Origin of the sequence: Niabella beijingensis (genome assembly GCF_020034665.1) — a bacterium.
GTDB lineage: Bacteria > Bacteroidota > Bacteroidia > Chitinophagales > Chitinophagaceae > Niabella > Niabella beijingensis.
The window spans coordinates 2,133,846-2,249,188 of sequence record NZ_JAIQDI010000002.1 but is presented as its reverse complement, the minus strand read 5'-3'; the positions used below and the strand labels follow the sequence as shown (position 1 = coordinate 2,249,188).

At 47.4% G+C, this 115,343-nt stretch carries 82 protein-coding genes and 1 tRNA gene (2 of these 83 cut by a window edge); 55 read left to right on the top strand and 28 right to left on the bottom strand.

The features are described from left to right. Both K7B07_RS25415 and K7B07_RS25410 read right to left on the bottom strand, forming a co-directional pair. Positions 1-29 carry the 5' end (the start) of a hypothetical protein gene (locus K7B07_RS25415; RefSeq protein WP_223713358.1) on the bottom strand. Its footprint begins 697 nt before the window's first position, so the window shows 29 of its 726 coding nt (coding positions 1-29); it begins with the start codon at positions 27-29; the stop codon falls past the left edge of the window. Between the two features lie 99 nt (positions 30-128). Further along, a complete protein-coding gene (locus tag K7B07_RS25410) occupies positions 129-611 on the bottom strand; it encodes a hypothetical protein (RefSeq protein WP_223713357.1) in 483 nt (160 codons plus the stop codon). A 740-nt stretch (positions 612-1,351) separates the two neighbouring features. Between K7B07_RS25410 and K7B07_RS25405 the strand changes: the two genes are divergently transcribed. Then, positions 1,352-1,960 (top strand): dihydrofolate reductase family protein, encoded by a 609-nt coding sequence (locus K7B07_RS25405; protein WP_223713356.1) that lies wholly within the window; start codon positions 1,352-1,354, stop codon positions 1,958-1,960. 151 nt (positions 1,961-2,111) lie between these two features. Here the strand turns inward: K7B07_RS25405 and K7B07_RS25400 are convergent, their stop codons facing one another. The 3 genes from K7B07_RS25400 to K7B07_RS25390 form a co-directional block, all read right to left on the bottom strand. After that, on the bottom strand, positions 2,112-3,026 hold the full coding sequence (locus K7B07_RS25400; protein ID WP_223713355.1) for a pirin family protein: 915 nt from the start codon (positions 3,024-3,026) through the stop codon (positions 2,112-2,114). A 391-nt stretch (positions 3,027-3,417) separates the two neighbouring features. Next, positions 3,418-3,828: a RidA family protein gene (locus K7B07_RS25395; protein ID WP_223713354.1), complete on the bottom strand. Its 411-nt coding sequence runs from the start codon at positions 3,826-3,828 to the stop codon at positions 3,418-3,420. Positions 3,829-3,924: 96 nt separating this feature from the next. After that, positions 3,925-4,137: a hypothetical protein gene (locus tag K7B07_RS25390; RefSeq protein ID WP_223713353.1), complete on the bottom strand. Its 213-nt coding sequence runs from the start codon at positions 4,135-4,137 to the stop codon at positions 3,925-3,927. Between the two features lie 311 nt (positions 4,138-4,448). On the opposite strand from K7B07_RS25390, the gene K7B07_RS25385 reads away from it, so the two are divergent. The 8 genes from K7B07_RS25385 to K7B07_RS25350 all read left to right on the top strand — a co-directional run bounded on the left by K7B07_RS25385 (position 4,449) and on the right by K7B07_RS25350 (position 15,145). Next, complete coding sequence (locus K7B07_RS25385; RefSeq protein WP_223713352.1) at positions 4,449-5,207, top strand: hypothetical protein; 759 nt, start codon at positions 4,449-4,451, stop codon at positions 5,205-5,207. Positions 5,208-5,388: 181 nt separating this feature from the next. Beyond that, positions 5,389-5,922 carry an RNA polymerase sigma-70 factor gene (locus K7B07_RS25380; protein ID WP_223713351.1) on the top strand — a complete coding sequence of 178 codons (534 nt, stop codon included), beginning with the start codon at positions 5,389-5,391 and terminating at the stop codon, positions 5,920-5,922. Positions 5,923-6,085: 163 nt separating this feature from the next. Further along, positions 6,086-9,211, top strand: a complete 3,126-nt coding sequence (locus tag K7B07_RS25375) for a SusC/RagA family TonB-linked outer membrane protein (protein WP_223713350.1) — start codon at positions 6,086-6,088, stop codon at positions 9,209-9,211. A gap of 5 nt (positions 9,212-9,216) precedes the next feature. Next, positions 9,217-10,716 carry a RagB/SusD family nutrient uptake outer membrane protein gene (locus K7B07_RS25370; RefSeq protein WP_223713349.1) on the top strand — a complete coding sequence of 500 codons (1,500 nt, stop codon included), beginning with the start codon at positions 9,217-9,219 and terminating at the stop codon, positions 10,714-10,716. An 11-nt stretch (positions 10,717-10,727) separates the two neighbouring features. Then, positions 10,728-11,363 (top strand): BACON domain-containing protein, encoded by a 636-nt coding sequence (locus tag K7B07_RS25365; protein ID WP_223713348.1) that lies wholly within the window; start codon positions 10,728-10,730, stop codon positions 11,361-11,363. A 193-nt stretch (positions 11,364-11,556) separates the two neighbouring features. Next, the gene (locus K7B07_RS25360; RefSeq protein WP_223713347.1) at positions 11,557-12,399 is read left to right on the top strand and encodes an exonuclease/endonuclease/phosphatase family protein; all 843 of its coding nucleotides are present in this window, start codon (positions 11,557-11,559) and stop codon (positions 12,397-12,399) included. A gap of 114 nt (positions 12,400-12,513) precedes the next feature. Then, entirely contained in the window at positions 12,514-13,587 is a 1,074-nt protein-coding gene (locus K7B07_RS25355) for a FecR family protein (RefSeq protein ID WP_223713346.1), read from the top strand. Between the two features lie 229 nt (positions 13,588-13,816). Beyond that, positions 13,817-15,145 carry a mechanosensitive ion channel family protein gene (locus K7B07_RS25350; protein WP_223713345.1) on the top strand — a complete coding sequence of 443 codons (1,329 nt, stop codon included), beginning with the start codon at positions 13,817-13,819 and terminating at the stop codon, positions 15,143-15,145. Between the two features lie 229 nt (positions 15,146-15,374). On the opposite strand, the gene K7B07_RS25345 is transcribed toward K7B07_RS25350, so the two are convergent. The 3 genes from K7B07_RS25345 to K7B07_RS25335 form a co-directional block, all read right to left on the bottom strand. Further along, positions 15,375-15,962: a hypothetical protein gene (locus K7B07_RS25345; protein ID WP_223713344.1), complete on the bottom strand. Its 588-nt coding sequence runs from the start codon at positions 15,960-15,962 to the stop codon at positions 15,375-15,377. A gap of 109 nt (positions 15,963-16,071) precedes the next feature. Next, positions 16,072-17,286 (bottom strand): MFS transporter, encoded by a 1,215-nt coding sequence (locus K7B07_RS25340; protein ID WP_223713343.1) that lies wholly within the window; start codon positions 17,284-17,286, stop codon positions 16,072-16,074. A gap of 43 nt (positions 17,287-17,329) precedes the next feature. Next, complete coding sequence (locus tag K7B07_RS25335) at positions 17,330-17,986, bottom strand: FadR/GntR family transcriptional regulator (RefSeq protein WP_223713342.1); 657 nt, start codon at positions 17,984-17,986, stop codon at positions 17,330-17,332. A 238-nt stretch (positions 17,987-18,224) separates the two neighbouring features. On the opposite strand from K7B07_RS25335, the gene K7B07_RS25330 reads away from it, so the two are divergent. Beyond that, positions 18,225-19,079, top strand: a complete 855-nt coding sequence (locus tag K7B07_RS25330) for a helix-turn-helix domain-containing protein (RefSeq protein ID WP_223713341.1) — start codon at positions 18,225-18,227, stop codon at positions 19,077-19,079. Between the two features lie 323 nt (positions 19,080-19,402). Here the strand turns inward: K7B07_RS25330 and K7B07_RS25325 are convergent, their stop codons facing one another. Then, positions 19,403-19,594 (bottom strand): hypothetical protein, encoded by a 192-nt coding sequence (locus tag K7B07_RS25325; RefSeq protein WP_223713340.1) that lies wholly within the window; start codon positions 19,592-19,594, stop codon positions 19,403-19,405. Between the two features lie 279 nt (positions 19,595-19,873). Between K7B07_RS25325 and K7B07_RS25320 the strand changes: the two genes are divergently transcribed. The 5 genes from K7B07_RS25320 (at position 19,874) to K7B07_RS25300 (ending at position 23,777) form a co-directional block, all read left to right on the top strand. Continuing rightward, positions 19,874-20,242: a DUF1304 domain-containing protein gene (locus tag K7B07_RS25320; protein WP_223713339.1), complete on the top strand. Its 369-nt coding sequence runs from the start codon at positions 19,874-19,876 to the stop codon at positions 20,240-20,242. A gap of 334 nt (positions 20,243-20,576) precedes the next feature. Next, entirely contained in the window at positions 20,577-20,792 is a 216-nt protein-coding gene (locus K7B07_RS25315; protein ID WP_223713338.1) for a hypothetical protein, read from the top strand. A gap of 149 nt (positions 20,793-20,941) precedes the next feature. After that, complete coding sequence (locus K7B07_RS25310) at positions 20,942-21,781, top strand: glycoside hydrolase family 16 protein (protein ID WP_223713337.1); 840 nt, start codon at positions 20,942-20,944, stop codon at positions 21,779-21,781. A 141-nt stretch (positions 21,782-21,922) separates the two neighbouring features. Further along, entirely contained in the window at positions 21,923-23,155 is a 1,233-nt protein-coding gene (locus K7B07_RS25305) for a DUF2264 domain-containing protein (protein WP_223713336.1), read from the top strand. 109 nt (positions 23,156-23,264) lie between these two features. Beyond that, positions 23,265-23,777 (top strand): GNAT family N-acetyltransferase, encoded by a 513-nt coding sequence (locus K7B07_RS25300; RefSeq protein ID WP_223713335.1) that lies wholly within the window; start codon positions 23,265-23,267, stop codon positions 23,775-23,777. 61 nt (positions 23,778-23,838) lie between these two features. Here the strand turns inward: K7B07_RS25300 and K7B07_RS25295 are convergent, their stop codons facing one another. Continuing rightward, a complete protein-coding gene (locus K7B07_RS25295; protein WP_223713334.1) occupies positions 23,839-24,570 on the bottom strand; it encodes a GntR family transcriptional regulator in 732 nt (243 codons plus the stop codon). A gap of 345 nt (positions 24,571-24,915) precedes the next feature. On the opposite strand from K7B07_RS25295, the gene K7B07_RS25290 reads away from it, so the two are divergent. The 8 genes from K7B07_RS25290 to K7B07_RS25255 all read left to right on the top strand — a co-directional run bounded on the left by K7B07_RS25290 (position 24,916) and on the right by K7B07_RS25255 (position 41,043). Continuing rightward, positions 24,916-28,038, top strand: coding sequence for a SusC/RagA family TonB-linked outer membrane protein (locus tag K7B07_RS25290; RefSeq protein ID WP_223713333.1), 3,123 nt, complete (start codon positions 24,916-24,918; stop codon positions 28,036-28,038). Between the two features lie 20 nt (positions 28,039-28,058). Then, positions 28,059-30,002: a RagB/SusD family nutrient uptake outer membrane protein gene (locus K7B07_RS25285; protein ID WP_223713332.1), complete on the top strand. Its 1,944-nt coding sequence runs from the start codon at positions 28,059-28,061 to the stop codon at positions 30,000-30,002. A gap of 44 nt (positions 30,003-30,046) precedes the next feature. Then, the gene (locus K7B07_RS25280; RefSeq protein WP_223713331.1) at positions 30,047-31,216 is read left to right on the top strand and encodes a DUF4959 domain-containing protein; all 1,170 of its coding nucleotides are present in this window, start codon (positions 30,047-30,049) and stop codon (positions 31,214-31,216) included. A 29-nt stretch (positions 31,217-31,245) separates the two neighbouring features. After that, positions 31,246-32,451: a DUF4998 domain-containing protein gene (locus tag K7B07_RS25275; RefSeq protein WP_223713330.1), complete on the top strand. Its 1,206-nt coding sequence runs from the start codon at positions 31,246-31,248 to the stop codon at positions 32,449-32,451. A gap of 67 nt (positions 32,452-32,518) precedes the next feature. Next, positions 32,519-34,807 carry a GH92 family glycosyl hydrolase gene (locus K7B07_RS25270; RefSeq protein ID WP_223713329.1) on the top strand — a complete coding sequence of 763 codons (2,289 nt, stop codon included), beginning with the start codon at positions 32,519-32,521 and terminating at the stop codon, positions 34,805-34,807. A gap of 45 nt (positions 34,808-34,852) precedes the next feature. Further along, on the top strand, positions 34,853-36,190 hold the full coding sequence (locus tag K7B07_RS25265; RefSeq protein WP_223713328.1) for a glucosidase family protein: 1,338 nt from the start codon (positions 34,853-34,855) through the stop codon (positions 36,188-36,190). Between the two features lie 214 nt (positions 36,191-36,404). Further along, positions 36,405-37,604 (top strand): basic secretory protein-like protein, encoded by a 1,200-nt coding sequence (locus K7B07_RS25260; protein WP_223713327.1) that lies wholly within the window; start codon positions 36,405-36,407, stop codon positions 37,602-37,604. Positions 37,605-37,905: 301 nt separating this feature from the next. Continuing rightward, positions 37,906-41,043, top strand: coding sequence for a GH92 family glycosyl hydrolase (locus tag K7B07_RS25255; protein ID WP_223713326.1), 3,138 nt, complete (start codon positions 37,906-37,908; stop codon positions 41,041-41,043). 10 nt (positions 41,044-41,053) lie between these two features. Here the strand turns inward: K7B07_RS25255 and K7B07_RS25250 are convergent, their stop codons facing one another. From K7B07_RS25250 to K7B07_RS25240, 3 genes are all read right to left on the bottom strand, one after another. Beyond that, positions 41,054-41,971, bottom strand: a complete 918-nt coding sequence (locus K7B07_RS25250) for a helix-turn-helix domain-containing protein (RefSeq protein WP_223713325.1) — start codon at positions 41,969-41,971, stop codon at positions 41,054-41,056. 13 nt (positions 41,972-41,984) lie between these two features. After that, positions 41,985-42,887 (bottom strand): NmrA family NAD(P)-binding protein, encoded by a 903-nt coding sequence (locus K7B07_RS25245; protein WP_223713324.1) that lies wholly within the window; start codon positions 42,885-42,887, stop codon positions 41,985-41,987. Positions 42,888-43,009: 122 nt separating this feature from the next. Then, complete coding sequence (locus tag K7B07_RS25240) at positions 43,010-43,525, bottom strand: GNAT family N-acetyltransferase (RefSeq protein ID WP_223713323.1); 516 nt, start codon at positions 43,523-43,525, stop codon at positions 43,010-43,012. 344 nt (positions 43,526-43,869) lie between these two features. Between K7B07_RS25240 and K7B07_RS25235 the strand changes: the two genes are divergently transcribed. Further along, positions 43,870-44,931, top strand: coding sequence for a hypothetical protein (locus K7B07_RS25235; protein ID WP_223713322.1), 1,062 nt, complete (start codon positions 43,870-43,872; stop codon positions 44,929-44,931). 46 nt (positions 44,932-44,977) lie between these two features. Here the strand turns inward: K7B07_RS25235 and K7B07_RS25230 are convergent, their stop codons facing one another. The 3 genes from K7B07_RS25230 to dcd all read right to left on the bottom strand — a co-directional run bounded on the left by K7B07_RS25230 (position 44,978) and on the right by dcd (position 47,858). Then, entirely contained in the window at positions 44,978-45,796 is an 819-nt protein-coding gene (locus K7B07_RS25230; protein ID WP_223713321.1) for a glycoside hydrolase family 16 protein, read from the bottom strand. An 89-nt stretch (positions 45,797-45,885) separates the two neighbouring features. Next, entirely contained in the window at positions 45,886-47,205 is a 1,320-nt protein-coding gene (locus K7B07_RS25225) for a dihydrolipoamide acetyltransferase family protein (protein WP_223713320.1), read from the bottom strand. Positions 47,206-47,321: 116 nt separating this feature from the next. Beyond that, positions 47,322-47,858 (bottom strand): dCTP deaminase, encoded by a 537-nt coding sequence (dcd, locus tag K7B07_RS25220; protein WP_223713319.1) that lies wholly within the window; start codon positions 47,856-47,858, stop codon positions 47,322-47,324. Between the two features lie 187 nt (positions 47,859-48,045). On the opposite strand from dcd, the gene K7B07_RS25215 reads away from it, so the two are divergent. Beyond that, complete coding sequence (locus K7B07_RS25215) at positions 48,046-48,654, top strand: 4'-phosphopantetheinyl transferase family protein (RefSeq protein WP_223713318.1); 609 nt, start codon at positions 48,046-48,048, stop codon at positions 48,652-48,654. A gap of 197 nt (positions 48,655-48,851) precedes the next feature. Here the strand turns inward: K7B07_RS25215 and recN are convergent, their stop codons facing one another. The 7 genes from recN to K7B07_RS25180 form a co-directional block, all read right to left on the bottom strand. Next, on the bottom strand, positions 48,852-50,507 hold the full coding sequence (recN, locus tag K7B07_RS25210) for a DNA repair protein RecN (RefSeq protein ID WP_223713317.1): 1,656 nt from the start codon (positions 50,505-50,507) through the stop codon (positions 48,852-48,854). Positions 50,508-50,698: 191 nt separating this feature from the next. After that, entirely contained in the window at positions 50,699-51,454 is a 756-nt protein-coding gene (locus K7B07_RS25205; protein WP_223713316.1) for a zinc ribbon domain-containing protein, read from the bottom strand. A gap of 50 nt (positions 51,455-51,504) precedes the next feature. After that, positions 51,505-52,599 carry a Nif3-like dinuclear metal center hexameric protein gene (locus K7B07_RS25200; RefSeq protein ID WP_223713315.1) on the bottom strand — a complete coding sequence of 365 codons (1,095 nt, stop codon included), beginning with the start codon at positions 52,597-52,599 and terminating at the stop codon, positions 51,505-51,507. Positions 52,600-53,323: 724 nt separating this feature from the next. Beyond that, a complete protein-coding gene (tnpA, locus tag K7B07_RS25195; RefSeq protein WP_223713314.1) occupies positions 53,324-53,791 on the bottom strand; it encodes an IS200/IS605 family transposase in 468 nt (155 codons plus the stop codon). Positions 53,792-54,900: 1,109 nt separating this feature from the next. Further along, positions 54,901-55,134 carry a hypothetical protein gene (locus K7B07_RS25190; RefSeq protein ID WP_223713313.1) on the bottom strand — a complete coding sequence of 78 codons (234 nt, stop codon included), beginning with the start codon at positions 55,132-55,134 and terminating at the stop codon, positions 54,901-54,903. Positions 55,135-55,354: 220 nt separating this feature from the next. After that, on the bottom strand, positions 55,355-57,736 hold the full coding sequence (locus K7B07_RS25185; protein ID WP_223713312.1) for a hypothetical protein: 2,382 nt from the start codon (positions 57,734-57,736) through the stop codon (positions 55,355-55,357). A gap of 108 nt (positions 57,737-57,844) precedes the next feature. Next, positions 57,845-60,241 (bottom strand): hypothetical protein, encoded by a 2,397-nt coding sequence (locus K7B07_RS25180; RefSeq protein ID WP_223713311.1) that lies wholly within the window; start codon positions 60,239-60,241, stop codon positions 57,845-57,847. A 199-nt stretch (positions 60,242-60,440) separates the two neighbouring features. Between K7B07_RS25180 and K7B07_RS25175 the strand changes: the two genes are divergently transcribed. The 6 genes from K7B07_RS25175 (at position 60,441) to K7B07_RS25150 (ending at position 66,686) form a co-directional block, all read left to right on the top strand. Continuing rightward, the gene (locus K7B07_RS25175) at positions 60,441-60,995 is read left to right on the top strand and encodes a nucleotide exchange factor GrpE (RefSeq protein WP_223713310.1); all 555 of its coding nucleotides are present in this window, start codon (positions 60,441-60,443) and stop codon (positions 60,993-60,995) included. A gap of 1 nt (position 60,996) precedes the next feature. Continuing rightward, positions 60,997-62,151: a molecular chaperone DnaJ gene (gene dnaJ, locus K7B07_RS25170; RefSeq protein WP_223713309.1), complete on the top strand. Its 1,155-nt coding sequence runs from the start codon at positions 60,997-60,999 to the stop codon at positions 62,149-62,151. 110 nt (positions 62,152-62,261) lie between these two features. Beyond that, positions 62,262-63,107: a DUF1835 domain-containing protein gene (locus tag K7B07_RS25165; RefSeq protein ID WP_223713308.1), complete on the top strand. Its 846-nt coding sequence runs from the start codon at positions 62,262-62,264 to the stop codon at positions 63,105-63,107. A 9-nt stretch (positions 63,108-63,116) separates the two neighbouring features. Next, on the top strand, positions 63,117-63,485 hold the full coding sequence (locus K7B07_RS25160; RefSeq protein ID WP_223713307.1) for a DUF4260 domain-containing protein: 369 nt from the start codon (positions 63,117-63,119) through the stop codon (positions 63,483-63,485). Then, complete coding sequence (locus tag K7B07_RS25155) at positions 63,472-65,994, top strand: DNA gyrase/topoisomerase IV subunit A (RefSeq protein WP_223713306.1); 2,523 nt, start codon at positions 63,472-63,474, stop codon at positions 65,992-65,994. The genes K7B07_RS25160 and K7B07_RS25155 overlap by 14 nt, the downstream gene beginning before the upstream one ends. A gap of 41 nt (positions 65,995-66,035) precedes the next feature. After that, entirely contained in the window at positions 66,036-66,686 is a 651-nt protein-coding gene (locus K7B07_RS25150) for an MgtC/SapB family protein (protein WP_223713305.1), read from the top strand. 71 nt (positions 66,687-66,757) lie between these two features. Here K7B07_RS25150 and K7B07_RS25145 read toward each other — a convergent pair whose 3' ends face one another. The 4 genes from K7B07_RS25145 to pheT form a co-directional block, all read right to left on the bottom strand. Then, positions 66,758-68,116 carry a Gfo/Idh/MocA family protein gene (locus tag K7B07_RS25145; RefSeq protein WP_223713304.1) on the bottom strand — a complete coding sequence of 453 codons (1,359 nt, stop codon included), beginning with the start codon at positions 68,114-68,116 and terminating at the stop codon, positions 66,758-66,760. A gap of 333 nt (positions 68,117-68,449) precedes the next feature. Then, complete coding sequence (locus K7B07_RS25140) at positions 68,450-68,749, bottom strand: cell division protein ZapA (RefSeq protein WP_223713303.1); 300 nt, start codon at positions 68,747-68,749, stop codon at positions 68,450-68,452. Between the two features lie 15 nt (positions 68,750-68,764). After that, positions 68,765-69,055 carry a hypothetical protein gene (locus tag K7B07_RS25135; protein ID WP_223713302.1) on the bottom strand — a complete coding sequence of 97 codons (291 nt, stop codon included), beginning with the start codon at positions 69,053-69,055 and terminating at the stop codon, positions 68,765-68,767. Positions 69,056-69,085: 30 nt separating this feature from the next. Further along, a complete protein-coding gene (pheT, locus tag K7B07_RS25130; RefSeq protein WP_223713301.1) occupies positions 69,086-71,512 on the bottom strand; it encodes a phenylalanine--tRNA ligase subunit beta in 2,427 nt (808 codons plus the stop codon). A gap of 489 nt (positions 71,513-72,001) precedes the next feature. On the opposite strand from pheT, the gene K7B07_RS25125 reads away from it, so the two are divergent. Then, positions 72,002-72,883 (top strand): retropepsin-like aspartic protease, encoded by an 882-nt coding sequence (locus tag K7B07_RS25125; protein ID WP_223713300.1) that lies wholly within the window; start codon positions 72,002-72,004, stop codon positions 72,881-72,883. 95 nt (positions 72,884-72,978) lie between these two features. Then, on the top strand, positions 72,979-73,500 hold the full coding sequence (locus K7B07_RS25120) for a TlpA family protein disulfide reductase (protein WP_223713299.1): 522 nt from the start codon (positions 72,979-72,981) through the stop codon (positions 73,498-73,500). Positions 73,501-73,850: 350 nt separating this feature from the next. Here the strand turns inward: K7B07_RS25120 and K7B07_RS25115 are convergent, their stop codons facing one another. Then, positions 73,851-74,972, bottom strand: coding sequence for a glycosyltransferase (locus tag K7B07_RS25115; protein WP_223713298.1), 1,122 nt, complete (start codon positions 74,970-74,972; stop codon positions 73,851-73,853). 135 nt (positions 74,973-75,107) lie between these two features. Between K7B07_RS25115 and tgt the strand changes: the two genes are divergently transcribed. The 22 genes from tgt to K7B07_RS25005 all read left to right on the top strand — a co-directional run. Continuing rightward, positions 75,108-76,247 (top strand): tRNA guanosine(34) transglycosylase Tgt, encoded by a 1,140-nt coding sequence (tgt, locus tag K7B07_RS25110; protein WP_223713297.1) that lies wholly within the window; start codon positions 75,108-75,110, stop codon positions 76,245-76,247. Positions 76,248-76,291: 44 nt separating this feature from the next. Next, a complete protein-coding gene (locus K7B07_RS25105) occupies positions 76,292-77,395 on the top strand; it encodes an LptF/LptG family permease (protein WP_223713296.1) in 1,104 nt (367 codons plus the stop codon). A gap of 242 nt (positions 77,396-77,637) precedes the next feature. After that, on the top strand, positions 77,638-78,963 hold the full coding sequence (locus K7B07_RS25100) for a citrate (Si)-synthase, eukaryotic (RefSeq protein WP_223713295.1): 1,326 nt from the start codon (positions 77,638-77,640) through the stop codon (positions 78,961-78,963). A 132-nt stretch (positions 78,964-79,095) separates the two neighbouring features. Further along, complete coding sequence (locus K7B07_RS25095) at positions 79,096-79,410, top strand: YtxH domain-containing protein (protein ID WP_223713294.1); 315 nt, start codon at positions 79,096-79,098, stop codon at positions 79,408-79,410. A gap of 119 nt (positions 79,411-79,529) precedes the next feature. After that, on the top strand, positions 79,530-79,871 hold the full coding sequence (locus K7B07_RS25090) for a phage holin family protein (protein ID WP_223713293.1): 342 nt from the start codon (positions 79,530-79,532) through the stop codon (positions 79,869-79,871). Continuing rightward, complete coding sequence (locus K7B07_RS25085) at positions 79,864-80,298, top strand: hypothetical protein (RefSeq protein ID WP_223713292.1); 435 nt, start codon at positions 79,864-79,866, stop codon at positions 80,296-80,298. Before K7B07_RS25090 ends, K7B07_RS25085 begins: the two co-directional genes overlap by 8 nt. 55 nt (positions 80,299-80,353) lie before the next feature. Further along, a tRNA-Ala gene (locus K7B07_RS25080) sits at positions 80,354-80,427 on the top strand. A gap of 330 nt (positions 80,428-80,757) precedes the next feature. Next, complete coding sequence (locus tag K7B07_RS25075; protein ID WP_223713291.1) at positions 80,758-82,893, top strand: glycoside hydrolase family 43 protein; 2,136 nt, start codon at positions 80,758-80,760, stop codon at positions 82,891-82,893. Between the two features lie 116 nt (positions 82,894-83,009). After that, complete coding sequence (locus K7B07_RS25070) at positions 83,010-85,481, top strand: alpha-L-arabinofuranosidase C-terminal domain-containing protein (protein ID WP_223713290.1); 2,472 nt, start codon at positions 83,010-83,012, stop codon at positions 85,479-85,481. Positions 85,482-85,549: 68 nt separating this feature from the next. Further along, complete coding sequence (locus K7B07_RS25065; RefSeq protein WP_223713289.1) at positions 85,550-87,907, top strand: glycoside hydrolase family 127 protein; 2,358 nt, start codon at positions 85,550-85,552, stop codon at positions 87,905-87,907. A gap of 129 nt (positions 87,908-88,036) precedes the next feature. Then, positions 88,037-92,104, top strand: coding sequence for a hybrid sensor histidine kinase/response regulator transcription factor (locus tag K7B07_RS25060; RefSeq protein ID WP_223713288.1), 4,068 nt, complete (start codon positions 88,037-88,039; stop codon positions 92,102-92,104). 155 nt (positions 92,105-92,259) lie between these two features. After that, entirely contained in the window at positions 92,260-95,346 is a 3,087-nt protein-coding gene (locus K7B07_RS25055) for a SusC/RagA family TonB-linked outer membrane protein (protein ID WP_223713287.1), read from the top strand. A gap of 82 nt (positions 95,347-95,428) precedes the next feature. Next, entirely contained in the window at positions 95,429-97,099 is a 1,671-nt protein-coding gene (locus K7B07_RS25050) for a RagB/SusD family nutrient uptake outer membrane protein (protein WP_223713286.1), read from the top strand. 77 nt (positions 97,100-97,176) lie between these two features. After that, entirely contained in the window at positions 97,177-99,636 is a 2,460-nt protein-coding gene (locus K7B07_RS25045) for a glycoside hydrolase family 2 TIM barrel-domain containing protein (RefSeq protein ID WP_223713285.1), read from the top strand. A 30-nt stretch (positions 99,637-99,666) separates the two neighbouring features. Next, the gene (locus K7B07_RS25040; RefSeq protein WP_223713284.1) at positions 99,667-101,607 is read left to right on the top strand and encodes a glycoside hydrolase family 97 protein; all 1,941 of its coding nucleotides are present in this window, start codon (positions 99,667-99,669) and stop codon (positions 101,605-101,607) included. A 159-nt stretch (positions 101,608-101,766) separates the two neighbouring features. Further along, complete coding sequence (locus tag K7B07_RS25035; RefSeq protein WP_223713283.1) at positions 101,767-103,737, top strand: alpha-L-arabinofuranosidase C-terminal domain-containing protein; 1,971 nt, start codon at positions 101,767-101,769, stop codon at positions 103,735-103,737. A 451-nt stretch (positions 103,738-104,188) separates the two neighbouring features. Then, positions 104,189-107,011, top strand: coding sequence for a glycosyl hydrolase (locus K7B07_RS25030; RefSeq protein WP_223713282.1), 2,823 nt, complete (start codon positions 104,189-104,191; stop codon positions 107,009-107,011). A gap of 106 nt (positions 107,012-107,117) precedes the next feature. Further along, complete coding sequence (locus K7B07_RS25025) at positions 107,118-108,533, top strand: glycoside hydrolase family 28 protein (protein WP_223713281.1); 1,416 nt, start codon at positions 107,118-107,120, stop codon at positions 108,531-108,533. Between the two features lie 124 nt (positions 108,534-108,657). Then, the gene (locus tag K7B07_RS25020; RefSeq protein ID WP_223713280.1) at positions 108,658-109,446 is read left to right on the top strand and encodes a rhamnogalacturonan acetylesterase; all 789 of its coding nucleotides are present in this window, start codon (positions 108,658-108,660) and stop codon (positions 109,444-109,446) included. Between the two features lie 302 nt (positions 109,447-109,748). Next, the gene (locus tag K7B07_RS25015) at positions 109,749-111,128 is read left to right on the top strand and encodes a glycoside hydrolase family 88/105 protein (RefSeq protein ID WP_223713279.1); all 1,380 of its coding nucleotides are present in this window, start codon (positions 109,749-109,751) and stop codon (positions 111,126-111,128) included. A 198-nt stretch (positions 111,129-111,326) separates the two neighbouring features. Beyond that, on the top strand, positions 111,327-114,587 hold the full coding sequence (locus tag K7B07_RS25010; protein ID WP_223713278.1) for a SusC/RagA family TonB-linked outer membrane protein: 3,261 nt from the start codon (positions 111,327-111,329) through the stop codon (positions 114,585-114,587). 28 nt (positions 114,588-114,615) lie between these two features. Beyond that, positions 114,616-115,343, top strand: the 5' end (the start) of a protein-coding gene (locus tag K7B07_RS25005) for a RagB/SusD family nutrient uptake outer membrane protein (RefSeq protein WP_223713277.1). 1,255 nt of this gene lie beyond the right edge of the window; only the first 728 of its 1,983 coding nucleotides appear in the window; it begins with the start codon at positions 114,616-114,618; the stop codon falls past the right edge of the window.

The following is a 115,343-nucleotide window of genomic DNA, read 5'->3' as shown; positions in this document are numbered from 1 at the left end:
AATGCAGCTGTAATAGAAAATCTTATCATTCGTATGTTTAATCGGTTGTTGAAAATGATTGGTGGCTGAACTGTTTCGCAATACCAACTTTTGCATTAAAGATTATAATAGTAACCTGATTATTGAAATTACCTAATAATTCCTATAATCAGCACAATAAAAATGACGAGCGACATTTTCCAATAATAGTTTGTCACAAAAAGGCCCGCCAGAAGCAGGGGCAGATCCATTGAATTGGATTCAATTCGTCCGGTAGTGAGAGAAGTAGCGTATTTTATACTTAATCCTGTTTCGTCGCTGACACGCCATTTTGTATTCGATAAGTTTTCATACTTCCAGTGGACCTCCTTTCCATGAAGCTTTATATTGGCTTTTGTCCACAAATTGTCAAGTGTGATGATGCCAATAACTGTTTGTGTTGGTTCTTCGATGATCTCAGTATGCTGCCTTAAAAACCCTTTTGTCTTAAACGTATAGGACTTTCCGTATAATTCACTGTAAGCCGACTGGGAAAAACTATTACCCCTTAGAGTCCCGATCTGCAAATTATTTTCGTAAATAGTATAAAGGTCTGAAAACAAGTTTTTCTTCCAGCTAAGAAGTACTTTCATAATAGTGTCTTTTCTTGATTTTTAAGGGGTAGAGAGCACGACGGGTAAAAATGGAGCGTAATCCGGTTTCTCTTTTAGGATGGTACGCACTCTCGTCATATGTGCCTGTATAGCAGTAATAACGTTGCATCTATTATGCGCAAATTAAATAAATAGTAATTCTGAAAAAAATAAAAAAACGTTGGTCCTTACATAGGGATCGTTTTTTTTTATCAATTATATCTAGGGAGGTCATTATTTTATGGACAAGGAACGACTGGCATATTTACTTGACAGGTATGAAAAGGGCTTTGCAGTGTTGCGGAGCAGGCAGCACTGGAGGACTTTTATGGTGCCTTAGGTATTCGCGAAGACGGGGAACTTCCGGGACACATACCGGTTCATATAAAGGACTATGTGTCCCGGAAGTACAGGAAGCTAAAAGCGATTACAGATAGGCAGGAGTAAAAGAAGGCAAAGACAGGTATTGTTATTTTTTATGAGGAGCGGTATTTATTGCGGTCGCTGTAGGCTCTGTGTTTTTTCAACAGGGTCTTTACAAATATAAGTTCCTGTAACCGATAGATCAGGAGATACAAGGCGTATCCGGCGGGAGTTTGATCAATGAGTACGATGTCTGAATTATCCTGTCTGAAAGTCCAAAATCCCCCTTTTAATGCTACCAACACGGTATTATATTTGTTGAACAAGAACTATATCCTGGTAATAAACCTGTGTTTTAACAATAAAAGCAGCACAACATGACAACCAATAATTCCCGGAAAATGATCTCTGCAATGCAGATATCGCTGGATGGCTTTATCGAGGATCCGGATGGCAAAACGGATTGGGTGGATTCATGGGCGGATGCGATCCAACTGATCGACGATGTTGACACATTTCTTTTAGGTGGACATATGTACCCGGGATACGGGGAGTATTGGGGATCGATCTATGCGGATCCTCAGGCTATTCCGCCGAATCCCGAAGTGCCGTCACAGCAGGGACGGCCTCCATCCAGCAGTGAGATTGCGTATGCACAGCTGGCGGCACGCACACCTCACATTGTATTGTCGACCACACTCGAAAGCGTCTCGTGGCCCGAAACCCAGATTGTTCGGGACCTGGCGGCACTGCAGACCCTGAAGGATACGCCGGGAAAGAATATATATGTCGTTGGTGGAGCAGGTCTTGTTGCGAGCCTTATGGATGCGAACCTGATCGACGAGTTACGACTGATCGTTCACCCGATTGTCCTGGGCAGTGGCAAGCCGCTTTTTGAGGGAATACGACCGCACCCGCTGGAGTTCGTTCAGGCACAACCAGGCAAATCGGGCCGCGTAATGCTGACCTACCGGACAGCGGTGTAAGCAGACAACAATGCTTTTATTATGACAGAGGATCATTTTATTATCGATAATGTCCCGTACTTTCTTCACCCGGTATCGGGCCTGAGCAGGCTATATCCGGATCGGGAGAATGTCTTAAAGCCCCAGCTGATTTAAGAAAGCCAGCTGCCTGTTATGAAAGTGGTTCGGGCTTAGGCGGGCCCCCTGCAGGCTTCGATTTGTCGTCGGGCAAGGGTATGAACTCTTTATTGTCATTTGGCGGCAATATGATCCGTCCCTGTTTCCAGTCTTCTTTGGCCTGTTCGATACGCTCTTTGCGGCTGGAAACAAAATTCCACCAGATAAAACGTTCCCCCAGAGGCTCACCCCCCAACAGCATCAGTGTGGTATTTTCCTTTGCAATCATAAGGGGCTCTGCGCCCGGTGTAAATACAACCATTTGTCCTGCCTGATATAGATTTCCGGATATTTCAATACTGCCTTTGACAATATACATGCCACGTTCCGGATGGCCCTTGGGAGGCCCGAAGGTGGAACCTTCCTCTAACACAACATGCAGGTAAAAAAGCGGCGATTTTATTCTTACATCATTTCGTAACCCGTATGCATCGCCTGCGATCAGCCGCATCCAAATACCTTTGTCGGTGTATACAGGAAGTTCTTCCGGTTTGTAATTATCAAAAGACGGAGTTGCCTCTTCATCTTTTTCCGGGAGCGCCACCCATGTCTGTATCATTTCAAGCCCCCCGGTTAATGCAGATGGATCTTCAAATCTTTCGGAATGGGCAATACCGCTGCCAGCGGTCATCCAGTTTACTTCTCCCGGACGAATGACCTGCTCAACTCCCAAACTATCGCGATGGGTAACCTGACCACCAAAAAGATAACTGACGGTAGAGAGCCCGATATGCGGATGCGGTAACACGTCCAGTGTAGATGGATTGGCTGGTATATCTGCCACAGGACCGGCGTGGTCCATAAAAATGAATGGTCCGACCATTCTGCGTAAACGGAAGGGGAGGATCCGTTTAACTTTCATTGATTCACTAATAGCCGCATTCCTGGCTTCAATTACTATGTCGATCATAATAACGGTTTAAGCATAAATCTTCCGGTATAGGGTGCAATGAGCTCATTCCACATGCTGGTATTTCAAAAAAACAATTAAGAAAGATCATTATATGCCGGTACTTAATTTCTTAGCTAAAGTTAGTTAAATGCCGGGATATATCACTCAGGCCATTATTTAAAAGGATTGCAGGTTCCGCACATTCTATAGTCCTCTCAAATACTTTTGCATTGGCGGATCATTTTTCGGGTATCTGGAATAGTTTGGAAACGACTTTCCGTAAATATTAGCTACATCCGGTGCACTGGTATTGCCGGCCGGTCTGCTGAAGCAGCCTGCTGCAATCTTCCAGAAAAACTAACTGTTGCGGAAAGACCCGTGTAATAAAGGTGCCCGTCTTTTTGTATTGCTATTCCCCGGGAATAAATGCGATTGCTTCTACTTCCACCAGGTATTCCGGTCTTGCCAACGCTGCCACGAACATCCCCGATATTGCCGGTGGGTTCTTCAGCCCGCCTAAATATTTTTGCGATGCCTGGAATCCAAGACGCAGGTCCTGGCCATGCACGATAAAAATTGTGAGCTTTACAATATGCTCAAAGGTGGCACCGCAGGCGGTTAATGCAGTTTGCAGGTTCTGCATTACCTGATCTGTTTGTACTCCGATATCGCCAATGCCAATGATCCGGCCTTGTGCATTAATGGCGTCCTGGCCGCCGATGTACACCGTTTTTCCTTTGCCCAGGGTGATCACTGCCTGGGAAAAGGCGGGGTTTTTGGAGAGCCCTTCCGGGTTGATATGTTGGATTTGAGGGGTCATGGATGATATAATTTGCTACAAGTTACAAAAAAGTAATGCTACCCGTAATTGTTTGCTGCGCACGAATGGTGCTGCCCGGGGATTGAGCCGGGTCTGTTATAACATAAAACTGCAGGCTATGATATTTACAGCCAGGGTGATAACTGCGGCCGATACAAAGAAAACGAGCATGTAATGCCCCGTGCTTTTCACATCCCGTTTTATAATATCCCGCAGAATGATCGCCAGGGTATAAAGTATTCCTGAAAAGATAAAAACGATCACGATACACAAGATTATTGCTGTAGTTATTGTTTTGCTGTTGATCATAATATTGGAGCGGTTTTATTGTGTAACTTATATATTGCAGTTCAGGGGCGTAAAACAGCGAAAAATATCCCGGGCCGCGTCAAAGGTCGTGGTTGGTAGCGGTGATATATTTACTGAAATGCTGACAAAACTTATGTAATTCGTTAATTCAATTAGTACGGCCTGCCGAATTTGGAACAAGGGTTTATCTTCGTCAGGAAATTATTATTATGAGAATATTCAAAAGGCGTTCTCTCAGTTAATGCTTACCCTGAGTTGCCGTATTGTTAATTATATCTAAATCATCAGTATACTTGTCAGATAACAATATTGTGAAACGGTTTTTTGTATTTGTTTTATTGTCTTTCGTCATTAATGCCTGCAGCAATAAGAAAGAAGTGCTGCAGGTAGAAGATATCTCAGGATATTTACCGGTTAATGTGGGTAAATACATGGTTTATAGAATTGATTCTACCGTATTCCCCAGAAGTGGCACTGTAACTGAAGTGCACAAGTACCGGGTGAAACATACAATTACGCAGGAAATAGCGGATAATGCCGGCCGCAAAACCTATGTGGTAGAACGGTTAATTAACAATGAAGCAGGTACCGGTACATGGGTGGGTAACGGCACTTATTTTATTACTCCGGGGGAAAGAAGCGTCGATGTTATTGATAACAATATGCGGGTAACAGTGCTGCAGGGTCCTTTGAGAACGGGCTTTTCCTGGAAAGGGAATAGCAAGCTTCCTCTCAATCCTTATGATGATCTTTATCAGTTTAACATAGCAGGTCAGGCCATGAATGCATGGAACTTCAGTTATACTGCATTTGGGGATATGAGCTATCAGGGACAAACATACAAGGATGTATGGACCGTGCTTCAGCAAGACGAAACATTAGGACTTCCGCCAACCAGTACGACTATTTTGGGATATAAAGAATTTTCTACCGAAAAATATGCAAAGGGAATAGGATTGGTATTTAAAGACTTTCAGTTATACCAGTATGAAGATGGGAGCAATGTTGATTTTCCGGAAGCTCATTACACCGGGTTTGGGATTACCATGTGGATGATTGATCATAACTGAGAATACTTTTGGCAACCTTTCCTGCAGGAGCCGGAGAAGGTGCATAGTTCTGAAGCAGACCGGTTGCGGCAGCCATATATGCCGCGTTTATCAGCTCATTCCGGCCCTGCACTTTTGACGTATCGCTTAACTATAATTTAATCTTCGTTTTTTCATGGTTTAGTAACTTGCGGCCCTTATTATGGATTATGTTTCAGAGATAAAAAGTGGAAACAAACTTGTTTTTGAAGAAATATATCATAAATATCATAATAGATTTTACTTTTTTGTGCTAAAGAATACAGCTTCAGAGGATCTGGCGGAAGAAGTGGTACAGATGAGCTTTATTAAGGTTTGGGAGAAAAGATCAGAACTCTCCAGTTCCTTTCCCATCGAAGTACAGATTGCAAGGATCGCCCGGTCTATTATGATTGATATATTGCGCAAAAAAGCGATGGAACGAAGCGCATTGGATGCAATAAAACAAAATGCAGATGCTGCTATAGCCGGCGACCCGGCTGCCGATAAACAACTGGTTGAAAAAGTACAGGAGGCCATTGAAAGCCTGCCGCCCCAATGCAAAAAGATTTTCATACTCAGCCGTGAAGAAGGACTTACCCATTTGCAGATAGCTAACCATTTGTCCGTTTCGCCCAAAACGGTGGAGAATCACATTTCAAAAGCGTTAAAAGTGGTGCGAAAAGCCGCAGCCTTATGTTTTATTATGGGCATGTAAGCCGGCGTATGTTATCAAATTGTTAACGGGTAGGGGTAAACACCATTTTGTTCGAATCTTCTGTGTCATTCCCGGATAAAATGCCGCCACTTAAGATGGGACGGCATGTTGGACATAATAACGATTATGAACCGGCGCCGGGTGTATTAAATTTTTGCAGAAGATGAAAAAACAAAAGATGTTGTTCAGAGCACTGTTTACTTTTTTTTCCCTGGTCGTTGCGTTAAGTGCGGCAGCTCAGTCCGCTCAAATAAAGGGCACTGTCCTGGATGAACAGGGAAAGCCGCTTGAAATGGTTTCCGTTGTTGCCCGGCAGGCGGGAACGGTTATCGCTTCAACGCTTACCAATAAGGAAGGCTCTTTCAGCCTGGGCAATCTGAATGAGCAGGGAACTTATGACCTTTATTTCAGCTATGTAGGTTACGAAACCTATATAGAGAAAGATGTAGCGCTTAAAAAAGATCAAAGCGCTTTACTGGTGCGACTGGTAAACAAAACGGGTGATCTTGAGCAGGTAGAAGTAGTGGCTGTAGGCTATGGCAGCGTAAAAAAACGCGACCTTACCGGAGCGGTTTCCACTGTTAAAATGCAGGACCTGGAGAACATTCCCGTTCCGCGGGTAGACCAGATGCTTGCGGGAAGAATTGCGGGAGCTGAATTCATGTCCACGGATGGTGCGCCAGGTTCCGGCACAACCGTTCGTATACGTGGCACAAGATCCATTTCGGCCGACAATGAACCTTTATATATTGTAGACGGAGTAATGGATGGTATCAATAATCTGAATGATCTGAATCCTTCAGATATTGCCAGTATCAGTGTCTTGAAGGATGCATCTTCTACTGCCATCTACGGTTCCCGTGGCGCCAACGGAGTCATCATCATCACCACTAAAAGCGGGATCAACAAAAATGGTAAAACGGATTTTACCGTAAGGACATCCCAGGGCTTTGCCAGGATGGCCGGGTACCTGGATTTAATGGATGCCACTGAGTTTGCACAGCTGATCAACGATCGTTTTTATTATGCCAGTGCGGCCAATAAAACCAAGCCGCTCGAAGATTATCCCTATCCGGATCCGCTTTCACTTGGCAAAGGCTCCGACTGGCAACATGCCCTTACCCGCACCGCGCCATTTGCCAATTATTCACTGGCCGTCTCAGGAGGGAATAACAACACCAAATTCTTTATTTCCGGGGGGTACGACAATATTGACGGCGTTATTCTCGGAAGCGAGTTCAAGCGATACCAGTTCCGGCTGAACCTCGACCAGACCCTGGGCAGGTATGCGAAGGCTGGTGCACGCATTGCGTATTCCAATAGTACACAGGAGCAGCCCATGCGGTACCTGGGCGCCTATAATAACTGGAGCGTATCGTTTGTGTCAGTAGCTCCTGTGGTCCCGATTTATAATCCTGATGGCAGTTTGAACAGCTGGAACTCGCAAAACTATTCAGGAGGAGTATCCGACCTGCCTTTATTTGACGCTACCCTGAGAAAGAATACCACTCAAACAGGTACACTTACTTCAATGGCATATGTAGACATTACACCGGTTAAAAATATCGTGGCGCGTTCCTCCGTTGCTTACTCCAAATATGATATCAACAACAATGCCTTGGTTCCCTCTACCATGCCCAGCCGGGCCACGGCGGGCAACGCCACTTCTAAAAGCATCAACCAGAATGATAATCTTCTGAACGAAAATACCATTACCTACAAAAACACTTTCGGCAGCGGACATCATTTTGATGCGATGTACGGCTTTACTGTTCAGATGCTGAATTTCTACCGGGTTTCCATAAGTGGCAGCGGGTATTACAGCGACGAGACGGCGCTTTGGGATATCGGGGCCATCCCTGATAAGCAAAACCTGAATGTAAGCGGCGCAAAAGAATTGCAAACGCGCCTGTCGCACCTTGCCCGTCTGAATTATAACTATGCGCAAAAATATTACCTGACCGCCACATTGCGCAGGGACGGTGCTTCCAACTTTGCTGCCAACAATAAATGGGCGTATTTCCCCTCGGCAGCTTTTCGCTGGAATATCCTGAACGAAAACTTTATGAAAAACTCCGGCCTGAGTGATTTTGCTGTCCGTCTCAGTGCCGGTACATCGGGCAACGATGCCATTTCCCGTTATCAGTCGCTCAGTCGCCTGAGCTCAACCACATCCGGGTATTTATTCGGAGATGCGCAGCCTGTTGCATTCTATCCATCGGGTATCGCGAACTCCGGTTTGAAATGGGAAAAAACAACTACCTATAATGCGGGCATTGATCTTTCTTTCTTTGGAAAACGGCTCGAAGTGACACTCGATGCCTATAAGAGCAAGACCTCGGATTTGCTGCTGAGTGTACAGATGCCTACGCAAACGGGATTTTCTTCAAGATTGATGAATTTTGGCAAGACGTCCAACAAAGGGGTTGAGCTGACCATCAATTATGATGTGATACGGAAGCCCGAATTCGGATGGGCTACCAGCCTTACCGCAGCACATAACCAGCAGATGGTGGATGATATCGGCCTGGTAGGAAGGGTGGTTACCAACACCTATAGCTACGGGGCGCAATATATGATCAATGGTTATCAGACCGGCTATCCGCTGAATGCTATCTATGGTTTTGAATATGGTGGTGTATGGAAAAGTCAGGACGAGATCATCAAAAATCAAACAGACAAGCAGTACGTATCGGCTTCGGCAGCTTATCTGGTTCCGGGACGTCAGCGTTATATTGACCAAAATAAGGATGGCTTAATGAATAGCGATGATATGGTAATGCTGGGAGATGCCGATCCGGATCTGTATGGTGGTTTGCAAAACACATTCCGCTATAAAAAAGCGTTTCTGTCCGTTTTCTTCAACTATTCTATTGGCGGCGATATGTATTATCCCGGTGGCATGTTCAACATGACAGGAGTGTACCTCAATAATCAACAGGAACTCATGGTAAACAGGTATCACGAGATTCGTAATCCTGATTCAGATATTCCCAGGACCGATTCGAAAGATGACATTCCCAATGACCGTTTTGTATACGATGCAAGCTTCCTGCGTTTAAAGGCAGTATCCATCGGATATACGTTTGATCTTGCAAAAATGACCGCTTCAAAACTCAAATCACTGGCACTTTCGTTAAACGGAAGCAACCTGTTGCTGTTGAAAAATTATATCGGCTACGACCCGGAAGTAAATACAAGTGGCACTTCCTCTACCTTGCGTCGTATCGACAACGGCTCATTCCCTCCGAACAGGACAATCACCTTCACTGCTGAATTAAAATTCTAATGGGTATGAAACAAATAAAAATATATTCACTCGTTGTACTTATCATCTTTGGTCTGGGCATGAGCAGCTGCAGGAAATTTTTGGAGGAAAAACCGAAAAGTTTTCTCAGCGCTGATAACTTTTACCAAACGGAAGCACAGGCCTTGTCTGCCGTAAACGCCTGTTACCTGAAACTGTACAATATATACAGGGGTGACCTGATGATGGCAACCGAGTATACCAGCGATTTGTCCTATTTGACAAATGGCGGTGTAGATCAATCGTTTGGCATGTCGCCCTCCAACCCCGGAGTTGCCGATGGTATCTGGACCTCGGCGTATAATGGTATTATGGTATGTAATGCTACTATTGCCGGCATTCAGAATTCGGTGTCCATTGCTGAAGAAAAAAAACCTGCGTTGATTGGCGAAGCAGCTGTTATCCGTGCGCTGTACTATTATATTCTTACCAGTATGTTTGGCGACGTGCCTTACTATACGAGTGACGCCAGCTCCAGTTTTGATGCATTAATGGAAGTGGCACAAATGGGCCGCATGTCGGCTACAGTTATCAGGGATAGCGTAATGGCAGACCTTCAGAAATGGGCACCGGCGCTGCCGCAGACAAAAAGTTCATCTATTGCCGATAACAGGATTGGCGCGCCATTGGCCTATATGCTGATCGGTAAAATGGCCCTTTGGAATAAAAAATGGGAGCTGTGTATTGCAGCGATGCAAAAACTGGAAACAATTTATGGAGCACTCTCCCAATATGCATTGACCGATACCTGGTTCCGCAATAAAAATAAGGCGGAATCTATTTTTGAAGTCCAATATTCAGGAACGATAAAGATCAGCAATGTGGCTACCCAGATGACGCCGGCGCGGGCCTCAGGCGCTGTTTATGACGGGGTTACCATCCCGCAGCTCGGCACCACCACCACTACATTTACCGCGGCGACACCTACGGCCTATTTTATGTCGTTGTATGAGGACACTGATCCGAGAAAGAACACCACACTCGCATACAGCTATGATGGTGTGTGGTTCAACCGTCCGAAGTCAAACAATTTTACAGGAAAACCCTGGCCCGGCCCTAAATTCTGGTGCCCCAACATGAGTCTTCAGCAGGATAATAATAACCAGAAGGTTTTCCGGTTTGCTGATGCCTTGCTGATGCTGGCGGAGGCTGCCAACGAACTGGGTGACCCTGCTACAGCCATGGATGCTATTAACCAGGTGAAAGCAAGGGCCAATGCCGGTTTTGTGCTCGCCGGTTATCCTGGCAAAGCGGCGTTTCTCGAGGAAGTGAAAAAAGAACGTGCCCGGGAATTGTATGGAGAATATGGCCGTAAATGGGACCTGGTTCGCTGGGGCGATTTTTACAGCCGTGTAAGCGCCACTTCCGCCACTGAAGTAGATGACATCCAAACCAACCTGAGGCCTTACCATGAATATTACCCGATACCCCAGACGGAGGTCGACCGCTCGGGAGGGATATTGACCAATAATTCCTATAATAAATAAAAATTACGACTATGAACCGATCTATATCATTGTTTGCTTTTGTGACCTTGCTGATTGCCGGTTGCAAAAAGGAGGACACGGTATTTAATACAGACCTTGCGCTTGATTCCAGATTCATTATCCTGAATGCTCCGGCTGATACAACGAAGATTGTTGTATATGCTGATGGCAATTGGACCATGGAGAACCGTGACAACGCCTCCTGGATCACAGTACAGAACGGAGCCGGTAAGGGAACGGGCTACGCAATTATTTCGGTTCCGGACAACGCTTCTGATTATCCGCGGGCAGCGACATTGCTTTTTATGTCGGGTAGTAAAACAGATACCCTTAAACTGGGACAAAGAGGTGTTATTGTGCCGGCACTGGCCATTACGGCGACTTCGGTGGCAGCGCCGGGTATGGGCGGAGCTGTGGAGACGGCCATTAACACAAAGTTCCCTTTAAGCGCGATCGGCGTAACTTATGGATATAGTGCGGGTGACAGCTGGATATCCGGTCTTCAGATAGCAGACGGCAAGATGTCCTTTAACGTAGCAGCAAATGAAACCGCCGAGGCGAGATCGGGGAAGATTTATCTCAGCTATACGGACATACTGGGAACCAATCTCAGTGATTCGCTGACGGTGAACCAGGCCCGCCCGTAAGTTTTTTGTATATTGTTGGTATAATGCATTGAGATGCTATAGAATTGAATGGCTCGTGTATGTATGAATTAAATATACAGATTTCAATGATTTTAGACCTCGTAAGGAGCGCTTATGCAGACTTTTGCACAGGCATTCAGCGCAGGCTGTAAATAATAACGGCAATTTTATTACAAAAATTATTTGAAAAGATATGAGAAAAAAACTGGTTTTTATGTTGGTGGCACTGTTCTGTGTAGTGAACACCATGGCGCAGTCCGAAAGCAATGCTCCTGTTAAACTAAGGGTGGGGTCCTATAATGTGGGACATTTTAACCAGGGTATGAAAGGCGGATTGGAAGTGAGAGGCAAAGCTCAGTATCCGGCGGATAGACAAGTAACAGGGAAGTATATAACACAGGAACTGCTGAGCTGGAAGAGCTGGATCGGTGCACAAAGCCTTGATGTGCTGGCTGTTCAGGAATGGAACAGGTATTTTGATCAGGACAGTACATTCATAGCGGCTGATGAGCTTTTAAAGCCTTATTATAACAATATTTATTTCGGAGATGAGCATACCTGGATCTACAATGGCATTGCGACAAACTATCACCTCTCCAATCTGCGTCAAAAGTATTGGTTCGAAGATTATTATGCACTTATTGGCGATCTCAAGATCGGGAACAAAATCATTCAGGTTATTTCAACACATATTCCGTGGCAGGTAAAAGGACACGCCGCGGCACTGGATGCTGTTATTGCAGAATTGAAAAAGTATAAATACTTTATTTGCTTTGGGGATACCAACTCCTCTGATGCAGAGATCCTGCGTTTTCCCGCGGCGGGATTCAATATTGCGAACGGGGGAGGACAGGGCTGGTTTGTAACGGCTTCCGGAGGTGCTAAACTGGATCGTATGAAAGATGGCCCTAACCGGCATATTGATAATATTATTACCAGCAAGAACATTAAGATTATGAATGTTTCCGCTCCGTATACAAAATTGAATGATATGGATCATCTGCCGATTATGGCGGATGTAATTATAACCGAATAGTCTATGATAATGCGCTGAAGCCGCATTGAATGGCTGAATAGCGGCGCGTCAAACCGCTAATCATCTGTTTTAAATCAGTCGAAACCAAGTATATGGATCTCTACAAATCTCCCCATGAAGCCCGATAAAGACGTAATAGAACGGTTCCTGAAAAATCAATGCACCGATGCGGAGGCCGAAATTGTTGACCGGTTTTTTAAAGAAAACCCCGGCGAGCTGGAATGGTATCTTCCCGTAAGCGCATGGCTGACCGGCCCTGAAATGCGATTGAATGAAGCGGTAAGTACCAGGATATTGCAGCAGATCCGGAAGAAATATGAGAAGAGAAAACGGACAGCGGCAACCGCAAAATTATTACGATATATTGCTGCTGCCTGCATAGCCGGACTGGTAGTATGGATGGGGCTGAAGTTCTTTACGGACACACAAACGCCGGAACACGATACCATGGCAGCGGCAGATAGGGATGCTCCCGGTGTACTGAAAACGATAGAAAATAAAACGGGTAACCTGATGCAGCTGATACTGCCGGACGGCTCGGTGGTTACCCTGTATCCCGGGGGGCAGCTTCAATACCTGCCGGCATTTGAAACGAACCGCAGAACCTTGTATTTAGAAGGTAAAGCAGGATTTGAAGTAAGTAAAGATAAGACGCGGCCTTTTACTGTATATGCTTCCGGTATTGGTACAACAGCCTTAGGCACAAAGTTTCTTGTATCGGTTTTGGAGAATCAGCGGGTATCGGTAATACTAAAGGAGGGCGTCGTAAAGGTATCGCCACAACACGGCAGAAATGCGCATATGAATGCGGTGCTGCATCCCGGCGATCAGCTGATTGTAGACAGCGGGCAGTTTAGCAATTATTCGTTGACACACCAGGAGACCTCCACCCCGGCAGTAAGGAAGCGTGAAACACACACCGTGTCGCCCGCGCCTCAGGATACCCTTGCGAAAAAGGAAGCAAGGCTGGTTTTTAAGAACCAGCCATTAGGGGAAGTGTTCAGGAAAATAGAAAAAAAATTTGATGTAATAATCGACTATAAAAATGCACCCGGTATTGAAGAGAAATTATTTACCGGTATTTTTCTGGAAAATGACAGCCTGGAATTTATATGTAATCTCATTTGCAAATTGCATGAATTGCATTACAGCATTGAAGGACGTACCGTAATCATCAGGACAAAGTAACTGTCACCGGTAACACTTTACATTACCGGATTTAATGATTGCCGGCAGCATGTGATGATGCCTCCAACATGCTGCATGTACTGGAACACTCTCAATAGATTCCTGGGTTCGTTAAAATGGAGAAAGGAGGACGCAGTTTAAGTTTAAGAATGTTAATAGGCAGCTTTTTTAAGGAGATCCTGTAATTTGATAACGTGAAGTTTGTTTTTCGCGGCTAAAATGGGTACGTTTGCTTGTTAATATGACTTTTGATAGCATTATTAACATCGAGAAAAGTATTTCTGTTTCACAGGCCAGTGAAGTTTATCATTGGGCTTACAGTATCTGGCAAGGGTTAAATGTTTCGGATAAGGTTTTGCATATTCTTACCAGTGCAAGCTTACTGCTGGCTGCCCTGCTGGTACTGCTGATTGCTGATTATATTGTTCGTAAGATAGCGAAAGCGCTTTTGCAGCGATTTATCTCCAGAACCCGTTGGACCTGGGACGATAAGCTGATAAAAAACAAAGTGCTTGATGCTGCCAGCAGGTTGATCCTCGTGATCTTTGTACGGCAATTGCTTCCCTTTGTTTTTATCGGATTTCCCAGGTTTGCAGCCGGATTGGAAAAATTTCTGCTTATTCTGATCGTTATTTGTGCGTATGTACTGGTGAATAACATTCTAAAAACAGTTCGGGATATGATGGCCGGTGCAAGGGCTTTTGCAGACAAGCCGCTTGACAGTTATCTTCAGGTCATTCAGATCTTCCTTCTCTTTATGACGGGAACACTGATCGTATCGGCACTCACCGGCAGCTCTCCCTGGTCTTTTTTGGTTTCTCTGGGTGCTGCTTCAGCAATCCTGATGCTTGTTTTCAAAGATACAATTCTCGGTTTTGTAGCCAGCATTCAGGTCTCTGCAAACGACTCGATCCGGGTAGGTGACTGGATTGAGATGCCAAAGTATGGAGTGGATGGAGACGTATTGCAAATAAACCTGAACAATGTAAGGGTACGGAATTTTGATAAAACCATTGTTACCATACCCACATATACATTGCTGAGTGATGCCTTCAAGAATTATAGAGGCATGCAGGAAAGTGGCGGGAGAAGGATCAAAAGGAGCATCAGTATAAAAATTTCTTCAATCCGCTACCTGGATACAACGGAGATCGAAGAACTTAAAAAGATCCAGTTATTAAAAGCGTATATCAATAAAAGGGAAGCCGAAATTGAAGCCTACAATCAAAAATATCAGGTAGATCAAAGCATTCCTGTTAACGGAAGGCGAATGACCAATGTAGGTCTTTTTCGATCTTATATCCTTTCCTACGCAAAGCACAATGCTGATATACACAAACATATGACCTTAATGGTCCGCCAACTGGCACCAACAGAATCGGGGCTCCCCCTAGAACTGTACATGTTCACCAGGGGTACTGATTGGGGGTTCTTTGAGGATACAATGGCCGATCTCTTCGATCACCTGCTTGCGGCGATCAAATTCTTCAATCTTGAGGTGTTTGAGTCTCCGGCTTCCGATGATCTTCGCCAGCTGCGCCTCAGTAAGTATGTATAAACCCAGCGATGAAAAACAGAAATAACCGGACAGGCCCTGTTAAAGCCGGTTTGCAATACCTGATGCAGGAATTACGTACGGATGATCACGCAGGAACTCCTGAACTTTTATATGCGGGTGAATGAAATGAGTACTGCATACATACCTCCTGAATATGCAGTGAAACAATACTAGTAAGTGTTTGACACAATTTTAAACCGGGTAAGAAGACCTTTGAAGAAGGGCTGGCTTAGTAGCCGCAGTTGACAGGTATGTCCAGCAATTCCGCGTGTCCCAGCTTAAAATCAATGGCCCGGTTCAGCAAGGACTCATTTTTTCCTGTTTCGGGATTAAGCGTGCTGTCATAGACCGCAATGGTAAGCTTTGCTGCTTTTTTTAAGGCATCTACAAAGGCCCCGAACCCAGGCTTCGCCGCCTGCGCAAAAGGATTTTTATAATCTTTCCCATCCAGCAGGAAATGAACTTCTCTGTCATTGTCTCCAGCGGAGCTGATGAAGTCGAGCCCGCCCCAATCTCCGTCGCGGTAGGCATCGCTGTATTCCACGAGGAATCCGGGTTGTTCACGATTGTTTTCGCATGTCAGCCTCAAATTTAAAATATAATCTTTATTGGACAGGTTCAGCAGTTGTTTGCCTTCCTTATACCGCAGGAGTATCCAGCCATCGACCGGCAGTTTTTTCTTAAACGCTGCCGATTGCTGTTCCTGCATTTGCTCCGGAACATCGATAATGTTTTTACCGGTGACCTGCTGAGCCGCCACACTGTTGATGTTGCACAGTATCAGCAACAGCACCGCGATTTCTTTTATGCCAATCATTTGTTATTGTTTGCTGCAAATATAGTATCCGCCGGGCCTTTCCCGTAACGGAATGTTGCCCCAGTGATTTATCAAACGGATATTTCCCGGTTTGTTCCGCGGGGATCCGTTATATTTTTTTCCCTTCGATATTGGGAAGGAATGCGGTTATGATGCCGATCAGGGGCAGGAAGGCACAGATCTTAAAAACATATTCAATACTGGTGTGATCTGCGAGGTAGCCCAATACTGCTGAGCCGATACCACCCATGCCAAATGCAAATCCAAAAAACAGGCCCGCGATCATTCCGACCTTCCCGGGGATCAGCTCCGTAGCATAAACCAGTATGGCGGAAAAAGCGGATGAGATGATCAGGCCGATGATTACCGCCAGCGTGATCGTTGCCCATAAACCTGTGTGTGGCAACAGAAGGGTAAACGGTGCCGCACCAAGAATAGAGATCCAGATGATCAGCTTTCTGCCGTATCGGTCTCCCAGCGGTCCGCCCAATATAGTGCCCGCTGCCACCGAAGCCAGGAAGATAAAGAGGTAGATCTGGGATTGCTGTACACTTACACCGAACTTATCGATCAGGTAAAAGGTGAAATAGCTTGTCATCGATGCCATATAAAAGTATTTGGAAAAGATGAGCACCAGCAGGATGATAATGGAGGATACAACGGTGGCCCGGGGCAGGGGTTTGTGTTCCGGTAGTGCTGCCGGGCTGGTAATTGTTACCGGCTTTTTGATGATCATATGCTGCCCGTACCATTTACCGACAATGGTTAGGATAAAAATAGCAGCCACAGCTAATATGGCAAACCAGCTGATGTAACGCTGGCCGTGCGGCACAACGATAAGGGCGGCCAGTAACGGCCCAATGGCTCCACCTGCGTTACCACCTACCTGGAAAATGGATTGCGCCAGACCCTTCCGGCCACCTGAGGCCAGGTGGGCCACGCGGGATGCTTCAGGATGAAAAACAGAAGACCCCATTCCGATCAGGCTCACGGAAGCAAGGATGTAGTAAAAGTCGGCGGCAAAGGCAATACACAACAGACCCAGCAGGGAGAATACCATGCCCAGGGCCAATGACCTGGGATTGGGTTTCCTGTCGGTATAATGGCCCACGAACGGCTGCAGGATAGAGGCGGTTAACTGAAATACAAGAGTAATGATCCCGATCTGGGTGAACGACAAAGCGTAGTTGTCCTTCAGCATCGGGTATACAGCAGGAATGACCGACTGCAGGAGATCATTGAGCAGGTGCGAAAAACTGATCGCGAATAATATCGGATAAACCGTTTGACCGGGAGCTGTAGGAGCCAGAGATTGATTTTTCATATTTTATCATCAGATCATCTGATGTTTTATTGGTTTAAAAAAATTAAGGATTTCCAATGATTTTCTTTAACAGCTGCAGTGCCTTTGATGCATTCTTTTCCTTCACGGCAGCGAGCAGTGCTTCGTGCAATGCCTGGCTGCCCGTAAAAGGTGTTGTATCGGTATAAACCTGTTCAAAGAATTTGCTGACATGCAGGGAGAGTGTTTTATAAAGTTCAAAAAGGATACTGTTGCCACTGCTTTCTGCCAGCAGGGTATGAAATGCGATGTCTGCAGCTATACATTCTTTCAGCAGACCTGCCGCTCCGGATTTTTTCCGCTCTTTAAGTTTTCCGGTCATTTTTTCGATATGGATGTTTTTTCGGTTGTGGGCTGCCTTTTCAACGATCTTAATCTCCAGAAGCTGACGGACCTCGAATACATCAGCAAAATCGGCCCGTTCAATTTTAGCATCCAGGTCGTTGCTGCCCACATAACTGATAACAAAAGTTCCCAGTCCCTGCTGTACGCTCACAAATCCCTGTTGTGTCAGAAATTTAATGGCTTCCCGGATGGTAGAACGTCCCACCTCAAATTGCTGCATCAGCTCCGGCTCGGCAGGGAGCTTGCTCTGGAGGGGATAAACACCTCTCTCAATGCTGTGCTGCAACCGGTCTGCGACCGCTTCTGCCAATGATTTTCTTTTGATCGGTTGTGTCATTTAATTCATCATATCATCTGATGTTCGCAAATATACATTTTTTTTTCTTCCGCCGGCTTTTTGTTTGAGGATACCTGGTGGTCTCCGGCCAGAGGAGGGAGTGTCCTGTTCATCCCAACCGGGACCGTTCCCGCTTCCGGAGGCATAAAACTGAAAAATTAACATACGCATCGTACGATTTGTGCTATATTTCAGCGATTTTTAATCTTGAAAGGATCCGATTTTGTAAAGTATTTCTATGAAGCCTGTAAAACATTTCCCTGTCCCGATCGTAAAAGACCTCGATGAGGAGGCCCACCTGGCAGACAGTGTGGTTTACCGCCAGATAGCAGGGCCCAGCCGTGTCAATAACTTCCGCTCCCCCGATTTTTATGTGTTCCTGCTCTTTGAAAAATGCAGCGGCACCCATTCCATTGACTTTGTTGAATATAAGGAAAAAGACCTCCAGGTTCATATTTCCTTCCCGGGCCAGATCCACTCCTGGAATACAGGACCGGATGCCTGTGGTCATAAATTGTTTATCAGTAAACACCAGGTGGAAGCCTTTTTGTTTGAGACCCAATTTTCCTATGCAAAAGCCAACCGCTATCCGGTAATCGATATCTCACAGGAGATGTTTGAAAAACTGGATCTGGAATTTAAAGCAGTACAGGAAGAGGTTGCAGAAGCCTCTGTAAGCTGGGATGTGGTAACACTACGTGCGCAGCTGATCGCCATAATGATCAATCAGCTGGTGGAGGAGCAATTCCGTAAGGATGCGGTGATGCGGAAAACAAGTCTGCTGCTGCTTAAATTTAATGCGCTGATGGGAAAATATTTCCTCGGCCAGAAATCGGTGAACTATTATGCAAAACAACTGTCTGTTACTTCCAGTTATCTGAGCGCGCTCTGTAAAAAACAGCTGGGCGTATCGGCAAAGGAACTCATCGACCAGCGTGTGTTGCTGGAGGCAAAACGGTTATTACAGGGATCTGATATGACCATTAAAGAGATCGCCTATCATCTTGGTTTTTCTGAGATGGCTTATTTTTCCAATTACATAAAATCCAAAACCGGCTTTTATCCAAGACAGTTCAGGGAGCCAAGGGGATAAAAATGATAAATCCCCAAAAGGGGATTTATCTGTCCAACTGGTCCTCTATTTAAACTGGGTGTTTTCCCGGTTGGCTTATTGATTGACTGTCGGTTTTACATCCGTCGATGTATGCTTCTTTGTAATAAAATGATTGCAACGCGGTAAAGATAGGATGGTACATATGGCTTTAGTTATAGAAAAACTGCCATTAATTATATAAAAGCTTAAATCCCGCGCCTCGTTTCAGATCACAGGGACAGGAGGTACCGGTTCATACAGAAACGGGGCTTTGGATAAGAGGAAAAGGGCGTTTATTGATTCCCGGAGCGGATTGTTGCCGATCAGTTTTGATCCGGTATGTTCTTGATGTTATGACTATACAACCATTGACGGAATTCTTCTGCGCTCTGTGGCAGAAAATGAACGATCTCCCCGGTTTTAAGCATTATGGTAAAAAATCCGGAGCTTTCTATGACTTTATTGAGCTGGGAATGGCCATACTCAAATTCAGGAAATAAAACTGCAGTATTCATGCTTTGCAACATTAATTGAACCCGGCGGACAGTCATTGCCGGCATTCGGTAGTGTAAGGTATTCAAAATATGCTTATGATACGTCTGGCAGAACAGCGCCTAAAAAAAATGGGGACAAAGGGTGGAAATCTTTTAAAAACCGGCCGGTTTTTATTAAAGGTTTTTTATTGCGGCCCGGATGGCCCACCCGTGTTATAAACGGATCACTTTTATTAAGTATATTCGGCAGACCATCTGATAAAAGAATACGGTCCCCATCCGGATTATAAAAACCAAATTATGGAAGTTGTTGCAAAGATCGCCGTGGCACTTGTTGCCGTTGAACATTTTTATATCCTCTATATGGAAATGTTTGCCTGGGAAACGCTGGGTAAAAAGACGTTCAAAAATGCGTTGCCTGAGGCATTGTTTACACCTACCAAAGGGCTTGCCGCGAACCAGGGATTGTACAATGGCTTCCTGGCCGGAGGATTGGTATGGTCCCTGCTCATCGCTGAAAAAGCATGGGCATTTAATGTAGGCGTTTTTTTTCTTTCCTGTGTGATCATTGCAGGATTGTATGGTGCTGTAACTGCCAGTAAAAGTATTTTTTTTAAACAGGCACTTCCGGCTATTCTTGCTCTTGTTTTGGTAGTATTGTTTTTATAGCTGCCGGAAAACAAATTGAATGCGCCGTTACCGGGACAGTAACGAGCCGGTGAACCGGAAAAGGTTGCGGGATTCCTTTCCTGTTGCAGCCGGATTTTGCAGTTTTCAGTGGACGGACTGAATAAAACCCGCAGGAGGCTGAACACCCGGCCGGAAAGGCCAGTGTCGTGATATTCTTTGCCAAACAATATAAATAAAAAGTTAATTTATAATAAAAACTTTACCTTTGTCATCATAAGCCCCTTTCTAAACCGTAGTTATACGTGCGGCTGATTTATTTTCTGTTTTTGCCATCGGATCAGCTTCATGTGTCGAAACCATAAAAAACAGACTTATGACATTAAACCAATTCTTGGAGGCCGATAACGCCGATCAAATGAAAGCCATTTGGCAGGCGGTTTTTGTGTCGGAAAAAACAGACAAAGAATTTACGTATTCTCTTTACAGGGTATTTGATTTTTTTGTGGAGGTAAAGGTTTCTGTCAAGAATAAGGATGTATGTAAATTTGAATGTTTCAATAAGGCCCAGGTACGGTTCCCGGTAATATAGTGTGGTACAGGAGCGCAGTTTGACGGCACATATCTGCAGCCCGCCTTTTAGGATACGGAAACAGGAGCCGGGATTTCCGGTTGCATACATGGAATCGCATTCAGAGCAGGTTTTTATTATATTGCAACGCTGTACATAATAAAAACGGGATGAATAAAAACTATTGCGAACGATTGGCCGTTGCCGCTGCGGCACTGTTGTTAATTGCCTGCAACCATCAACGTGCATTGACACAGAAAGGATACCGGCTGGTATGGGCCGATGAATTTAATAAACCGGGGCCGGTAGATACTTCGGTATGGCGTTTTGAAAAAGGATTTGAACGCAATCATGAACTGCAATGGTACCAGCCGGAAAATGCCTGGTGTGCCGGAGGTCATCTTATTATCGAAGCACGGCGGGAAACAAAACCCAACCCGCAATACAAACCAGGAAGTACCGAATGGTGCAAACAGCGCCGGCAGATTGAATACACCTCATCCAGCATCAACACCAGGGGCACCCGAACCTGGCAATACGGGCGTTTTATAATGCGCGCAAAGATCGAAACCGCCAGTGGTCTCTGGCCGGCCTTCTGGACATTGGGCACACACCGGGAATGGCCATCGAACGGAGAGATCGATATCATGGAGTTTTACCGCGGTATGCTGCTGGCGAATATTGCCTGCGGCACCAATGAACAGTATAAGGCAAAATGGTTTTCGGAAAAACGGCCTGTGACAACATTGGGTAAAGACTGGGAGCAACGCTTTCATATCTGGCGGATGGATTGGGATGAACGGGAGATCTGCCTCTATATTGATGACCAGCTGCTGAACCGAGTGCCCCTCGACCAGTTAATAAACCCGGATGGTTTTAACCCGTTCAAACAACCGCATTATATATTAATCAATCTTGCCGTCGGGGGTGATAATGGTGGTGATCCGGCTGGTACAGCCTTCCCCAGCCGCTACCTGGTCGACTATGTACGCGTTTATCAGAAACAATAGGCCATAACGGTGAAATGGTATGAACGGTAAGTCTGCCGGGGAAAATAAGAAAGACCGCATCCTATATTTGCGTCGCAAAAGGAAGGACCGGGAACAGTGTCCGGTATATCCGTGTTATCCGTATAATAAATTTATTTGGACTTGAGAAAAAAACTTGTTTACCTGGTGGTTGCATTTTGTATCACCAGCGGAGGATATGGCCAGGAGGTGCCCGCTGCAGCCGGGCGTCGCATGCAGTGGGTACACATGCTGGATAAAGTGGTACGGCCGGTTTTTGAGAACATGGCGGCAGACCGGTTGCGAAAGACGATGCCAAAAGAGATCTCCCCGGTAAGCGATAATCCAAACGCGCGGATCAGCGCCCAGTACCTGGAAGCGCTGGGACGGGCATTCAGCGGCATCGCGCCGTGGCTGAATACAGAAGGCGGAGCTGCAGAAGAAGTGCGGTTGCGCAACCAGTACCGTAAATGGGTGATCGCTTCCATAAAAAATGCAACGGACAGCACCCGGAGCGATTATGTATTGTGGAGCGGCGGACAGCCGCTGGTGGATGCTTCTTTTTTCGCACTGGGACTGATACGGGCGCCCTGGATCTGGCAGCACCTGGATGCACCCACCCGTCAGAATGTGGTCCGTTGTCTCCGTCAGACGAGAGCCACCATTCCCGGGTACAATAACTGGATCCTGTTTTCAGGGATGATCGAGGCGTTCTTTTTAAACTACGGACTGGAATACGATCCGCTTACCATCGAATATGGTGTACGTACTTTTATGGCGCAGTGGTATGTGGGGGATGGCCTGTTTGGTGACGGCGATCATTTTCATAACGATTATTACAACAGCTATGTGATCCAGCCTTATCTCCGGGAGCTATTGGATATTGCTTTTCAAAAGAAAGGGCAATACCGGCAATACCGGGAACAGCTCCTGAAGATCAACAACCGCTATTCCGAGATACAGGAACGCACCATTAATGCCGACGGTAGTTTTCCGGCGTATGGCAGGTCCATCGTATACCGGTCGGGTGCCTTTCATCATCTGGCCAATATGGCCTGGAAGCAGTTGCTGCCGGCCTCCCTGGCACCATCACAGGTACGTGAAGCATTGTATGCCGTGATACAGAAGACACTTGGGCCGGCGGCAACCTATGATAAGAACGGCTGGATGGTGATCGGATTGAACGGAAAACAACCGGGACTGGCAGATGTATACAACAACCAGGGCAGTCTGTATCTGTGTACGGAAGTGTTCCTTCCGCTGGGATTGGCGCCGGATGCGGCTTTCTGGCAGGATGAAGACCAGCCCTGGTCTTCCAGGGTGATCTGGAATGGTGCCGATTTTCATGGGGATCATGCCATGGATCTGGAACGGTAACCAACGGCAGTTGCAGCGTCTGCGGGTCATTGTGGCCGGCAAGCCCTGGTCGTTTCACAAGGCCGGTTCCTTATAATTATGGGTTATATTGCGGATCAAATTCCAATGTATGTTACCTCCCGTTCTTACCAGCAAACGGTTTGTATTAAGACCGTACGCCGCATCAGATATTGACCGGTTTATAGAGATCGTAATGGATGAGGCAACGCAACGTTTTATGGGAGGGCTGTCTGCTGATAAGCAACAGGAGCGTGTCTCATTTTCAAAGATCTTTGATGTTTATCAAAGTCGCAATAAGCGCTGGTTCTGGATCTGGGGGATCTATGAGAACGGCTGTCTTTGCGGGCATATGGAACTGAAAGAATCCGTGCATACAAACGGAGAGGAGCTGGAGCTGGTATATATGGTCCACCCGGCAGAACGGAAAAGAGGCCTTATGTCGGAGATCCTGGATCTTTTCAACGCCAGGCAACAGGAATGGAACCGGCAGCTGATCGCCACCGTGAGTCCGGACAATAAATCCTCCCTGGCACTTTTACAACGCTGGGGCGTGGAACGGACCCTGCAATTGCGGGATGAAGAAACCGGTGAGTTGTATCTTAAATTATACCTGAAACGTTAACGCTTATCACAGTTATAAATGTACTTATGTACGTACATTTATAACAATAGCCGACCTTATATCAGGAACGTCTGCTCTCTACCGTATACACAAAGCTTTCTGCTTTGTAGTAACCCAGGTTGTACTCTATGGGACGGTCTGCCTGGTCGTATACAAACCGTTTGCGGAAGAGTATCGGACTGTCTGCATCAATTTCCAGTTTGGCTGCGATCGTTTTGTCTGCCGCACGGGCGCTGATCTCTTCTTTCGATAATGTTGCGGTTACATAGTGTTCCTGTTCCAGCATCTCATACAGGGGTTTTTTAAAGTCTTCTTCGCCTGTAAGACCGATCCGCGGATGGAAATAGGATACAAAATAGACGAACGGCTCCTGTGTATTACCCCGAAGGCGCTCCAGCTTCATGATCTTTTTATCGGTCCGGATATCAAAGAAATTGGCAATGGGCTCGTCGGGATACACCCAGCTGATATGTAATTCATAGTTCTTGATCTGTACACCGCGTGCCTGCATTTCCTGGGTAAAGCTCAGCCAGTTCATGGATTTGGAGCTCATCCTGGGATGTGCCACTTTTGTTCCCAGCCTTTTTTTACGAACCAGCAATTCTTCGTACACCAGTTTGTTAATGGCCTGGCGCAGTGTGGTACGGGAGATCGCCAGCTTTTTTGCAAGATCCACTTCATTAGGTAATAGTTTACCGGCCTGGTATTCCGGCAATTTGATCAGTTCCCGCAGCAGGGTCTCTACCTGTATATGCAGGGGAATGGAGCTTTGATGGTCAATAACAAGATTCATAATAACAGGACGGGCATAACACCCTTTTGCAAAGTAAATGAAATTCAGGTTCGGGCGGCCATCTGCTGATCATAGCAGATAACAGGGGCCGGGCATGCAAATTCTTTAAAAAAGATTGTCTGTACAATTGGATAAAGCTATGATTTTTAAATTTATTCGACAATCTGATTATTTTATATATAACAAATTGAATGTATAAATTATTGTTTTATAATCATGAGCTGGATTTTTTTTGTATTTTTTATAAAAAAATTTGTATTTATCATTTTAATATGTAACTATGTACATACAAATAAACATTAACGTTAACCCTTGCCGGTCGTTATGAACACAAACTTGCCAAGCTTGCTAAAGAAAAAGTATCTCTATTGTCTCCTGGCCCTGCTTGCAGGAAATGCCGCCTCCGGACAGTCCGCTTTTAAGGTAACCGGAAAGGTATCAGACGAGAAAGGCCAGGCGATGCCGGGCGTCAATATCGTTATTAAGAATACACAAACAGGAACTGCCACAGGTGCAGACGGGACCTACGCCATTGAAACCAGGGGAAGGGCCGATACGCTGGTATTTTCCTATGTCGGGTATCTGGCTCAGGAACTGCCGGTGGATGCGCGTCCGGTGCTGGATGTGGTATTGACCGAGGACAACAGTAACCTGGATGATGTAGTGGTGGTGGCCTACGGACAGCAAAAAAAGGAGAGTATGGTCAGTTCTATAACGGCTATTAATCCCAAAGAAATAAAAGGCCCTACCAGTAATCTCACTACCATGCTGGCCGGCCGCATTTCGGGGCTGATCTCTTATCAGCGCAGCGGTGAGCCGGGGGCCGACAATGCCTCCTTCTTTATCAGGGGCATCACGTCCTTTGGGTCGGGGAAACTGGACCCGCTGATCCTGATCGATGGAATGGAGTCCAGCGCCACCGAACTGGCAAGGCTGCAGCCCGATGATATCGCCGGGTTCTCCGTTTTAAAAGATGCCGCAGCCGCATCCCTGTACGGCGCACGGGGTGCCAACGGTGTGATCCTTGTAACTACCAAGACCGGGAAAACCGGCGCCACAAAAATGAATATCCGTTTTGAAAATTCCACCTCCTCCAATACACGCAATTTCCGGCTGGCGGATAACATCACCTATATGCGGCTGGCCAATGAAGCCGCGCTTACGCGCAATCCACTGGCACGACTGGAGTACGATCAGAATAAGATTGATCATACCATCGCAGGCGACAATCCCTATTTATATCCGAACAATAACTGGATCGATGCACTGATAAAAAAATATACCAATAACCAGCGGCTGAACCTGAACCTTACCGGAGGCAGTCAGCGAGCCCAGTACTATGTGGGCGCCACCATGAACCAGGATAACGGGGTGCTGAAAACGCAGCGGGGTTCCAATGTGGATAATAATATCAAGTTGAGAAGTTACGAGATCCGCTCCAATGTAACGCTGAAACTAACCCCTACCACCGAAGCCATCATCCGCACTACCGGCAATTTCGATGATTATAACGGCCCGGTGGGAGGAGGTGCTGCCATCTTTAAAAGCGCTTTAAATGCAAACCCTGTTCTGTTCCCTGCAATATTTCCCGCATCGGATCTGCCTGCTGCCCGGCATCCGTTATTCGGCAATGCAGCGCGTGGCACCGATGGCGAGGTATATACCAATCCTTATGCTGCCATGGTGTCCGGCTTTCAGCAATACAATACCTCCACATTGAATGTACAGCTGGAGGCCAAACAGGACCTTAAGTTTATAACGCCGGGGCTTTCAGCACGGCTGATGGTCTATACCAAGCGGTATTCCTATTTCAACCTGAACCGGCAATACAATCCGTTCTTTTATTCAGCAAGTCCTTCTGTAAGTGAGCCCGGTAAATACGTCCTCACACTTTTAAACGAAAAGACCGCTACAGAATACCTGACCTATGATGAGGGCGACAAGATCGTAAACACAACCACCTATGCCGAAGCTGCCATCAACTATAACCGCACGTTTAACGGGGTGCATGCCATCGGCGGGTTGCTGATCGGTATCCAGCGCAATTACCTGAACGGGAATGCAGGAGAACTGCAGGCTTCACTTCCCTTCCGCAACCAGGGGCTCTCGGGAAGGTTCACTTACGGATATGATAACCGCTACCTGTTTGAAGGGAATTTCGGTTATAACGGTTCGGAGCGTTTTGCAAAAAACAACCGGTTTGGATTCTTTCCTTCCGTAGGAGTTGCCTGGAACCTGAGCAATGAAAAATTCTTTGAAGGCCTGCTTCCGGTCATCTCGAAGCTAAAGCTGCGGGCCACTTACGGCCTGGTGGGCAATGACCAGATCGGGGACGCAAATGACCGCTTCTTTTACCTGTCGAACGTGGAGCTGAATGATGCGGATTATCAATACTATTTTGGTGAGGATTACAGCTATAGCCGGCCCGGCGTTTCGATCTCCCGGTATCCGAATGAAAGCATTACCTGGGAAAAATCGAAAAAGATCAATATTGGGATGGACCTCGGCCTCTGGAATGCACTGAACATAACCATTGACGCTTATAAGGAGCGGCGCAGCAATATCCTGATGCCTAGGGCCTATATTCCCACTACAATGGGGCTTGGTCCTGATGTGAGCGCAAATGTAGGCGTGGCAGAGGGATTGGGAGTGGATGTTGCTGCCGATTATAACAAGACATTCGGATCCAAATGGCTCCAGGTGCGGGGCACCTTTACTTATGCCGCCAGCGAACTGCTGGTAAATGAAGAGCCGGAGTATCCGGCCAATATGCAATACCTGTCGCGCGTGGGACAATCACTGGGCCAGGTTTACGGCCTGGTGGCAGAGCGCCTGTTTGTAGATGATGAAGATGTAAAGAATTCACCCCGGCAAAACTTTGGAGAGGTAAGGGGCGGGGATATCAAATACCGCGACCTGAACGGGGACGGGCAGATCACCAACCTGGATATGATCAACGGTCTCGGTTATCCGGTTACGCCGGAGATCATTTATGGTTTTGGTTTTTCATTCGGGTTTAAAAATTTTGATATCAGCACTTTCTTCCAGGGCTCTGCGCGTTCTTCTATTTTTATCGATCCGAAAGCTATCGCCCCCTTTGTTGCTGATGGACCCAGTCAGAACGGTCTGCTGGAAGTGATCGCCAATGATCACTGGTCGGAAGACAACCGCAATCTCTATGCTTTCTGGCCCCGGCTCGGTCTCACGCAAAACGATAATAATAATCAACCCTCCAACTGGTGGATGCGTAATGGGGCCTTCCTCCGGATGAAGAGTGCGGAAATCGGTTATAATATCGGCAACAAGGGCTTGAAGAAATACCGCATCTCCGGGTTGCGGCTTTATGCCAACGGCAGCAACCTGTTTCTGATCAGCGCCTTTAAACTATGGGATCCGGAACAGGGCGGTAACGGCCTGGGCTACCCCGTACAGCGCGTATTTAATTTAGGGATCAATGTACAGTTATAATACAGGAAAAATCTTGATATATGCATCCATTACTTTTTCATTTACGGTTTTTCAAGCAGGCAATAAAAGTCAATCCCATGCTGCTGTTTACAGGCCTGCTGCTGATTGCTGCGGTATCCTGTAAAAAGCCCTACCTGGATATTGTGCCGGATAATGTGGCAACGCTTGACCATGCATTTGCCAATCGCCTTGAGGCAGAAAAATATTTATTTACCTGCTATTCCTACCTGCCCAAGGAAGGAGACCCGGACAGAAACCCCGCGTTCAGCGGAGGCGATGAGGCCTGGACCTACTGGCCCATGATCGAAGACTTTTTTTTCCGGGATCCTTACCAGATCGCCCGGGGCGAACAGAACCGTGCCAATCCGTATATGAACTACTGGGATGGTTATGACGGTAAGTCGCTCTGGCAGGGCATCCGCACCTGTAATATATTCCTGGAGAACGTGGATAAGGTCAGTGATCTGCAACCCTACGAAAAGGAACGCTGGATCGCTGAAACAAAATTTTTAAAGGCGTACTTTCACTGGTACCTGTTCCGCATGTATGGCCCCATTCCGGTAATGGACAAAAACCTCCCGATAACGGCACCTCCCGAAGCGGTAAAGGTATACCGTCAACCCGTAGATTCTGTGGTAAACTATATTGCAGGATTGCTGGACGAGGCGTTGGCAGGGGGCAGCAATAATGGTCTTCCGCTGGTGATCACCAGTGCGGCCACCGAACTGGGGCGTATCACCAAGGTAACAGCATTGGCCATAAAAGCACGGCTGCTGGTCACTGCTGCAAGTCCGCTCTTCAATGGCAACAACGATTTTACAGGATTTAAGAACAACAATGGTCAGCTCCTGTTTAACCCGCAATATGACGCCGGTAAATGGGTGCGGGCCCGCGAGGCCTGTAAGGCTGCGATCGATGCGGCGCACAGCGCCGGTTTAAAATTGTATTATTTTAATCCGGCCATCATTACGGTAGATAATGCCACCCGGATTGAAATGAACATCCGCAATGCTATTTGTGAGAAATGGAACAGTGAGCTGATATGGGGCCTCACCACCGGCGGTAATCCCACCTACTGGTTACAGACCTTTGCGTGTCCGCAGCTGGATCCGAATAGTTTTAACATCAATCTTAAAGGCAAGCTGGCGCCTCCCATGAAAATAGCAACGCTCTTCTATACACAGCATGGTGTGCCCATAGATGAGGACAGGACCTGGGATTATGCCAACCGCTTTCATTTGAGGACCGCTACCAGTAAAGACACGGGGATACAGGAAGGCTATAAAACCGTAGGACTGCACTTTGAACGGGAACCGCGGTTCTACGCGGATATTGCTTTTGATGGCTCCCGGTGGTTTATGAGAAATGACAGCTTCAATATTCAAAGTAAACTGGGCCAGTATTCGGGTAAAAAGCAAAGCCGGCTGTATTCGATCACGGGTTATTACACGAAGAAGGTCGTTAACTGGAATCTCGTATACAACAATTCTTCGCTGCAGGTGGAATCCTATCCCTGGCCGGTGATGCGCCTGAGCGATCTTTATTTATTGTACGCTGAGGCACTGAATGAATCGGGAAGCAGCACTGAGGCGTTGCCTTATCTGAATCAGATACGGGCAAGGGCCGGGCTGAATTCTGTGGAAAGCTCCTGGTCGATGTATTCCGCAAAACCCGGCAAATACCAGACCACAGAAGGGCTGCGTGAGATCATCCGGCAGGAGCGCACCATTGAAATGGCTTTTGAAGGCAGCCGGTTCTGGGATCTCCGTCGCTGGAAGACGGCGCCGCAGGCTTTAAGCGAGGCCGTATACGGCTGGGATATCCTCCAGGAAACCTACGAGGATTATAACCGGAGGGTATTGTTGTACAGTCCGAAGTTCATCGCACCACGGGATTATTTCTGGCCGATACGGGAATACAATTTACAGATCAACCCCAACCTTGTTCAGAATCCCGGCTGGTAACGCCCCGAATCTTATCGCAAATGCTATTGTTTAAAAATATTGAAATGAAGAACCGTATTTTCTGTAATCTGCTGCTGCTGTTGCTGCTGATGGCCGCCTGTAAGAAAGACGTGTCCGGTCCGGCAGTAAAGGACGGTACGGCCCCCGGCCCGGTGCGTAATGTCACGGTGGAAAATCTTCCCGGTGCGGCAAGGATCGGTTATGCATTGCCTGCCGACCCGGACCTCCAGTATGTGAAAGCCAGGTATACCACACGCCAGGGTATAACCCGCGAAACCAAGGTGAGCCGCTATAACCGGAGCCTGCTGGTAGAAGGCTTCGGAGATACCAGCCAGTACCAGGTATCGCTTTATGCCGTAGATAAAAGTGAGAACGTTTCGCCGGCACTGGATGTAACAGTACGTCCGCTTACGCCGCCGGTATGGACGGTAAGAAAGAGCCTGCTGCTGGCGCCGGATTTTGGTGGCGTGAATGTGAAGTATACCAATCCCGGCGAAAGTGATCTTGCTATCGTGGTATTGGCAAATGATTCACTGGGGCAGTTCTCACCTCGTATCACTAATTATACCAATCTGAAAGCAGGAGATTTTTCCACCCGCAATATGCCGGATGTACCTACAAAATTCGGGGTTTATATCCGGGACCGCTGGGGCAACCTGTCGGATACACTGATCACTGAGCTGACGCCGTTGTTTGAAGAATTGCTGGACCGCAGGAAAATGAAAGGCGTGGCGCTGCCCACCGATGCGCCGCTGGGGCATGGTGGTGATATTGCAGGTCTTTTCGACGGGAACCCCACGGGAGGCGGATTTTACCATTCCGGTGATGCGGCACACATGCCACAGTGGTTTACATACGACATGGGCGTAACCGCCAAGTTGAGCCGCCTTGTATGGTTTATGCGGCCTGGCTTTTATTATACCCTTCATAATCCGCGGGAAGTGGAGATCTGGGGCTCCAATAACCCCAACCCGGACGGAAGCTTTGATGACAGCTGGATGTTACTGACCAAATCCACACAAATAAAACCTTCCGGCCTGCCGGAGGGTCAGCTCTCACAGGCAGATATGGATGCCGCCCTTGCCGGTCATACCGTGGTATTTCCGCTGAATACGCCCAAAGTGCGCTATATACGGTTTAAAACATTAAAGAACTGGTCGAATGGCACCTATGTGAATTTTTATCAGATCATGATGTGGGGCGATACAAAATAAGAAGCTGTTTAAACAAGAAATAATCATACATGAAGCAGATCTATTATACAGCAGGGTTTTGGATGGTACTTGTCGTGCTGATGCTGTCCTGCACCAAAACCAATGGCGATGCCTATAAGCGGTACCTCGAAAAAGGGGAGCTTACCTACCCCGGCAGGGTAGATACCGTGATCGTACAGCCGGGCCACAACCGGATCCTGCTTTCCGTGGTACTGGGTAATGACCCGCTGGTAACCCGGTTGAATGTATACTGGAATAACTCCCAGGATTCGATGGAGGTGCCGGTAAAACGGACGACCGGTATCGACACGATTAATGTGATGGTGCCGGGTCTTAATGAAGGCAACTATAATTTTGTACTGTACACCTATGACAATGCCGGTAACAGATCCGTTGTGGTCAATGCATTTGGTGTGGCTTACGGACAAAATTATACCAGCTCTCTGGTGAACCGCAGCCTGAGATCGGTGGAGCAATCGGCAGACGGGAACCAGATCCAGCTGAACTGGGGAGAGCCGGCATCCGGTGAACTGGGCATCGAAGTGCAATACACTAATGCGGCAGGAGCCACACAGCAGCTGACCGTATTGCCAACAGAAACGACCACCACGATCCCGGACTATAAAGAGCGTTCGGAGCTTACCTACCGGTCGAAGTACCTGCCGGATTCAACTGCTTTTGAATATTTTTATCCAAAAGCCGATACCATTACATTACCGGCATTTGAACGGCAGCTTCCCAAGTCGGGCTTTAGCATACTGGAGCTGCCCACCGATGTAAAAGAAGGCGGATACAATTGGCTGATGCCATTTTTGTGGGATGAAAACTACGATCCGCCGGGTTTTGCCACAGAGTCCCGTATTCCCTGCTGGTTTACGATCGATTGTGGGTCCGCGGCCGCGCTCAGCCGCTTTAAAGTATGGCAGGCCAACGACCGGTTGTACAACCTGGAGAGTGTAAAAACATTTGAATTGTATGGAAGCAATGCTCCGGCTGCAGACGGCAGCTGGGCCAGCTGGACAAAGATCGGCGCCTATACTTCCCTGAAGCCATCGGGGCTGCCGCCGGGACAAAATACACAGGAAGACATAGATTATGCAAAAGCCGGTGAGGTATTTACCGTTCCGGAAGCAACTGCTTCTTTCCAGTATTACCGGTTCAGGCTGCTGAGCAACTGGGGTAACGGTAAGTTTATGACCATGGAAGAAGTGACTTTTTATACACGCGACCGGTAGGCAGGGCTTTCGTTAATAAACAGAGCCGTTAACCCGGGGCGTTGTTTTTTATTGTAATCTTGAACGGATGAATGTACGTAACAATATGGATTTTTTTTTGAGGACAGTACTGTTGCTGGCCGGTTCTTTTATAGTTCCCGTTGCCATGGCACAGCAAAAGCAGCCCGTGGATTATGTGGATCCGTTTATCGGTACTTCTAATTCCCGGTGGATGCTGTTTCCCGGGGCCACTATGCCCAATGGGATGGTGAAGCTGAGTCCGGACAACCAGCGCAATGTTTGGCAGGGCGGGTATGAATATTCTATCGGGAGTATTCATGGGTTCAGTCATATACACGGATGGACAATGGCCGGCTTGCTGACCATGCCCACCAATGGTGATCTGTCGCTGACCCCCGGCCTTCCGGATGACCCGTTCAAAGGTGCAGGTGCCGGTTATCATTCGCGGTTCCGTCATGAAGATGAAAAAGCCGCACCGGGTTATTATTCTGTGTACCTGCTGGATTCACGTATTAAGGCAGAGCTGACAGCTACAGAACGCACGGGTGTGCAGCGGTATTCATTTCCGGCGGATTCTTCCAACCGTGTCATGATCCAGCTGAACCTGCCGTCGGAGTATGGCATAGAACTAAAGGATGCAATGATCACCCGGGTAAGCAACAGTGAGGTGGAAGGGGTTGCCCATACGGTCTCCGCCGGCTTTAACGATTACCGCCTGTACTTTGTCATGCAGTTCAGTAAACCTTTCGCAGCATTTCATGGCTTTACCGGGCAGGGAGTGGTAACTGCAGATACGGTGAGGGAGCAGGGTGGCATCGGCGCGTATGTTGACTTTCCATCAGCAACACCCCAGCAGGTGATCCTGCGTACGGGCATCTCCTTTGTATCAAATGCACAGGCCCGCCTGAACCTGAAAACGGAACTGAAAGCATTCGACTGGGATTTTGATGCCATAGCGGCGCACAGTCGCGACGTATGGAGCCATCTCCTGAATACGATACATGTAAGCGGAGGATCGGAAGAAAATAAAACAAAATTTTATACCAACCTGTACCGCTGTTTCACTGCTAAAATGATCATGAGCGATGTGAACGGCAGATACCGTGATGCCTGCGAGAAAGAGCAGCAGCTGCCTGCAGGACGGAGTGTGATGATCGGTGGCGATGCGTACTGGAACAGCTTCTGGAACCTGAACCTGCTATGGACCCTGTGTACGCCGGGTATGGTGCAGCAGCTGGTGGATACGCAATTGGAACTGTATGAGAAAACCGGCTGGCTTTCCAAGGGGCCGGCGGGCATCGAGTACTCCGGTATTATGGAAGGCTCTCATGAAATGGCATTGATGACAAGTGCCTATCGCAAAGGAATCGTGAAAGAGAACGCAGCAACCGCATATGCGGCCATGAAGAAACACGTAACGGTGGAGCCGCAGCCGCTTTGCGGAGGAAACCCCGGCAATCCGCAGATTTCGGTTTATGCAGAAAAGGGGTATGTCCCGGTTGAAAAAGGTGTTACCTCAAAAACGCTGGATTATGCTTATGACGACTGGTGTGTGGCACAGATGGCAGCATTGCTGAATAAAAAACAGGATTACCGCTTTTTTCTGAACCGCGCTTCCAGCTGGAAAAATGTATTTGATACAGCAAGCGGTTTTGTGGTACCGCGAAAGGCAGACGGGACCTTTATTCCGGACTTTGACCGGTTCTCTGTAAATCATTTCATCGAAGGCAATTCCTGGCAATATTCCTTTTATGTACCACACGATGTGGAAGGGTTGATCCGCCTGGTAAAGCAGGAACGGTTTTTGAGCCGGCTTAAGGAAGGGTTTAGGAAATCGGAATTCCACCGGTTTGCCGCGCATGCGCTGGACCGCACCATGGGGCAGTCTGCGGAATATTATATCAACCACGGGAATGAGGTGAATATGCAGGCGGCCTATCTGTTTAACTATGCCGGCCAGCCGCAGCTTACCCAGTACTACACCCGGAAAATACTGGATACGTTCTATGACGCTTCACCCTATGTGGGCTGGAATGGTGATGAGGATGAGGGCCAGATGGGCGCCTGGTTTGTGATCAGCGCCCTCGGGCTTTTTGAAATGAACGGCGGTACTTCTGAAGGACTGCGGGTGGATATTACAAGCCCGCTGTTCCCTGAGGCAAGGATCCGGCTTGACAATGCTTATTATAAAGGAAAGGAATTTGTGATCAGGGCACATCATCATTCGCCGGATAATATTTATATACAGTCGGCAAAACTTAATGGCAGAACGCTGAAGGAAAATTACATCAGTTTTAATGATATTGTAAACGGAGGCGTACTGGAATTATACATGACGGCGACACCCGGCAACTAGCAATAACGGTATTATTCATACATAAATCAGGTCTAAACAAAATTTATGAAGCGACTATTTTTATTGAACATTGTATTTGTATTAACGGCGGCACAGGCTCAGACCGGAAAAGTAAAACTTTCATCCTATGCAGGGCGTACCACAACGGCTGGCGTCAGCAAGGCAGCGCTGGCGGCACAGATATTGAACGATGAGCGCCTGGATACGGTACAGGCGCGTGCACTGCGGATATTGACCGGTTTTAATGCCGGTACCGGGTATGGTGAGATCTGGATCAGGGATTTTAATACCTTTATAAAAGGATCGCTTAAAGCACGGGATCAGAAAGATGTAAAAGAAGCGTTGTTGCTGTTCTTTAAGATACAGGGCGCGGACGGCAACATTCCGGATGGAGCGATCAATAAGAAGCAGGCGAACATCGGTTATAAATACAGTTACTCCGACCTCGCACCGGATTGGGCCAGTCATAAGAATACGGTAGAGACCGACCAGGAATCCTCACTGGTACAGGCCGTAAAAAAATACATTGATGTTACCGGTGATAGCGGTATCCTGCAGGAGAAAGTGGGAGCGCAGACTGTATTACAACGACTGGAGGCCGCACTGAATTTTGTGCTTACTGAACGCTGGTCGAAGGAGTACGGTCTTGTAAAAGGCGCCACGACCATCGATTGGGGCGATGTACAACCCGAAAAGGGCTGGGGTGTTGCACTGAATGAAAAAACAAAATGGTCCATTGATATTTATGATAATGCAATGTTTGTAATGGCGCTGAATGATTTTGTTGTTATGACCCCCGCATCCGGTGCATTGCATAAAAAATGGCAGGCTACGGCGGCAACAATAAAAAAGAATATCCGCAAACAGCTCTGGGACGGGGGGAAAGCAAAATACATTCCGCATCTTTATTTGAACGGAAGCCCGTTTTCAAAAGATTTTGATGAACGCAGCATTCTCTATACCGGCGGTACCACCTGTGCCATTCTTGCCGGAATACACAGCAGGAACGAGATAAAGAAGATCAATGACCAGTTTTTGCGGGCAGCGGAAAAAGAAAAATTTGCTACCATCGGGATGACGGTCTATCCGCCCTACCCGGTAGAAGAGTTCCCGAACATGGCGGCTTATTTTTACCAGAATGCCGGGGACTGGACCTGGTTTGGCGGAAGGATGATCCATGCGCTGGTAGCAAATGACATGGCGCTTGAAGCCTATGCGGAGATGAGCCCGATGATCGACCGTGTATTGCAGAACAAAGGATTTTATGAATGGTATGATGTGCGCAACGGAAAAGCCTCCGGCTCGGGCGATTTCAGAGGTGAAGCAGGTGTGCTGTATGATGCTATTGATGCATTGAGAAGCTGGGCGAAACAGGTAAAATAAACAAATGACCGGAAGCCAGGTAGCAGGCAATAATGAGGCCCTGAATATTATATACAGGTTTGTGCCTTCCCGGGAAACGTTTTTTTACAGATGATGCAGGTGGAACGGCTGTGAAAAACAGGTTTATTGCAACGGGCTTAAAAACCCGGAAATATCGCGTTCAGGAACAATGGATGAACAATAGTTGCATTATTTACCCTAAAACAAATACACTATGTTAATCTTGAAATGTTGCAAACTGGCTGCTGTACTATTATTACCAGGGTTGCTGTACCTGGGATGTAAAAAAACGGAAATGGCGCTGCCCGTTGATAACGAAACAACCGATTCAACGGAGGTGGTCACCGAAACCGATATTACTTTGTATGGACAGCTGTCTGTTAGTACCGAAAATGTAAACGGTGCCGGAAGTGCTGAAGGGTCGCTGAAGATGATTGACGGCGATATCAATACACAATTTCTAACGGAACATACTTCCGATTTTTTTGTACAGATGACATTTCCCGAGCCCCGGCAGGTAGCCGCGTATAGTGTTACTGTCGGCGATATATATAACCAAAGGGACCCGAAAGACTGGACGGTAAAGGCTTCTAATGATGGCGTCAATTGGGTAGTATTGAACCGGCGGTCCGTAGAAGACTTCTGGGCACGCAAAGCTACCAAAAGATATGATTTTATCAACACCGGCAGTTATAAATATTATCGCTGGGCGATATCGGAAACACGTTGGGATCATTTTCTTGAAGTAGGCGAGTGGCGGTTGTTTTCGGTTCCTCCGGCTGCACAGGTAGAAGGGCCTCCTTCCCGAATTGATACAACCCGGCAGAACGGACTTACCCTGATTTTTGTAGATGAGACAGCACAGGGGCTCAATGCACAGCATAAACAGGCATTTAAAAATGTATTTTTTACCAACTATCCGAAATTGATGGAGGCATTTAATCCAAACGCAATAAAGACCGTTTATTTTAAAGCAGACCCCGGTTATCCGGGCATAGCAGCCGCCCATCCGGAACATGGGTATGTGTATTATGGAACGGATTACATCATGAATCACACGCAGGATATTGATATTGTTACACATGAAATTATGCACCTTGTTCAAAACTATCCTTCGGGCCCGGGATGGGTATCAGAAGGGATTGCTGATTATGTCCGTCACGTATACGGCATTGATAATGCCGCAGCCAACTGGTCTCTTAAACCGCCGGTTGCCGGTGAATCTTATACGAAGGGATATGGGACAGCAGCCCGATTCTTTCTTTGGATGGAGCATCACATGCAGCAAGGACTTGTAAAAAAGCTGGACACACTTATGCGTTCGGGTAATTACACCGATCAGTTTTGGGTGACGGAGACCGGAAAAACCGTTGATCAGTTGTGGAACGATTATATAAATAATCCTGAACTATAGCCGATTGATGGTAAAAAGAAATGGATGATATGAACGATCATCGGAAAACCTTGTGTGGTATCTTTACAGATCAGGGAAGACCGGTGCGATCTGCAAATAAAATGACAGACATGTAGTGAGCGGTTTTTTAAAAAGATCTTAAAGGCTGAAGTTTTTTAAACCATTAAGAAATGAAGAGCATTAAGTTCGCATATAAATGAACCGGATGTTGTGCAGGTAAGAAATCTAATAAACCTAAACGCCGTAATGGTTGGCATATTTTTAGCGCCGTCCTGTGCGGTAGATGATAATAAATGATCTTATGAATAAGAACGTCTTTTGGAAAATATTACTGGCCGGTTGCTTTGCGGGGATGACATTTTTTTGCAGCGCCCAGGAGCGCGTTATCTGGAGCATCGGAAAAAAAGATAACAGTGCGGCGGAATTTGCCCTGGCCCCGGACCGCTATGCGGACTTCCTGAAAGAGGACTTCGGGTGGGAGAACCGGCAATTCATCGTCGGGCGTTCGGATCCGCGCCGGGACTGGCCCTATGTATTGCCAGGCCCGGCAGACGGCTGGGGAGGCACGGGGCCTACAGCAGGTATCCGTACCCAGGTGTTGAATATATTATTTGACCTGAAGTCGGTGGACGCTGACAAGGCCGGTGTCTTGATTGTGGATGTGCTGCATACGCATGTAAAGCTACCGCCTTATTTAAAGATCACGGTCAATGGCCGCTCTTATAATTTTCGCCTGCCTCCGGGTGCTGATGAAGCTGCATTGACGGGGAAGAATGATAATGCGCTGCATCACACCCTTACGATCCCGCTGGATACAACAGGTTTGAAAACCGGAATTAATGAGATACAGCTGACCAGCCTGGAAGGATCCTGGATGGTGTTTGATGATATCCGCCTGGAAGGCAGCACAAAGACTGTGCTGAACCCCGTACCAACCACAGTACTTGTCCGTGATGTGAAAGCGGCACCCTGGCAATTGAATGCTGCGGTACAGCCGCTGCTGATCAACGTGGCGCATACGGACGGCACTCCATTGCTGCAGGTGAAACTGGATGGTAAAACTATTTTCAATAAAAAGCTGGAAGCCGGACCTGCGGTACTGGAGGCTCCAATGGAAGCCGTCACGGCCTCCGTTGAAAGCAAGTATACTGTTATTGCCGATGGCAAAGAGGTCGCTTCGGGTACGGTAGTCCGCAGCCCGCTGCCGCTGGTACAGCCTTCGGATTACGTAAACACGTTCCTGGGTACTGCACATTCAAGATGGATGATCGCGCCTGGCCCGTGGATGCCCTTCAGCATGGTAAAGCTGAGTCCGGATAACCAGAATGCAGGATGGCAGGCGGGATACGACCCGATCTATGAAAGCATCGGCACCTTCAGTCATGTGCATGAGTGGACCATGGCCGGACTGGGAATGCTGCCCGTTAACGGGCCGTTGAAAATAAAAATGGGAGATGAGGCCGCACTGAAATATGATTCAACAGGATACCGCTCGTTTATCAACAAAGCAACTGAAGAAGCGCCGCTGGGGTATTACAAGGCGGATCTCACTACCTATAATATCAAAGCAGAGCTTACGTCAACCAGTCGTTGCAGTTTTCAACGGTATACTTATCCGCAGCAGCAGGATGGCCGGGTGATGATCGATCTGAAAATTCCGGCTGAATATGATTACAAAATCCTGAAAGCGTCTCTTACACAGATAGACGCGCATACAATTGAGGGATACAGTGTTCAGCAGTCCAAGAATGTCTGGTCTGCCGATGCAGACCAGGACTATACCCTGTACTTCCGGATCGAATTCGATCAACCGATAAAAAAAATAGGAGGCTGGGTTAATGATACGATAACCGGCCAGAACCGTTTGGATGCGGCGCATCCAAACCAGATGGGTTGCTATGTTGAGTTCGACACGCACGAAAACCCTGTGGTACAGGTGCGCACGGGCATTTCCTATGTAGATGCAGCCGGCGCCCGGCGCAATTTACAGGAGGAGGTCAGTGCCCCATTCGGCTGGGATTTTAATGCCGTACGGCAACACAACGTTAAAACCTGGAACGACCTGCTCCGCCGCGTGACCATCACCAGTGACGACAGCCGGGAGAAAATGCGCTTTTATACCAACCTCTACCGCAGCTTCTGCAGGAACACATTCAGTGATGTGGACGGACGCTGGGTGGATGCCACTGAAAAAATACAACAGCTGAAAACGCCGGAAGACGCAGCCCTGGGTTGTGATGCTTTCTGGAATACATTCTGGAACCTGAACCAGGTCTGGAACCTGGTAGCGCCGGAATGGTCCGGCAAATGGGTGCGCTCACAACTGGCGATGTTTAATGCCAATGGCTGGCTGGCCAAAGGCCCGGCAGGAATGGAGTACATACCGGTGATGGTGGGCGAGCATGAGATCCCGCTGCTGGTAAGCGCCTACCAGATGGGCATCAGGGACTATGATACGGAAGACCTGTTCAGGGCCGTGGTAAAAACGGCTACTGCCAGCCCCGAGCGTGTGGGTAATGGATTTGCGGGCAACAGGGATATCGAAGCCTTTCTGAAATATAAATATGTGCCGGCCGATAAAGGAAGGTTTTCCAATACACTGGAGTATGCCTATGATAACTGGACGATCGGGCAGCTTGCTGAAGCCCTGCACAAACCCGAAGAAGCCCAGTTTAAAGAAAGGGGTAACTGGTGGAAGCATGCGATCGATACGGTTACCGGCTATGCACGTATGCGGTATAGCAGCGGGGAATGGGAAAAGAATTTTGATCCGTATAAATCCGGGGCCAATCATCATTATGTGGAAGGAAATGCCTGGCAGCTCACCTATTTTGTGCCACAGGATGTACCGGCCCTTATCCGGGCCATCGGTAAAGGACGTTTTACCGACCGGCTGACCAAAGGGTTTAAGGCCAGCGAACCCTGGCGGTACAATGCTCCCGGCGATCAGTACTGGGATTTTCCCGTAGTACAGGGCAACCAGCAATCCATGCATTTTGCTTTCCTGTTCAACTGGGCGGGGCAACCCTGGCAAACACAGCAATGGAGCCGTTCCATTCTTGATCGTTATTATGGGTTTGGTGTGGCTGATGCTTACCTGGGTGATGAGGACCAGGGACAAATGAGCAGCTGGTTTGTAATGGCCGCCCTGGGACTGTTTCAGACCGATGGCGGTTGTAATGTAATACCGCACTATGAAATAACAAGTCCGTTGTATAAACAGGTGGTTATCGACCTGGGCAACCGGTACGGGCGTGGGAAACAGTTTGTGATCAGCGCCCCGGCCGCATCCCGGGAAAATAAATACATACAGCGGGCCCGCCTGAATGGCCGCATCCTGAACTCGTTCCGTTTTCCCGCCAGTGAACTGCTTAAGGGCGGTACGCTGGAACTGGAAATGGGAAGCCGCCCCAATAAGACATGGGGCACCGGACAATAAAAGCTGTTTATTAATTAAACGCTCTCCGGAACTCCAGCGGCGAAAGACGGGTCTTGGCTTTGAACAACTTGCTGAATGATTGCGGATGTTCAAAGCCCAGTTCATAAGCGATCTCGCTTACGGACAGGCTGGTGGTGGAAAGTTTTTCCTTCGCTTTGCCGATCAGTTTTTCGTGGATGTATTGCTGGGTGCTTTGTCCTGTCAGTACCTTCAGCAACCCGCTCAGATATCCGGGGGATGTGTTTAGTGCTGCCGCCACCTGCTGAACGGAGGGCAGGCCTTTTGCCATCAGTTCCTCGTTGCTGAAATACGCTGCCATAAAGGTTTCCAGCTGGTCGAGAACCTGGTGGTTGGTGATCTTCCGGGTGATGAACTGGCGTTGATAAAACCGCTCTGCATAGCTCAGCAGGGTTTCAATCTGGGCAATAATGATGTTCTGACTGAAAGCATCAATAGTTGAATGGTATTCCTGCCGGATGTTTTCAATGATATTATTGAGGACGGTTTCTTCTTTTTCTGAAAGGAACAGGGCCTCATTTACTGAATAATCAAAGTATTGATAACGCCTGATGTTTTTCGCCAGCGAAGTATTCCAGAAAAAATCGGGATGGATCAGCAGCATCCACCCCGAATGCTGTGGCGTTGTTGTTGCATCGATTGTAACGCTGAACACCTGGCCCGGCGCCATAAAGAACATCACCCCCTCGTCAAAATCATAGGCCTGCTGGCCATACCGTATTTTGGCATTGGTGGTCCGTTTGACGGAAATGGAATAAAAATCCATGACCCAGTTCAGTGTATTATTACCGGGGCTGTGGCTGATGGCACTGTAATCCACCACACTGATCAACGGATGCTCCGGCCGGGGCAACTTCCGGAATTCATGGAACTCGGTGATCGTCCGGATCCGTTGAGGTTGTTTTTTCATACTATAAATGTAATTATTGCTGACGATAAATGGCGGCAAACTCGGTCGCAAAATCCTTCAGCTTTACATTGCCCAATACCGGTTTATTGCGTTGGTAATCCTCATACAATACGCCGCCGCGCCGGGCGGCATTCATTTCAACAAAACCTTTTGCCGTCTGCGGGTTCATTCCGGCAACAACCAGGTTATGCAATAACTGTTCGTCGGGGATCACCCGCCATTCCAGATCAGGCCGGCCGGTTGCTGCTCCCAGTATTGCGGCCACTTCATTGGGAGAGGCTTCATCACTGGCGATATACCGTACCGTTCTTCCTTCAAACGGAAGTTCGATCTCTTCGGCGATAACCGCTGCAATATCCAAAGGAGAGACCCAGGGCTCTTTTTCATCGCCGCCATAATTTTGTACAATGGTGCCCTGCTTTTTTATACCGGGTATAAAGGCAAACATGTTGTAATAAAACCCCACGGGGCGCATGAACTTAATGGAAACATCGGCCGGTAATTCATTCAGGATCTTTTCTGAGTTGTGGTGAAAAGAAAGAATACCGTTGCCGCTGCTCATATGCGCACCGATGCTGCTTAAATGCACGACCTGTTTTACTTCCGATTGCTCAATGGCATTTTTATAATTGTCAGCAATTCTGGTATTGGCAGCTATAAAATCAAGCTCCTGGTTAAAGAAGCTGCCGGCATTCAGCGCCTCCATAGCATATACAAGATCTGCGCCGGTAAAGGCAGCTGTGAGAAAGTCGACATCTTCCATATTGCCGATGGCAGGTGCGGCGCCTGCTGCTTCAATAGCATCTCTTCTTTCCGGGCTGCTGCTGATAACGGTAACCGAATGCCCTTTTTGTACCAATGATTGGGTAAGCGGTTTGCTGATGTGTCCTAATGAACCGGTAACGATAATTTTCATTGTGTTGTTTTTTGATGCTGCAAAAATCTGCAACAGTCAAAGAACAGTTGTAGTCGTATCTGCGTTTGTTGTAGCCAAATCCGGCCGGGATACAGCTGGCGAAGGGGCAGTAAGCTGCAGCTTTAAAATTCGAGTAACAGGAGATGGTTGGGATTGGAATGTGTTTTTGAAATTTCAAAATCGTGACTGCCGATGATGCGGAAGCCATTTTTTTTATAGAACCGGATGGCCCGGAGGTTCTCTTTCCAGACAAAGAGCCAGACGCCCTGCTGGCCGTTTGTTTTTGCAAGATGGATGTTGAAATCAAATAAAACCTGTCCAAGGTGTTGGTTATAGAAGGTGCTTAGCAGGTAAAGCCGTTCCAGTTTGGTAAGCCCTTTTATGTCGCTACCAGGATAAGGCTGGTTGAGTATGATTTTAGAATAGCCCGCAACCTGTTTATCATAATAAAGCAGGTGATACAGGTTGCCCGGGTCTGCCAGTTCCCTTTTCAGAAGATCCGGATGATACCTGGTTGCGATATAGGCATCGATGTCTTCCGCTTGGGCACTGTTGCCATGCGATTCGATAAAGGTACGGGCTGCTAATGCGGCAATGAGTGCTGCTTCCTGCTCTGTTGCTTTTACAATGGAGGCCATTTGTTTTATTGTACCGTAAAGTTAACAGGAATGCGTTAATGATTTTTCCGCAGAAGCGGGTAAAAACAACCACGACAAGCGATAAGGAATGCCTCTAACAGAGAGAACGGCTGGCCCAAAGTTGCTACTCCTGAACCTGGTGGATTCCGCATTGAAGGCGCTTTGAAAAGCTAGGCAATAGGAAACGCGATCTCGGGTTGCTTCCGGGGCAGCTGCTGATTTGTAAGTCGTCATCTTAGGGGGCGGAAAATAATTAGAATAGAATATTTCGAAAATAATACTTTTCGTTTTATATTTATACCACCAAACCACTATCAGTCCACTAAACAACCAAACAAACGAATATGAAAAAAATTTTCGTCTTAGCTGCTGTGTTTTATTCATCAAGTGCTTTCAGTCAGTCACAAACAGATTTTTTTTGCTCGGGGAGAACCTATCATCTTACTTCAGAAAAAAACGCGTTGGGCAAATTTACTGTTAAGTTATTTGGGTTTTCCAGTCAGACAATAGTGATTGATTCTTCGAAACTCAGTTGGGACAAACTTTCGCAGTCAAAAAAAGATAGCCTGGTGATCGCTAAACTTAAGGAAAAAAATGTAATCATCAGTCAGTCGTCTATTCTGGAGAACAGCAAATTTGAAGACGAAGCTAAATCAGCAACTGTGGATTTTATTGATACATTGTCCTATAATCAGTTAGCTGAAGTTAATTCTCCTGCTCTTTCCAGGGAGCTCGAGGACGCATTTAAAAACCGGTTTTCCGTTTCGGACTGCAAATATGATTTTGACCTTCTTCTGGAGCGACTTACGTCAAAAAGTGCTGTTACAGCGGCTGAATCCAAATCAATTGTAGATGTTTTGGAAAATTCTTTTGGAGTTGGGATCGGACTGGGGCCAAATTTCAATATGAAAAAGACTTATGATTATTATGTTTCTCCTTATGATACGACGCTAAAAAGGGAACGGCTCAACAATCCATCTTTTGTTGCCAGTTTATTACTAACCTGGAACCCGCTTTATTCATACAGAAAATTTCAGGAAGGCGATTCCACTGTTGCAACAGGAGAAAAGTTCAGAGCGCCTGGCTATTGGGGAATAGCGATTGGTTTCAATTTTGCGGAAGTAAATCCAAGCGGCATGCAGTTTAATTTCAGATTAAGCGGAGGAATAGGGCTGCTTGGCAATTTAGGAGGCGGATTTCAGGTAGGGTTATTTTATGATCTGACCCAACAGAAAGTGTTAAGAAGTGATATGGAGCAATATATTGATAAAAAGTATCCGTTTTCGGATATCTCAAATTTGGACTCCAGGCTCTTTACTACTCAATTTATTCCTTCGGTATCGTTTAAATGCATTTACAAGTTTAAAGGAAACACGGCGGAAAGAAGAGGATTGCTGACCAACTAATTTTAGGTAGTGTGCTAATAACAATAAATTGCTGCGGTAAGAGTTTTTATTGGTACACTTTCACCCAATCAATGATCATCTGTACGGGTAACTGCTGCGGATCAACCTGGCCCACCCAGCTGCCTCCGAGCTGCTGGTCTATCAGCAGGTAAAAAGGCTGATCATAGGGCCACTGACTGGGATCCGCGCCGGTTATACGTGGATAGGTAAACGTTTCTTTTCCGTTTACTGTAAATACGATCTTATCCGGGAACCATTTTATGCCGAATGTATTAAATCCATTCCTGTCAAAAGCGGCTGTTCCTGAATGGGGCGGGTTGCGGGTCTGCTTCAGGTTGAGCGTATAGTAAGAATGGGTGGTCTGATAAATACGATTCTCAAAATTCAGATGCTCCATGATATCGATCTCCCCGTTTTTGGGATAGGCGCCGTATTTGTTTTGTTCGGCCAGCATCCATATTGCCGGCCATGCGCCTGTGGCGGATTCCAGTTTTGCCCTTATTTCTATTTTGCCATACTGAAAGGCAAATTTGCCTTTTGTATAGATACCGCCGGTGAGAAAGGGGCGTGGGTCGGAAACAGTATCCGGGTTTCGGATCCCCCGGAGGTAGATATAGCCGCTGTCGAGCCGGAAGCAGTCATTGTTGCTGCTCATATGTTTGTTCCAATCCGATTTGCCTGGCGGGATGATGGTCCATTTGCCGGTGTCGAGATTATGTTCATTGAAATCATCTCTCCAGACCAGCATCCATTTCCGTTCCTGCCGGTCCTGTTTTTGGGAGTAGATGTATCCCACGGAGCGGATGAATGGTCTGCTGCATGCAGCGAATAGCACCAGGAGGCTAAGAAGGAAGACCGCTTTCATTAGTAATTTATGGCTGGTATCAGCTTTAAGGCTTCAGCAATCAGCTGGCTTCGCTTACAACTGACCGCTTAATACTGTCAGCTCTAAGCTCACATCTCAACCGGAACAAAACTTTCCAGCTCTTTGGCTACAGCACTGAGGAAGGTAGCCCCAAGGGCTCCATCTACCACCCGGTGGTCATAGCTCATGCTGAGCACCATCATATGGCGGATCGCAATGCTGTCGCCCTGCGGCGTTTCCACCACTACAGGGCGTTTTTTGATAGCGCCTACTGCCAGGATGGCCACCTGGGGCTGGTTGATAATGGGAGTACCTGCAAGGCTGCCGAAGGTGCCCACATTGGTAATGGTAAACGTGCCGCCCTGCGTATCTTCTGCTTTGAGCTTATTGTTGCGTGCCGCATCAGCAAGGCCATTCACGCGTTTGGCCAGCCCGGTAAGATTAAGCTGATCTGCATTTTTTATAACAGGAACGATCAGGTTGCCGCTGGGAAGGGCGGTGGCCATACCGATATTGATGTCTTTTTTAATGATGATCTTATCGCCTTCCACGGAGCTGTTGATCAGCGGAAACCGTTTGATGCATTTGGTGATGGCTTCGATGAACAAAGGCATAAAGGTGATCTTGGTGCCCTCCCTTTTCTCAAAATCTTTTTTTACTTTTTCCCGCCACATCACCATGTTGGTCACGTCGGCTTCAGAGAAGCTGGTAACGTGCGGACTGGTCTGCTTGCTGCGTACCATGTGGTCTGCGATCAGTTTGCGCATGCGGTCCATTTCCACGATCTCCACATTGCTTCCGTAGCGACTTACATCCAGGGTGCTGTTTTGTTGTGGTTCCTTTGCAGGGGCAACCGTAACTGCCGGAGGTGTAACCGTTGTTGCGGGTGTCTGTTGCCGGGACCGGTTGGCCACATAGTCGAGGATATCATTTTTTGTAACGCGGCCTTCCTTTCCGGTACCCGGTATTTTTTCCAGCTCACTCATGGCGATCCCTTCGCTGGCGGCGATATTCAGTACAAGGGGGGAATAGAACCGGGCAGCAGAAGTGGAGGCGGCCTCCGGCTTAATAGTGGATGAAACCACTTCGGCTTCCTGCTCCTGTTCGGGCGCAGGTGGTGGTGCCTGTTGCGGAGCAGGTTCCGGCGCTGCGGTTTCTTCAGCAACTCCTTCCGTCCGGATCCGGGCAATAACGGTACCAATCGGCACCACATCATTTTCGTTATAAAGGATGGCTTCAATAACACCGCTGGCTGTACTGGGTACCTCACTGTCTACTTTATCGGTTGCGATTTCCAGGACGGTCTCATCCATTTCCACGGCATCACCCACCTGCTTCAACCACTTTAAAATGGTTGCTTCCATAATGCTTTCTCCTAATTTGGGCATCACCAGATCCTCTAAAGCCATAGAACAAATATATTTATTGAATAAATGTAGTTTAAAATGCTCAGCCGGGGCAAAAATAGTGATTTAGATTCTAACTTTCGTTAGTTAGCTATTGTAACTGACCAGTAGCGAAGGAGTTAAAACTTGTTCTTCCACATCATGCTTTCGACGGGGCGGTCGGGCTGACTGCTGTATTTGGCGTTTTTCTTCTGGTTGTATTTTACTTCGATTTCTCCTTCAACAGGAAAATAGATCAGCTGGCCGATGGGCATCCCTTTGTAGATCTTTACCGGTTGCTTTACAGAGATCTCCAGTGTCCAGTGTCCGCAAAAACCCACATCGCCTTTACCAGCTGTGGCATGTATGTCAATGCCAAGACGCCCTGTGGAGGATTTGCCTTCAAGGAATGGAACATGGGCATGGGCCTCTGTATATTCCAGCGTTACGCCCAGGTAAAAAATATGAGGATAGAGTACAAAGCCATCTTCAGGTATTTCAAAATAAGCGATCTCATTATGCTGTTTGGCATCCAGTTGATGGTTCTTATAGGTTGCGAGCCAGGCGCCCAGGTGCACGTCATAGGAATTGCTTCCCAGGCAGCTCCTGTCGTAGGGTTCGATCCGGATGGTTCCTTTTTCAATTTCTTCCAGTATGCGCAGGTCAGATAAGATCATGATTCATTCTTTGAAAAGGGGAGTGACGATCTCTGAAAAATTATACCGCTCACCGAATGGGTAATTACTGAAACAAATTCAGCAGTACCGCTTCAGGATGATAATATATGCACTAAACAAATTTTTAGAAACTCCTGTCCCCGTTTGAAATCCTTAACTTGCACAAATTAAGAGAATCCCGCTATTTATGCCTGTTATTTTTCAAGAAGAAATTAACAATTCCACCCGGCTCGGTATCTGGAAGATCGGGGAGGACGCTGCTTTTTTTAAGGAGAAGGTACCGCTGCACCGTGAAGTGACCCACCCCCATAAGATGTTGCAACATCTTGCCGGCCGTTTTTTGCTGCAATACCTGTTTCCCGGTTTTCCTTATCATTTGATACAGGTAGCAGAAACGCGGAAACCGTTCCTGCCCGACGACGCCTATCATTTTTCTATTTCGCATTGCGGCGATTATGCAGCGGCTATTGTCAGCAGGGATCATCGCGTGGGTATCGATATCGAGATCCCTGTAGAAAAAGTGGTCGCGATCCGGCATAAATTTATCAGTCCTGCGGAAATGGATCAGCTCAATCCGCTTTCTGTAGCCGAGCACACGCAGATCTGGTCGGCCAAGGAAGCCGTGTACAAATGGTATGGCCTTGGCAAAGTGGATTTCCGGGAGCACATCCGGTTTACCGGTTATAATGATGCGCGGTCCCAGTTCAATTGTCATTTTATGCTTACAGACAGTCGCTTAAAAGTGCAGCTGCAACAGCTTTCCGGGCTTTGTTTGAGCTATGTGGTGTCGGAGTAATTTGAAAATTTGTGAATGTGAGAATGTGGAAATGAGTATCGTTCGGGGCGGTCAGCAATCGGCTTTCAGCCTTTAGCGGTCAGTTATCAGTAAACAGCCTTCAGCAGATCGCGTTCGGGATTACAGATTTGCCCGCTTGCATCGAGTGTAAAACGGACCTGACCTGGAACATTGAACCTTAAACCTTAAACAAAAATTTATGCCTGCACCATTTCCCTTGCATTCTCTAATGCAGCGGCCGTGGGCTTTTCGCCGCTGAGCATTTTTGCAATAGCAGTGATCCGTTCCTCCGTATCCAGTTGACGCATACCTGTCCGTACCTGTTTGCCGGATACTTCCTTGTATACAAAATAATGGGCGTCGGCGCGTCCGGCAATCTGCGGTTGGTGTGTGATGCAGATCACCTGCCGGCTGCCGGCCAGGTCTTTCATAATAATGCCTACCTGTTTTGCGGCTTCACCTGATATCCCTGTATCAATTTCGTCGAAGATCAGGGTAGGGAGGTTCATACGCTGGGCCACAAGACTTTTGATGCAAAGCATAAGACGGCTCAGCTCACCACCACTGGCTACTTTGTCAACGGGTTTGAACTGACCGCTTTTGTTGGCATCAAATAAAAAGTCTACCGCATCTGCTCCCTGGGGGCCTAATGATCTTTTTTCAAAAGAAACACGGAGGGCCGCATTGGGCATACCTACCTGGGTAAGGAGTGCGTCTACTTTTTTCTCAAAAGGCGCGATCTGTTTTTTACGGGCATCTGATATCTTTTTGGCAAAGCCTTCGGCCGACCGGCGGTGTTGTTCGGTAGCGGCTTCCAGCGCGGCAATGTCCTCCTGGATATGTGCCACGCCCTGCAGTTTTTCTTCCAGTTCCTTTTGTAAGTCCAGCAGTTCTGCAGTGGATTGCACACCGTGTTTTTTCTGAAGCTTATAGCCTATGGAAAGCCGGTCGCCAAGCGCCTCTATCTGTTCCGGATCATAATGAATGGCATTGCTGATGTGTTCCAGTTCTGCGGCAATATCCTGCAGCTCCACCTGTGCGCTGTTCAGCCGGTTTACCAGGTCGGGGAGGTCCTTATGGAAATTACTGTAATTGCTGAGCAGGTGTGCAATACTTTTTAATTGCTGCACCAAGGGCTGCTCTCCCTCTTCGAGTTCGTTATAAGCTTTGCCCAGGGCGCCTTTGATGCCTTCCGAATTGGAAAGAAGTTTTAAGGAAGCATCGATCTCCTCGAGTTCGTTGTCCTTGAAATTGGCTTCGGCCAGTTCATCATACTGAAACTGGTTGTAATCGCTTTCTTTATCCAGCCGGGCCTGCTGCTCTTTGAGGTGCTCCAGCTTTTTTTTATGTTGCTGCCATTCGGCAAAACTTAAACGGTAGTCGCCGACCAGTTTTGTATTGCTGGCCAGGGCGTCCAGTACATGTACCTGGAAATCTGTATCACCCAGCTGAAGCGTATCGAACTGCTGGTGAAGATCTACCAGCAATGAGCTCAGCTGCTGCAGTTGTGAGAGGTTCACCGGAGTGTCATTGATAAAAGCACGGCTTTTCCCGTTGACGCCGATCTCCCGCCGGATAGTGATCTCGGGAGAAGGATCCAGGTCGTTGGCTTCAAGGAATTCCGTGATCTCGCTTACAGTTCCTGGTGTGAACAACCCTTCGATAATGCATTTTTTTTCTTTATCAACCAGGGCTGCGGTATCCGCTCTTTCGCCCAGTATGAGCGACAGAGCGCCGAGTATGATCGACTTTCCCGCACCGGTTTCACCGGTCACTATGTTCATACCGCTGGAGAACCGGATCTCCAGTACATCGATGATCACATAGTTCTTGATATGTAATTGTTTCAGCATCGGAAGGCAAATTAAGAAAAAGAACGCTCAATTGCTGCATCTCAATTCGGGAATTTCTGTTTCATATTCTGTTAACAGTTTATCCGGTCATAAGATGAGATTGTGACAGGCCGGGCAAGAAAAACCCCCATTCTTGCAAATGGGGGAAAATAAAAAGCCTGTCTGCAGGCAGACAGGAAAAAATCTTTCAATTATTTTACTTCAACGGTATTGTGCAGTTCTTCATCCACCAGGATGCGGCCGCAGTTCTCGCAGGCGATGATCTTTTTATGTTGTTTGATCTCGCTCTGTTTTTGAGGAGGGATGGCATAAAAACAACCTCCGCAGGCGTCGCGTACTACGGGTACTACTGCCAGCCCATTGCGAAAATTACCGCGGATTTTTTCATAGCTGGCCAGCAGGCGGGGTTCTACGTTATCTTTTGCTGACTGGGAAAGTTTCTGATATTCTTTTTCCTCTTTTTCATTCGCAGAAATGATCTTTTCCAGCTCCGCTTTTTTCAGCTCCAGTACCCCTTCCTTGGCGGTCAGGTTCTTTTTTGCTTTTTCCAGCAGAAGGAGTTTGTCAGCGATCTCTTCATTGGCATCCTTGATGTGTTTTTCTGCCAGTTTGATCTCCAGCTGCTGCATTTCGATCTCTTTATTGATGGCTTCAAACTCGCGGTTGTTCTTTACGTTTTCGCTGTCTTTCTCGTATTTTTTTACCAGTTCTTCTGATTCTTTGATTGCCCCTTTGCGTTCTTCAATGAATTCGGTAACACCGTTGATCTCTTCTTCAATCCGTGTTTGCCGGGAGCGCAGTCCGTGGATCTCATCTTCGAGGTCAGCTACTTCCATAGGGAGCTCTCCTTTTAAAATTTTGATCTCATCCAACTTGCTGTCGATCTTTTGCAGATTGATCAGGGAGCCCAGTTTTTCTTCAATTGAAAACTCTTTAATTTGTGGCATATGTTTCTTACTGTTTGAATATTAGTTAAAAGCAGCCAATAAAATCCACATCACAGGTAATGTACAGGATTGGTATTTACCGCTGTTTTAAGGACGGCAAAGTTAGGGATTTTTTCCTGTAAAATGTGATGGAGTAAATCTATGGTGAACTGTTCACTTTCATAATGCCCGATGTCCGCCAGCAGGATCTTGCCGTCCGCATCAAAAAATTCGTGATATTTAATATCTGCGGTGATGTATGCGTCTGATTTTGAGCTTATTGCGGCTTTTGTCAGAAAGCTGCCGGCTCCACCGCAGATACTTATTTTCCGGACCTTTTTACCAAGCAGGGCCGTATGGCGGACCACCTGAAGGTCAAAAACCGATTTGAGCCGTTGCAGGAATATGGTTTCTTCCAGGGCTTCGGGAAGCTCCCCGGTAATACCAGCGCCGATCTCCTGATGAAGGTTGTTTAGGGTAATGGTTTCATAGGCAACCTCTTCATAAGGATGGTTGTTGCGCAGCGCCGCCAGTATCCTGTTCCTCAGATGGAAGGGATAAAGGATCTCAATTTTCAGTTCTTCAGCCTCATGGCGTTTGCCGGTCTCGCCGGTAAAAGGCCGGGCATCATTTCCCGGAAGGAATGTGCCTCTTCCGGTTGCGCTGAAACTGCATTCCCGGTAATTACCGATGGCACCGCCGCCGGCCGCAAAAATAGCGGACCTGACCTTTTCGGCGTGTTCCTGTGGCACAAAAAAATAGAGTTTTTCAAGCTGCTGCTGTTTCGGCGCCAGCAGCTGCAGGTTGGTAAGTCCGAGCTGTGCTGCGATCCTGCCATTCACACCATGCAGTACATTATCAAGGTTGGTATGGATGGCATAGATCGCTATATCATTTTTTAGGGCTTTGATGATCGTACGCTCCACATAATTATTACCATTGATCTTTTTTAACCCCGAGAAAAGGATCGGATGATGGGCTACCACCAGGTTGCAGCCCTTTTCAATAGCTTCATCAACAACTGCCTCAACTGTATCCAGACAACAAAGCACACCCGTGCAGGACCAGTTGGGCTGGCCGGTCAGTAAGCCGGCGTTGTCGTAGCTTTCCTGCAGGGCAGCGGGGGCTATGGATTCAAGGATTTCTATAATCGATCCGATGGTCATAGTATACGTTTGGCAATAAAGATAAGCAAAGCAGGCGAGGAAGCGGAAGGCTGAACTTTGTGCCCGGTTATAGCTTCATGAAATATAAAACTACCTTCTGTCAGCTCACCGCCGCGCTGCGGCTCATGCCCGACATGATGATCTTGCTATCGGGGCAGCCGCTGCGCTGCACCTCATCTCAGAGGACATGAAAACCGTGTTTGAATTTCTGAGCTGCGTTAGCAGCATCAAATTAGTGCAATTCAAAAACAAGAGGGCATAAGTGCAGTAATATGAAATAATCTTCTGATAGGTTACCGCCGCGCTGCGGCTCACACCCGACATGACGATCTTGTTACGGGACTGGCCGGCGCGCTGCACCTGAGCCGTGGATGGAAAGGAAATTCCGGTTTGTTTTTTTTGAATTGCATTGGTGGAATCAATCGATCGTTCAAAAACAAACGGGAACATGGACACATAGCTATGGAGCTATTTTCTCACCGCCGCTCATGCCCGACATGATGATCTTGCTACGGGGGCGGCCGGTGCGCTGCACCTTATCTCAGAACGCATGAAAACGGTGTTTGATTTTCTAAGCTGCGTTAGCAGCGTCAATCGCAATAGCCTCAAAAGCAAACGGGCATACAGGTGCAGCGCACCGGTAATTTTAGTTAAAAGCTAGTTTGATAATAGGACTGTCCAATATATTGTGTGATTTCATTCAGAAAAAGACAGGACATTTATTTTATTGCTGGTCAAAAAAGTCAAATAGATAATTTTCATTAAATCCAACTTCAAACTCTTTTAACAAGTCGCGATATTCATCTTTAAAACTTTTCTTTTTATGATGTGTCTCCTGGTTACGGATATAATTTATAACAGTGTCTACCTGGGCATGCGAATGCGTAAAAGCGCCGTAGCCCCGTTGCCATTCAAATTTGAAAGCGGATAACCCGGAGTATTTGATCCAGGCAGAAGAAGAGGTTTTTATTGTTTCCACAAGATCTGGTATCAGCTGATTTATATTATAGCCAATGAAAATGTGAATGTGGTCGGGCATTGAGCCAATGGCCAGCAGCTTGTGTTTTTGATTCTGTATAATACCGGTGATATACTTTTCAAGTTGATCCTGCCACTGGTATTTGATTAATGCTTCTCTGTTTTTGGGAGAAAAGACCAAATGCACATAACATTGCGTGTAGGTGTTTGCCATAGCTGGTTTTTTTGCAGTAAATATAATTTATTTTTTATATATTTCAAATTGCCGTTTATTATTTCGATTGCTGATTACCGGTGTTCCGTGTAGAAACCTGGATAAAGTATCCGTAATAGGTTATTATATTGGTCGGTATGGCTGAGCGGCGCCGGTTTATTTTTACAAATGGCTATCGCAGGTATATCATCGCCGCGCTGTGGCTCATGCCTGACATAATGATCTTGCTATCGGGGCAACCGGTGCGCTGCACCTCATCTCAGAGGACATGAAAACCGTGTTTGGATGGAAAGGAAATTCCGGCTTGTTTTTTTTGAATTGCATTGGCGGAATCAATCGATCGTTCAAAAACAAACGGGAACATGGGGCACATAGCTATGAAGCTATTTTCTCACCGCCGCTCATGCCTGACGTGATGATCTTGCTACGGGGGCGGCCGGCGCGCTGCACCTTATCTCAGAGGACATGAAAACCGTGTTTGATTTTCTGAGCTGTGTTAGCAGCGTCAAATTAGTGCAATTCAAAAACAAGAGGGGCATAAGGTGCAGTAATATGAAATAATCTTCTGTCAGCTCACCGCCGCGCTGTGGCTCATGCCTGATGTGACGATCTTGATACGGGGGCGGCCGGCGCGCTGCACCTTATCTCAGAAGGCAAAGTTGTGTTTGATTTTCTGAGCTGTGTTAGCAGCGTCAAATTTAGTGCAACTCAAAAACAAGAGGGCATAAGTGCAGTAATATGAATAATCTTCCGACAGGTTACGGCCGCGCTGCGGTTCATACCTGATGTGATGATCTTGCTACGAGGCGGCCGGCGCGCTGCACCTTATCTCAGAAGGCAAAGTTGTGTTTGATTTTCTGAGCTGTGTTAGCAGCGTCAAATTTAGTGCAACTCAAAAACAAGAGGGCATAAGTGCAGTAATATGAATAATCTTCCGACAGGTTACGGCCGCGCTGCGGCTCATGCCTGACGTGATGATCTTGCTACGGGGCCGGCCGGCGGGCTGCACCTTATCTCGGAAGGCTTGAAAACGGTGTTTGATTTTCTGAGCTGGTTAGCAGCGTCAAATTTAGTGCAACTCAAAAACAAGAAGGACATAAGTGCAATAATTATGAAATAATCTTCCGACAGGTTACCGCTGCGCTGCGGCTCACATGTAATATCATGATCTTGTTACCGGGATTTCTGGTGCGCTGCACCTGAGCCATGGATGGAAAGGAAATTCCGGCTTGTTTTTTTTGAATTGCATTGGCTGAATCAATCGATCGTTCAAAAACAAACGGGAACATAGGTACATAGATATGCAACAATTTTTGATAGGTTACCGCCGCGCTGCGGCTCATGACCGACATAATGATCTTGCTATCGGGGCAGCCGGTGCGCTGCACCTTATCTCAGAACGCATGAAAACGGTGTTTGATTTTCTAAGCTGCGTTAGCGGCGTCAACCGCAATAGCCCAAAAGGTAAAACAGGTGTGAACAGGTGCAGCGCACCGGTGATCTTTAAAAATATGAAGGCATCAGCTTCAATGCGGTTAAGGCGTTTTAGTGACGTTCAGTATTTTATTTTGTACCCCGCTCCACATACTGCTCCACCATCAATAATTTACCGGTGCTGGTAATTCCTTCGGCAACTATCTTGAACCGCCTGGTACGGTCATTATTATAAAAAGGGATGGAGATGCGCTGATCGCTGCCGGAAACAAATACTTCGGGCTTCCAGTCGAGCGTCAGCCGGTAGTCGTTGTATTGGTTGGCCGCAGGTATGGCGTAATCGGGGGCATAGAATTCCTTCATAATGCTGTACCCTTCATAATCCACAATGGTGGCAGATGATTCCATAGAGCGGTTGAGTTCATCGCCGCGTTTGGTGTACACCGCAAGCACCCCATTGCCGCCACCACCGGGTGCGCCCGCAAAACTGGGAAATACTTTTACCAGCGCAATATCGGAAGGCGGAATAGCGGCGATCATGCTGGCGTCGGTGGGCACTTCATCCAGGTACAGTTGCATGGGCTGTCTGGCGCCGGCCTGCCGGTAAAACAACCGGTAATTCCCAAACTGACCACCGCGTTCAATGGTCAGACTGGGAATGCGCCCCTGCAGATAATCAAAGATGTTCATGTTAGGGATGAACTCGCGGGTCAGGTCCAGCGTCCGGGCATTGATACCGCCGGCAAACAACCCGCTCATATAGCGTTCTTCCAGTTGCTGCAGCCGGTTCCTGGTTCCCAGTACCACAACGCTGTCCAGCATTACACCTTCACCGCGCGTATAGTCAAAATAGGCAGTATTCATTTTGACCGGCAGCGTGCCGGTTGTTCCGGTTGCAGGGTCCAGCGGAAGTTTCAAAGGGGGAAGCGCATAAGAGCGGGTCAGCGAATCGGCATTCAGTTTTATGGTAAGGAATTTGTTTTTGGTTCCCATCACATCACTGAACAGCACCCTTGCTTTATTAAAAAAGATCATAGAATCCATTTTGAAGCGGCCTTCTGCATCCGTTTTTACCATCTGCAGACTGCGGCCCGAATCGGTAGCTACCCATACCAGCAGATCACGGTCTGCAAATGATCTGCCAGATCCGGCGATGGTGGCCTTACCCGAAAGACTGATAAAACCGGGGTCTTTATGCTGTGGTTCCGGAAGGGTATTGGCCGTCACATCGGTCCATTTGAACCGGCGCCACCCGTTGGTCAGCATCACGAGTTCCACTGCATCTGATGCCGCGGCATCATTGCCCAGGTAATAGGCGGGCTCGTGTATATACCCGGGCATATCGCTGGTGAGCAGGAACGTACTGTAAATGTTTTGCGGGCGGGTTCCAGCTGCATCATAGTCAGCATCGGTTACCGAAACGGAGAAATTACCGGTGATGCTGTCCGGAACTTCAATGCTGAAATGATTCCGTTTACGGGGCGCTGTATTCAGTGTATCGGCGCGGAAGGTTGCCGGTAGTATGTATTCTTTATTGTTGATAAAGGTCAGCCGCTCTGCAAGGGGTATACCATCTTTGTTAAAAAAGGTGATCTGCAATACACCGGATGGCAGGTCGCCGGTTTGAATGACACCGTTTATCCGGTTATTACCTGTGGAGGAGAGGGCTTGTTTAAATACGATCTGGTGCTGCATCTGACCAACCATATATACAGGTGTGTAGCGGCTGCCCCTGTAATCAAGCGTAAAGGTTTTGGCGGCACGGTCGTTTTTTAATTTCAGCACCAAGCCTTCCGTGCTGCTTTGCGGCAACTCCACTTGTTGCTGTCCGGTTAATGCCGCATGATACCGCATACCCGCAACCGGTGTAAGGGTAAGTTGCCCCATCCCGTTATGACTGCTTGTAAATGCAGTGATCATTTTATTCGCTTCATCGCGGATCTCGCCGGAGACGTTGGCGGGCAGGCCATTCTGGTCAACTGCTTTAAATGCTACAATATTGCTGATCCCCGAGACCAGGTTACCGCCTTCGGGGAAAAAACGGATACTGACCGCGGCCGGTGCCGGCGGAACCGCGCGTGGTTTATTGCGGCCGTAGATCATTACCCTTTGGGAAAACAGGTAAGCTTTATCAAAATTCAGCATCAGCGGTGTATAGGCCCGTAACTGGTAGGATCCGGTAGGTAGGGAATCCGGCAGGTCGAACTGGCCATAGGAGAGCGCCCCGAATACGGGAACGATCTTTTTGAGCACCAGGGCCGATTGATTGTTTAATAATTCTACAAACAGCGTTGAGTTTGCAGCAGACGGAAGAAAGCCGGATAAAAAATAGGCTTTGAACCAAATCGTTTGTCCGGAGAAATAGGTTCCGCGGTCCAGCTGGAGGTATGTTTTTTCAATGGGATTTTTTTCATTCCACGTCTCCAGGCGGGACACAAAATCCTGGCCGAACACCGGTGCAGCGGAGGTGATTGCAACCAATGCTGCAATGAGTTTAAAAAAGCGCATCATTACCTGATGTTTTATAAGAAAGTTACAAAATAATCTGCAAATGGTTCTTTGGTTGCAGCTATTTAGAGATGCGCTTTCCCCGGTTATTACATAACCGTATCAGAAAAATCAATTGCCGCCTACGGTTTTTTCGATCATCAGCATCCGCCCGTCATTGGTAAGTCCTTCCACTACTACCCTGAAATGTTTGGTGCGGTCGTTATTGTAAAAGATCACCGGCACTTTGGGACTCACATTTGCCAGGGAAATATCCGGCATCCATGCAAGTGTCAGCCGGTTGTCCGGTTTGGAAGCGTCGATATTTTTAAGATCATAATCAGGCGCATAGAACTGTTTGATGATGGAGTAGCCCTTATAAACAATGATATCTGTGGAGGCATCGGTGGCTGCAGACAGGTCTGCTCCCTTTTTCATGTAGATGGCCAGGGCGCTTCCTCCGCCGGAGGCGCCGACAAAATTGCCCATCACTTTTACAAATGCGATCTGGTTTACGGGAATCGATTCTATAAACACCGGATCTGTGGGCATTTCATCCAGGTAAATGGCCATTTTACCATTTCCAAAGCCGCCATCCCTGTAGCGGACCACATACTGGCCCTCCTGGTCGCGGGTTACCGTTACACCGGGAATCCGGCCCTGGATGTATTCAAAGATGTTCATTCCTCCGCCGGGTTCATTCCTGAGGTCCAGTACCCGGGAATTGATGCCGCCGGAAAAGAGACCGCTGGTGTACTCATCCTCAAGCTTTTCCTTTTCGGATTTTTGCCGGCCTTTAACGGTCACATTTTTTAATGTCAGTCCTTCTGCTGTCAGGTAATCATTGTAGGCATCCAGCATCTTTTCTTCGGTCTGCGGATTGATCGTGTCCCGGTAGGGGATCTGCACCGGCTCCAGGGTATAGCTCCGGTTCAGCGAGTCGGAATCCATTTTTACCTTGATGTATTTGCTTTTTGCTCCCTTGATATCTGCAAACAATATCCGGTTGGTCTCAAAGATGATCTGTGAGTCGAGCCGGAAGCCACCAGCGGAGTCGGTCTGGATGATCTTGGGCGGTCCGGATCTTCCCAGCAACGTATCCACCGGGCGCATCATCATTACCACATCCTTGTTGGCAAAGGGCTTGCGGGTTCCTTCTATCGTTATCCTGCCTTTCAGGTCGATATACCCCGGATCTTTATATTGATTGATCGGTAACGTATTCTTGACCACTTCGCTCCACTTAAATCGGGTCCAGCCGTTGGTCATCATTACAAGATCCAGCGCATTCTTTACAGAATCGGCATCCGACCGGAAATAATAAGCAGGGTTATGGATATAGCCCTTCAGGTCGCTGTTAAGAAGGAAATAGGAATAGATATTGAGCGGCCGGTATTCGCTGGTTTCATAATCGGCATCGGTAACCGAAACGCTGAAGTTGCCGATGATGGTGTCCTTCAGGTTTAAACTGAAACGGTTCCGCTGATGGGCGGTCGTGTTCAGGGTGTCTTCCACCAGTTCGCCGGGTAATATGTATTCCTTATTGTTAATGAATGTGAGCCGCTCAGCCAGCGGCATGTTGTCCTTGTTGAATACGGTCACATGAAGGATGCCGGATAACAGGTTGCTGGTCTGGATCACCCCGCCGATCAGGTCTTTGCCCTGTTGCAGGGGTTGCTTAAAGAGCACCTGGTTTCCCATTTGTCCGATCATGAACGCTGCGCGGAATTCTTCCGGCACATTCTGGGGATGTTCGATCTTAAATTGCTTTCCTTTGGGCGAATTGGCGATGCTGAAGGTGATGCCCCTGGCAGTAGCTGCCGGCAGGGGGTATTGTTTGGCCGGGTTCTGATCCAGCACCACATAATAGGTTTCAGCAGGCTGGGGCACCAGGGTGAACAGCCCCATACCATCATGGGTAGCGGAGATGCTGGTGATCACATCCCCTTTATTGTTCTTTAGCTGACCGGAAACCGTAACCGGATATCCGTTCTGGTCAACGGCTTTAAAGGCCACATTGTTCAGTAAGGTATTGATAAGGTTGCCTCCTTCCGGGAAGAACTGCAAGTTGGTGGCTGCAGTGGTTTCTTTCGTTTTTGTTCCTTTGGCTGCGGTGCCGAAGATCTCGATCCGTTTGCTGTACACAAATCCCGGCTGGTTCAGCATCAGCGGGGCATAGGCCCTGAGCTGATAGGAACCGGATACAAAGGTTTCGGGTATTTCGATCTGTCCGAGGGTAACCCCTAAATAAGCAGGAAAGATATTGCGCATGACTACGGCGGAATTATTGTCGAGCAGTTCCACATATACGGTAGAGGTCCGGAGACTGGGTACATAGTCCGTCATCAGGTATCCTTTGAACCAGATCGACTGGCCCGCGATATACGATTCCCGGTCGAGGTGGAGGTAAAGTTTCTCTATGCTGTTTTTTTCCGACCAGTTATTAAGCGTTTGTTCCGGTGTTTGCGCCCCTGCAGCAAGCAGTCCGCATATAGCGATGGCTAAAATAACCAGCTTTTTCTGAATCATTGGATTAGTGTTATTTTTGGAAATTGAAACTACTGATTTTTTGACTTACAAAGTGTGTAAAAGCTTAAAACAGAGGCAGTTTTTTTTGAATTTCCCATTTTTGCAGAAAATCTTGTAAATAAACCGCCATTTTGTCTCTATAACAGTCTTGGCAATATTATTGACCTGAAAGGTTAGCCAACTAAAATGATTAAAAGATATGAACGAAAATACGCATATTCCTGAGGATGAAAACAATGGATTGAATATCAATGCTGATGAAAATGTTAGCGGAACGGAACATTTGACAGACCCGTTGGGGGAATCCGACCAGGAAGCGCTGGAAGCTGAACTCCGTGAAAGCAAGGATAAATACATGCGTCTGGCTGCAGAATTTGATAATTTCAGAAAGCGGACAGCAAAAGAACGTATCGAATTGTTCCAGACTGCCGGGAAGGATGTGATCACCGACCTGCTGGATGTACTGGATGATGCTGACCGGGCACAGGCCGAAATGGAGAAATCGGATGATACCATCGCGCTGAAAGAAGGCATTAAGCTGGTCTTTAATAAATTGAGAAATGTGCTTCAGTCGAAAGGATTAAAACCCATGGAAGCCATTGGAAAGGATTTTGATCCGGATCTTTTTGAGGCCATTACGGAAATCCCTGCTCCCAAACCGGAGCTGCGGGGCAAGGTGGTGGATGAAGTAACGAAAGGCTACTATCTGAATGATAAAATTATCCGTCACGCAAAAGTTGTAGTAGGTAAATAAGATGTCAAAAAGAGATTATTACGAAGTACTGGGCGTATCCAAATCAGCCGCGGCTGATGAAATAAAAAAAGCCTATCGTAAAGTAGCAATGCAGTATCACCCGGACCGGAATCCCGGTGACAAAGCTGCTGAAGATAAATTCAAGGAGGCCGCGGAAGCGTACGAAATATTAAGTGATACAGATAAGCGGGCGCAGTACGACCGGTTTGGCCATGCGGGTGTAAGCGGCAACGGCCGTGGTTTTGGTGGCGGTATGAATATGGATGACATCTTCAGCCAGTTCGGAGATGTGTTCGGGGAAGACCTGTTCGGCAGCTTCTTCGGAGGCGGACGCAGCCGCCAGGGACAGCGTGCCCGCGGTGTGCGGGGAAGTAACCTCCGGGTAAAGCTGAAGCTGAGCTATGAAGAGATTGCAAAAGGGGTTACCAAGAACATTAAGGTAAAAAAATATGTGACCTGCACCACCTGTAACGGCAGCGGTGCCAAGGATAAAGGAAGTGTACAGACCTGTTCCACCTGCCAGGGTTCCGGACAGGTACGCCGCGTGCAGAATACCTTCCTCGGGCAGATGCAGACCGTAACCACCTGTCCGACCTGTAACGGCGAAGGAACGACCATCACCGCAAAATGCGGCAGCTGTAAAGGAGAAGGCCGGGTATATGCAGAAGAAACGATCACCATTGACGTTCCGGCAGGCGTACAAGCGGGCATGCAGCTGAGTGTAAGCGGTAAGGGTAATGCCGGGGAACGTGGCGGTATGGCCGGGGACCTGATCGTTCTGATCGAAGAAGAGGCGCATAAAGAATTGCACCGCGAAGGGCTGAATGTGGCTTACGACCTGCATATTTCGTTTACGGATGCTGTTTTCGGCACCAGCCTGGAAGTGCCTACCATCGACGGGCGCGCAAAGATCAAGATCCCGCCGGGCACACAAAGCGGCAAGATCTTCCGTTTAAAAGGTAAAGGATTTCCCAATGTACATTCTCATTATGAAAAAGGCGATCAGCTGATCCAGGTGAATGTATGGACCCCGCAGCAGCTGACCGAAGAAGAAAAAGAATTGCTGGAAAGACTCTCGGAATCCTCCAATCTGAAGCCGCAACCGGAAAAAGCCGAAAAAGGATTCTTTGAAAAAATAAGGGACCTGTTCAGCTAAAAGTGCACCCGGGCCGGGTGCCCAGGTCTTCAAGTTTATACCCGCCTCAAACCCTTCTTGGGTTTGAGGCTGTTTTTTTTTAGATTTGCGGCCATTATAAATAGCAAAAAATGATTCATATCGTATTTAACCAGGTAGAAGTGGAACTGATGCAGGAAGTGACAGCACTGGATCCGTCGTTGCAGGGGTCCGTGATCCAGATCAGGGATGATTTTGCTGTAGGGCCGCTGGCTGCGCTGGATACAGCCGAAGGCTGGCAGGAACGCCTTAACTGGTGGCAGACCTTATCCGAAGGATCTCCCTATCAAATGGAAGCAGGCGGCGATTTTGATGACCGTAAAACCGTAGCCGCCATAAAAGCGCAGCTCACAGCCGATCCGGAAGAGGTTGTATGGATATGGATGGGACAGAACCAGCATGATGTAACCGGCTATTACTGGCTGGTGCCGCAGCTGAAGGAATTTCAGGGGCGTATTATGGTACTGTACCTGAACAATCTTCCGTTTATTAATGAAAAAGGCCAGATCTTTTATCCTTCCTGGTTATGGGAGATCCGGCCATCGGAATTCCTGAAGGCCCGGAAACTGGCACGACCCGTTACCCTCAGCGAATTTGAGATCGACCCGGATGAATGGAACAAGCTGGTACAGGAGAATGCGGTGGTACGGATACTGGAAGGCGGAAAGAAGATCGCCGGAAGGGATGTCTCGTTCTATGATGAGGAGATCTTAAAAAATATTACCGGGGAATGGCAGAAGGCAACACGTGTATTGTCGAACACCCTGAACCGGATGAAGATCAAAACAGGCGATCTCTTTATCATGTGGCGGTTAAAGGAACTGATACAGGCCGGAAAGGTCAGCGCGGAAGGTGCTGTTGACAAGGACTGGAAAAGTTTTGATGTACGCCTGGCCGGCAGAAACGAGCCGCAGGAGGTACCGGAGGCAGAACTTTAAACCCATACAATGAAAGCGCTCCTTACCCTGGAAGAATGCGGCATGCTGCTGCTGGCGATTGCCGGCCTTTATGGTTATCATGCACCCTGGTGGGCTTATGTATTGCTGCTTTTCGGACCGGATATCAGTATGCTGGGGTATCTGGCCGGTAACAAAACCGGTGCTGCAGTTTATAATTTTTTTCACCACCGCACAGTTGCTATTTTGTTTTATCTTGCCGGAATCCTGCTGGCAAACCAGGTATTGCTGCTTACCGGGGTCATACTATTTGGTCATGCGGCACTGGACCGGGCCCTGGGATACGGGCTAAAATTGAAACAAGGATTTAAATACACGCATTTAGGAATTATTGGAAAGAACAACAATGAAAGACGATAGAACAACACAAGAAGGAGAACTGGAAGAAAACGAAGTGACCGGATTGCAGGGCCAATTTAAGACCTGGTTCCTGGACTATGCTTCCTATGTGATTTTAGAGCGGGCGGTGCCTGCCATTGAAGACGGATTAAAGCCCGTACAGCGGCGGATCCTGCATTCCATGAAGCAAATGGATGACGGTCGCCTTCATAAAGTAGCCAATATTGTAGGACAAACCATGTCCTATCACCCGCACGGGGATATGAGTATCCGGGATGCCCTGGTAAACCTTGGGCAAAAGGATCTCCTGATCGATACCCAGGGTAACTGGGGAAATATCGAGACGGGGGATGATGCCGCAGCATCAAGGTATATCGAGGCCCGCCTGAGCAAATTTGCGCTGGAAGTGGCGTTTAACGCCAAAACAACCGACTGGCAGCTGAGCTATGATGGAAGGAACAACGAACCCATCGCACTGCCGATGAAGTTTCCCTTGCTGCTGGCCCAGGGAGCTGAAGGGATCGCCGTGGGATTATCAACAAAGATCCTGCCCCACAATTTTGTCGAACTGATCGATGCATCCATCAGGTACCTGCGGGGAAAGAAATTTGAATTGTATCCCGATTTTCAGACAGGCGGAATGATTGATGTGGCGGACTACAACAACGGAAAAAGGGGTGGCAAGGTAAAAGTACGCGCGCATATTGAAGAGCTGGATAAAAAAACACTGCTGATCAAAAGCGTTCCTTACGGCGTTACCACCGATCAGCTGATCGAGTCGATCGTAAAGGCCAACGACCAGGGAAAGATCAAGATCAAAAAAGTTACGGATAACACGGCTGCAAATGTAGAAGTGCAGGTAGACCTGGCACCGGGCATTTCCCCGGACATCACCATGGATGCTTTGTATAAATTTACCTCCTGCGAAATTTCTATTTCCCCCAACGCCTGTGTGATCGTGGATAAACGGCCGCAGTTCCTTTCGGTGCCGGATCTGCTGAAGATCTCGGCAGACAATACCAAGGACCTGCTGCAAAAAGAACTGGAGATCCGGCTGGGTGAACTCAATGAGAAATGGCATTATACGTCCCTGGAGAAGATCTTCTTTGAAGAAAAGATCTATAAGGAGCTGGAGAAGAAACACGAGACCTGGGAAAAAGTTATTGCAGCGATCGACAAGGCATTTGTTCCGTTTAAAAAGTTATTGAAACGGGATGTTACCCGTGAGGATATCCTTAAGCTGACCGAAAAACCGGTGCGCCGGATCTATCGTCTGGATATTGATGAACTGATCGCACAGATTAAGGGCCTGGAAGCGGAGATCAAACAGGTGAAGCACGACCTGGCACACCTGGTAGACTTTGCAGTGACTTATTTTGAGAACCTGCTGACCAAGTTCGGTAAGGGACGCGAACGTAAAACCGAGATCAGACAATTTGAAGTGATCGAGGCCCGGAATGTAGTGATCGCGAATGCCAAATTATACATGGACCGTTCCGGCGGCTTTATCGGAACCGGACTGAAGAAGGATGAGTTCCTGTTCGAATGCTCCGACCTGGATGATATCATTGTGTTTACAAAACGGGGCATCATGAAGGTGATCAAGGTATCCGACAAAACCTTTGTGGGTAAGGATATCCTGCATGCTGCGGTCTTTTTGAAGAATGATGAGCGTACCACCTATAATATGGTGTATGTGGATGGTAAAACCGGAATGAGCTATGCCAAGCGTTTTAATGTAACCGGTATCACGCGCGATAAAGTATATGATCTTACCAAGGGGGATGATAAAAGCAAAGTGCATTACTTTACCGTAAATCCCAACGGGGAAGCGGAAGTGGTAAAGATCACACTGAGTCCGAGCTCCAGCGCGCGGATCAAAGAACTGGATTTTTATTTTGAGGAACTGGCCATCAAGGGACGCAGCAGCATGGGAAACCAGGTAACCAAATATCCCATCAAATCAGTAAAATTCAAAGAGGCGGGCAGGGCCACGCTGAGCGGGCGGAAACTATGGTTCGACGATAAGTTCGGCCGGTTGAGTGCAGAGGAAAAAGGCCAGTACCTGGGTATGTTTGAGCCGGATGACCGCATCCTGGTGCTTTATACGGATGGCTATTATGAAATAACCGACCAGGAGATGACGCAGAAGTTTGATGCGGATAAAGTGTTGCTGATCGAGCGGTTTGATCCGGAAAAGATCATTACGGCGGTTTATGTCGATAAAAAGCAATTGCAGTTTAATGTAAAGCGCTTTAAGATCGAAACGTCCACATTGAAGAATAAATTCCTGTTTATAAAAGAAGGAGACGGCAACTACCTGGAGTGTGCTACCACCATGCCGGAACCGGTACTGATGGTGCAAAGCGGTAAGGGAAGCCAGATCCGGAGCGCGAAGTTCAAGCTGGCAAAAATGACCGATGTAATGGGCTGGAAGGCAGTGGGAGCAAAGCTGACCGACTATAACAAATCGGTGGTAATGGAATGGGTGGAGAACGAGAAACCAACCAATCAGCAGGAATTGTTCTAACTTAGTGACAAAATCATTGCCCATCCGGGTGTAATAAGCGCATGATGACGGATGTTTTTGAAATGACCGATCTGTACAAGGCCCTGCTGGCATTGCTGGCAGGACTTATCCTTGGACTTGAACGGGAGTTGAAGGACAAGGCCGCGGGGCTGAAAACGATCTCTGTCATTTGTCTGGGATCCGCCTTATTTTCCATTCTGTCGCTTAAGATCACCGGGCCCTATGCAGATGGTGCCCGTATTGCTTCTTATGTCGTCAGCGGGATCGGTTTCCTGGGTGCAGGGGTGATCTTTAAAGATGGGATCAATGTTTCCGGTCTTACCACGGCCAGTGTGATCTGGATGGCGGCTGCGGTAGGGATGTCGATCGGGTTTGGGAAGATCTATCTCGCAGCGATCTTTTTAGGCACCTGTCTGCTGATCGTATATACCGGCCGGTACCTGAACCTGGCCCTTTTCTCCGGGAAAACAAGCCGTACTCTCCGGATCGTGTTGCTGCACAATAATACGGCGATCAAAGATGAGATCATACGGCAGCTGAAACCCTATATCTCCCGGCTGGAGCAGGTAAAACTGGAATCCTTCCCCGAAAAAATGGTCGTATCCCTGAACCTGATGATCCCCACAAAAAAGCTGGCACAGCTGGAAGCCTACCTGGTAAGTGAGCACCGGATCGAAAGTTTTGAATTATAGAAGCACGGCACTGAAATAATAAAAGCGGGAAGCACATTGTCTTCCCGCTTTTTATATATGTTCCTGCTTACTTAATATTTAAACACTTTTCCACCTGCCATTACTTCCTGGGTACTGGCATCAAAAGTAGCCTTCATGCCTGTACGGGCTGCTGCCGTGGCCATGATATTGGCCACCGAATGCATATAACCCGCTTCGGCAGGTGCATGCGTCTGCTTGCGGCTGCGTACGCATTCCATCCAGTTGAGCATATGACTGCTGGTAAGCGGATCGGCACCGGTGTTGGCCGATGTTTCCACTTTTTCTGCCTTTTCGGTCAGTGAAAATTCCGGCAACAGGTTGGCCTTCATGCCCATGGGTTGGGCAAATTTTTCTTCCAGTCCGCCCCTGGGCGAAACCTTATTGGTGATCAGGTTTAGCTCACCGCCGTTGGAGTAGTAAACTTCTGCCGGCCGTTCATCGCCGTTGGTCATGCGCGACATAAATACTACCTGGAATCCTTTTGAAGGATCCTCTTCCGGACCATAATCAAACACTGCTGTAGTGGTGTCCCAGTTCCGGCGGCCATCCTTCCATTGATAAATGCCGCCGTTGGCGGTTACACTGCGGGGATGCTTCAGTCCGCTGAACCAGTGCACGGTGTCGATCTGGTGACTCATCCACTGACCGAAGGCACCGGAGGAATAAGGCCAGAACAGGCGATACTCCAGGTATTTGCGGGGATCCCAGTCTTCATAAGGGCGGTTCATCAGGAACCGCTTCCAGTCCGTATCTTCCTGTTTTAATTTGGCAACCAGTTCCGGCCGGCGCCAGCGCCCGGGCTGGTTCACATTCCAGGTGAGCTCCACCATGTTGATATCCCCGAATTTTCCCGACCGTATAAATTCCTCAGCGGCCTTGTAATTGGTACCGCTGCGGCGTTGGGAACCGATCTGAATGATCTGTTTTGATGCGTTGATCGCTTTTAATGCTGCCCGGTTGTCTTCCATGGTTTCAGCAAAAGGCTTTTCCACGTAAGCGTCGCAGCGGGCACTTACCGCTTCAATGGCGCAGAGCGCATGCTGGAAGTCGGCCGTGCTGATGATAACCGCATCCACATCTTTGGCGGAATACAGCTCCTCATTATTGCGGTATCCTTTTACAGGATGCCCCAGTTTCTCCTGCAGGAATTCAGTACCGAGGTTACGGCGGTAACTCCACAGATCGGATACTCCGGTAATATCGAAGTTCAGTTTCTTGTAATGATTTAAAAAAGAAGGGAAGAGGGAACTGCGGAACCGGTCGGAGAATCCTACGATTCCTACACGTACCCGGTCGTTCGCACCAAGGATGTTACCGTAGCTTTTTGCAGACCATCCCATGGAGGCCAGGTATGTACCGGTAGTGGCCAATGCGGCCTGGCGGATAAAGGTTCTTCTTGAATTGGACATATGGCTTTGTTTATAAATAGAGAAATGAACAGCAAATGCTGCCCCGAGCATTTAAATTTACTCAACAATGCTGAATAAAGCACCGGTAAGCACCATATTTTGCTAAAACGTTTTCGGATGCTGTGAATTATCGGCTGAGATTTCAGGATTAAGTGCGATATAAGAGTTGAGATATGAGAATTAAGAGTTCAGTTGCCGGGTACAATTGAGCAATCCGGACCCGGCGGGTGAAGAAAGCTGCACAATACAGTAGCAGTCTTCTGACGCGTTTCTGTCGTTCGTCTCAACTCTCAACTCTCAATTTTCGAGTCTCTACCAGCCTTCTGCAATGAATTACCCCTGCAGCTCGCTGTCGAGGATCGCTTCGAGCTGGTTCAGTTTATCCATGATCACATCGGAATCCATAGAGGAGGCCGCTTCGGCCTTGAATTCCGTGGCAAACCAGATCAGCACCATGGATACATAATCCTGCATGTCTTTTCCGGGGAATGTCTTTTTAAATTCCATCACTTTATCATTGATGATCTTGATAGAATGACGGACCGTCTCTTCATCGGCAGGCTCCACCCGGATGCGGAAGTGCCGGTCGGCGATCATAATATTAGCGGGGATCAGATTTTCTTCCTGTGACATGATTGTACTTTTAGGTTAAACACTCAGCAATGCAATACACCGGTCTATTTCGCGGAGGTAGCCATTGACCCGTTTTTCAAAGGCTTTCCGCTCTTCCGTACTCATGGAAGTGTTCCCGTAACGGGCAATATCGAGCTGTTGCTGCGCGGCTTCCATGTTGGAGACCGCACTGGCTGCAGCGGCACGGGCTTCTTCCAGGTCCTGTTTCAGGGCCATATTCTCTTTTTCTATGGCTGCATTTTTCCGGCTCAGCTGGATCAGCTTTTCCTGTATCAGCCTGATTTTTTCTTCTATCGCCTGACTCATCAATAAAATTTATAGGTTATCGATTACGGATTATTTCCGGATTTCTACCTGCAAATCTCTCTCCAAACTTTGCATGATCTTCTTCATCCAGCCATCGATCTCTACATCGGTCAATGTTTTTTCCTCATCCAGGAAGGTAAAATTAATGGCCAGCGATTTTTTACCGGCGCCCAGTTTGTCACTTACAAAAACGTCAAAAAGCTGAACAGATTGTAATTTTTTGAGATTTAATTTCCGGATCACTGCCTCCACCGACCGGTAAGGCAGCTCCTGCGGAGCGATCATGGCAATATCCCGCTGCACACCGGGGAACCTTGGGATAGGGGAAAACTGGGTCTTGTGTTTTAAGGCCAGCTTTAAAAGGGCATTCCAATCCAGATCAGCATAGAATACGGGTTGTTTGATGTAGAACCGGTCCAGCAGATCCCGGTGCACGGCGCCGATCTTTCCCAGCCCCGCCGGACCGGATTTGAGCTCCAGTCCATATTGAAAATTCGGTGTTTCCAGCTCATCATATTGCACTCCGGAAATACCGCATACCTGCAATATTTTTTCCACAATACCTTTCAATGCAAAGAAATCGTATTTGACACCCGGTTGTTTCCAGCCGGCCGCCTGCTGATTGCCGGATAAATAAATACAGAGATGCTCCGGTTCTTCAAAATTTCCTTTTTTGTTGATAATGTACGTTTTACCAAACTCAAATAATCTTAAATTTTCGTTCTTCCGGTTTAGATTCCGCAGAATGATCTCCAGCCCGGTTTCCAGCATGTCTGGCCGCATGATGTTCAATTCAGCGCTAAGGCTGTTCTTCATCTTCACCACACCGGTCAGCTCCTGTTCAGAATAATAGGCATTGTTGGTGATGGAGTTGGTAAGGATCTCCTGGTGACCGGATCCGATTAATTGCGAAACTATTTTTTCTTTAATAGATTCGCTTTCAATATTTTCATCTACAGAAGGTGTTATTTTTATCGATGTTGGGATCTCCACGTTGTCCAGCCCGTCGATCCGCAGGATCTCTTCCACCAGGTCGGCCTGCAACCGGATGTCCGGCTTATGATAGGGCACAGAGATCAGCAGGGCATCGATCGTGTCTTTTTCCACTTCAAAACCCAGTGATTGCAAAATGGATTTGATCGCATCCGGGTGATAGTTCTTGCCGCTTAATTTTTTAAGGTAATGATATTTCAGGGCGATCTCTTTCCGGGGCTGGGGATCCGGGTAAAGATCATAAATATCAGAGGCAATGCTTCCGCCGCAGATCTCAAGGATCAGACCGGTAGCGCGCTTCAATACATTTACCGTTGCTGAAATGTCCGTGCCTTTTTCAAAGCGGGTGGCGGCATCAGTCCTTAGCCCGTGCCGGAAAGAGGTCTTGCGGATGGTTACCGGATCAAAACAGGCACTTTCCAGGAAAATGCGGGCCGTTTGATCCGTTACGCCGCTTTCCAGTCCGCCGAAAACACCGCCGATACACATTCCGCCTTCTGCGTCACAGATCATAAGGTCCTCAGCACTTAACTTCCGTTCTTTTTCATCAAGGGTGATAAAGGTAGTGCCTTCCGGGAGGTTTTTGACGATCACCTGGTTGCCCCGTATTTTATCCGCATCAAACGCATGCAGGGGTTGCCCCGTTTCATGTTGTATGAAATTGGTAATATCTACTATATTGTTTATGGGTCTCAATCCAATAGCTTTTAATACATGCTGCAGCCATTTGGGTGATTGGCCCACTTTTATACCATCGATACAAATGCCGCTGTAACGGGGGCAGGCTATTTTATTTTCGACTGTAACCTTTAGCGGGGCCTTGCCTTTAGGTGCCTTAAAGCTGCCGGTCTCAGGAAGTTTGGGCCGTACCGATTTTTTATCATGATGGGAAAGATAGGCGCATACGTCGCGTGCCACGCCCCAATGGCTCATTGCGTCCATTCGGTTAGGGGTAAGGCCGATCTCAAAGATCATATCCGAATAACTCTGAAAATATTCAGAAGCCGGAGTTCCGGGTTTAACATTGTCCGGCAGCACCAGGATGCCGTCATGTGAAGCGCCCAGGCCGATCTCGTCTTCCGCACAGATCATACCCTGACTTTCCTCTCCGCGGATCTTGGCCAGCTTCATGGTTACCGGTGCATTATTTAGCGGGTAAATGGTAGCGCCCACGGGTGCCACAATCACCTTTTGTCCTGCGGCTACATTGGGAGCGCCACATACAATGTTAAGAGGGATGTCCCCGCCAACCGTAACTTTTGTCAGTTTCAGTTTATCAGCGTTCGGATGCGGATGGGTTTCCAGTACTTCGCCTACCACCAGGCCTTTCAGACCGCCTTTTAATTCTTCATATTCATGAACGGCTTCCACTTCGAGTCCGATAGAAGTTAAAATCTGGCTCAATCGTTCCACACTTACGGTAACCGGGAGGTAGTCACTCAGCCATTTATAGGATATTATCATCTGCTCTTAATAATTGGTAAAAATTGAACTGCGAATATACAATTTAGCCCCCAGCTATACGAATACCCCCGCATAAATAAGCAGCGGAATATTTAAATTGTATGTATAATTTTGATGAACAAAGAAAAAAAGAAGTTGTTTTAAATAAGTTTATTAATTTATATAATATTAAAGTTTCTTTATATGTTGTGCCTGAAAAATACTTATCATCATGAAAAAGTTAGATGCAATACACAAAACATCATTTAAAGAAGAAGCATGCCTTTTTTATCAAGACTTCATTGCTAAAGAGAATAAAGGCGAAGCTGCAGAAAGGTGTATACAGTATGTTGTGCACTCGAGAAGAAATTGGATCCAGTTGTTGCCCAGTGGGTAGCATATTTTTTATAGTGATGCCTTTTAAGGCCTACAGAAACAGTCTTTGTTATCATAACCATATGAAAGTTGGCTTTTATTAAGCCGTTTAATTTTTAACTATAATCACACAATATGTTTTCTACTTTCTTTTCGTGGTCAGGATCTTTTTTTATTTGTTTATTTATAACCAGTACAAGCCATGCACAGTCTTTTATACCATTTGAAATGAGCCCCGAGGGCCATATAATGGTCAAGGCAAAGGTTAATGGGGTAGAAGGCAACTTTATATTTGATACGGGTGCGGGATTAACGCTAATAACCAAAACCTTTTCAGAGAAAGTAGGCAAGCTGCACAAACAGGATGGGAGCTATACCGGTTTTCGGGCAACTGGTGAGCAACTGACGGCTGATCTGTATGATGCGAACACGTTAGCATTAGGGAATTTTGTTGAACAAAGTCCGGTATTAACCATTTTTGATGTGAACCTTGGTACTATCGACGGGTTAATCTCTCTCATGAGCTTTAAGGAACAACCATTTACAATCGATTATACAAACAAGAGAATCGTTTTTGAAACTGATAAAAGCATGTCTGTCGTTCGTAAAGCTGGCCATCCAATTCCATTACAGCTAAATGACTCGCGAGGCAAAGCGCTCTCAATTTTCGCTTATTTTATTGTGAATGATAGTTTAACACTACAATTTTCAATTGATAGTGGGGCGGGGAATAATGTATATCGGATAAACTCAAAATTTATTTCGGCTTTAAGTATTGATACAGCAAAGGCTGATAAAATAGTTATCCCAAGTGAATTTAATCCTGAGATCAAAACCATTATTTACCAAACCGGTATAAAATCCATAACCACAAAAGCTTCACCTGCTATTCAGTGCCGAGATATAAAAGCCTCCTTCATTGATGGCTTAATTTACGATGGTATTGTATCATTAAACTGGATCGGAAAACAGGTTACATTTGATTTAAAAAACAGAGAAATGATCGTTCTGAAGTAGGAACACTTCTTTTTAAGTTGAGTATTGTTTACGTTAGTATAGTGGAATTTAATACGAAAGGAGTGCTAAATTCGCAGGGCGTTAACTATTGGGATATGATGAAAAATATACTGCTCCTGCTGCTGCTGACGCTGCAATTTTCCGGTGCCGGTGCCCAGGGTTCGGGAGTATGGAAAGTAGCTATGGGAGATACCATCCCGGATTTTGGCTTTACACTTAAAAACGCCGGAGACTCTGTGAAGATCAGTAATTACAGGGGCAAGGTAGTGCTCATTAATTTTTTTGCCACCTGGTGCGGCCCCTGCCGGGCAGAACTGCCGCGGATACAACGGGAAATCTGGAACGTATATAAAAATAACCCGCGGTTCGCATTGTTCATCTTCGGACGCGAAGAGGGCTGGGATAAGCTGAATGCCTTTGTGCAACAAAAAAAATTCAGCTTTCCCCTACTGGCCGATCCGGAACGGCAGATTTTTTCCCGGTTTGCCGACACGTTTATTCCCCGCAATGTGGTGATCGATGAAACGGGTAAGGTCATTTACCAGTCGGTAGGATATGATAAAACGGAGTTTGAAAAACTGCTGGTACTTCTGAAAGGATCCCTGGAGCACAAATAATTTTCTGCATAAAAAAAGCCCTGCAGGCCGGATGGGAATTGCAGGGCATAGAAATGGGTGTTTTTATGATGGTAGACTTACGGGTTGAAAAAAGTGCCCGGAAAAAAGCGGGTTACTGATCTCTTTAAAAATATTATATGAGGAACGGTGACGGAGGGTGCAGAGCGGACCGGTATAAAACGGGCCTTCTCCGGTTGCTTAAGCCGGCGGGGCGCCTGCCCGATGTGACCCATACGGGGGCATGCCTCAGGAAATATATGAGCGATTGCAAGCGACGGTTTCATGGCTTCCGTTTAGTGGTAGTTCTACTGCTAAACGGAAAAAACAGCAAAAACGCAACAGCGCAGAGGTCAACTCCAGGACTTTTTTTCTTTTCTTATCAGCATCGGGGCAAAAAACAGGTAGTAGCATACCATCCATAGGTCCATTATAAGGACCCATTTCCGGAGATCCGGTTCGTTCAGTTTTTTCATTACATTGGCAAAAAGGAGCTGCTGAAGGAGGGACTTCCCCAGTAAAATGCCCAGGCCTGCCCGCCAGTCGTACCAGATACAACAGGCAATGATCAAAAAGTAAAATAAAAAATGAGACAGGCTGTATAACCCTAACAAAAACTTGTGTTTAGGTTTGTAATATTTCGAAGTACTGAAATGCCTTGTCTTTTGATTTTTCCATTCTTTCCAGGTCCGTTTGGGGCTGCTTAAGGTATGAGCCGCCGGATCAATAACAACAGCGGTGTTTTTTGCGGTGGCTACCTTATTTATAAACAGATCATCGTCGCCGCCCGGAAGGTGATTGACATCCGAGAAGCCTTTATTATTCAGGAACAGGCTTTTTTTATAACTGAGGTTCCTTCCCACACCCATATAGGGTACACCGGCCAGCGCATAGGACAGGTATTGCAGGGCGCTGTGAAAGGTCTCGTAACGGATCACCTTATTAAGAAAACCGGGATATTTATGGTAGGCGCCGTAGCCCAGTACGATCTCGATCTGCTGCTCATAGGGCTCCTGCATTTTCTGAAGCCAGTGTTCGGTGGCCGGCACACAATCGGCGTCGGTAAGCAGGAGGATCTCATGACCGGCCTGCCGTATGCCCATGGAAAGCGGGTATTTTTTTCCCGGTATATGCTGTGCGTTCTGTTGAAGATTGAGCAGGCTGAGCCCTCCGTATTTTCCGTTCAGTTCCTGCAATACATATTTACTGTCGTCTGTGGAATTGTCGTTCACCACCAGGATCTGCCGGCTGGCGGCATATTCCTGAAAGATCAGCCCGGGAATATTTTTGGCAAAATTGCGGGCCTCATTCTTACCGCATACGATAATGCTCACGGGGTGCTGTTGTATACTGCTTTGGCTCCGGGGCTTAAAAAACACCAGCCGGGCAAAAAAATAAAGATAATAGAACAGGAGAACGGCCGTAAAAAGCAGGAGCGCGATAAATATGATATATCCAGGGGTTAGGTCCGGCATGGCGCAAATATAGCGCGCTAATTTTAAATTTGAATGAAGATATAAGACTTCAGTTGTCCGATTTCAGATTTCAGGCCTCATTTCTCAACTCAGCTTTCTCAATTCTTCCAGTTGTATTAATTTTGCCGCCAATTTATGGCACAACTCAGTTTTCAGCTACAACACACCGATACGGGATCCGCCGCTCGCGCGGGTCTGATTCAGACCGATCACGGACAAATTGAAACACCTGTTTTCATGCCGGTGGGCACCGCAGGCTCCGTAAAAGCGGTTACCCAGGCACAGCTCGAAAACGATATACACGCCCGGATCATTCTTGGAAATACCTACCACCTTTACCTGCGGCCCGGTTTGGAAGTACTGGAAAAAGCCGGCGGTCTGCACCGGTTCAATCAGTGGAAACGTCCCATTCTCACAGACAGTGGCGGATTCCAGGTATTCTCCTTGGCAGGCACCCGCAAAATAAAAGAAGAGGGAGTGACCTTTGCCTCCCATATCGACGGGAGCAAGCACCTGTTCACCCCGGAAGGGGTGATGGACATCCAGCGGGTGATCGGCGGGGATATTATCATGGCCTTTGACGAATGCCCGCCCGGCGGAAGCGAATACAGCTATGCCCGGAAAAGCCTGGACCTGACCCACCGCTGGCTGGATCGCTGCTGGAGCCGGTTCCATTCCACACCGGATAAGTACGGCTATACGCAAAATCTGTTTCCCATCGTACAGGGAGCTACATTTAAAGACCTGCGGAAAGAATCCTGTGATTTTGTAGCAGAGAAAGATGCGCCAGGTAACGCTATCGGCGGATTAAGCGTAGGCGAACCGGAGGACAAGATGTATGAGATCTGTGACTGGTGCTGCCAGCATTTGCCGGCACAGAAGCCGCGCTACCTGATGGGAGTGGGCACGCCCTGGAACATTCTTGAATGCATCGGTATGGGCATCGATATGTTTGATTGTGTAATGCCCACCCGTAATGGCAGGAACGCCATGTTGTTTACCACCGAAGGGGTCATCAATATCGATAATAAAAAATGGGAATTTGATTATTCACCGATCGACGAGGGCCTGCCCAACCCGATGAGCAATCTTTACAGCAAAGCCTATCTGCGGCATTTATTCAAAAGCGGGGAGCTCCTGGCACTCACCATTGCCAGCGTACACAACCTGGCTTTTTACCTGTGGCTGGTGCGCGAGGCCCGGCTGCAGATCATTTCAGGAAATTACAATGCCTGGAAAAACCAAATGATTGTTAAGTTAAAAAACCGCCTGTAAACGATATCCTTTTTTTCGGCTACTTTTGACAGGTTAAATATTTCATGAAGAAACTGGACTGGTACATATTAAACAGGCTGTTGATCTCTTTTGTATTCTGTATGCTGTTGTTTACGGTCATCGCCGTAGCCATCGATACCAGTGAAAAGTCGGACGACTTTGTAAAGTCGGGGCTTTCTTCCTGGCAGATATTTACCAAATATTACATGGGCTTCATCCCTTATATCTGGAGCCTGCTGTTTCCCTTGTTTGTATTTATTGCGGTCATTTTCTTTACCAGTAAAATGGCTTTGCGGTCTGAGGTGATTGCCATACTCGCCAGCGGTACCCGGTTTACACGGTTCCTGCGTCCTTATATGGTAGGCGGACTGCTGCTGGCTACCGTACTGTTCTTTGGAAGGGCCTACTTTATCCCCATGGCCAACGAGATCATGAGCTCTTTCCGGAAGACCTATATTGATAAGAACGACCCTTTGAAGAACCGCTCGGAAAGCGCCTGTGCTACCTGTTTCTATAAACGGATCGACAGTATTACCTACATGGGGATAAAAAATTTTGATGCCACCACTCAAAAAAGCGGTGCTTTTTTTATGGACCGCGTAAAAAAAGGAAAGCTGGTTTATAATCTGAGGGCCGAGTCGGTGCGTTGGGATACGACCAAAAGACAGCGGCGCTGGATCGCAGAAAATGTGGTGGAGCGCCAGGTGGATAGTCTGGGCGAACGGGTGTCGCACCTGAAAGAAAAAGTGGTACGATTGAATATGGCGCCGGATGAGCTGATCAAAGATGAGTACCTGAAAGATAAATTGACCACACCCAACCTGAAGCGGCTCATCAAAAATGAGGAGCTGCGGGGTACGGAAGGACTCAACGCCCTGAAGGTGGAATTATACAAACGGACTTCCACCCCCTTTACCGTACTGCTGCTGACCTTTATCGGTGCCGTGATCGCCAGTCGCAAAACCCGGGGCGGAAGTGGTATGCACCTGGCACTGGGAATTGTGATCGCTGCTGTATTTATACTGGCGGATCAGTTTTCAACCGTATTTTCAACAAAGGGAAGTTTTCCCCCGCTGCTTGCTGCATGGGTCCCCAATCTTTTCTTTTCACTTGTTGCATTGCAATTGTATAAATCAGCTCCCAAATAGCTAGGGCAGGAGTGGTATTACCCCGGATTTTATAAGGTTGGCCGGGCAAATGGCCCTGGTCCTTTTATTGATACTATTGAGCCGCAGATAAAGATCCCAGGAGGTTTTGAACCCTTTTATTGATATTTTGTTAAGTATTCGTTGCCTCTGAAAAATTACTAAAATATAATTTGTTGTGGCAATTCGCTTTAACTATCTTTAGCGCAAACCATTTTTTTAATAGTTAAGATGTTATAGTATATATGGAACAATTTAAAGTGAAGTTTAAAGAGCAGGCGGACAAGCTTGGTGCAGAAATTAAGACCATGCTCCAGGAACATGGGAACACGGTGATCGGCGAAACAACACTGGCCCAGATCTATCAGGGCATGCGGGGAATGACCGCGTTGGTAACAGAGACCTCTTTACTTGATGCCCAGGACGGCATCCGTTTTAAAAGACGTTCCATTCCAGAACTGAGAGAACAGCTCCCGAAAGCAAAAGACGGTACGGAACCATTGCCGGAGGCATTGTTTTACCTGATGATGATTGGGGAAATTCCTACTGAAGAAGATGTGGAAAATCTGAGTGCTATTCTGCAACGCCGCAGCCATGTGCCTACTTATGTATTTGATACGATGAAAGCATTGCCGAAAGATACGCATCCCATGACACAGTTTGTGGTAGGGGTGATGGCGCTTCAGGCAGAAAGTGTTTTTGCAAAACGGTATGCAGACGGCTTTTCCAAAAAAGAATACTGGGAAGCGACACTGGAAGATACATTGAACCTGATCGCGCGGCTGCCGCATATTGCGGCTTTTGTATACCGCCGTAAATACAAGGGTGGTAAAGCGGTGCAGCCGGATGGCATGCTCGACTGGGCGGCCAATTTTGCCCATATGCTGGGTTACGATAATGAAGAATTCAAAGAGCTGATGCGCTTATACATGGTGATCCACGCCGATCATGAGGGAGGAAATGTTTCCGCTCACGCAACACATCTTGTGGGTTCGGCATTAAGCGATCCGTATCTGAGCTATGCCGCCGGCATGAACGGGCTCGCCGGTCCGTTGCACGGTCTGGCCAACCAGGAGGTGATCAAATGGATCTTTGAAATGCAGAAAGAGCTCAATACGGATACCCCGACTGCAGCACAGATAGAAGAATATGTAAAAAAGACCCTGAATGAGGGAAAAGTGGTACCGGGTTATGGACATGCAGTGTTGCGTCAGACGGACCCCCGGTTTACCGCGCAAATGGAATTTGGTAAAAAACACATGCCGGATGATCCGCTGGTAAATACGGTATGGCGCATTTATGAAACGGTTCCGGGCATCCTGCAGTCGCTGGGCAAGGTAAAAAACCCCTGGCCGAACGTAGACGCCCACAGCGGGGCGCTGCTGGTACATTATGGAATGAAAGAATACGAATATTACACGGTACTTTTTGCCGTTAGCCGGTCATTGGGAGTGCTTTCCAGCCTTTGCTGGGACCGCGCGCTGGGTATGCCGCTGGAACGTCCGAAATCGGTAACCACAGCTGCTGTTAAAAGATGGCTTAATAAGGAAGTGGAAAACCTGGGCGATTAAAAAAAGCATAACTGCCGAATTTTTAGTAACTTGAGGAAAACCATAATTTGAGGTTTGTCAACTTTTTTTGGTACGGTTTTTTAGGGATAATAGGTATAATCTGATTATTAAACTAAAATAAAAAAGAAGTTTATGAAAAATAGAGACAAGTACATCCTGGGTATCGCCGGCGCCGCACTGGCAGGTATTGCAATCGGGTTGCTGTTTTACACCGACGAAGGGAAAAAAACACGTAAAAAAATGAAGAATACGGCCAACGACTGGGCAGATTCTCTGGGAAGCCTGATCGCATCCGGAAAAGAAAGCCTTTCTGACCTTTCTCATCAGGCAATGAAGAAAGCAAAAAAAGGCTATCAGAAGCTGAAAGGAAAAACCGAGGACGGTTACGAAAACCTGAAGGATGAATATAATGACCTGGCTGATGAGTATGCCAATAAGGTAAGATAATTTAATACATCCCTATAAGCGGGTTGTCTGCAAGGTTTGTTGTTGAGTCTGGAACATGGGTTCACGAAACAATACACTTTTAAGACAACCTTTTTTATTGTAACTGTAAAACACAAACTATGTTTGAACTGAAAGAAAAGCTGGAGAATGTGGCTGAAGATGTGGAGGAAATTGCAAAGACCTATTACCGGTTATCGGTGGTGAATATTGTTGATAAGGGAAGCAAGCTGGGATCCTCTTTCCTGATCCTGGCCCTGGTTACCGGACTTGCCTTTTTTATTTTCCTGTTTATTGGTTTTGGTGCCAGCTGGTGGATCGGACAGGCGTTGGGCAACCCCATGCTGGGTTTTTTTATAGTTGCCGGATTTTTATTGCTGGTACTGATACTGATCCTGGCCCTTAATAAAAAAGTGATTACCCCTTTTATCCGAAACATCATCATCAAAAATCTCTATGACTAAACCTGTAATTACCACGCGTGAAGAGCTCATGAAGGAAAAAGCCCGCCTGAAATCGCGGCTGCGGCAGCGTAAGACACAGTTGCGTTATTCCATCAATGAGATAAAAGAAGAATTTAATCCCATCAGCCATATCGTAAAAACCACTAAGGATGTCTGGAATGCAGATGCTTCAAACCCGCTGATCGCAATGGGCGTTACCAAGATCACCGACCTGGTCGTCCGGAAAGGATTGCTGCGCAGGGCCGGATGGCTGTCCCGTTTGATCGCACCGCTGCTGGTTCAGAAAATCGCCACCTACCTGATAAGTGAAAAAGCGGGTGATCAGATTGCACGGTTGTTACATGCCACAGCGTCCCGCCTGCGGGAAGACCCGCCGGAGACGGCTGTTCCCGCAAAAGCGACAGTCCGGAAAAATGCAGCGGATTGATTTTGAAAAAAATCTTGGACAATAACAAACAATCCATTAAGTTTGCGCTCCATTTGGGGGATTAGCTCAGCTGGCTAGAGCGCTTGCATGGCATGCAAGAGGTCGTCGGTTCGACTCCGATATCCTCCACTGATAATAAAGGCTTTACGGTAAACGTAAAGCCTTTATTTATTGGAAAAGCCACCCGGTGTCTACCGGGAGAACAAAAGGATCTGAACCATCCAGGCTGCCGGGGGATGGGTCCGGAACGAATAATAAATGTTAATTTGACAATTAATAAAAAATACAATAGATTTGTGCAAACGATTTCGTAGCGTTGAAATAATCCCGGTGCTTGTATGAAAACGGGAAATTGAAATCTTTTGCTGTTCTGGGTATGCCTTAAGGCCGGCAGCATATATGCAGACGAATACGGTTGATGCGGTATCAAATTTCTATACAGAAGGATGCAGTAATAATATGAAGAAACTCAAACTTGCTTTATTCGCGTTTTTATTTGGCTGCCCGCAGCTCTGCGCACAACCAGCCCGGTACAGCGCTTATCTTTTTGCCTATTTTACCGGCAACCAGAAACAGGAAGAAGCCATCCGGTTTGCTATCAGCACAGACGGATATAATTTCAGGGCGTTGAATGATAATCAACCGGTATTGGATTCAAAAGCGATCAGTTCTTCCGGAGGAGTACGAGACCCGCACATTCTCCGTGGTGCTGATGGGAAAACTTTTTATATGGTAGCTACTGATATGGTATCTGCCAATGGCTGGAATTCCAACCGGGCGATGGTACTGATGCAATCAACAGATCTTATCAACTGGACTTCTGCTGTGGTGAATATCCCGGAAACGTTCAAAGCCTTTGAAAAAGTAAACCGGGTCTGGGCACCACAAACGATTTATGACCCGGTGGAAAAGAAATATATGATTTACTGGTCGATGCGGGCAGGCGATGATCCGGATGTGCTGTTTTATGCATATGCCAACAAAACGTTTACAGCACTGGAGACAGCGCCGAAGCAACTTTTTTATAATCCTCACGGAACGGCTTGTATCGACGGGGACATTGTTCTTAAAGAAGGCCGGTATCATCTCTTTTTTAAAACGGAAGGCAGCGGTAACGGCATTAAAATAGCTGTCTCCGACCGCCTTACCGGCGGGTATGTGCTGCAGGATAAATATGTTCAGCAAACAAAAGATCCCGTTGAAGGGGCCGGGGTGTTTAAGCTGAATGATGGCAGCGGGTATATTCTCATGTATGATGTATATACAAAAGGCCGCTACCAGTTTACCAAAACAACCGATCTGCAGCATTTTAAAGTGGTGGATCATGAGGTTTCCATGAATTTTCATCCCCGGCACGGCACGGTAATGCCCATTACAAATCAGGAAGCAGAACGACTGGTAAGCAAATGGTACAGTCCCTCGGCGGCTCTGTTGTCGGCACAATCAACGCTGATAAAAAAGAACAACATCGTTTTTGACAGTGCGGCCAAAAAAGTATACCTGCCGCTACAGCCGGGTACTTCTTTGAAAAATTTTGATCCGGGGTTCGTGCGTCTTCCGGGAATTGTTATAGCACCTGCGCGGAACGATTTTTCTAAAGGAACTTCCCGGTATACGATTACTGTTAAAAGACAGACACCGGAAACGTTCGGGGTAAAGCTGCTGCAGGATCATAACCCCGTGCTTAACGGCTTTTATGCCGATCCTGAAATTATGTATTCGCATCAGGCAAAAAGATTTTATATCTATCCGACCAGCGATGGTTTTACAGGATGGTCGGGAAATTATTTTAAAGTGTTTTCTTCTCCTGACCTGGTACAGTGGAAGGATGAGGGCAAAATACTGGACCTCCCAACGCAGGTAGGCTGGGCCGGCCGCAATGCGTGGGCTCCCTGTATCATTGAGAAAAAGGTGAATGGACGGTATCGTTATTTTTATTATTTCACCGCCGCCCGGAAAATAGGAGTAGCGGTGGCCGATAATCCGGCGGGGCCCTTTGTTGATTCGGGTAAGCCTTTGATTGATCAGAAGCCTCCGGGAATAACGAACGGACAGGAAATCGATCCCGCCGTATTTACAGATCCCAAAACGGGGAAAAGCTATTTATACTGGGGAAACGGGTATATGGCTGTAGTTGAACTGAATGGCGATATGATTTCTGTAAAACAGGAAACGTTAAAAATAATAACGCCGGATAAAACATTCCGTGAAGGCACTTATGTGTTTTTCCGGAATGGAGTTTATTATTTTATGTGGAGCGAGGATGATACCCGCAGTCCCAACTACCGGGTGCGTTACGGAACCGGAGCTACACCTCTGGGTCCTGTTAAGGTACCGCAGCATAACATCGTGCTGGAAAAAAAAGAATCAGACGGCATCTATGGCACCGGACATAATTCGGTTGTTCAGATCCCGGGGAAGGACGAATGGTATATCGTGTATCACCGGTTTAATTACCCGGGTGGTATTAAAATGGGAGATGCTGCCGGCTATAACCGGGAGGTATGCATCGACAAAATGGAATTTAATGCAGACGGAAGTATCAAAAAAGTGATACCGACACATAGTGGCGTCACTGCGGTAAAGATAAAATAATGCTATAGCCAGAAACACCGGGAGCCGGAACTGTACAGCAGCACCGGCGATTGCTGATGTTATTAGAATAACGCGTTTGCCCGCGTATAATGGCGGTGCGTGAAAACCATAATGAAATGAAGCGAATATTTTTATTGTTCCTGGCTGCAGTTTTATTCGGGTCAACCTGTGTTGCAGATGAGCCGGACTCTGTGTATATTTTTTCCTACGCCAGGGCACAGGATGAAGGACGCAGCGGTTTGCTGTTTGCATGGAGCAGGGATCAGCAAAACTGGCACCCGGTTGGTAACGGGTTCGGGTTTGTAAAATCGGATTATGGCCGCTGGGGCAGCGAAAAGCGTATGATCCGCCCCTTCCTTTTTTATGATGCGGATGATCTGTGGCACTGCATCTGGAACCTGGATAATAAAGAGGGCGCCGTGGCCTACACTTCATCAAAAGATTTATTGTACTGGATGCCCCAGTCGTATTTTATCAGTCAGAAAGCGTTAAAAAGATTTACTCCGGAAAAGATGAACGCTGAGCGCAGCAGGCAGCAACAGATCGTTATAGCCGGCGCGGCCGAAACCGGCGTTATAAAAAAAGTACCCTGGAATATCGTGAGCGGACTGATAAAAAAAGAACAGCTTTCCGGTTACAGGAGCCGGCTCTGGGGTGAAACAACAAAGGAAGACGCCCGGCGTTTTGCCGGATTAAAACCATTAAAACTGGTTATCAGTCCCGAACCGGCAGGAGCAAAAAAAATAAGCAATCTACTTATGGGAGTCTTCTTTGAAGATATCAACTACGCGGCAGATGGCGGTCTGTATGCGGAGCTGATCCAGAACAGGGACTTTGAATATGCTCCTTCTGATAAAGAGAACCGGGATCCTGCGTGGAACAGTAAAAAGGCATGGAGCCTGTCTGGTAACGGTGCGGAATTCACTATTGATTCGGTGCATCCCGTTCATCCCAACAACAAAAACTATGCGGTGCTAAAAACTGCAGGCGGACAGACGGGCGTTATCAATGAAGGGTTTGATGGTATTGCAGTAACAGCGGGTGAGCGTTATGACTTTTCCCTTTTTGTACGAAGCATGTCCGGTAAAAAGAAAGCGCTTGCGATTCGCCTTATCGGCCGGCAGGGCGAAGAGCTTGCAGCTGCATCAGTTAAAGAACCGACCGGAGAATGGCAGCAACTCCGTACCGTTCTTATTGCCCGGAAAACCGCGGCCGGCGCCAGGCTGGAAATAGTACTGCAGCCGGAGAGCGTCATTGCCATAGATATGGTCTCTCTTTTTCCGCAGAAAACATTCAGGGCACGTAAAAACGGTTTGCGTGCAGATCTTGCAGCATCCATTGCCGATCTGCATCCCCGGTTTGTCCGTTTTCCCGGCGGATGTGTGGCGCACGGAGACGGACTGGAAAATATATATCACTGGAAGAACACCATTGGTCCGCTGGAAGCCCGCAAACCGCAGCGCAACCTCTGGGGCTACCATCAGACAGCCGGGCTGGGGTACTTTGAATATTTTCAGTTTTGCGAAGATATCGGCGCAGCGCCCTTGCCGGTAGTGGCCGCGGGAGTGCCCTGTCAGAACTCCGCCAGGCATGGACATCCTTTGGGCGGCCAGCAGGGAGGGATCCCTCTTGATGAAATGGACCGTTATATACAGGATGTACTGGATCTGATCGAATGGGCGAACGGCAGTGCACAAACAAAATGGGGCAGCCTGCGGGCAGCGGCGGGGCATCCCGAACCGTTTAATTTAAAATACATCGGTATCGGGAATGAGGATTTGATCTCAGAGGTGTTCACAGAGCGGTTTACCCTGATCTATAAAGCAGTAAAAGAAAAATATCCTGCGATAACCATAATTGGTACGGCAGGTCCTTTCTTTGAAGGGGCTGACTACACCGAAGGATGGAAGCTGGCAACAAAGCTGGGTGTTCCCATGATTGACGAACATTATTATGTACCACCGGCCTGGTTTATCTATAACCAGGATTTTTATGATAAATACGACCGCGCCGGGCCCAGGGTCTACCTTGGCGAATATGCAGCCCATTTGCCGGACCGGCCCAATAACCTGGAAACAGCACTGGCCGAAGCCATTCATCTTACGGCACTGGAGCGCAATGGGGATGTGGTACATATGGCTTCCTATGCACCGTTGCTGGCAAAAGAAAATCATACACAATGGAACCCGGACCTGATTTATTTTAATAACACAACAATAAAGCGGACGACGGGCTATTACATACAGCAGCTCTTTGGACAAAATGCAGGCGACGAATACATCCCGGCAAAAGCGATGTATTCGGATAACAATGAAAAAGTAAAAAACCGGGTTGCCTGGTCCATTGTACGCAACAGCCATACAAAAGAACTGATAATAAAGATGGTAAACCTGCTTCCCGTACCGGCCACCCTGTCGCTGGATATGGACTCCTTCCGGTTCAGCAATCCGACAATAATCAAAACAGTATTGAAGGGCCGGCCGGATGAAAAAGATCTTGTGCCGGTGCAAACGGCAGTTGTAATAAACGAGATCCGTACCATCGAGCTGGCTCCTTATTCTTTTACCGTATTGCGGATAAAACCATGATCAGCGTGCCGTATTACAGAACCGGGGTAATGAAATGGATCATTGATAGGCTTTTTAACCAGATTAAAATGAGAAAAAATAATCGCTATACAACAATTGCTGCTGTACTGTTCCTCTCAGTCCTGAAGATTCATGCGCAGGATCGTATCGCTGCATTTCCCCTTTCCGATGTTCGTTTACTGGAAAGTCCTTTTAAGCGTGCCTGTCAGACCGATCTTAATTATATCCTGTCACTTGATCCGGATCGCTTATTAGCTCCTTTTTTAAGAGAGGCCGGACTTAAGCCCAAGGCGCAAAGCTATGGGAACTGGGAAAATACAGGGCTTGACGGACATATCGGTGGACATTATCTGTCGGCACTTTCCAATATGTATGCCGCTACACATAATGCTGAAGCGCGACGGAGGCTGATCTATATGATAGATGAACTGGAAAAATGCCAGCGGGAAAATGGTAACGGGTATGTGGGAGGAATACCGGGAAGCAAAAAATTCTGGACCGATCTGGCAGCGGGGAAAATAGAGGCGGGTGGGTTTTCCCTGAATGGCAAATGGGTGCCCTGGTATAATATGCATAAATTATTCGCCGGCCTCATCGATGCCTACCGGCTTACAGGGATCGAAAAGGCAAAGGAAATTTTAATAAAGCTCTCGGAATGGTGTTTTCTGACAACCCGGCAGCTGGATGACGCGCAGCTGCAAAATATGCTGCGTTGTGAGCAGGGAGGAATGAATGAGGCCCTGGCAGATATAGCTGGGATCACAGGAGATCACAGGTACCTGCAGCTGGCAGAGCGGTTTTCGCACCGCCTGATATTGGATCCGTTGTTAAAACGTGTTGATTCACTTACAGGTCTTCATGCCAATACGCAGATACCCAAGGTTATCGGTTTCATGCGGATCGCTGAAATTTCGGGAGATACTTCCTGGGCCGGCGCTGCTGCGTTTTTCTGGCAGACAGTGGTAAAAAACCGTACGGTATCTTTTGGCGGAAACAGCGTACGTGAGCATTTCAATCCGGCAGACGATTTTTCATCAATGCTTGAATCAAGGGAGGGACCGGAAACCTGCAATTCCTATAACATGCTGAAACTTTCGAAACATCTTTTTCTGCAACATCCGTTGGCCGGGTATATGGATTACTATGAGCGTACATTGTACAATCATATTTTATCGTCGCAGCACCCGGATGGCGGCTTTGTTTATTTTACACCCATACGGCCCCGTCATTACAGAGTGTATTCGCGGGCACAGCAGGATTTTTGGTGCTGCGTGGGGTCCGGTATGGAAAACCATGGCAAGTATGGTGAAATGATCTATGCGCATAGCTCTCAGGATCTTTATGTGAATTTGTTTATTCCGTCTGTTTTAACATGGAAGGAAAAAGGGCTGCAATTGACCCAGCAAACAGCATTCCCTTATCAGGAAAAAAGCAGCTTCCGTCTTTCGCTGAAAAACGCCGGACGGTTTTCCTTTCATATCAGAAAGCCTTCCTGGATACCAGGCAGCCGTATGACAGTAACCATCAATGGTAAAAGAACAGCGCTTTCGGCAGACGAACATGATTACCTATCGATTCACCGGTTATGGAAAAACGGTGATGTTATAACCGTGGAGCTTCCGATGCATACCACCGCAGAACAATTACCGGATGGCACACCCTGGGTGTCGTTTGTACACGGACCCGTTGTTTTGGCTGCTATAACAGATACAACCGGTTTAACGGGTCAATATTCGGATGGCAGCCGTTCGGGTCATATTGCCAATGGCCCTCTTTATCCGCTGGAGGAGGCACCTGTATTTATCGGTAGTAAAAATGAGTTGGATCAGCGGATCGTGCCGGTCCGTCCCTCATCCCTGCAATTCACGATAAAAGACAGTATATATCCTGCCAGGTACCGGTTGCTGAAACTGGTCCCTTTCTTCTCAGTACACAATGCCAGGTATATCGTTTACTGGCCCTATACTTCGCAATCGGGTTTGCAGAAACGGAAGGAGCAGATCCGGGTTGCCGATTCCCTGAAACAGCAGCTGGAGCGATCAACCATCGACCGTATATTGCCGGGAGAACAACAACCTGAAGCCGATCATAATTTTCAGGGGGAAAAAACAGAAACAGGGCTGCATAACGGCCGTCATTGGCGGCATGCAACCGGATGGTTCAGTTATGATCTGAAAAATACAACAAAAGATGCCCGGAAGATACGGGTCACCTATTGGGGAGAAGACCGGGGAAGGGAGTTTGATATTTTTATTAATGACCGGTTGGTTACCCGTGTTCATCTCGAGGGTAAGGACGGTCCGCTTTTTATTGATAAGGACTATGCGCTGCAGGAAACGGGACAGCCCGCTGTATTGAATATCCGGTTTAAGGCAGCCGGGGGATCAACGGCCGGCGGTATTTATGAGATCCGGCTGCTGCGTTGATAATGCCGGGGCCGGGATATATGTAATGAATCAAGGCGCTGCTTTTATAAGCGCTGCCGGTATTGATGTTCAATGCAGCAGTTTCATATTGCAATAATTTTATATCTTAACAGATAAATCCTGATAGATATGCGATTGGTTTTATTGTTCGTTGTTGTGGTATCGTTCAGCTGTAGCAGATTGTCTGCGGAGAATATCCGCGTTCAGAACATCGGCATTTCCGAGGGACTTTCCAATAATTCGGCTACCAGTATCATACAGGATAAATTCGGCTTTATCTGGGTGGGGACTTTTGATGGCCTCAACCGGTATGACGGTTTTGAATTCAAAGTGTACCGGAATAAATGGCACGACAGCACTTCGCTAATTAACAATCATATTGTAACATTAGGCGTCAGTAAAGAAGGGATATGGGCAGGCTCGCTGAAAGGGGTGAGCTTTTTTAACTATGCGCAGCAGGCATTTCAATCCTTTAATTACCGGCCGTTTAACACGGATAAGATTCATAAACTGGAGGCGCGGTGTAATGAGTTGTTTATTTCTGATGATACGGTTTTCCTGGGAACGGATGATAAAGGGTTGCTGATACTGGAACCGGGGAACAAATGGTTTTCACAAATAACCTTCAATAATGCTGCCGATTATAATGTACAGGGAATATGTGAGTACAACGGAACCCTGTATCTGTTTATAAAAAATGCCGGACTTTGCTCGCTCGACCGAAAGACCCGGAAAATAAAGCTTGTTTCTAATAGCATCACGGATGGAGGGAAACTGTTATCAGTTCCAGGACGTAATATCATTTATATAGGATCGCAGAACGGGTTGTTTCAATACTATTTCCCGTCGGACAAAATCGGGGCAAGTAGTTATAATACAAAAATGCCGGTGCGGAATATCACAGGGCTGCTGTTGAGCAGGGATGGCAGGCTTTGGGTGAGCACGGATGGGGGCGGCGTTGCTGTATTTAACACCAACAATAACCAGGTGGATTATGTTACAGCCGGTAATGCCTCCGGTACGTTAAAAAGCGGTACGGTGTATGCGGTTTTTGAAGACCGGGAATCCAGGAGCTGGTTCGCCACTTTGCGCGGGGGCATTGGTGTTGCGGATAATAAAAAGCCATTGTTTGAATCCATAAAAAAAGATCCGTTTAATAAAAATTCACTGGTCAGCAATTTCACACTTTCGTTTGGCGAAGATGCCGGACACAATATCTGGATCGGAACAGACGGAGGGGGGCTTTCCCTGTGGGATCCTGTCAGGAACCGTTTTTCAAATTTTGTTCACGATGCAGCCGATCCGGGTTCTCTTGGAAGCAATTTTGTGGTAAGTGTTTTATCAGATTATAAAAATCGCCTGTGGGTGGCCACTTTTGGCGGTGGGCTGCAGTTGATGGACCGGTCATCGGGAAAGTTTGTGAATTATCCCTGCTATAACCCTGTAATGAATAAGTATGATATCAATTTCTGGAAATTATTTCAGGACAGGGAACACCGGTTATGGGCAGGCGCTACAAGGGGTGGAGCGATGTACCAGTTTAATGAAAGCGCTGATAAATGGGAGCTTTTTGACAGCAGGCTCACGAATATACATGCGATTCATCAGGACGAGGATGGCGATTTGTGGGCCGGTAACTACAAAGAACTGATACAGGTAGACATAAAGGGGATGCAGCATTTAAGGTATCCCGTGGAATATCCCATTTTATGTATCTATGCCGATTCAAAAAACAGGATCTGGCTGGGAAGCGAAGGCGGGGGGCTGGTCCTTTTTAATAAATCGGATCATACATTTAAGCATTTTACGGCATCAGACGGATTACCCGGAAATACCATACTGAATGTTCTGGAGGATGATGCAGGGGATCTGTGGTGCAGCTCCTACAGCGGGCTTTCAAGATTTAATCCCGATAAAAAAGCAGTGAAGAATTATGAGGTTGATGACGGCCTGCAGAGCAATGAATTCAATTACAACGCAGCGCTAAAGCTTAGTAACGGGGAATTGCTTTTTGGAGGGATCGACGGGTTCAACAAATTTAACCCCCAAACAATTGCCGGTACCAGCGGGGAACAGCTGGCACCAACGATTACTGCTATAAAAATTAACAAAACGCCGATAGCGCAAACGTCTTACCGGACGGAAGCAATGCCCGTGGAAAATATGAGGTTCATAAAATTGCCGTTTAAAGATGCCAATATTGATATCTCTTTTGTAACCATCGCTTTTTCCTCGCCCGGAAAGATACAATACGCCTATTTTTTAGAAGGATGGGACCGGAGCTGGAACTACACGCGGTCCCGCACGCTGACCTATAATAACCTGAGTGAGGGGGCGTATACTCTATATATTAAATCAACAAATGCTTCCGGTGAATGGAGCAGCACAATAACAACGTTGAAAATAATAGTGCTGCCGCCCTGGTACCGAAGCTGGTGGGCCTGGCTGCTGTATGCAGGTATTGCGGTTGCTGTTCTTTATGCCTACCTGAAATATAAGACAAACCGGCAGAAACTTAAATACGAAGTGCAGCTTGCCCGGGTGACGGCACAGAATGAGAAAGAGCTCAGTGAACGAAAGGCTTCTTTTTTTACCAATATCACACATGAGTTCAGGACATTACTTACACTTATCATTAATCCCATCAATGAATTAATGCATAACAGTAATGAAGATGAAAATCCGGTGGAGATCAAAGTGGCTTACAATAATTCCCGAAGGATGCTGCGCCTGGTAGATCAGTTATTGCTTTTCAGAAAAGCAAATGCAGATGCCACCGATTTAACCATAGGAAACTATAAAATTTATGATTTGTGCCGGTCCGTATTCGACAGTTTTTATTACCAGGCAAAAGTAAAAAAGATCCGGTATGAGCTTTATTGTACGAACAAGGAAATAACCATTTTTGCCGACGCCGAAAAAATTGAGATCGCTGTTTTTAATCTTATCTCCAATGCGCTGAAATATACACCGGAAGGCGGAACGGTAACACTCGATATCAGCGATGAGGTCCATTCGGTAACGATTGCCATATCAGATTCGGGTCCGGGCTTTGATAAGAATATCGGGGGGAAGCTCTTTAATCAGTATTACCAGGTAAAAACACTGGAGTCCAAAACCAAGCCTGGTTTTGGAATCGGCCTGTATCTCGTTAAGAATTTTATCGACCTGCATAAAGGGAAACTGCATTACGAAACCGAGATCGGAAAAGGAACGACATTTTATATCCGGCTTTTCAGGGGAAAGGCGCATTTTCCCGCAAACCTGGCAGTTACCGAGGATGAGCCGGAAAAACAAATTGTGAATGAAATAATAGCCGCTGAGGTTGAATTGCCACTGACCGGGCCGGCTTCCAAACTGGATGAAGTCGTTTCGGAGAAAAAAACAGTGCTGATCGTTGATGATGATGAAAAGCTGGCGCAGTATGTGGAAAGTATCTTTTTACCGGCCTATAATGTAACGATTGCCCAGAATGGTACCGATGCCTATAACCTGGCGCTGAGTATCCTGCCGGATATAATTATTACAGATCTTAATATGCATGGGGACTTAAACGGGTATGACCTTTGTGTGAAACTTAAGGCAAACGACCGGGTAAAACATATTCCCGTGATCTTGCTGACCGGAGAAGATGCTGCGGAAATGAGGCTCAACTGCATAAAAAGCGGCGCCGAAGATTATATCCTGAAACCCTTTGAAAAACAATTGCTTATTGCAAAAGTAAATAACCTGGTCGCCTCAAAGGCCCATTTGCAGCAATATTTTCTGAATCATGTGACCCTGAAAGAAAACAATCTTAATGTGCTGGAAAGTGAAAAGCTGTTTTTAGACCAATGCATGGAAGTAGTGGAAAAACACCTGTATGATGAGCAATTTGCCATTAACCTGCTGGCCAGGGAAATGGGAAAAAGTCATTCGGCACTGTATAAGAAGATAAAGCAGCTGTCCGGACATACCGTAAGCAGTTTTGTAAGAATGATCCGCCTGCGAAAAGCGGCCGAGATCCTTATTAATACCAATTGCAATGTGAGTGAAGCCGCAACAGAAGCCGGATTTAACGATATCAAGCACTTCCGTACACAATTTGCCAAACTTTTCAATTGCACCCCATCTGAATACATCAAAAAATACCGGCGCCAGTTTCAGAAAACCTACACAGTAGGCAGAACAGAAAGACAAAAACACAGCACGAGGTAGCAAAATATACGAAAATTACCCTCTTTTTTCAGAAAACACCCCCTATGAGGGGTCGCCCGCACTGTATTTTTATTGCAGATAAACTGAAATTTTCTTGCACGCTCGAGAACTGCCAAGTTTACAAAATCAATTCTAAAATTTTAAACGATTGTTTAATGAAAACCTGTTTTAAAAAGGGCGCATTACCTCTTTGTAGTGCAGTGATGATCCTGGGTTTACTGTTACTTAATTCACCATCCGCTTTTGCACAAAGTCCTGTAAAGGGAGTTGTTACCAATGCAAAAGGAGAAGGAATGCCCGGGGTTACCGTAACTGTTATTGACAAAAACACGGTTACTATGACCAACGAGACCGGTCATTATACCATTGATGCCGTTAAAGGAGACCGGATCCGGTTTACCAGTGTTGGAGCAACTCCCTTGGAGATTACTGTCAATGATGACACAGCGCTGAATGTTACGCTTGATAATGAAGCCGCTGAATCCATGAACGAAGTGGTGGTGGTGGGCTATGGCACCCAGAAAAAAGCAACGTTAACAGGTTCGGTGTCTTCTGTGAAAGGGGGTGAATTGCAAAAAAGCCCGCAACCGGATGTGTCAAATAGTTTTGCGGGGCGTGTATCGGGACTGATCGCCAATAACCGCAGCGGCGAGCCCGGCTATGACGGATCGAGCATTTTAATACGGGGGCTTGCCACCACCGGGAATAATGATGTGCTGGTTGTTGTGGATGGTATCCCGGGGCAGATCGGCGGGTTATCGAGATTGAACCCCAACGATATCGAAGATATCTCCGTTTTGAAAGATGCCTCAGCAGCCGTTTACGGAAGCCGGGCAGCCAATGGTGTGATACTCGTTACTACAAAAAAAGGAAAAACAGGCAAGCCGGTCATAAGCTATTATTTCAACCAGGCGTTTACTTCGCCAACCCGGCTCCCGAAACTGGCAGATGCCTTCACCTACGCCACCATCCAAAATGAGATCGCTTATTATAACAATACAGCCGGTGGCATGAACCAGATCTATTCTGAGGAACAATTACAGAAATTCAAAGATGGAAGCGATCCCCTGAACTATCCGAATACGAACTGGCCGGATGCAGTATTAAAAAAAGTGGCCCTGCAAAGCAAACACGATATTTCGGTGAGCGGTGGCGGTGAGAATGTGCGGTATTTCTTGTCGGCAGGCTACCTGAACCAGGACGGGCTGTATAAAAATGGGGTTACCCGGTATAAACAGTATAGTTTTCGTTCTAATGTTGATGCCACTATTACAAAACGTTTAAAAGTCAGCTTATTATTGTCCGGACGGCAGGAAGACCGCCTGTTTCCGCAATCCGGAGCGGGAGATATCTTTCGTTTTTTATACCGGGCTTATCCAACAGTTGCAGCCTATTATCCGAATGGATTGCCCACCACGGGTATTGAAAACGGCAACCCTGCCGTTATGGTATCCGATGTTCCCGGAACGAATTACAATCCAACGCTTGTATTTAACGGGATCCTGAAAGGTTCTTATATGATACCTGGTGTTAACGGACTTTCCCTGGAAGGGTTCTTTAGTGTAGATAAGTCGGCGGGATTTAGTAAAAACTTTGCAAAGCCCTATAACCTGTACCAGTATGATGCAACAACCAATACCTATAACCCAACGGTTTTAGGGGGGATCGACAAACAGGCTACGTTATCCCAGTCTCAAACCAATCAATACCAGTATGTGTCCAATATCCGCCTTAATTTTGACCGCCGGTTCGGGGAACATGCTGTGAACGCTTTTATCGGGTATGAACAAAGTAATTATCACAGCGATAATTTCTCGGCTTACAGAAAACATTTTCCTACCTATACCACACCGGAATTAAGTCAGGGCGGGACTGCTGATGCCGATAAATCAAGTGACGGGGGAAGTTTTACCTACACCAGAAAAAGTTACCTGGGAAGGATCTCATACAACTACAGTGAGAAATATATGGTAGAGGCACAGGCCCGCCTGGATGGCTCTTCCACCTTTGCACCCGGCCACCAATACGGGTTCTTCCCCTCCATAGCTGCTGCCTGGAGGATCTCAAAAGAAGATTGGTTCAATACAAGCGCGGTTATCAATGATCTTAAATTGAGGGCTTCCTATGGTATTCTTGGAAATGATAACGTGGGATTATTCCAGTATTTTAATAATTATTCTTTAAACAGTCAGTATGTGATCAACGGATCCATTCATCCGGGTTATGATCTTACGTTGCTGGCCAACCCCGATATAACCTGGGAACGTGCCAAGAAACTGGATATTGGGCTGAATGCCGTTTTTCTTAAGAATTTTAATCTTGAATTCATTTATTTCCAGCAAAAAAGATCTGATATACTGGCTATAAGGAACGCTTCTGTTCCCCAGGTGTCCGGTATTAACACGGGGATAATACCCGCTGAAAATATCGGAAAAGTAGATAACAATGGTGTGGAATTTACCCTGGGATACAGTAAGCGCCTCCATCAAAATGCCGGCATCTTCCTGTCCGGAAACTTTACTTATGCAAAAAGTAAGATCGTAGATATTGATGAAGCTCCGGGTACACCGGAGTGGCAGAAACAGACCGGCCGGCCGCTCAATACCTATCTTTTATACAATACGACCGGTATTATGCGGACGACGGAGGATCTTTCAAAATACCCGCATCCCACAACAACTCCCCGTTTGGGCGATCTTATTTATCAGGACTATACCAATGACGGGAAAATTGATGCAAACGATATGGTACGCACTAAATACGGTAACATTCCCCAGATAATTTACGGCTTTACCGTTGGCGGTGACTATAAAAATATCGATCTGACCCTGTTGCTGGCCGGCCAGGCACGGGTAAGTCAGTATGTGCTGCCGGAGTCGGGTACGATCGGTAACTTCTACAGTTCCTGGGCAGATAACCGCTGGAGCCCTTCAAATACCAACGGCAGCTATCCAAGGGTGGATGAGCGTTCTTCCAATTCTGTAAACGGCGGGGCCTATTCCAACACGTTTTGGCTGAATGATGCCTCATTTATCCGCCTGAAGAACATGGAACTGGGCTACACAGTGGTAAACCCGTTGTTTACAAGGATAAAATTGTCCAACGTAAGGGTGTACGCAAGTGCATTTAATCTGTTTACAATAACAAAGGTAAAGGATTATGACCCCGAGGGAAGCAGCGGGTCGGGTCAGTTTTACCCGCAGCAACGGATTATCAACCTTGGATTGAATGTTCGATTTTGATCGCTTAAAATTATGTGTAACAAAATGCTGCACCGGCGCGGCTGATGCGGATCCGGCAATACCAGCAATAAAAAGTAAAAACATGAAAAGAATTATTCTGCCAATAGCAATAATGGGAGCAATCCTGTCCTCATGCAAAAAAGAATTCCTGAATCTGACCCCCACCACTACCATCTCCGATCTTTCCATTTTACAGGATTCCGCTTTGTTTGAGAATTATGTGGTCAACCGGTATATGGGAATAAAGATCATCGATAAGGAGGGTGAAGGGACCCTGCCCGGTTTCGGAAGGGCATTTGAATACAGTATGTGGAGTTCTAACTCCGATGAATCGATTTATAATAATGATGATGGCAGCTGGCTGATACAAAGAGGGCAGATAGCTCCCGAAAACCTGGGAAATGCGGGAGCTTTCTGGGGCAGAAGCTACCGGGGGATCAGAGACTGTAACTGGGCACTGAATAATATTTCAGCGGTTGCTATAAGCGATCAGCATAAAAATTACATAATCGGCGAACTGAAATTTATACGCGCCTTCCGGTATCATGATCTTATCAGGAATTATGGAGGGATTACCCTGGTGGGTGATAAAGTATACGAGCTGAAGGATAATTTAACCGATCCGGCTATTTTTACGAGGGCCGGTCTTAAGGAGTCGATCGACTATACGGTTGCACAACTCGATACCGCTGCGCAGCTGCTACCCCGCGATAACAACGGGAGCTGGCCGCTGGGAAGGGCCACAAAGGGCGCGGCACTGGCTTTGAAGGCACGGTTGCTGTTATATGCCGCAAGTCCGCTTTACAATTGCGCTACCTGGGCGGCGGCTGCAACCGCCGCAAAAGAGGTGATGGACCTGAATAAATATGCGATCCAGGCCGATTACGCTTCTTTATTTATTGATCAGGCTATGTCAGGTAATGAAATTATTTTTGGCCGCCAGTACACAATCACCGCACCCCACGTACGAATGGAGATCGCAAACGGGCCCAATGGTTATGATGGCTGGGCCGGTAACACACCGCTTCAGAACCTGGTGGATGCCTATCAGATGAACAATGGTAAGGATATCACGGACGCTGCATCCGGTTATGATCCGGATAAGCCTTATGAAAACCGGGACAAACGGTTCTATTATACGATTCTCTATAATGGAGCCGCTTACCGGGGACGTACTATAGAAACCTTTACACCGGGAGGCAGGGACAGCAAAGATGGCCCGTCTAACTGGAACACCACGAAGACCGGGTATTACCTGCGGAAATTTATGAATGATGCAAACCCGATTCAGAATCCCTGGTCTTCTGCCGGACAGCAACCCTGGATATACATGCGTTATGCAGAAATACTCCTGAATTATGCAGAAGCACAAAATGAAGCTTCCGGTCCGGACGGGTCCGTTTACACAGCGGTAAACCAGGTACGGCAGCGATCCGGTGTGGGGCAGCCTCCGTTGCCATCCGGGTTGTCCCAGGTGCAAATGAGAGCCGCCATAAGAAAAGAGCGGCAGGTAGAACTGGCCTTTGAGGAACACCGGTTTTATGATGTGCGCCGGTGGAAGATTGCCGGTGTTACCGAAAATGCAGCAGCGAGCGGAATGACCATTGTAAAAAATGCGAACGGTACGTTTTCATATACCCGGAAGGTTGCTTTGGAGGGGAAGGCCTTTTCTGATAAGAACTACTGGCTGCCCATTCCCCGTTCAGAAATACTGGCTTCCGACAATCAGTTAAAGCAAAATGAAGGATATTAGTACGGGGGCGGCCTGTATGTCGGGCTGCAAGGCCAAAAAAGGCAGTGGTATCTACTTTTATTATTTAAAAATGTTCAATGAAAAAATCAAATTGTCTTTCTTTTATCTATACGATCGTTTTTTTTCTGTCCTGTACAACGGCATTTTCCCAGCCGGGTTTTGGCAATGCCAGTAAAATCAACGAAGGCTGGTCTTTTGCGTTGAGCAATGATACTGTTGCCACACGGCCGGCCTCCGGTCTGAAATGGCAGCCGGTTGCAATCCCTCATGACTGGAGTATAACGCAAAAGCTGGATCCGAAGAATGCAAGCAGCATGGGATACCTTCCCGGAGGCATCGGATGGTACAGGAAATCACTGGTGATACCAAGGAAGAAAGACAAAGTGTATATTTATTTTGAGGGGGTCTATAACCGGAGTGAAGTTTTTATAAACGGGAAATCCATCGGAAAAAGACCGAATGGGTATGTTTCTTTTATGTTTGACATTACACCCCATGTTCATTTCGGAGAGGAAAACGAAATACTGGTGCGGGTAGACCATCACCGGGCTGCAGATTCCCGGTGGTACACAGGTGCCGGCATCTACCGGGATGTTTGGCTGGTGCATGCAGCGTCCGTTCATATTGCAGAATGGGGCGTGTACGCCTGGCCGGAACTGGAAAAGGACAAAGGCGTCCTTAATGTGGAAGTAGGTGTGGAGAATCATTTGACAAACACGGCACCGGTGACCGTTGTAAATGAATTGGTAAACGCTGCCGGCAAAACCGTGGCAACAAGCCGGAAAGTACTGCCGGCAAAACCGGGTGCGTCTGACAGGCTCCGGGTGCAGTTGGCAGTTCCGGATCCGCAGCTTTGGGAATTGCAAACGCCTGCTTTATATCAGCTGAAAACAACGGTGCTGAAAGACGGCCGGCCTGTTGATGCGGTAACAACACGTACCGGATTTCGGAAATTTACATTTGATCCGGATAAGGGCTTTGCATTGAACAATAAATGGATGAAAATAAAAGGGGTCTGTCTTCACCATGATGCAGGCGTATTAGGTGCCGCGATGTACAGGGAAGTGTGGCGCCGGCGGTTGAAGCAGTTGAAAGAACTGGGCGTTAATGCTATAAGATCCACCCATAATCCTCAGGCCACGATGTTTTATGATCTTTGCGATGAGTTGGGACTCCTGGTTATGGATGAAGCTTTTGATGAATGGGAGTTTCCCAAGCGAAAGTGGCTGGAGGGCTGGAATGTAGGTACACCGGGTTTTGACGGGACCTATGATTTCTTTGAGGAGTGGGGAGAAAAAGACCTGGCAGATATGGTACGCAGGGACCGGAATCATTTATCCGTTTTTGCATGGAGCATTGGCAATGAAGTAGACTATCCCAATGATCCGTATTCACACCCGGTGCTTGATGGTTCCGGCGAAAGCGGGTTCACACAAAAGATATTCGGAGGGTACAAAAAAGATGCCCCGGATGCAATGCGTTTGGGAGTGATCGCTAAAAGGCTGGCTACGGTAGTAAGAACCTACGACCGCTCGCGTCCGGTAACAGCAGGCCTGGCAGGCGTGGCGATGTCAAATGAAACCGGATATCCCGGAGCGCTGGATATTGCCGGTTATAACTATACCGAAAGCCGGTACGCAATGGATCATAAAAAATACCCCGGGCGTGTTATATTCGGCAGTGAAAACCGGCACGACCTGGAAGCCTGGAAAGCGGTGCATGATAACGAATATATCTTTGGGCAATTCCTGTGGACGGGTATCGATTACCTGGGTGAATCGGGCAGATGGCCTTCAAGAGGGTTTTACTCCGGCCTGCTCGATTTCGGAGGTTTTATAAAGCCGCGTGGTTATTTCAGGCAATCATTATGGAGCGAAAAACCCATGGTGTATCTGGGTACCTATCCCTTATCCGGAAAAAGCAATAAGCCCACGGCAGGAGTGCTTACTGAAAATGAGATCACCAGGGAGCGACCCCCTTCAATGGATGCCTGGTCTTCGTGGAATTATGAGGAAGGACAGCGCATTCGCGTTGTCTGTTACACGAATACGCCCAGGGTAAGGCTGTTGCTTAATGAAAGACAGGTGGATGCCGTAAAAGCTTATGATGATAAAACCGGGATCGTCTATTGGGATATCCCTTACCAACCCGGAGTACTGAAGGCCGAAGGACTGAATGCTGTCAATAAAACAGTAGCTTTATATACCGTTCAGACTTCAGGAGCACCATATGCATTAAAGGTGATCGAAAAAATCGACGGCAGTAATGATAATGTTGTCCAGGTGGCTGTACAGGTGGTAGATGCCAACGGTCTTCCGGTTACCTATACAGATGTTGACATAACCTGCACCGTATCCGGCGGAAGCCTGCTGGGACTTGAAGCGGGCGATAACGGGGATATGGGCGACTATACGGATCACCGGCAAAAGACCTTCAGGGGGCGTCTTATCGCTTATATAAAAAGAAGGGAAAAGAACAACAAGGTGCAGGTCGTTTTTACCGCACCACAATTGAAAGAGGGACGTGTTGTCCTGTAATCTATTTTTTCAGTTAATTGTCAGGAACGCATGAAGAAATTTTGTCTGTGGATGGCGGGGATGGCTATATCCCTCTTTTCGGCGGCGGAGGAGGTAAAGATAAAGGGGCCGGACGGCAGCCTGGAACTGGCTTTTGTAATAACGGAGGGCCGTTTGGCGTATAAGGTAAATTATAACGGAAAGGTATTTCTGAGCAGCTCACCGCTGGGATTGAAAACCTCTATGGGTGATTTTAGTCATGACCTTCTGCTGGTAAATCAGAAAACCTCTGGTATCACTGAGGAGTACACGCTGAACAGATCCAAGCAATCGAGGGTATATTATAAAGCCAATGAGCTTGTGCTGACGGTTGCCAATACCCAAAAGCAGACCCTTGATATAATCTTCCGGGTCAGTAATAATGATGTGGCCTTTTGTTATGCCCTGCCCCGGCAAAGCGGGAGAGCGGGTGTAACGGTGCTGCAGGAATTGACAGGTTTCAGATTCCCGTTGCAGACCACCACGTTTCTAACGCCTCAAAGTGTGGCAATGACGGGCTGGAAGCGGACAAAGCCCAGCTATGAAGAGCCTTATAAGGCGGGCGCTTCAATGGATACTCCTTCATTGTATGGAAAGGGATACACGTTTCCCGGTTTGTTCCGGGTGGGAAAAGAAGGGTGGGTACTGGTGAGTGAGACCGGCGTGGACAGCCGTTATTGTGCATCGCGCCTGAGTGAATATCAATCAGACGGTTTGTACACAATTGCTTTTCCGATGGCAGAAGAAAATGACGGGAACGGTACGGTTGCCCCTGCATTTGCATTGCCCGGGCAGACTCCCTGGCGCACTCTTACAGTAGGAGAAACCCTACGGCCTGTTGTTGAAACAACGGTTCCCTGGGATGTGGTAAAGCCTTTGTATGAAACGGGCCATGTATACAAATTCGGAAAAGGTACCTGGAGCTGGATCCTTTGGCAGGATAACAGCATCAACTACAATGACCAGGTACGGTATATCGATTTTGCCGCCGCAATGGGATATGAATATGTACTGATCGACAACTGGTGGGATAAAAATATCGGACATCAGCAAATGGAATCCCTGGTAGAATATGCACATAGTAAGAACATCGCTGTTTTTCTCTGGTATAGCTCCAGCGGATACTGGAATGATATTGAGCAGGGGCCTGTTAACAGGATGGACAATCCGATCCTGCGCAAACGCGAAATGAAATGGCTGCAGGGTCTGGGAGTAAAGGGCATCAAGGTTGATTTTTTTGGAGGCGACAAACAGGAAACGATGCGGCTGTATGAGTCCATTCTCAGTGATGCCGATGATTTTGGACTCATGGTATTATTCCACGGGGCTACGCTACCCCGGGGATGGGAGCGTATGTATCCGAACTATGTGGGCAGTGAGGCGGTACTGGCTTCAGAGAACATGGTATTTAATCAGGCTTCCTGTGATGCAGAGGCCTTTAATGCCAGCCTGCACCCCTTTATCCGGAACGCGGTGGGCAGTATGGAATTCGGGGGAAGCTTTTTAAATAAACGGCTTAATAAAAACAACGACGGAGGCTCTGTAAGGCGTACCACGGATGTGTTTCAGCTGGCAGCGGCGGTATTGTTTCAAAACCCTGTCCAGTTTTTTGCTTTAGCGCCGGATAATCTGAAGGATGCGGCTCCGGTATGTATCGATTTTATGAAGAAGGTACCCGTTACCTGGGATGAAATACGCTATATTGATGGATACCCCGGAAAATATGTGGTATTGGCCCGCCGGCATAAGGAGCGCTGGTATGTTGCCGGCATCAATGCGCAGCAGCAACCGGTCCGGGTGAAGATGAATCTTTCCATGTTGGCCGGCCGGCCGGTAAGGCTGCTTACGGATGACCGGAAAAAAGCGCCCGCGGAACGGCAGGTGCACATTGGAAAGGATGGCCTGACGGAACTGGTGGTAGTGCCCGGTGGTGGATTTGTAATGATACAGTAAAAGACTTCTGGAGCCGGATAAACGATTTGGAGATATTCGCGAAGGTATTTATATTCGGTTATTAATTGTTTTTAATACAATTAATAATCTGCCGGACAACTGCAGGTTGCCGGAAACAGCAGTAGCGGCGAAAAGATCGTTTGCCGCGTAATTTCTGATATGAAACAAAAAATACAATTGCTCTTTTTCCTGTTTTTAACACAGCAGGGAATAGCACAGGATAAAACTTTTGTGATCCGTACCGGTGAGCCGGTAGCAGCCGTGTCTCCCACGATGTACGGCGTTTTCTTTGAAGACATCAATATGGGCGCGGATGGCGGTCTTTACGCAGAACTGGTAAAGAACCGGTCGTTCGAATTTTTCAAACCACTGATGGGCTGGAAGGTGGAGCAAAATCCCTACCGGGAAGGCGCGGTGCTAGTACTGAACCGGAAAGAGCAGCATACGGCAAATCCCCGTTTTCTCCGGATAACCCTTCCCGGCGACGGCCCCCGGTCTCTTTCACTTATCAATGAAGGGTTCAGGGGAATGGGAATCAAAAAAGACCTCCGGTATGATTTTTCCTTTATGTACGCGAGCGCGGCGGCAGGCTTAACGGTCCGGGCCGAACTGTGCAATGCAAAAGGGCAGGCTATCGGATCAGCAGTACTGATCCCGCCGGCTACAGGCGGTGTATGGAGAAAGCAGGAGCTGCAATTCACCGCAACTGCAACGGAAGAAAAAGCACTGCTTAAGATCACTCTTGAAGGCAACGGAACGATCGACCTGGATATGATTTCCCTGTTCCCGGGCGATACCTGGAGGGGAAGAAAAGGAGGCCTGCGCGCAGACATGGTACAGATGCTGGCAGATATGAAGCCCGGCTTTATCCGCTTTCCGGGTGGCTGTATTGTGGAAGGGTATGATCTTTCGCAACGTTATCAATGGAAAAAAACGATCGAACCTGTAGAAGAACGGCAGCTGCTGATTAACCGGTGGAACTTTGAATTTGCACATCGCCCGGCTCCCGATTATTTTCAAACATTTGGCCTGGGCTTTTTTGAATACTTCCAGCTGGCCGAAGATATAGGAGCAGCACCGCTGCCCATACTCAATTGCGGCATGGCCTGCCAGTTCAATGCAGCCGAGGTGGTACCCCTTGATCAGCTGGATCCATACATACAGGATGCGCTGGACCTGATCGAATTTGCAAATGGTCCGACAACTTCAAAATGGGGAAAGATCCGGGCTGATATGGGGCATCCGCAGCCCTTTGGCTTAAGTATGATGGGAGTGGGGAACGAGAACTGGGGCCCCCAGTATCTGGAGCGGCTGCAATTGTTTCAAAAAGCGATCAAAGCAAAATATCCCGATTTCAGGATCGTTGCCAGCTCAGGAACGGATCCTGACGGAAAGCGCTTTGAGCAGCTGGACACTGCACTCCGGGCACTTCATATTGATTTTATTGATGAACATTATTACCGCCCTCCTCAGTGGTTCTTCAGTAATGTAAACCGTTATGATCATTACCCCAGAACAGGCACCAAGGTATTTGCCGGCGAGTATGCAGCACATCCGGAGGGAGTGGCACCGGAAAAAAAGAATAACTGGCTGGCCGCTTTATCCATTGCTGCTTTTCTCACCGGCGTGGAACGGAATGCCGCCGTTGTGGAAATGGCGTCTTATGCCCCTCTTTTTGCGCATACTGCAGGATGGCAATGGTCGCCCGATCTGATATGGGTGAGCAATCTGAAAGCAGCAGGTACTCCTGACTATTATGTGCAGCAATTGTATGCATTGAATAAAGGGACAAAAGTACTCCCGCTCACCCTGAATGACAAAGTGGTTGCCGGACAGGACAGTTTGTATGCGTCGGCAGTGCTTGATGAGCCGGCAAAGGAACTGGTTATAAAAATGGTCAATGCACTTCCGCGCGAACAATCCATCCGGCTTGAGTTGCGTGGGACAAAAAGACGGACGGCATTAGCGAAACTGATCCGGCTTCAGCATACGGATCTGGATGCCATGAATTCGATGGAAGCTCCCCGGACGGTTTTTCCGCAGGAGTCCGGGATCCGTTTATCCGGGAAGCAGCCCCCGGTTACCCTGGCGCCTTATTCCTTTACCATTCTCCGGATACCGTATTCATGAAATTGACGTGGCACAACAGGGATCAGATACACGTAAGATAAAGATACAGCAGCGGCCATCTGATCTGGAAAAATTGAAAAAATAAATAAGTGTTTATTTGACAATTAATTTATTTTTTTTATATTCGGATAACCATTTGTAAAAACCTGGTGAATGATGCGATAAAGACGGGCAGCTCGGTAACGATTGTTTTGTAAGGCCCGTTGATAAAGATAGTGCATAACCAAAGTGGTGACCTTTCCGGTTAACCGGGATCAGCAGTATGCAATCGTTTGCGTAAAAACAAGCCGAACCGCAGGATGCTACAGGATAGATCGGGAAGTACGATGCACTATTTTTAGGTACGTCGTAACAATAAAGTAACGTAGGGTTGCAGTAATGAATGATTGTAACGTCCTGCGCCCGATAAACCGGTAACCATAATCATAAAAGAGAACTAATAGTGATACGTATGATCCGATTTCTATTGCTGGGAGCAGGATGTTTATTGGTGAATACTGCCGTTGCACAGATCAGCTGGCCGGCTGTTACGCAAACCAATAAGCCCTGGACACGCTGGTGGTGGCAGGGAAGTGCGGTAAACAAACAGGGGCTGACCTGGAATCTGGAACAATACAATAAGGCGGGCATCGGAGGAACGGAAATCACACCGATCTATGGTATACAGGGGCAGGAGAAAGAATTTGTTGATTTTCTTTCCCCTCAATGGATGGAGCTTTTTACGTTCACCCTTCGGGAAAGTAAGCGGCTTGGACTTGGGGTGGATCTTGCAAACGGAACGGGATGGCCATTTGGTGGTCCCTGGGTAAAAGACGAAGACGCCAGCAAATCGATATTTTATAAAACATTTTCGCTGAATGCGGGCATACGCCTGAAAGACCGGATCATCTATTTCCGTGAGGGCTATGTACACACTGCCAATAACCGGGCATTAAATACCAGTGCGATAAAAAATCCGCTTTCAGGTAATAAGGATCTTCAGCAGCTGGCGCTGGACCAGGTACAGTTCCCGGGTAAATTACCCCTGAAGACATTGATGGCGTACAATGCAACAATGGCACCGCTTGATCTTACTGCAAAGGTGGACAGCGCCGGAATACTGGACTGGGTGCCACCCGCAGGCACCGGTACATGGACCCTGTACGCCCTGTTTGAGGGACTGCATGGCAAAATGGTGGAAAGGGCTGCCCCGGGAGGGGAAGGTTACGCCATCGATCATTTTTCAAAGGCGGCGGCGGATCATTATTTTAAACGGTTTGATGACGCTTTCAAAGGATATGATATCAGTTATCTGAGGGGATTTTTTAATGACTCCTATGAGGTAGACGATGCCCGGGGGCAGGCCAACTGGACGCCGGATTTCTTTTCCGAGTTCAAAAAAAGAAAAGACTATGACCTGCGCCATTACCTGCCCGCATTGTTTGGTAACGATAATGCGGATAGGAACAGCAGGGTGATCTATGATTACCGTTCGGTTATTGATGCATTATTATTAGAGCATTTTACGATGGAATGGAAAAAATGGGGTGCTTCAAGGGGAGCGGTTTTACGTAACCAAAGTCATGGGTCGCCGGCCAATACACTGGACCTTTACAGTGTGGTGGATATTCCGGAGACAGAAGGCACTGATGTGTTGCGCTTTAAATTCGCAGCCTCTGCGGCTAATGTGACCGGTAAGCAACTGATTGCATCGGAATCAGCCACCTGGCTCAATGAGCATTTTCTGTCCTCCTGGGGTGATGTGAAAAAGGCGATTGACCGCTATTTCCTCGGCGGGGTGAATCATATCTTTTATCATGGTATTGCCTATTCACCACGCACGGCAGCCTGGCCCGGATGGCTGTTCTATGCGGCGGTGCATTTTCAGCCCACCAATCCGCAATGGAACCATTTTCATGCATTGAATACCTATGTGGCCCGTGTGCAGAGCTTTTTGCAGCAGGGCCGGCCGGATAATGACATCCTGCTTTATTATCCGATCATCGATCGTTATTCAGATCCGGGCAAAGCCCTGCTTCAGCATTTTGACGGAATGGAACGAAACTTCGAGCATACAGACTTTGAGCAGGTCTCAAAGGATCTGCTTGATAAGGGATATAGCTTTGACTTTTTTTCCGACAGGCAATTGCAGCAATTCTCTTCTTCAGATGAAAATATTATTTCGGGCGGTAACACCTATAAAGCGATTTTACTTCCGGCCAGTAAGCTGATTTCAATCGCCTCCGCTGAAAAGATCCTGCAACTGGCAAAATCCGGCGCCCGGATACTGGTTTATAAAGAACTTCCGCATGATGTTCCGGGGCTGCAGGATCCGGAGGCCCGGAGGCAAAAGCTGGGACAACTTTTCGCTCCGCTTAAATTTATCACGCGGGATGGTATAGAAAAGGCCGTCGTGGGAAAAGGGGCCATCTATAAAAGCGACCGGCTCGACCTGCTTATGAATGCCGCTGGTGCCCGGCAGGAGCGGTTTCCGGGAAAAGACATATACCTATTACGGAGAAAGAACCCTGACGGAAGGACCTACTTTATAGATAACCGTACGGATCTGCCGGTTGAAGACTGGTTGACACTGCAGGATAGCGCCGCAGCAGTGGCTTTATTTGATGCCGCTACCGGAGAAAAAGGGATGGCCAGATGGAAAAAAAATAATAACGGCGGTTTGGATGTATGGGTACAGCTACAACCACAGGCATCGCTGATCCTGAGATCTTATCATAAAAAACAGGAAGGTGCTCCTTTTCCCTATCGGCTTGGAAACGGTGCCTCCGTTACACTTGATGGCCACTGGAAGCTGGAGTTTCTGGAAGGAGGACCTGTAATACCCGAACCGGTAATAGAGATACAGCCGGGATCCTGGACCGATCTGGATGTGCCATCTGCCGGTGATTTTTCGGGAACGGCAAAGTACAGTACAACATTTGCGAAGCCGGGGAATGCGCCGGGATATTTGTTAAATCTGGGCAGGGTGCATGAAACCGCCGAAGTGATCCTAAACGGCAAAAGCCTGGCAACGCTGATAGGCCCCTCATTCACCACCGTGATCCCTGCATCTGAATTACGGGCAACAAACAAACTGGAAATAATAGTGGCCAACCTGATGGCCAACCGGATCGCTTATATGGATCGTAATAAGCTCCCCTGGAAAGTATTTTATAACATCAATATACCCGCGCGGTTAAAGGAGAATACAATGGATGGTCTGTTTAATGCGGCGCACTGGAAGCCACAGCCATCGGGGCTTTTAGGACCGGTAACGATGACGCCGTTAAAATAATAAAGCAACCGGGTGCCCTTCAGCGCATCCCTGTTGTTACCCGGTAACAAAGCCCTGACTCTGTCAGAACACAGCAAACACGGACGGGGCTAAAAGTAAAATGAAAATGAAGAGGAATTTTTTTTTGTTTTTGTGTTTTATGTGGTCGGCCATTGTTTGTGGCCAAACCCCCGGGTGGGTGAAACGGGTGGGGGCCAGATCATTTCCGGCTGTTCAGAAAATCTATAGTGTAAATGGATACAGGGTTTATAAAAATAGCTCAAAGCTAAGTACCGATGGCATTCAGAAAGCCATCGACGCGTGCAGTAAAAAAGGAGGCGGCATTGTCCGTTTTGAAAAGGGGACATATACAACGGGTGCACTTTTTATAAGAGAAGGGGTGCAGTTATGTATTGATGAAGGCGTGCTGTTGCTGGGTAGCGAGGATATAAGGGATTATCCTGAAATCGATTCCCGTATTGCCGGCATCGAAATGAAATGGCCGTCTGCATTGATCAATATCCTTAATGTAAAGAACGCAGCGCTTACCGGCAAAGGGGTCGTCAATGCAAGAGGAAGGTTTAATTGGGACCTGTACTGGAAAATGAACAAAGAATATACCGCGAAAGGTCTTCGCTGGATCGTTGACTATGACGTGAAACGCGTGCGTACCCTGCTGGTGCAGAATTGTGAAAACATCACATTGAAAGAGGTGACTTTTAAGAATGCGGGTTTTTGGACGGTACAGGTACTTTATTCCAAACAGATAACCATTGACGGATTGGTGATCCGCAATAATGAAGACGGCCATGGTCCCAGTACAGACGGTATTGATATTGATTCATCCAGTTGGGTGCTGGTCGAACATTGTGATATTGATTGCAATGATGATAATTTCTGTCTGAAAGCAGGACGCGATTGGGATGGTTTAAGAGTTAACAGGCCTACCGAATATATAGTAATAAGGAAGTCGCTGGCCAGGCGGGGTGCCGGTCTGATCACCATTGGCAGTGAAACGTCCGGCGGCATCCGGCATGTACTGGCCGAGGACCTCCAGGGTAAAAACACAGATAATGGATTACGGATCAAATCGGCCACCACGCGGGGAGGTACTGTTGAGGATGTTTATTTTAGAAATGTGGTGCTGGATTCTGTCAATAATGTATTCCAGTTTAACCTGAACTGGTATCCGGCGTACAGTTATTCAACGCTTCCCGGCTGGTACACATATGAAACCGTTCCTTCCCATTGGCGTACATTGTTGCAGAAAGTGGAGCCTGCTGAGAGCGGGATCCCCCAGGCAAAGGATTTTTATATTGAAAATATCAGCGCAACGAATGTAAATACGGCAATAGTGGCTACAGGATTGCCACAGTCTTTGATCCGCAATTTTCATTTTAAAAATTGCCGTATTGAAGCCCGGATGCTGAGTGAGATGGAGTATACCAAAGATTGGCACTTTGATAATTTTATTGTTTCGATTGATAAAAAAAACGCGGCCGCCCGGCCCGGCGGAAAGGAAACTGAAGAACGGATGAAATGATACCCGGACTTTAACCGGTAATGTCTGTGTGAGGGTTGTTGATAGAGGAAGCGGACGAAACATCCCTGTATGTCAGATGATCACTTATGGTAAAGAATAATGCAATAATCAAATCAGGTATAAAATGAAATATGCAACCTGTTTACTGATAGCAGTATTTAGTATACTGGGGTCTTTTTCTTTTTTAAAAAGGCATCCAGTACTTTATATTATTGGTGATTCTACGGTTAAAAATGGTAACGGAAAAGGAGCAGATGCCCTTTGGGGATGGGGGAGCCTGATCGATAATTATTTTGATACAACAAAGATCGCCATCCGGAACCATGCGATCGGCGGACGCAGCAGCCGTACTTTTATTACTGATGGCCGCTGGGATGCTATTTTAAAAACACTGAAAAAAGGCGATTATGTCATCATTCAGTTTGGACACAATGACAGCGGCCCCCTGGATGATACTGCGCGGGCCAGGGGAACGATAAAAGGTATTGGTGATGCATCGCAGGAAATATATAATCCCATCCGTAGAATAAAAGAGACGGTTTATACATATGGTTACTATATACGCAAGCTGATCAATGATACTAAGTCAAAAGGCGCCGTCGCGATTGTTTGTTCGCCCATACCACGGAATGATTTTAAAGACGGAAAAGTTAAAAGAAATGACCTGGATTATGGCGGCTGGGCAAAACAGGTTGCTGTAGCAACCGGTGCTTTTTTTGTGGATCTGAATCAGCTGATTGCGGATAAGTATGACCGGCTGGGTCCGGATGCGGTGAACGCATTTTTCCCTAAAGATCATACGCATCCCAACCTGGACGGTTCCCGGTTAAATGCGGGAATGGTGGTACAGGGCATCGGTCAGTTATCCGGTTGTGATCTGAAGCTGTTCTTAAAAAAACAAGAACAGCAATAATGGGTTGTTTTAAAATGCCGGATGGCGGGAAGCTTTGCAAAGCGCAGTGAAGTTGCCGTATGCGTATCTCTGTATCAGTGTGAGCACTGGTTCGCACCGGTGATGTGTTGTGATTGGTTTGTGTTTTGCGCCCGGAAATACTGATGTTGTTATTTATGCAATCGATTGCGTAAATAAACAGTTTTTTACAGGATGCTACAGGACGGATCATAGTAAAATGGGCTCTATTTTCGTTTTGTGTTCTTCCTGAATACAGGATTGCTTTTAAACCGCCGCTGTTCGTTATTAAACCTGAAGCTTGCATGATGAAAAAAAATCTTCTCCGTTATGGTTTTCGGTGTACAGGCTGGTGTGGTGTGCTGTTGCTTTTAACAGTGGATATGAAGGCGCAGTATGTGACGACCCCGGGCAATGATGCAACAACACCATTGCACCTGATGAAACCGGATTATACCATCCCCTACGGGGTGACCACTCCTGTTATGATCAAAGCCGTACTGGACAGGATCTATCACTATCTTGACAGTGTAACGCCGATGTTGCTGGTGGATGAAGAAACCTTATCTCCGGTTACAGCTCTTTCGGATGCCGGTCCGGGTACGATTTTTAAACCAGGTGATTTTCGTCTGATCAGTTACGAATGGGGTGTTACCTATTGCGGAATGCTGGAAGCCGCCGCTGCCACGGGAGACAGAGCGTATAAGACGTATGCTATTGACCGGATTCAGTTTATTGGCGATGTGGCGGCACATTACCGTTCCCGGTTAAAAGAACTACCCGGGAGTATTACACCGGTGCGATCGGTTCTTGATCCGCATGCGCTGGATGATGCAGGCGCTATTGCATTTGCTATGATCAAAGCCCTGCGTGCAGGGGCAAAACCGGCAGCCGTTCGGCCTATGATTGAGCGCTATATCGATTATATACTCACTAAAGAATTCCGGCTTACCGACGGTACATTGGCCCGGAACCGGCCTCAGCCCAATACGTTGTGGCTTGATGACCTTTATATGAGCCTGCCGGCATTAGCACAAATGGGAACATTGACCCATGACAATAAGTATTTTGAAGAAGCACTCCGACAATACCGTCAGTTTTCAAAAAGGATGTTTAATGAACAGAACCAGTTATACATGCATGGCTGGGTACAGGACATGGATCCGCATCCATCGTTTTACTGGGCACGTGCAAACGGGTGGGCATTGATGACCAAGGTCGAATTACTCGATGCGCTTCCCGATAACTATCCGGGAAGGGAACTGTTGTTAGATCGGCTTAAAAAACACGTGGCAGGCCTGACCAGCTACCAGGATAAAACCGGGCTCTGGCATCAGCTTATCGACAGGAATGATGCTTACCTGGAGACATCGGCTACCGCGATATATGCTTATTGCATTGCAAAAGCGATCAACAGGGGATGGCTGGATGCAAAAGCCTATGGACCCGTTGCACTGCTGGCTTGGAATGCTGTCAGCACAAAGGTTACAGCCAGGGGGCAGGTGGCGGGCACCTGTGTGGGGACCGGTATGGGCTTTGATCCGGCATTTTATTATTACCGTCCTGTAAGCAATTTTGCTGCACATGGATATGGTCCTGTATTGCTGGCCGGAGCCGAAATGTACCGGCTGTTACAACAACATCCGTTTGAGATAAATGATAGTGCTGTACAAATGATTCGCTAAGTAACCCTGAACATATATGATGCGCTTATCCGTGTGCTGTTCTTTGTGAACCGCAGCGGGCACCCCGGCAATATGTGGAGTGTTTGGCTGTTACTGCCTTCCGGAGGCAGGATGAGAGGGGCATGCCGCTGCGGAAGCGGCAACTGGTTTCACTGGTATAATATTCTTCATACTTAATATTAAATCAAACAAGTTTATATGAGAAAGAAAACCCTTCTATTGCGGGTGCTGGTCATAATGATGACGACCCTGCTTTTTTATTGCTCCGAAACATTATCCGCGCAGGACGTAAAGGTAATAACGCTGACTGGTGCAGTAACCGACGCTTCCGGGAAGCCGGTAGCCGGAGCCACCGTAGCGGTACAGGCCGGTACCACCACTACTGTTGCCACAGATGCAGCTGGTATTTTCCGCTTGACAGTACCGCTGCGTTCGGTGCTCATCATTTCGAGTGTAGGTTTTGAAACACAACAGGTGACGGTTACGGAGGAGCGGCTTAATGTGGTCCTGCAGCAGTCGGCCTCTGAAATGGACCAGGTGGTAGTGGTGGGATACGGCACTCGTAAAAAAAGCGATGTAACGGGGGCCATTGCTTCGGTTTCGGGCGACAATCTCCGGAGTGTACCGGTAACCAATCTGACACAGGCCCTGCAAGGGCGGGTTACCGGTGTGGTTGCCACGCCCAACAGCTTTAAACCCGGTAGCGGCAATACCATCCGGATCAGGGGCAATCGTTCACTAAGTGCCAGCAATGAACCCTTATATGTAGTGGATGGTTTTCCGGTAAGCTATACCATCGACGATATGAACCCCGCAGATATCGAATCGGTGGATATCTTAAAAGATGCCTCTTCTACGGCCATTTATGGTGTACGCGGGGCCAACGGAGTTGTTCAGATCACCACAAAAAAAGGAAAGGCCGGAAAAGTAAATGTTACCTATATGGGAAGTAAATCGGTGGAAAAGATCATGCGCCCCCTCCCGGTTTTTAATGGTGCTGAACTGGCCGATGCCTGGCGCCAGGCCTTTTTTGCAGACCGTCAGTATACAGCCAACAGAGGCACCGCGTCGGCTACCAATCCATTATATTATTATCCTACTGCAACGAATGATATTGCGCTTTTCTGGACCCGTTTTGGAAGTCAGGAACAATGGAACGCTATAAAAGACGCGTATACCTGGAACGTATACGATCCGGATAATGGTATTTTTATTGCCCGGAAAAGAGCCACAACACCGGAGGAACGGTCGTTGCTCCAGGGACTGGGCATCACTTCGCAGCTTGACAGCATCGATCTGTACGACCCTTCAAAAGTGAGGAGTTACGACTGGCAGGATAAGGTGGGACTCCGGAACGGGAGTACCGATAATCATAGTATTTCCGTATCGGGCGGAAGTGACAAAATCAGGGCATCATTAAACGCCGGTTACTTTAAGCAAAAAGGGATCGAATGGGGACAGGATTATACACGCTATGCTATCGGGAACTCTGTTGAGTTCCGGCCCGCAAAATTCCTGAATTTTGGTACCAGCATCAACTACATACACAGTATTACCAATACCAGCACCAGCTCTTTTGGAAATGCATCGGGGATGATCCCGCTTGTAACTCCCTACGATTCTGCCGGGAACTGGGTGATGTTCCCAAACAAAGACCAGCAAATCATAAATGCGATTAATGACCGGAATACCGTCTTTGATGAAACCAAGGCCAACAGGGTATTTGGTAATATCTATGGCGAGGTAACGCTGCTGAAGGGGCTGAAATACCGCGCTATGTTTGGCGCAGATATACGGAGTTCGGTACGGGGGCAGTTTAACGGTGCACAATCTTCGGTGCGGCTGGGCAGTGCTGCAAATGCAACACAAACTGATAACAGGGCTTCCTCCTGGGTTTTCGATAATATCGTCACTTATAATACAAGTATAAAATCAGACCACACATTAAACTTCACTCTTTTACATGAACTGCAAAGCCTGAACCGTTCTTCGTCGCTTGCAATGAGCGCCAATAACCTGATATTTGAATCGCAGAAATGGTATTCGCTCCAGCGGAATACAGACGCCATTGTTACCGGTTCGGGAACGTATTCGGCTTCCCAATACCTGTCGTACATGGCGAGGGTGGAATACGGATTCCGCAACAAATACCTGCTTACGCTCAGCAACCGTTATGATAATTCCTCAGTATTGTCCGAAGGAAATAAAGGCGCCTGGTTTCCGTCGGCATCTGTCGCCTGGCAGCTGGACCGGGAAGGTTTTTTCGCAAACCAGAAAACATTCAGTGCAGCCCGACTGCGTGCCGGTATCGGTAAAGTAGGCAATGCTTCTATTAATCCGTATCAGACCGGTGGCCCCCTGGGCTTTACAAACTATAACTGGGGAAACGGGACTGCTGCCGTCGGCTCCGCTCCAACAACCTTCCCTACGCCTGATTTAACCTGGGAAAAGACGACCACTACCAACCTGGGGATCGAGTTCGGCCTGTTCAATAACCGGATAAGCGGTGCGGTTGATCTTTATAATGCGAACACCACCGACCAGTTACAGGAACGTTCGATACCTGCAGCAAACGGAGTGACAACCGTATTCTTTAACCTTGGTAAAGTAAACAACAGGGGAATTGAGATCTCGCTGAGCACCCGTAACATCGTAAAAGAACATTTTCAATGGAATTCCGATTTTATGTTCTCAAAGAATAAGGAGAAGATAGTGGATATCGATGGTACCGGCAACAGCAATTTTGCCAATCTCTGGTTATTAGGCGAGCCGCTGCAGGTATACCGCAGTTATCAGAAAGAGGGTGTTTTCCAGTACAGCGATACCGCTGCCGGCGGGGTTTTGGCATCGGTTTACTGGCCCAAGAACGGGCGTGCGAATACCGCCTACCAGCCCGGTAAAATTAAAATTTACGATGCAAACGGAGACTCCTCGTACAGTGAAGCGGATAAAGTGGTATTGGGCTCACACAATCCGGATTTCATTGCAAGCGTTAATAATACATTTACCTACAGGAATTTTGAATTGAATTTTCTGGCCTATTTCCGGGTAGGCGGTCTGTATCGTGTGCCGCGACCGGGCCTGGTGGGACGGTATCAATCCAATAAAGTAAATTACTGGACACCCTCGAATCCTGTTAACGATTATCAGCAGCCCACACAAACCAGTGACATCCCCCTGTACTGGGAGGCCCTTACTTACAGGGATGCCACGTTCATAAAGGTCCGGAATATTACACTCACGTACCGGTTGCCACAAGGTCTCGTATCCCGAATGCATACCCGGAGTTTTGCCATCTATGTGAGCGCCGTAAACCCGATATTGATCCATAACGGGGATAAAGGATACGATCCTGAAACGGTGCCGTATCGCGAATTCGCCGGTAATACCACCAGCCAGGTGGGCCCCAATTCCTATAGTTACAGAAGTTACGTGCTGGGAGTGAGGGTGGACTTATAAGATTTTATCAGATTTAAAACGAATGTATATGAAAAATATAAAACAGAATATAAAATGGCTTGTTGCGGGAATCCTTATCATAGCGGTTGCTTCCTGTAAAAAATTTATAAAAGAAGAGCTGGTGACAACACTTACAGAAGATTATTATAAAACGGATGTAGGACTTGAGGATCTTGTGAAGTCGGCGTATGCTCCGTTGCAATGGAAGTTTACGGGAGAGCAATCGTATGCTATGTCCAACTTTGGTACCGATGAATTCCGTGAGGGTGACCAGTTCAACAACGTGCGCTACAATGATTATGATGCGAATCTCAATGCCAATGATATTTTTGTGAATGACATGTGGATCAATAACTACGCGGGCATCCGCCGTTGTAACCAGGGTATCGAGCTGATAACAGCGTATGATAACCCCGGCTCGGCCTTGCTTGGTACGGCGGTTAAAAAAGATAGCCGTGTGGCAGAGCTCAAGGCGCTAAGGGCGTTCTATTATTTTCAGCTGCTTCAGCAATTGGGCGGCGTTCCGCTGGTGTTAACTGTTCCGGCAGCACCGCAGTATGAATTTCCGAGAGCAACGGAGGCGGCCGTATATAACCAGATTATTTCAGATCTGAAAGATGCCGGTGCATTGCTGCCCTGGCGCTATACGGGGGCCGACAATGGCCGTGCAACAAGAGCGATGGCCTATCATTACCTGGCAAAAGTATACCTTACTCGCGGCAGTGCGGTGACGGAACAAAGGGGGCAAAAGCCGAC

Coding starts and splice junctions, on each gene's coding strand:
- K7B07_RS25410 (WP_223713357.1), bottom strand. CDS start 611: ATGAAAGTACTTCTTAGCTGGAAGAAAAACTTGTTTTCAGACCTTTAT.
- K7B07_RS25405 (WP_223713356.1), top strand. CDS start 1,352: ATGACAACCAATAATTCCCGGAAAATGATCTCTGCAATGCAGATATCG.
- K7B07_RS25400 (WP_223713355.1), bottom strand. CDS start 3,026: ATGATCGACATAGTAATTGAAGCCAGGAATGCGGCTATTAGTGAATCA.
- K7B07_RS25395 (WP_223713354.1), bottom strand. CDS start 3,828: ATGACCCCTCAAATCCAACATATCAACCCGGAAGGGCTCTCCAAAAAC.
- K7B07_RS25390 (WP_223713353.1), bottom strand. CDS start 4,137: ATGATCAACAGCAAAACAATAACTACAGCAATAATCTTGTGTATCGTG.
- K7B07_RS25380 (WP_223713351.1), top strand. CDS start 5,389: ATGGATTATGTTTCAGAGATAAAAAGTGGAAACAAACTTGTTTTTGAA.
- K7B07_RS25375 (WP_223713350.1), top strand. CDS start 6,086: ATGAAAAAACAAAAGATGTTGTTCAGAGCACTGTTTACTTTTTTTTCC.
- K7B07_RS25370 (WP_223713349.1), top strand. CDS start 9,217: ATGAAACAAATAAAAATATATTCACTCGTTGTACTTATCATCTTTGGT.
- K7B07_RS25365 (WP_223713348.1), top strand. CDS start 10,728: ATGAACCGATCTATATCATTGTTTGCTTTTGTGACCTTGCTGATTGCC.
- K7B07_RS25360 (WP_223713347.1), top strand. CDS start 11,557: ATGAGAAAAAAACTGGTTTTTATGTTGGTGGCACTGTTCTGTGTAGTG.
- K7B07_RS25355 (WP_223713346.1), top strand. CDS start 12,514: ATGAAGCCCGATAAAGACGTAATAGAACGGTTCCTGAAAAATCAATGC.
- K7B07_RS25345 (WP_223713344.1), bottom strand. CDS start 15,962: ATGATTGGCATAAAAGAAATCGCGGTGCTGTTGCTGATACTGTGCAAC.
- K7B07_RS25340 (WP_223713343.1), bottom strand. CDS start 17,286: ATGAAAAATCAATCTCTGGCTCCTACAGCTCCCGGTCAAACGGTTTAT.
- K7B07_RS25335 (WP_223713342.1), bottom strand. CDS start 17,986: ATGACACAACCGATCAAAAGAAAATCATTGGCAGAAGCGGTCGCAGAC.
- K7B07_RS25330 (WP_223713341.1), top strand. CDS start 18,225: ATGAAGCCTGTAAAACATTTCCCTGTCCCGATCGTAAAAGACCTCGAT.
- K7B07_RS25325 (WP_223713340.1), bottom strand. CDS start 19,594: ATGAATACTGCAGTTTTATTTCCTGAATTTGAGTATGGCCATTCCCAG.
- K7B07_RS25320 (WP_223713339.1), top strand. CDS start 19,874: ATGGAAGTTGTTGCAAAGATCGCCGTGGCACTTGTTGCCGTTGAACAT.
- K7B07_RS25315 (WP_223713338.1), top strand. CDS start 20,577: ATGACATTAAACCAATTCTTGGAGGCCGATAACGCCGATCAAATGAAA.
- K7B07_RS25310 (WP_223713337.1), top strand. CDS start 20,942: ATGAATAAAAACTATTGCGAACGATTGGCCGTTGCCGCTGCGGCACTG.
- K7B07_RS25300 (WP_223713335.1), top strand. CDS start 23,265: ATGTTACCTCCCGTTCTTACCAGCAAACGGTTTGTATTAAGACCGTAC.
- K7B07_RS25295 (WP_223713334.1), bottom strand. CDS start 24,570: ATGAATCTTGTTATTGACCATCAAAGCTCCATTCCCCTGCATATACAG.
- K7B07_RS25285 (WP_223713332.1), top strand. CDS start 28,059: ATGCATCCATTACTTTTTCATTTACGGTTTTTCAAGCAGGCAATAAAA.
- K7B07_RS25280 (WP_223713331.1), top strand. CDS start 30,047: ATGAAGAACCGTATTTTCTGTAATCTGCTGCTGCTGTTGCTGCTGATG.
- K7B07_RS25275 (WP_223713330.1), top strand. CDS start 31,246: ATGAAGCAGATCTATTATACAGCAGGGTTTTGGATGGTACTTGTCGTG.
- K7B07_RS25270 (WP_223713329.1), top strand. CDS start 32,519: ATGAATGTACGTAACAATATGGATTTTTTTTTGAGGACAGTACTGTTG.
- K7B07_RS25265 (WP_223713328.1), top strand. CDS start 34,853: ATGAAGCGACTATTTTTATTGAACATTGTATTTGTATTAACGGCGGCA.
- K7B07_RS25260 (WP_223713327.1), top strand. CDS start 36,405: ATGTTAATCTTGAAATGTTGCAAACTGGCTGCTGTACTATTATTACCA.
- K7B07_RS25255 (WP_223713326.1), top strand. CDS start 37,906: ATGAATAAGAACGTCTTTTGGAAAATATTACTGGCCGGTTGCTTTGCG.
- K7B07_RS25250 (WP_223713325.1), bottom strand. CDS start 41,971: ATGAAAAAACAACCTCAACGGATCCGGACGATCACCGAGTTCCATGAA.
- K7B07_RS25245 (WP_223713324.1), bottom strand. CDS start 42,887: ATGAAAATTATCGTTACCGGTTCATTAGGACACATCAGCAAACCGCTT.
- K7B07_RS25240 (WP_223713323.1), bottom strand. CDS start 43,525: ATGGCCTCCATTGTAAAAGCAACAGAGCAGGAAGCAGCACTCATTGCC.
- K7B07_RS25235 (WP_223713322.1), top strand. CDS start 43,870: ATGAAAAAAATTTTCGTCTTAGCTGCTGTGTTTTATTCATCAAGTGCT.
- K7B07_RS25230 (WP_223713321.1), bottom strand. CDS start 45,796: ATGAAAGCGGTCTTCCTTCTTAGCCTCCTGGTGCTATTCGCTGCATGC.
- K7B07_RS25225 (WP_223713320.1), bottom strand. CDS start 47,205: ATGGCTTTAGAGGATCTGGTGATGCCCAAATTAGGAGAAAGCATTATG.
- dcd (WP_223713319.1), bottom strand. CDS start 47,858: ATGATCTTATCTGACCTGCGCATACTGGAAGAAATTGAAAAAGGAACC.
- K7B07_RS25215 (WP_223713318.1), top strand. CDS start 48,046: ATGCCTGTTATTTTTCAAGAAGAAATTAACAATTCCACCCGGCTCGGT.
- recN (WP_223713317.1), bottom strand. CDS start 50,507: ATGCTGAAACAATTACATATCAAGAACTATGTGATCATCGATGTACTG.
- K7B07_RS25205 (WP_223713316.1), bottom strand. CDS start 51,454: ATGCCACAAATTAAAGAGTTTTCAATTGAAGAAAAACTGGGCTCCCTG.
- K7B07_RS25200 (WP_223713315.1), bottom strand. CDS start 52,599: ATGACCATCGGATCGATTATAGAAATCCTTGAATCCATAGCCCCCGCT.
- tnpA (WP_223713314.1), bottom strand. CDS start 53,791: ATGGCAAACACCTACACGCAATGTTATGTGCATTTGGTCTTTTCTCCC.
- K7B07_RS25190 (WP_223713313.1), bottom strand. CDS start 55,134: ATGAGCCGCAGCGCGGCGGTAACCTATCAAAAATTGTTGCATATCTAT.
- K7B07_RS25185 (WP_223713312.1), bottom strand. CDS start 57,736: ATGATGCGCTTTTTTAAACTCATTGCAGCATTGGTTGCAATCACCTCC.
- K7B07_RS25180 (WP_223713311.1), bottom strand. CDS start 60,241: ATGATTCAGAAAAAGCTGGTTATTTTAGCCATCGCTATATGCGGACTG.
- K7B07_RS25175 (WP_223713310.1), top strand. CDS start 60,441: ATGAACGAAAATACGCATATTCCTGAGGATGAAAACAATGGATTGAAT.
- dnaJ (WP_223713309.1), top strand. CDS start 60,997: ATGTCAAAAAGAGATTATTACGAAGTACTGGGCGTATCCAAATCAGCC.
- K7B07_RS25165 (WP_223713308.1), top strand. CDS start 62,262: ATGATTCATATCGTATTTAACCAGGTAGAAGTGGAACTGATGCAGGAA.
- K7B07_RS25160 (WP_223713307.1), top strand. CDS start 63,117: ATGAAAGCGCTCCTTACCCTGGAAGAATGCGGCATGCTGCTGCTGGCG.
- K7B07_RS25155 (WP_223713306.1), top strand. CDS start 63,472: ATGAAAGACGATAGAACAACACAAGAAGGAGAACTGGAAGAAAACGAA.
- K7B07_RS25150 (WP_223713305.1), top strand. CDS start 66,036: ATGATGACGGATGTTTTTGAAATGACCGATCTGTACAAGGCCCTGCTG.
- K7B07_RS25145 (WP_223713304.1), bottom strand. CDS start 68,116: ATGTCCAATTCAAGAAGAACCTTTATCCGCCAGGCCGCATTGGCCACT.
- K7B07_RS25140 (WP_223713303.1), bottom strand. CDS start 68,749: ATGTCACAGGAAGAAAATCTGATCCCCGCTAATATTATGATCGCCGAC.
- K7B07_RS25135 (WP_223713302.1), bottom strand. CDS start 69,055: ATGAGTCAGGCGATAGAAGAAAAAATCAGGCTGATACAGGAAAAGCTG.
- pheT (WP_223713301.1), bottom strand. CDS start 71,512: ATGATAATATCCTATAAATGGCTGAGTGACTACCTCCCGGTTACCGTA.
- K7B07_RS25125 (WP_223713300.1), top strand. CDS start 72,002: ATGTTTTCTACTTTCTTTTCGTGGTCAGGATCTTTTTTTATTTGTTTA.
- K7B07_RS25120 (WP_223713299.1), top strand. CDS start 72,979: ATGATGAAAAATATACTGCTCCTGCTGCTGCTGACGCTGCAATTTTCC.
- K7B07_RS25115 (WP_223713298.1), bottom strand. CDS start 74,972: ATGCCGGACCTAACCCCTGGATATATCATATTTATCGCGCTCCTGCTT.
- tgt (WP_223713297.1), top strand. CDS start 75,108: ATGGCACAACTCAGTTTTCAGCTACAACACACCGATACGGGATCCGCC.
- K7B07_RS25105 (WP_223713296.1), top strand. CDS start 76,292: ATGAAGAAACTGGACTGGTACATATTAAACAGGCTGTTGATCTCTTTT.
- K7B07_RS25100 (WP_223713295.1), top strand. CDS start 77,638: ATGGAACAATTTAAAGTGAAGTTTAAAGAGCAGGCGGACAAGCTTGGT.
- K7B07_RS25095 (WP_223713294.1), top strand. CDS start 79,096: ATGAAAAATAGAGACAAGTACATCCTGGGTATCGCCGGCGCCGCACTG.
- K7B07_RS25090 (WP_223713293.1), top strand. CDS start 79,530: ATGTTTGAACTGAAAGAAAAGCTGGAGAATGTGGCTGAAGATGTGGAG.
- K7B07_RS25085 (WP_223713292.1), top strand. CDS start 79,864: ATGACTAAACCTGTAATTACCACGCGTGAAGAGCTCATGAAGGAAAAA.
- K7B07_RS25075 (WP_223713291.1), top strand. CDS start 80,758: ATGAAGAAACTCAAACTTGCTTTATTCGCGTTTTTATTTGGCTGCCCG.
- K7B07_RS25070 (WP_223713290.1), top strand. CDS start 83,010: ATGAAGCGAATATTTTTATTGTTCCTGGCTGCAGTTTTATTCGGGTCA.
- K7B07_RS25065 (WP_223713289.1), top strand. CDS start 85,550: ATGAGAAAAAATAATCGCTATACAACAATTGCTGCTGTACTGTTCCTC.
- K7B07_RS25060 (WP_223713288.1), top strand. CDS start 88,037: ATGCGATTGGTTTTATTGTTCGTTGTTGTGGTATCGTTCAGCTGTAGC.
- K7B07_RS25055 (WP_223713287.1), top strand. CDS start 92,260: ATGAAAACCTGTTTTAAAAAGGGCGCATTACCTCTTTGTAGTGCAGTG.
- K7B07_RS25050 (WP_223713286.1), top strand. CDS start 95,429: ATGAAAAGAATTATTCTGCCAATAGCAATAATGGGAGCAATCCTGTCC.
- K7B07_RS25045 (WP_223713285.1), top strand. CDS start 97,177: ATGAAAAAATCAAATTGTCTTTCTTTTATCTATACGATCGTTTTTTTT.
- K7B07_RS25040 (WP_223713284.1), top strand. CDS start 99,667: ATGAAGAAATTTTGTCTGTGGATGGCGGGGATGGCTATATCCCTCTTT.
- K7B07_RS25035 (WP_223713283.1), top strand. CDS start 101,767: ATGAAACAAAAAATACAATTGCTCTTTTTCCTGTTTTTAACACAGCAG.
- K7B07_RS25030 (WP_223713282.1), top strand. CDS start 104,189: ATGATCCGATTTCTATTGCTGGGAGCAGGATGTTTATTGGTGAATACT.
- K7B07_RS25025 (WP_223713281.1), top strand. CDS start 107,118: ATGAAGAGGAATTTTTTTTTGTTTTTGTGTTTTATGTGGTCGGCCATT.
- K7B07_RS25020 (WP_223713280.1), top strand. CDS start 108,658: ATGAAATATGCAACCTGTTTACTGATAGCAGTATTTAGTATACTGGGG.
- K7B07_RS25015 (WP_223713279.1), top strand. CDS start 109,749: ATGATGAAAAAAAATCTTCTCCGTTATGGTTTTCGGTGTACAGGCTGG.
- K7B07_RS25010 (WP_223713278.1), top strand. CDS start 111,327: ATGAGAAAGAAAACCCTTCTATTGCGGGTGCTGGTCATAATGATGACG.